The following is a 110,941-nucleotide window of genomic DNA, read 5'->3' as shown; positions in this document are numbered from 1 at the left end:
CGAACGTGTAGCCGTTGATGGCGGCGATGACGGGCGCGGGAAACGCTTCGAGCGAGTCGGCGACGTCGTGGCCCAACTCCGCGTACTCCTGTGCGTCGGTCACGGAGAGGTCCTGCATGTAGCTGATGTCGGCTCCGGCGATGAACGCCTTCTCGCCCGCCCCCGTGAGGACGAGCGCGCGGGCACCGTCCGCCTCCGCTTCGTCGATGGCCTCGCGGAGCGCGTGGAGCGTTTCGACGTTCAACGCGTTGAGTCGGTCGGGGCGGTCGACCGTGAGCGTCGCAACGTCGTCCGAAAACTCGTATCGTACCGTGTCCCATTCGGGCATGCGTGGGATGTCTCGGGGTATTCGGTTAATCGTTGCGGACGGGCGGGTGACGGCGACGGGCCCGCGCTCACCCCGTGATTCCTCGTGTCGCTTCGGAACTGGGAAATAACCCCCCGTCATAATCACGCGACAATGACGTTGTCCGAGGAGGCCCGCGACCGTCTCGCCGATTTGGTCGAACTCCAACCGACGAAAAACAGCGAACTGCAGGACCGCTGGGGGTTGGAGAGCGGGAGCGAAGTGCACCAGTATCTCGAAAGCGAACTGAAGGAGTACTACTACCGCGACGAGAACAGCTACATCCGCGCGACGACGGAAGCCAACGACCTCGTGGACGTAGAGCCCGGCATGGTCGCCGACGACGAAGACGATGCGCCGAGCGTCGTCCGCGTCCCGACCCTCCAGCGACAGGTGTTCGACGTCGTTCCCGACCCGGACGACCGGTCGGCGAGCGTCGTCTCCGTCCTGCACAGCGTCCGCGACGAGTTCGATATCGACCCCGACGTGGACGACGTGCGCGCCGCGCTCCAGAGTCTGAAACGAAAGGGCGTCGTCGAGGTCGTCTACCGGACCGTCCCGACCTTCAAACTCGCCGTCGCCCGCGACGACATCACGGTCGAAGAGTCCGGGTGAATCACTCGGCGTCCGACGCCGACTGCCCCGGACGATAGCGTTCCCGACGCGATTCGAGCAGTCGTTTGCTGGCGTTCCCCGGCCCGCCCTCGATGGGCCATCCTTTCTGCCGCCACGCCGGGGGTTCGGGTTCGAACGCCGAGCACCGCCCGGAACACTCCCGCGCGGTCTGGTGGCAGGATTTCGCGTCACAGTAGGGCAGTACCAACGCCTCCTCCCGCCGCAGTTCGAAGTGCCGACAGTCCGGACGCATCGTCCGAGTGTACGTGCGCCATCCCCGTTCGTACGCCCGTTCCGCGATTTCGAGCCGCTTTTTTGCTTTCTCCTCGGGCGGGACGTACTCGAACCGGGCGGCCGACTGGTCGTACTTCCCGCCGCTTGGTCGTTCGAGGATTCGCGTCCCCGGCGCGTCCACGTCGAGCGTTCGGGGGTACCACGCCACTGCGGCGTCGTGCCCGTCGAACGTCAGAATCCCCGCCTCGACCGGTACCGATTCGAGCAGTGCCGGTTCGACCGTCTCGCCCGTCGCGTTCGTCGCCACCCACACCTCGTCGGCCAACGAGAGCGCCACGTCCCGTTCCAACTGCGGTCGCAAGTTGCGGGCCGCGCTGGCGTCCAAGTCCGGTTTGTTCTCGATGGCGACGATGCGCCGAATCCAGTCCGGGTACTCGTACCGCCGTTTGATTTCGAGGCGGTTGCCTCGCTTTCGCACCTTCAAAATTTCCCGTTCGTCCGCCTCGTGAATCGTCTCGCGGACGTACCGCCACGGATAGTCGGGGTCGGGGAGGGCGTCCCGGTACCACTCCCACTCGGCGGGAGCGTGTCGAACGACGCCGAGCATGTCGCCGTCCAGGCGACGGCGGCCGAAGTCAGCGCGGTGGGCGAACGCGTCCGCATCGACCTCGATAACGACGGTATCCCATCGTCTGCGCTTCGTTCCGAGTTGTCGGGCGACGAGGACGGCCCGGTCGCCGCCGTCGGGCGGCCACCGTCGCTCGGCCCACCGGCAGGTTCGCAGTTCGAAGACGAACTCCGATTCGTCCATACGGTACCCTCTCACCCAGCGCTGGTAAGCGATTCGACTACGCAATATCAAAAAATATTTGTTGGAAGATGAGAAAGACGAATCCCTCTCGTCAACTGACGAGTAAACCGGTTTCCGTACCGGTACCCCGATATCTATGACCCTACGAAACGCCCTCACGACCCTGTTGGTCGTCTCGCTCCTCGCCGGACCCGCAGCGGCGGGTTCCGCCGGACACGCGGCGAGCACGACCAATCCCGCTGTACAGTCCCCCTCGCTCTTCCAGTCGAACGATGCGAACGGTACGGTCTCGTTCAATCGTTCCATCTACGAGGTCGAGCAGGGTGAGACGGTTACGATGAACGTCACGCTGGAGGACTTGGACGCCATGACCGTCCAACTCGGCGGCGGCGCGATGGACTACAAACTCAATGCGAGCGTCACCGACGGCAACGGCGACGGTACCGTCGTCCTCGTTTTCGACACCGCGAAAGCGGGGAGCGGCGACGGGTCAGCCCTGACGACGAAGGCCGACGCGGACGAACTCACCGTCAAAAACGAGACGACGGTCGATGGAACTCTTCCCGCGAACATGTACGGAATCACCGTCTACGCCGGAACCGGGGACAGCGCTCCCACCATCGAATACGGCGGTCTCAACGTCAAAGGGGATGCGACGAACGGGTCGCGGACGACCGCGGCGAACACCCCGACGACGTACGATGAATCCAACATGACGACTACCACGTCGAACGACTCCACGACGACCACCGACAGCAGCGGTCAACCCGGGTTCGGCGTCGGTATCTCCGTCGTCGCGCTCGCGGCGGTCGCGTTGCTCGCACGGCGGCAATAGACCTCGAAAAATCCGCGGTTCGTTTTCTTCGCTCAGGCCTCTTCGTACTCGTCGAGGAACTCGTCCGCATCCCGGAGGATGTCGCGGGGTCCGTCCTGCGTGATGGTGTTTATCGCCTGCTCGTAGTCGCGCCACTGCAGGTCCCGGTGTTCGGTCGAGAGTTCCGCGCTGGCCTCGTACGATTTCGCGATGAACAGGTGGACGGTCTTGTGAATCGTCGTCCCGTTCGCCTCGAAGACGTAACTGTAGTCGTCGCGGAAGCCGTCGAGGAGCCGAAAGTCTTCGATTCCGGCCTCCTCTTTCACCTCCCGTATCGCCGTTTGCTGTAGCTCTTCGTCACCCTCCACGCCGCCTTTCGGGAACTCCCAATCGCCCGGTCGGCTTTTGAGGAGGAGGTATTCTCGTCGACCGCGGGTATCCCTGAACAGGATCGCACCCGCGCTCGTAGCGTTAACTGCCATTGTGTTCAGTTACGAGGTTAGCCATTAAAGGAATGTCGAACCAATACGGGCGTTTTCGTGCCACCAGCCCGCTCCGTTTTGAATTCCTCGTGATAGTTCGTTGGTGAATGTCGAATCTCCTGCGGAGTAATCCCTCGGGCCGGAAGCAGACGTTTTACGTAGAAGGATTGTGTACTGCCTACAGAGCTAGCCATGACCTTCATCACGAAAATACTACTCCAGAGCGGGAACCGTCCCGTTCTCGACAGCGTGGTATCCGACATTCGCTCGCTGGCCGGACGAAAAGGGGCTGACCTTCGCGGACCGCATTCGGACCCGCCGGAGCGACACCGCGTACCGCAGTACAAGACGCTCTCCGGCGACGAAGGGCGACAGTTCCGAAGCTGGGATTACACCGTCTACACCCGACGACTGGAAATCGTCGGTCACAACGACGTCTCCCGCCGCGTCGCGCAGATGGACTTCCCGCCGGGAATCCGCGTCGAGGTCGAACTCGAACAGATTCAGGGCATGGGGAAAGCCTGACCGCCGCTCGTTTCTTCTCTCTTCCGGAATTCGAAAAACACGTGGTTCAGCGACCGCTCGGTTCACGACCGTCAGTTTTCATGGCCGACTGACGGTCGTGTCGAGAAGTCCGAGACGGCTGCTGAACACCGTCGCGTCCCGCGCGAACTCGTATCTCGTCCGTTCCCGTAGCGTCCCTTTGGTGAACACGTAGGAGGCACCGGCGACGCTTCCGGTTCCTCTGTCGTACCGAATCGCGTAGCCGTTGTAGTCGTCCGGTTGCGATATTTCGGCCGCCTCACCGCCGCCGGGGAGGGAGAGCATCCGCACGGTTATCGACGCCGGGAGCAGTGAGACGACGCGGAACCGCGCGTCCGCCACGTAGTCGTCGAAGTACACTAGTACTTCCCGCCCGTCCTGTGCTGCCGCTGTCCCCACCCCTGCAACGCCGAGTCCGACCGCACCCGCCGCGAGCAGTCCTTTCTTCATGAACTCCCGACGCGAATCGCTCGGGTTCGGGAGTTCTATAGCATCGTTCGATTCCATCGTTCCGTACCCCCCGTGGTACGCACTCGTAGGGAGGCGTCTCGCGGGGATAAAGCGGACGTAAGCGGCGGGTTACGGAGTAACCCGACGTAACTGACTCCGCGGCGCGGCCGACGTCCCGGTGCAACAGACATCCTGATGCGACCGACGTTCGTCGAATCGCGGACCGTGACTACTCCCCGTCGAGCGCTTCGACGAAGGACGCCCGTCCGACGTGCTCGTTCGCGTCGAACTCCTCGACGCGAAGTCGGACGCGCTCGTCGACGGCGTTCGTCGGCGCACCCTCGACGTGAAGGATGGTGTCGCCGACACGTGCGGTCGCGGTCCCGTTACGGTGGCCGGTGAGGTAGACGTCTATCTCCTCGCCCGCCTCGAACTCGGGCTTGTTCGTCCGGAACGACCACCCGGCGAGATACTTGTCGAGGAGGCTCATACCCGCGCCACCTCCTCGGCGCGGCGGTCGGAAACGTACTCCAGTCCGAACCCGGTCAGGGCCGATATCAGGAACACGCCGAACAGGAACCAGCCGTGGAAGACGAACGGCCAGACCTCTGCGGGGTTGACGACCATCGACCGGGTGAACCAGCCGAACTGGTCGCTTCCAACGAGTTGAATCATCGTGGCGTAGCCGACCAAGACGCCGCCGCCCCACGGGAAGATGTAGCCCATCGCGGAACTGTTGGCGTCGAGGATGTTCGCGCGGCGGTAGCCGTTGACGTTGAACCGCTTGCCGATGCGGGCGACGTAGGGTGCGATGGCGATTTCCGCGGCGGTGTTGATGGTTATCATCGCGTTGACGCCCGCCGTGCCGAGGACCATCGTGGTCTCCGCACGTCGGACGTTCGTCGCGACGACGTTCAATAGCCAGTTCTGGAGCGCCTCGAAGCCGCCGCCGCGGATCATTATCTGTGCACCCGCGACGATGAGCAGGGTCAAGACGATGAGCGGGAAGAACCCGGACGCGCCGCTGTAGAGGCTTCCGCCGACCGTCCCCGCGTTGTCGGCGTTCACGGCGACGGTCTGCACGAACGGCAGGAAGCCGAAGGTGCTCGCGAGCGGACCGTTGTTCGGTGCGTAGAACACCAACATCTTCTGAATCGGCGCGAGGCCGGTGACGACGTTGACGATGACCGCGAACACGAGTCCCCACGAAATCGCCTCGACGATGTGACGACCCGAGATGGCCGTCACGATGACGATACCCATCGAGACGAGGTGGATGAGGCCGATGGGGTTGCTGTCCAACGAGACGTCGGCGGCGATGTTCGCCCCGTCCATCATCATCCCGGCGACGACGTAGCCGACCAGCGCGAACACCGCCGCGGTGAGCGCGTACTTGAACCGGGAGGCGACGACGCCGCCGATGTCCGAATCCTGCGTCACAGCGCTCACGATGGTCGTGTCGCTGACCGGTGCGAGGTTGTCGCCGAACACCGCGCCCGACAGTATCGCGCCGAACATCAACACCGGGTTCGCGCCGACGACGAGACCGGCCGGGAAGAACAGGCCGGTAAACGCGATGGTCGTCCCGTACCCCGTGCCGATGCCCGTCGCCAACAGCGCCGCGAGGATGAACGTCGCCGCCGGGAACAGCGACGCGCCGACGTGCAACGCGTCCGCGGCCCAGACGAGTCCTTGGACGAACCCGCCGTCCTGTAACACTTGCGCGAACATGCCCGCCCAGAGCCACGCGACGATGGCCGTCGCCGCCACGCGCTGGGTCATCCCCTCGAAGATGGTGTTGGCGTAGGTTTTCCAGTCGCCCTTTGCGAAGAACATCCCGATGATAAGCGAGACGAGCATCCCCACGACGAGGCCCGAGGTGCTCCCGACGCCGAGGAAACCGCTCTGGAACACGGCCCAGACGATGAACAAGCCGATAGGTAGCGCGCTCATCGCCGTCCCGCCGTAGAACTCGATGCGAGACTCGTGTCGTGCGTGTTCTGCTTGCGCTAACTCCTCTTCGACTTCTTCGTCACGCTCGTCAGTTGGCGAACTCATTCATATTACCTCTGACACCCTGTGTCAAGCAACCGCGATGGTATAAAAGTAGTCCGCAAAAATTGACAGACAGCGGCGTTTCTGTGCAAAACAGTCACTAAATTTTCAATTCTGCGCGCGAGTCTAAGAACGAAATTCGACGGCTGGCCGCTTTTCGAGTATTTAAGGCCCCGCCCGCCGTCCACCTCGCCATGAGTCAACAGACCAGCCGCGATAGACTCGTCTCGCTTCGACGTGACCTCCACCGCCACCCGGAACCGGCGTGGCGCGAGTTCTACACCACCGCTCGAATCGTAGACGAACTCGAATCCATCGGCGTGGACGAACTGTACGTCGGTCCCGAGGTGCTCGCACAGGAAGAGCGCATGTCGGTCCCGGACGACGACGAACTCGAAACGTGGTACGAACAGGCGCTCGAAGCGGGTGCACGCGAGGACGTCCTCGAACGACTCGACGGCGGCAACACGGGCGCTATCGCGGTGCTCGACCGCGGCGAGGGTCCGACCGTCGCCCTCCGCGTGGACATCGACGGCCTGCTCCGCGAGGAATCGACCGATGAGGACCACGTTCCCGCCGCTGAAGGGTTCCGCTCCGAGCACGCGGGCGCGATGCACGCGTGCGGGCACGACTCGCACATCACGATGGGAATCGGCGTCTTGGAAGCCATCAAGGACAGCGACTTCGAGGGAACGTTCAAGGTCCTCTTCCAGCCCGGCGAGGAGATGGTTGCCGGTGGCAAGCCGATGGCCAAGAGCGGCCATCTGGACGACGTGGACTACCTCCTCGCGGTTCACATCGGCCTCGACCACCCGACCGGCGAGGTGGTCGCGGGCGTCGATGGGTTCCTCGCGGTGGACCACTTCCTCGCGGAGTTCACCGGCCAACCGGCCCACGCTGGCGGTCAGCCGAACGCGGGCGAGAACGCGATTCAGGCGATGGCGACGGCCATCCAGAACCTCTACGCCATCCCGCGCCACGAGGACGGTCCGACGCGCATCAACGCGGGGCAGGTCGGCGGCGGAACGGCCACGAACATCATCCCGGAGCAGGCGTTCATCGACGGCGAAGTCCGCGGCGAGACGACCGAACTCAAGGACTACATGAAAGAGCGCGCGGAGCGCGTCCTCGAAAACGCGGCGGCGATGCACGGTTGTTCCGTCGAACTGAGCGCGGAAGGGGAAGCGCCGAGCGCCGAGAGCGACGAGGGATTGGTCGAAATCGTCCACGACGTGTCCCTGAACACGAGCGGCGTCGAGAACCCGATTCGCCGCGACACGCTCGGCGGGAGCGAGGACGCCACGTATCTGATGCAGGAGGTCCAAGGGAACGGTGGTCTCGCGGCCTACGTCGGCGTCGGAACCGACCACCCCGGTGGCCACCACACCGCGACCTTCGACGTGGACGAGGACAGCCTCCAAATCGGCGTAGACCTCCTTTCGACATCTATCACCGAAATCGCACAGCAACGTCCGTAGTTGGTGCAACAACGACGATAGTGTGCGGATTTCCACGCTGCCGATACCTGTTCCTCAGGCTGTGATTACGTTCCACCAACCGTTTCAATTGAACACGGTAATTTTTATAAGCACCCGTCACAACCGTCTAAGTAGATTCGAACAGTATTGCAGTGTTCGAGAGGTACAACCTATGAACGGGAACATCAACGACAGCAACGACGGTGCAGTTATCACGAGTTCAGCGCAGACGAACCAGTACACTATCTACGCCGACGGGGAACAACTCAGTACCGCGGTCGTCATGGCACTTACGGATATTACCGGGGGAGACCCCAGCGACATCGGGGTACCGCTATACGACGTCATCGACCCCGACGCGCTCGACAATCTATTTAGCGACAAACACGACGGGTCGCCTCGAACGGGTGGAAAAGTCGTCTTCACCATCCTCGACTACGAAGTGACCGTCCAGAGCTACGGCGAGATTGTTATTCGAGAACAGGAATAACGACTCTCCTCTTTTTTCCGTTCGTTGCCGTTCCCTTCGACTTTTCATCCTCTCGGCCATGCTAAGACATAGCTTACCATACAACCGTCGCGGTGACGTATCCGTCTGCAGTCTTTCACACACCGAACAATATCACCCGGTCATGGAAGATGGACCGGATGGGTGACCGAGTTCAGTATTTCGGCGCCGCACCGGTGGTCGCGTACACCTCGTCCATCAGGTCGTCGCGCACGTCCTGCCACGCGGCGAGTCCGCGCGGGTCCGTCGGGTAGTGGTCGTAGTGGTCGAGAACCTCGTCGGCCAGCTTCTTCGTCTTATAGAGATCGTAGACGAGTCGCCAGTGGTCGCGCGCATCGAGCGCCGTCTGCAGTTTGAGACGGAGGCCGATGTTGGCGCTTCCCGAGTACAGCGCCTCGGAGAGCTTTTCGGCGGGAAGCGCGCCGAGCATCCCCATCAGGTCGTCCACGTCCACGGCGGTCGTGAAGATGTTGTAGATGTCCAGACCGGCGTATCGCGCTCCGAAGTGGTCCATGACGCGTCGGTTGTACTCCCACAGCGCGTGCTCGCTCGCGTCGCCGGTTTCGAGGGCCTCGATAGCCTGCTCGCCCGCGTACTTGCCCGCGTACGCCGCGCCCGCGATGCCACCACCGGTGGTCGGGTTGACGTGTCCGGCGGCGTCGCCGACGGCCATGAAGCCGGGCGCGACGGCCGAATCGTAGGGGCGACGGGTCGGAAGCGCCGCGCCGAGTTTGTCCTCGACGGTCGCTCCGTCGAACTCGGCCCGGTTGCGGAGGTCGTGTTTCAGGTCGTCCACGAGTTCCATCGGCTCTTCGTTCATCTGGAAGCCCAGCCCAGCGTTGATTTCGGTGCTGGTGCGCGGGAAGTACCAGAGGTAGCCCGCGGCGCGGTCGGTCGGCTTGAACACGAGGGCGTCGTCCCACTCGACCGGTTCGTCGACGTGGATGATTTCGCGGTAGGCCGAACAGAACTGCGAGTAGGTGACGTTGGTGTCGAACGTGGTGCCCGAGAAGTCGGTCTTGTCCTGCAACAGCGAGAGCGCCCCCGCGGCGTCGATGAGCAGGTCGGATTCGTACTCCACGACGTCGCCCTTGTGGATGGCTCGAACGCCCGTGACGCGTCCGTCGTCGTTCTGCGTCACGTCTTGGACGACCGTATCGTAGTGGAACTCCGCACCCGCGTCCTTCGCGCCCTGAATGATGCGCCGTCCGTACTCCCATCGGTCGATGACGGCGAGTTCGCCGGGGATGGGGATTTCGAGCACCGTGTCCTCCCGCGGAATCTCGAATCGCCCGTGGTCCACGCCCGTGTTGGTGAACGCCGGTTGTAGCTTCTCCTTGGGAATCGCCTCGGGGAAGGCGTCGGCCCCCTTCAGGGCGTCGCCACACGCGATGTGGCCCGCTTCTTCCTCCGTCTTCCGCTCGACAACCGCCACGTCGTACCCCTCGCGGGCCACGGTCGCCGCGGCGTAGCACCCCGACGTCCCCGCACCGACGACGACCATATCGTACTGTTCGCTCATGCGTTTCGCTACGAGAGGGAAGCGAGAAAACTCTTTATCCCCTATTGTGTCCTTCAGGGGAGGACGCTAAATGCACGACGGCGTGCATAAAGAGTTTTGCCGAGTTGTTTCGTACGCCGGGGTATGACCGAGTACACCGTCGAGTTCGTCGGGACCGGCGAATCCATCCAGGTTTCGGACAAACAGACCATCCTCAACGCCTGCATCGAGGAGGGCATCGCGCAGGAGTACTCCTGTCGCGTCGGCATGTGTCTCGCCTGCTCGGCGGAAATCGTCGAGGGCGACGTGACCCAACCCGCCGCTCGCGGTCTGACCGAAGAGGAATCCGAACACTACGCGCTCACCTGCATGGCTCGCCCGCAGAGCGACCTGAAACTCGACCGCGGGAAGTATCCGCCGAGCATCGAAGCCGACGCGGAAGCCATGGACGAATCCGCGGCGGCGGCGGACGACTGAGCTACCTGTTCTCTTCCATCCACTTCGCCCCGAACTCGACCAGTTCCCGCTGTGACAGCAGCGTCGCGTCCGCCTCGCCGACGCGCCCGCGGCGCACCTCGTGGTCCTCCTCGAACGCCGCCTCGACGTCCCGGAAGTCGTCCTCGCTTTCGGGTTCCTCGAACGTCACCCACCGACGCTCGCCGTCTTCCAGCACCGGACCGCCGTTCGTCTCGAACGATTTGTCGTAGTCGGCGCGGTACTCCGCCAGATGGAGCGACGTGTTCGCGTCCACGCCGAGGCGGAGCACCCGCGCGTCCAGTTCGTCGAGGCGCGCGAGCGGCGACCGTTCGCCGAGCGGCGAGTCGTAGGCGTGGTCCGCGACCACGACGTCGGCGTCCGCACCCCACGCCGCGAAGGACGTCGTTGGGTGGCGGCTTCGGACGACGCCGGGATAGTCCCGGAAGCAGTCCGCGATTGCGCCCATGCCGCGCGTCGGCGTGAGTTCCGGTCGGAACGGCGGCGAGGTTTCCCTGATGCGCTCCTCCCACTCGTCTGGAACCGGCGGGTTCTCCCAGTGCGTCGGGTCCGAAAGCTGGGTCGAGTGGGTCGGCATGGCGAGCGTTCCCGCCGCCGTGACGACGCCCATGAGCGCGTCCACGGCCGCCGGTGCGCCGCCGGAAACCCACGCGAGCGCCGAGAGCGACGAGTGAACGAGGACGGTATCGCCCGCCGACAGGCCGAGGTCGCGGAGGTCGGCTTCCAATCGCTCGGTCGTTATCGGCTCCGGGGTTCGCTCGACCGCATCCCCCTCGGTCATGGCGGGCGCTCCAGCGAGAATCGATCGTCCGTTCGTGCGTAGAGACTCCCGGCGAGACGGCCCACGGCGTCGATTTTGTTCACGTCGAGCTTTCCGTCCGTGGTCACGTCGTCGTCCACGTGGACCCATTCGACTTCGCCGAGCACCATCGTGGACGCGCCGATGTCCACCATGTCGTACAGCGAACACTCGAAGGCGACCGGCGAATCGGCGACGCGCGGCGCGTCCACCGCGGTCGATTCCGCACGGTCCAGTCCGGCGCGGTCGAACTCGCTCTCGCCGTGCGGGAGCGTCGCGCTGGTTTCGTTCATCGCCTCGGCGAGCGGTTCGGTGACGACGTTGACGACGAACTCCTCCGTCTCCCGCACGTTCGTCGGCGTGTCCTTCAGGCCGTCCTCGCCGTCCACCGGCGAGAACATCACGACCGGCGGGGCGACGCTGACCACGTTGAAAAAGCTGTACGGCGCGAGGTTGTCCACGCCGTCGGGACTCCGGGTGCTCACCCACGCGATGGGGCGCGGGACGACGGCACCAGCCAACGTCCGGTACAGCGAACCGACCGTCTCCGGATTTATCTCCATATCGTGGTACATAGCGCGCGTTGCCAAACGGATTTCGGGTTCGGTCGGTCCTGCCGGAAGTCGGTGACCGCTCCCCGATTCGTCATTCATACAGCCGAATCATCCATTACGTGAGAGCACGATTCTCTGATATGAGCGTCACCGAGTCGATACGGTCGGTCGTCGATATCGTCCGCGAGCGCAACGTCACGTTCCTCGCGGCGAGTTTCGCGTACTACGCGTTCGTCTCCCTGTTCCCGCTCGTCTTGCTCGCGTTGGCCGTCGGGACGTTCGTCGGCGGACAGGAGTTCTCGAACATGCTCATCGACGCCGCCAGTCGATTCCTCTCGGACGAGGGCGCGACCGTTCTCGACCGCACGTTACAGAACACCTCCGGAACCGCGGGCGCGTCGGTCGTGAGTATCGTCATCCTCCTCTGGAGTAGCCTCAAACTGTTTCGCGGCCTCGTCATCGCCTTCGAGGAGGTGTACCAGACGTTCCCGGACATGGGTATCGTCGAGCAGGTGAAAAAGGGCCTCGCGACGCTCGTCGCGGTGGTGCTCGGGGTCGCGCTGATGGTCGTCGTCGGGACCATCCTCGGGTCGTCGCTGGTGACGAGCATCCCGTTCGTGGGTGCCATCGCCAGTTCAGGCCTGCTGTTGGGCCTCGTCTTCGTCTTCCTCCCGCTGTACTACGTCCTCCCCCCGGTGAAGATGTCGCTTCGGGAAGCGCTGCCCGGAACGCTCTTCGCCGCCCTCGGCTGGCTGGTGCTCCAAGCGGGATTCCAGTACTTCCTCGGCGGGTCGGGAAAGTACGGACTCACCGGCATCCTCGGCGTGATAATCGTCTTCCTCACGTGGCTCTACTTCGCGGGCGTCATCTTGCTCGTCGGTGCCGTCGTCAACCTCGTCGTCGCCGACCGGAGCGCGGCGACCGTCTGACGCTCGCCACTTAACAGTACGGCTTCGGTGTCGTCCGCGCCGACGGACGGCTTTCAGTATCGTCGCCCGTCTTCTATCGCTCGGCGTAGTTCGTCGGCGCGTTCGGACCCGACGAGGAGCGGCCGCCCTCCGTCGCGTTCGAGTCGCACGCCCTCGCTTCCGTCGACGATGTACGCTTTCCCCTTCTCGTCCCACGCCAACCCGTTCCGGGTCAGCGAGACGCCCCACCGAATTCCCCACCCGCCGTAGTCACGCATGGCGCTGTACTCGGCCGCTTCGACCGCCTCAATTTCTCCGAACGGAATCCGACGGAACCGGAGGTGAAACGGGAAGAACTTGAGGTACACGCCGTCGTCTCGTACCTCCGTCACGAGCGCCGCTCGGTGTATCAGGACCAACGGCAGGACGAGCGCGAGCAGGGTCAGCCCCCCGACTCGTATCGCTTCGGGGGTCAATCCGCCGTACTCGTCGGCGAACACGACGCCCAGCAGGATGAGGATTGGAACGTTCGTGACGAGCAAAAACGCCCACAGCCACCCCTGTCGGAACCGCTGCGTTTCCCGAAAACGGGGGTCGCCGTTCATTCTCGCTTCATTTCGTTACCAGCGAAATATACTGTTCGATATGGCTACAGTTATGCGTCGTCCCCGGCAACTCGCGCCATGGTCAGTGGCTCTCGAGTGGTCAGCGTCACGTTCGCGCTGATTCTGGCGCTCACCACCCTCGTCGGTCCGTTGGCGGATGCCCTCGACGTGAGAGGTAACTCGGGGATTTTCGGCGTGTTTGGCGTCGCGCTTCTCCTCGCGTACGCCCTGCTCTCGTACAACCCCAACCTGTACGTCGATGGCGTCTGGCACTTCGCCTTCCTCGTCTTCCTGCTCTCCATCGGGATTCACTACCTGCTCGGAACGGGTCTCACGTCCGGGAACGCGACGCCCGCACAAATCGTGCTGGTGTGGCTGTTCGCGGCCGGTGCGGTCGCGGTGGCGTTCAGGAGGACGGTTATCGAGCAGTTGCGGGCGTAATCACGGTTCGTCCCGGAGATACGGCCGAAGCAGGTCGCCGTCGTGAAGGTTTTCGGGTAGTCGCTCGAACCACTCCGCCGCCGAAATCTCGCCCTCGTGCACGCCCAACCGCGACGCGTCGGGAATGTCTCCCTCCGAACGAGCGGCGTACACGACGTACCGGGCCGAAAACCGTTCCTCCCCGTTCGCCGCCGCGACGTAGGATTGGTCGAGGACGACCAGCGGCGCGCCGATGGTAGCATCCAATCCCGTCTCCTCGCGCACTTCGCGCTTCGCGGCTTCCGTCGGTGTTTCGCCGGGTTCGACCCCGCCACCGGGGAGAATCCATCCCTCGGACCACCCGTTCTTCACGAGGACGATTCGCCCCGCCGCGTCGCGGACCCGCGCCGCCGCTGTCAACCCGGTGCCGTCGACCGCCCACTCCCGAAGCGACGCCAGTTTCGACTCGGGGAGCGAAAGCGTCTGTTGCTCGCGCGGCGTGTCCGGTGGAACGTCGTGAGACACACCGTTCCATCCGCCCCCGTCTGTCAAAAATTCGATGGATGTGGTCGGGTCAGTCCTCGCGCTCGATTTTGGACCGGAGGTACGCACCGACGCCGCCGACGCCGCCGAGGGCGGTGAGGAGTCCGAATCCGGGCTGTCCGTCCGAGGTGGTCGTCGTCCCGGTCGTCGTGCTGGTGAGCTGTCCATTCCCTCCCGTTCCCGTCGTTTCGGTTGTACCCGGTGACCCCGATGTTGTCGTGGTCGTTGTCGTCGTTCCCGGCGTCGTCGTTGTCGTCGTGGTCTCCGAAGTCGTCGAACTTGCCGTGGTCGTTTCGCTGGCGGTCGTGGTCGTTTTCTCGCTCGTCGTGGTTTCGGCGGCAGTAGTCGTCTCCTTCGTGGTCGTCGTGGTTTCGGCGGAAGTGGTCGTTTCTTCCGTGGTGGTCGTCTCCTCCGTGGTGGTCGTAGTGGACGGTCCGTCGTCGCTCCCGAGGACGTGGAAATCGCCGTATTGCGTGTACATCCAATCCAGCGTCGAGCCCATCGGATAGGTCGCGGTGTACACCTTCCCGTCCGCGACGACGGGCGAGTTGGCCGCCGGGCCGTATTCGTCGAAATCCCATCCTCCGAACTCGTGTCGCCACTCCAGGTCCCCGCTCGTCGTGTTCAGCGCCAGCACGACCGCGTTTCCGGTCTCCGTCTCCGGGTCCGCTCGCCCACCGGCGTACAGCGTTTCCCCGCCGACCGACAGGGCACCCGCGAGCGCTGCGTCCGTCACGGTCGTCCACGCTTCTTCGCCGCTTTTCGCGTCGAACGCCAGTATCGTGTTCCCGACGCGGAAGAACACGCGCCCGTTGGCGACCGTGAGGCGGTCCCCGAGCCAGTAGTACTCGATGTTGACCGACGACGACCATTGGAGCGTCCCGTCGTCGGCCGACCTCGCTTTGATCGCGTGCTCGCTGCTTTCGTTCACGACGCCGTACACCACGCCATCCGCGACGGCCTGCAGTTCGTCGCCTTCCTCGGTGACGTCCCAGCGAACGGACCCGTCAGCCGCGTTCAGCGCAGTTCCGTCCGTGTAGAAGAGCGTTCCGTCCGCGTAACACGCGCTTCCCTGAACCCCGTCGGTCGTCCAAACGGTATCGCCGGTTTCGGCGTCGAGTCGTGAGACGCCACCCGCTACCCCGACGTACAAGTCCCCGTCCGCGACCAACGGATTCGACAACCCGTCCGAGGCGGGTTTGTGCCACTTCGTCTCGCCGGTGTCGGCGTCGAGCGCGAAGAATCCCGCCCCGTCGGCGTCCTCGGAACCGTACGTCCCGAAGTAGACGGTGCCGCCGCCGACCGTGGGCGTTCCCGGTCGGGAAACCCCCTCGTGCTTCCACACGGTTTCGTCAGCGTCCGGGTCGTAGGCGGCGACGTAGCCCGCACTGTTCGATGGCGTGTGTGCCGTCGTCACGGCCATGTACACCGTTCCGTCCGCGACGACCGGTTCGGACGTGTGCATGCCGCCGTCCATATCGAACGACCGCTCGGTGGTCACGTTCGCCCCCGGACCGACGTTATCGGTCGCACCGGTCCGCCCCGCGTTGCCGCGGTACGTCGCCCACGAACCTCCCGTGTCGCCGGACCCTTCCGCGCTCGTCGCGAACTCGGTGCCAACGGCGACGGTCGCGCCCAGAACTCCCGCCACCTTCAGAAACTCCCGCCGATTTGTCGCGTGCATGCTCCATTTGAAAGTATTGCCGTCGAATATACTTTGTGCAGACATTCTGTTTAAAAATACTTCTAATTTTGACAGTGTATGAATGTGTCCGAAAATCTCTGTGCGTTTCTAAATTTCTCCTCTCTGCCTGATTCACCCACGATTTTGACGAATCCAAACCTCTTCAAAATCGAGAAATATCTGATTGGATGGGTGTTCGTGGGTGTCGAACGTGATACCCCACGACTCGAAAAAATTGTTGGCTCGACGAAGTGACGCTTCGTCGAACAACGCAAAGCAGAGCTTTGCTGGCTTGACGAGGCGTGAGCCTCGTCAAACAGCGTGAATCAAAGATTCACTGGCCCCTGGCCCGACGAAGCTATGCTTCGTCGAACAACTCCTCGCCTTCGACCATGTGCTCTTCCACGGCGTCCATGTCGAGCGTCACGCCGAGCCCCGGTTTCTCGGGCACCGTGATGTAGCCGTTCTCGATGACGTCCTCTTCCACGAGGTCCTCCCACCAGCCGAGTTGGTAGGAGTGGTATTCGACCGCCAGCGAGTTCGGGATGGCGGACCCCACGTGCGCGCTCGCCATCGTCGCCACCGGCGACGAGACGTTGTGCATGGCGACCGGAACGTAGTACTGGTTGGCCACGTCGGCGATTTTTCGGGTTTCGCGCATGCCGCCGACCTTCGGCAGGTCGGGCGCGATGATGTCCACCGCGAGGTTCTCGATGAGGCGGCGCTCCTCGGTGACGCGGTAGCGGTTTTCGCCCACGGTGATGGGCGTGTTCGTGGACTTCGTGACTTCCTCCTGTACTTGCAGGTTCTCCGGCGGAACGGGGTCTTCGAGCCACCAGACGTCGTAGTCCTCGATGGCTTCCGCGAGGCGCTTCGCGCTTCCGGCCGAGAACGTCCAGTGGCAGTCGAACGCCACGTCCGCGCGGTCCTTCACGCGTTCCGTGACCTTCTCCACGATTTCGGCCTTGTGGCGGATTTCGCCAGGGCGGAGGTGACGGTTCGCACGGTCCTTTTCGAGTCCCGAGGGAACGTCCAAGTCGAACTTGAGCGCGTCGTAGCCCAGTTCCTCGACGACGCGTTCGGCCTCGTCAGCACAAGCGTCCGGGTCCGCCTCGTCGGCGGTGTGACAGTCGCAGTACACGCGAACTCGGTCGCGGTACTTCCCGCCGAGGAGCTGGTAGGCCGGGATGTCGAGGATTTTGCCCGCGAGGTCGTGCAGGGCGATTTCGATGCCCGAGATGGCGGTGACGGTCACGCCTTCGATGGAACCCTCGCCGGACATCTTCTGGATGAGGTGTTCGTACAGTCGGTCGATGTCGAGCGGATTCTCGCCGATGACGAACGGCTTCATCCGCTCGATGAGTTCGGGGACACCGGCACCCCAGTAGGCCTCGCCGGTGCCGACGATTCCGGCGTCGGTGTACACGCGGACGAGCGTCCACGGGAAGTTGCCGTCCACCATCGTCGTCTGTACGTCGGTGATTTCGATGTCGCGCTTGCTCCCGCGGGATGCCGTGGCACCCATCGTATCGGCGGAGAGGTTGCGCATCGTGTACTCTGCGTTGGGGTCGTGCAGTGTCGAGTAATCGCGTCCCATACCGGCGGGTACTCCGCCCGTAGTAAAAGTTCAAATGGTATCGTCCGTTATTACTGGAGCACGCCGACCGGCATTTCCGCGCTGATCCACGCGTGGACGGAATCCTCTGCGCGAAGCTCGTATCGCCCGCGTCGATAGTACCCGACGACCCGCGGCTCGGTCTGCTGTTCAGGCATCTCGTTTGCCGCTTCGACGCGTCGTGTCCTTACTATTGACTAGTTAACCGATTACACGCCGTGATAGGCCCACCGTTCCTCTCCGTTGGGTGATAGACGACCTACCGACTGAATCACCGCCACTCCCGTCTCTACCGTCGATTATACACCGACTAACCGAGACGGCCGTCCCGAAACGTTCATCGAAGTTACCGAACGCGGACCCCGCGATTCGTTCCGTTCTCCGTGGCTCCCCGCGGTCGGCGTGGCGGGAGCGACCCCATGGGACGGGTAGAAATATGTCAGCAGAACCACCACTACATTCAGGTGCCCGGCCGTTGTCGGCGATTCCATGACTCATCGGTGTACGAGACGGGGGTTCCTCGCCGCCGGTGTCACATCTGCGGTTTCTCTCGCCGGATGCGTCGCCGATGGTGGACCCCCCGTGGACGTTCGGGGAGCGATGTATCTGCCCGCCCGCGCGATGAACTCCTTCCAGATGTGGCACACCTACGAACGCGGCGTCACGGAGCGCGACATGGGGTTCGCCGACCGACTGAACCTCAACGCGATTCGGACGTGGCTGAGCTACGAGGCGTGGCACAAGGACCGAGCGTCGTTCGGCCGGGCACTCGACCACTTCCTCTCGAGCGCCGACTCGCACGGCATCCGCGTTCTGCTCGGCGTCTTCGAGGGCGTCGGTCGTCCGCCGATTCCGAAGAACCTCTACGACACAGACCCGTGGACGGGCACGTCGGTCTGGTCCCCGGCTAAGCACGTGATGCGCAATCGCGACGAATGGGACGGGCCGAAGCGGTTCGTCGAGTGGATCATGAACCGCTACCGGGACGACGAGCGAGTGCTGGCCATCGAGGTGATGAACGAACCGGGGTGGCGGCCGTGGAAGAAGCGTTTCGCCCGCGAAATGTTTCAGTACACCCGCGAGCGCCGCGGCGAGGTGCCGTTGACAATCGGCGCGACGAGCTTTGCGAACGCCACCGACTACTACGATTGGGGCATCGACGTGGTGCAGTTCCATTACAACTACCCGAACACGACGGACATCTACCGCGGCGTGCTCCAGCAGGCGAACGAACTCCGCAACAGCATCAGCAAACCCGTCTGGCTGACGGAGTGGCAACGCGTCGCCAACTTCGGATGGGGACAGAAAGACGTCTCCGCGGCCCAGCGCGGCCCCGATTACGCCTCGCTCGCGCCCGTCATTCGGAAATCCGGCGTCGGCAACTTCTTCTGGTCGCTCATGCTCAAACCGGCCTACATGTTGAGTCAGCGCAAACGCGGCATCCTGAACGGCGTCTTCCACGAGGACGGCGCTGTTTGGAGCACAGAAGACGCGAGCGCCCTCAAAGCCATGTCCGGCGACGACACGTTCAACGGCCGGGAGCGCAAGGAGTGGCCCGACTGGGCGAAGAAGGTCATCGAGAAGGCGTGAGTCCGGCGTAGGCCAGCACGTCGCCGTGGTCGAAGTTCCCGTCGCCGTCGAAGTCGAGGGCGGACCGTTGCTGTGCCGGGATGTCGGCGACCCCAACCGTCTCGGCCACGGCGACGATCGGCAGCGAAACTGCGTCCCAGACGCCGGTTTTCCCGTTGCCGGTCACGTCCTCGTAGCGACCGTCGCCGTCGAGGTCGAGCGGCGGTCCGACGGTGAGTTGGACGCCGAAGACGTTCACAAGCGCTATCGGCGCGTAGATGTCGATGACCTCGTTGTGGTGGATTCGATTGCGCCGTAGGTCGTCGTCCCACGCGTCGTCGAGGACGAGACCGCGGAGGCCGTCCCTGACGGTGTTGTTCACCAGTGTGGCGTCCGAGTCCGTCACGTCGATTCCGATTGCGTTGTTGTAGGTAACGACGTCGCGCACGGTCACGGCGGCCGCGTTCTGTACGTAGACTCCGCGATTCCAATCCTTCGTTTGGAGGTTTCGAACCGTCACGTTCGACGCCCCCGCTACGTGGACGCCGCTCGTGTCGCTGACGCCGAACCCGTCCAGCATGTGTCCCCGGCCGTCCAACACCACGTCGTCCGCGCGGATTTTGATACATCCGGTCGAGATGGCCGTCTTCCCGTTGTGAACGTCCCGTGCGAGGACGTAGCGCCCGGATTTCGTAATCGCCGTACAGGAATCGACGGCCGTGGCGGACTGTGCGGCGGGTGCCGTTGTTGTGGTCGATGCGGCGGACGCGCTGGCGACCGGCGGGCGGCCGACGTGGCCGACACCGCCGACAACACAGACGAAAACCAACCCGACGACGAGAACGCGCGAGGGGAGCATGGTCCCACGCACAACGGCCCCCGTGTTATACGCTATCCTCGTAAGGGCATCCTACTCGTCGGAACGGTCGCGTGAGGACGCGGAAATGGAGCGTACGCGTCGGCAATCAGAGCATGTCGAGCGCGCGAAGGTCCGATTCGAGCGCCGCGCGGTCCGATTCGTTCATCTTCCGGAGCGGACTCCGGAGCGGGCCGGGGGAGAAGTCCAAATCGAGCACGTCGAGCGTCGTCTTCACGCCCGCCATGTACGACCCGCCCTTCAGAGCGTCCCGAATCGCGTACACGTCGCTCTGCAGTTCGCGGGCGCGTTCCACGTCGCCCGCGTCGTATGCGTCGTAGAGCGAGACGACCAGTTCGGGGAAGGCGTTCGCAACCGCGCTGACCATGCCGGTACAGCCGAGTTGGAGGCCGGGGAGGAGCAGGGAGTCCGACCCCGCGAGGAACGTGAGTTCGGGGTGTGCGTCGATGGCCTGCCCGAGCCACGGCACGTCCTTGCTCGAATCCTTGAGTCCGGCGAGGTTCGGAATTTCGGCGAGGTCGTCGAGGGTGTCGAGCGACAGCGAGTTGCCGGTCTTGCTCGGGATGTGGTAAACGTACACCGGCAAATCGACGGCCTCACAGACCCGCCGATAGTGGTCGACCGCCGCGTCGTGGTCCAGCGGGTAGTAGTACGGCGTGACGACGACGAGGCCGTCCGCGCCGACCGATTCCGCGTGTTCGGCGTGCGCGACGGTCTCGTACGTGCTCGGCGCGCCGACGCCCGCGATGACGGGCACGTCGTCCACGGCTTCGACCACCGCTTCGACGACGCCGCGCTTTTCCTCGCCGGTCAGCAGGGGGAACTCGCCGTTCGTGCCGAGCGGGAAGACGCCGTGTGCGCCGCCGTCAACGACGTACTGCGCGTGGGCCGCCGTCGCTTCGTAGTTCACCGACTCGTCTTCGTGAAACGCCGTAATCGTGGGCGGAACGACGCCGTGCAGGGAGAGCGGGTCGTCCGTCCCCGGTTCTGGTGCGTGCGACATACTCGGACGCTCGTCCCCCGGCCCAATAAGCGGTTTCGTCTCGGCAGGAGTTTTTCGAGACTGAGTAAACTTTTTGTCCCGGGGGTGCAAAGATGTGTGTATGAACGTCACAGTCAAACTCACCGGCCCGATGGTCGCGCGCACCGGAACCCGCGACGCACGCGTGGCAGTCCCCGACGAGGCAACCGTCGAGGATGTCGTCGAACAACTCGGCGAGCGCTACGGCCCGCAAGTCCGCGCGGGAATCGTGGACGGATTCGGCCTTCGCTCGGACACCAGCCTCGTCCGCGAGTCCGACCACGAACCGCTCTCGGTTCACAGTCCCGTCGAAGCGGGCGACACCGTTCGCGTACAGGTCCACGCCTGATTCGACGCGACGCTTCCCACGACCTCGGAACCTCGGTTTCTCTCTCCGTTTTTCCTTCCGTTTCCCTCGCCGTCTCGGACAGAAAACTTATACTCGATTCTGATACCTCTCCGTCATGAGCTTCCGGCGAGGTGTGATTCCGTGAACCGCCGCCGAGCGGTCGGCGCGCTCTGTGTTCTCTTCGCGGTGGCGTTCGCGGCGAACACGCTCTGGTTGGTTCCCGACGGTAACGGCCTCCGATACGAGTACCGGACGGTCGAGTTGGATCACTCGCACACGACCCACTACGTTCGGCATTCCTCGTCGGTCCAAGACTGCTCCCCGAGGCTCGCCCGCACCTGCGGATTCGAATTCGCGGCGATACACGGCGGCGTTTCGGTCGGCGCTAACTTCTCGCGTTCGTGGCCCGACTACGACTACATCCAGACCAGAAACGGATTTTACGAACCGACCGTCGAGGTGGAAAACGGAACGACCGTACTCACGGCGCGGAACGTCTCGTTCGCCACCGTACTCGCGAACGTCACGTACGACCCGGACTCTGCAACCAGTCGAACGGCTCCCGAACTTCGGACGGCGATTCGAACGGGACATGTCCGCACGCGGTCGGAGATTCCTCGTCCCCTTCGCTTCCTCAACGAGAGTGGCACCTACTACTATCTTCGAACGTCCCGCGTCGGACCGGCCCATCCGTTCCTCGGTCCCAAACTGTTCGCCATCCGTATTCTCCTCTGGCTTGCGACGGTTCCGCTCTCCGTCGTCGGCGTCGCGTACTGGTACGACTGAGTTCTCACCCCAGTCGCGCCAACCGATTCAGCGCGTACACCGTCCGAAGCACGTCGCCCGCCTTTCCGCGGTCGAAGATGAGTTCGTCGGTGCGAACCACGTGGTCCAGCACGTCGCGGGAGGCGTGTTCCGGCGCGGCACCGATGCCGCAGTCGTTCTCGTCCACCCACTGCATCACGCGCAGGTCGCTCTTGCTGTCGCCCATGACGAGCGTGAACGGGTCGTCCACGCCGAGGACGTCCAACGCGGCCTCCACGCCGACGACCTTGTTCAACTCCCGGCTTCCGATTTCGGCGGCGTCACCCTCGTAGTAGGCCACGTCGATTCGGTCGAAGGTGTCCCGCACGTCCTCCGGAATCGCTTCCACGTCCGCGTCCGGCATTCCGCCTTGCGCTTCGAGCACGCCGCGGATTTCGGGGTCGCTGTGGGCGTAGTAGGTCCGCGCCCACTCGCTTCCGTCTTCGACGACAGTCTCGCCGAGCAGGTCGAGTTGGTAGACCAGCGCGTCGTCGATGACTTCCACCGCCTTCGCGCTCCCCGTCTCGAAGTTCGGCTTCATCGTGATGTTGAACTCGTTACCCTGCAGGTGGGTCCCCCGCCGGAGTTCCTCGGGCGCGGACGAGAGCACCTGCGAGCGCACGGTGTCGAAGACGTCCCGGATGTCGTCGTCCAGGTCCTCGAACAGCAGTCGTTTGGTCTCCGCGCCGTGGCCCGGCGTGAATACGCCGGTCCCCGCCTCGTAGACGATGCTCACCGTGCCGGAGTGGACGATTTCGTTGCCGAGTCCCTGAATCGTGAATCCCTTGACGTTCTCCAGCGTCTGCCCGGTACAGACGACGATGGGGACGCCCTTCTCGTGGAATTCGGTCAACAGGTTGAGGACCTCCCGCGGAATCTCGTTGTCCGTTCCGCCCGCCGACCGGAGCGTCTCGTCCACGTCCAGTACGAGCGCGTTCACCGACCGGCCGTACTTCGAGTAGAGGTCGAGCGCGGTGAACGCCTGGTCGCGCGTGGCGTGGGCCGCCACGTCAGCGTAGGTTTCGCCCGCGTCGAATCCGTCCCGAATCTCGTCCTTCCGTCGCTCCAGTTCGTCGCTCGCGGACTGCCAGTGTTCCAACGCGACCCGCGAATCGACCGGCGGAAACACGTCCACGAAGTCCTGATACGCTCTGAGGGTTTTCGCGTCGAACTCGTCGTAGAGCCGATAGAGGGCGTCGTAGCGTTCCATACTGGAAGTCGGTCGCTTTCCGGGATAAAGGTCGGGGGAGGAGGGAATATTGGCGGACTCGGAAAACGGCGACGGCGAACCACCGACGCTCCAACACTCCTCCCGCGACGAACATCACCACCGTGACCGCGACCACAACTCCCCACCCCGACGACCGCTTACGACCACGATTGAAGCAGTTCACACCGTTTTTCCGTCGATGGGTGCGTCCTGAACAGCCAGTTGCCGATGTCGTCGAGCCGATTTCGAACGCGAAGCACCGGCGGCGTCCGCCCGTCGGCCCAAATCGAAAAGCCGTCGTTCGACGTCCGCGGCGGTTCGACGATGGAGAACGCCGCGACGGTATCGGCCTTCCGGAGGTCCGTCGTCGGTGCATCGACCGCCTCCGCATCCACTTTTTGCAACGCAGTTGCCAAGGCCGCCGCGGACCCCGCGAGTTCGACGGCGGCGCGGTCGGCGGCGAGTTCGCGCTGTCGGGCGAACAGCGCGAGCAGCGACCGCCCGACGAGCCAAATCGCGCCGCCGAAGACCAGCGCACCGATACCCAACAGGTCGTCCGCGTTCGAGGTGACGGGCGTCTCCTCGTCGTCCACGCCGAGTCCGTTCAGTATCGACCGGCCGAACACCGTCGGGAGGGCGACCAGCGAGACCACGGCGGCGTCTCGATTGCTCACGTGTGCCATCTCGTGTGCCACGACCGCGCGCAGTTCCTCGTCGGAGAGGCGGTCCAGCAGACCGGTGGAGACCACGAGCGTGGTGTTTCGATGCGTGAATCCCGAAACGGAAGCGTGTGGAACCGGCATCTCGGCCACCGAAACGGTCGGTGCCGGAACGTCGAACTGCAACGCGACGCGCTGAACGAGGTCGGCGAGGTCCCGATTCGAATCCGTCGTTTCTGACGGCGGAACCGCGTCGAGAACCGCCGCGGTGGAAATCCCGCCACGACGGACCGTGGCGACGAGCAGTCTAACGCACGCCACCCCGCCGACAATCCCGCCGAGGTAGTGCCCCCAGACGCGCGGTGCGAACAGGAAGGGGGCGACGACCCCGCCCACCGTCCACGAGACGAACAGCAGTCCGGCGACGAGCGCGCCTGTCAACGCGACGAGCGCCGTCACCGAGAGGAGAATTCGACCGGTGAGACTGTCGTTCCGCATCGTCCCTTTCTTTCTCGCCAGCGATTGTAAAACGGCAACACTTCGTCCGCTCCCGAGCGGCGTCGGTGGGTCCCTTTCCTCCGACTCCCCCTTTTGATTTCTCTCCTCTCGACCTCACTCCCCCAACCTCACTCCTCGATGGTGGTGTCCTCCTCGCCCACCCGCTTGCTGATGTCCACTTGGTAGTGTTCGAGGATGTCGCGGCCGAGGAGGACGGGATTCTCCATGTGGCTTCGGTCCTCGATGTTCGCGGAGACGGTGTAGTGGTTCCCGGCGATGCCGACGACGATATCGACCACCGGACGCGTGCGACTCGACTTCGAACTCCCGGAGCGCACCCGCGAGGTTCGACGGATGGGTCCCGCGCCGACGTCCGCCGCGACGCCGGTGTCGATGCTCGTCCGACTCGCACCCGTATCAGATTTCGCGACGACCGTCGCCGACCCCGACGTCCCGCTGACGACGACCTCCGTCGTGTAGCCGATGGTCGGTTGCTCCGAGAGGTCTCGGCGACTCGTCGACGGTTTGCAGGCGGGAACGGTGTCGTCGAGCGTCGCGGTCAGTTCGACGACCCGGTCTTGGTCCACCGACCCGCCCGCCGTTTCGATGGCGGCGCGAGCGATGTGGGGTGCCGGACTGTGGCCGGTCGCCTCGAAGAACCCCTTGAATCCCGCGGTCGGGTTGACTTCGAGGACGTACCAGTCGCGCTCGTTTCGGATGAGGTCGACCCCGGCGTAGTCGAGGCCGATGGCGTTCGTCGCGTCGAGTGCGGTTCGTGAAACTTCGTCCGTGAGTACGTCGCCCGCCGCGCGCACGTCTCCCCCCAGCGCGACGTTCGTCCGCCACTCCTCGTCAGGGGCGGAGCGAATCATCCCGCCGATGACGGAATCGCCGACCACGTAGACGCGGAGGTCGCTGTGCGGGCCGTCGTCGTCCTGTTCGATGAGTTGCTGGACGAACGCCTGTCTTTTCCCGACGCGGGAACTGATGGGGTCGTTCAGGTCGACCTTCCACGTGCCGCCGCCGTGGGTCCCGATGGCGGTCTTGTACACGGCCTCGGTGCCGTAAGGTTCACAGAGTTCGTTGAGTCGTTCCGTCGAGAGCGCGAGGATGGCGTCCGGGACCCGAACCCCCTCCTCGGCCAACCGCACCGCGGCGGCGAACTTGTGCGTCGCCCGTAACACCGACATCGGTGGGTTGAGCGTCGGGACGACGCTCGCGTACAGGTTCACCAGTCCCAACAGTTCGTCGGGATACTCCGTCTTGGAGAGCAACAACCGATTGGCGATGACGTCTACGTCCGGTTCGAGGACGAGTTCGCCGTCCCGTATCTCGACCGACGTGTTCTCCCGACGAAGCCAGACGGGCTCGTGACCCAGCGCTTCGACGGCGTTCAAAATCGCTTTCGTCTCCTTGCTGTTGTGAAGGCTGAAGACTCCGACTCGTACCGACGTTTCTCCCGGCATCGGTATGTCATTCGCTAACTCGGCTCAAAACACTTATTGCTCTGTTGCTAATAGTTGGCTCGACGTTCTCGGCCGATTGTTCTTTCTCGACTAACGGATCCTGTCGAAGACCGTGCTCTGACAGCGACTGCACTGCCGTCGGTTACGCCAGTATTCCTTCCCGCACGAGTTACACTTCCAGTTCGGCGTGAGGAAATCCGGTTTGAGCGATTCCAAGTTCATGGAGGGGCGTAAGGTCCCCACGAATAAACGCCTCTCGCCGGAGTCGGGTTGCTCGGCGTCCCCTTCTACCTCGCGATTTCCTCCCCTAACTATTACTGACGCGGCGTGGTCCCAGTGGCTATGGTGGGGACCAACGCGGACGACGAGGACCGATTCGGCTACGTCACGCCCGAGAATCTGGGACTGTTCACCGACCTCTACGAGCTGACGATGTTGCAGGGCTATCACGCCGCGGACCACGACCCGCAAGCGACGTTCAGCCTCTTCTTCCGCCGACTTCCGACGGACAGGGGCTTCGTCGTCGCGGCCGGGTTGGAACAGGCGTTGACGTACATCGAGACCCTCTCGTTCGGCGAGCGAGCCATCGACTATCTTCGAAATCGCGGATTCGACGAGGACTTCCTCGCTCGACTCGCGGACTTCGAGTTCACGGGACGAGTGCGCGCGCTCCCCGAGGGGACGCCGGTCTTCCCCGACGAACCCCTGCTGGAGGTGACCGCACCCATCTTCGAGGCCCAGTTGTTTGAGACGCTGGTGTTGAATCAGGTCGGCTTTCAGACCCTCGTGGCGACGAAAGCCGCCCGGATGCGCGAGGCCGTCGAACGTTACGGCGACGACCAGTCGCTCGTCGATTTCGGTTCCCGACGCGCCCACGGCACCGACGCCGGGATGAAAGCCGCCCGCGCCGCCGTCATCGGCGGCTTCGACGGTACCTCGCTCGTGGCGGCCGGAGAGGCGTTCTCGCTCCCCGTTTACGGGACGATGGCCCACTCGTGGGTCCAGAGTTTCGAGAACGAACGGGAGGCGTTCGAGACGTTCCTCGAACAGTATCACGAGGACACGATTCTGCTCGTGGACACCTACGATACCGTCGAGGGCGCGAAACTGGCGATGGACGTGGCGGAAGACCACGATGCCGAAGTCGGCGTGCGCCTCGATTCGGGCGACCTCGCTCCGCTCTCGAATGAGGTCGCGGAAATCGTCGACGGCCGACCCATCTTCGTCTCCTCGGGCATGGACGAGTACAAAATCGCGGACTTCCTCCGGGACGGCGGCGTGGCGACCGGGTTCGGTCCCGGCACCGCGCTGACGACGAGCAGGGACGCCCCGTCGCTCGACCTCGTGTACAAACTCACGGAAATCGAGCGCGACGGCGAGATGCGCCCGAGCATGAAACTGTCGTCGGGCAAGGTCACGTACCCCGGCGCGAAGAGCGTTCGCCGCGTCGGAGACGGCGGCTACGAGAAGGACGTGCTCGCGTTGCGCGGCGAGGACGTCGCGGGCGAGGAACAACTCGTCACCATCTTCGAGGACGGGGACAGGGTGGCCGACTCGCCCGAACTCGGCGCGATTGCGGACCGGGCGGGGACGCGCCGTCGAAAACTACCCGACGACTGCCGCGAATTGCGCTCCCCCGGCACCTATCCGGTCGAAATCAGCGACGGCCTCCGTCAGTTGACGAACGACGTGGAAGCCGAACTGGAAGCGCGGTGAGTCACGCGCCGTCGCGGTCCGCACGTCGCTTCCGGTTCAAGACCTCTCCGGCGTGCCGGAGCACGTCGTTCTTCCACGCCTCGATGTCGTTCTCTTCGACCTCGGCTTGCAGCTGCGTCATGCGGTTCGACCGTTCCGGGTGGTCCATCGTCAGCGCTCGCTCGATGCCGTCCGCGAACGCTTCGGCGTCGTTCGGATGCACCGTCATCGCCGCCTCTCCGAGTTCCTCGTGTGCGCCGACGAGTTCGCTGAGGACCAACACGCCGGGGTCGTCCACTTGCGAGGCGACGAACTCCTTCGCCACGAGGTTCATCCCGTCACGGAGGGAACTCACGAGCCCCACGTCCGCTTCTCGGTACAGGGCGGCCAGTTCGGCCGTCGAGAGTCGGTCGTCGATGTACACGATGGGTCGCCACGCGTCCGTTCCAAATCGCTCGTTTATTCGCTCGATTTCCCCCGTCACGGTCGCTTGGACGCGCTGATAGTCGTCGATTCGGCTCCGGCTCTCGCTCGCCTTCTGGACGTACGTGACCCGTCCGCGCCACTCCGGTCGCTCCTCCCAGAGCCGTTCGAGGGCGGTCAGCCGCTGTTCGATTCCCTTCGTGTAATCGAGTCTATCGACGCCGAGCGCCAACCGCTCCGCCCCGAGCGGGTACGCGTCCCGGAGGGATTCCCACGCTTCGTCAGCCTCCGCCGACCCCGCGAGGCGTCGTCGCTCCACGGCGTCGATGCCGAGCGGGAAGGACTCGACGCGAACCGTTCGCCCGCCGTAGCGAATCACTCCCGTTTCGCGGTTCACGTCCGCGCCCAACGCTTTCGAGGCGCAGTCGAGGAAATTCCGGCAGTAGCGGTCGGTGTGGAAGCCGAGCAGGTCGTTCGCCAGCAACCCGTCGAGGAGTTCGTCGTGTTCCGGGCAACTTCGAAACACGTCCCACGACGGCCACGGAATGTGCCAGAACTGCATGCAGAACGCATCGGGTGCCGACTCGCGGATCAGCCGTGGCGCGAGCGCGAAGTGGTAATCCTGAAACCAGACGACCGCTTCCGACGGGTCCACCCGCTCCCGTATCGCGTCCGCGAAGCGCTCGTTCGCCTCGCGGTAGTGTCGCCAGAACTCCGGTTTCGGCGTCATCTTGGCGATGTCCGAGTGACAGAGGGGCCACAACACCTGATTGCTGTAGCCGTAGTAGTAGTTGGTCACCTGTTCCTCCGAGAGGGCGACGCGCTTCAGCTCGTAGGAGGGTGACTCCGGGGGGACGCGAACGCACCCGTTCTCGTCGCTCATCTCCTCGTCGCCGTCGCCGCTCCCCCACGCGACCCACGTCCCGCCCGTGCTCGCCATCATCGGGTCGAGCGCGGAGGTCAGGCCACCCGCTGGACGGGCGACGCTGATGCCGTCGTCGTCGCGTTCGTGCACGTATGGTTCCCTGTTGGATACGAGGACCAATTCTCGGTCTCCGAACGGCGGTGTCGCGGAAACGGCCTCCCGCTCCTCCGTATCGGAGACGGTACCGTCAACGGTTTTGTTCATTATGTCGCTCGTCCCGTATCTGGGCCACTGAAACGAATCACTGCGTGGGTTGCGCTCGCAAGTTACTTTATTATCGTGTGGAATCGCGCACGCTTTGCGGCCGACCCTCCCACTCGGCCACTGTCTCGACGCCCTACTCGAACAGCGCACCGTGGCGCTTCGCAAGCCCGGTGTACTCCCCGGAGGAGTACGACTCGAAGATTTCCTCCGCGTCGATGGTCGTCTCCGACAGCGGCGTCACCCGCGCGGGAATCCCCCGAACGAACGACTCCGGCGGAATATCGGCCGATTCGAGCGTCACGGTCCCGGCCGCGACGATGCTCCGCTCGCCGATTCGAACGTCGCTGTTTATCGTCGCGTTGAACCCGACGAGCGACCCGTCGCCGACCTCCGCGTCGTTCAACACCGCGCCGTGACCGACCATCACCCGGTCGCCGACCGTCGAGGCGTGCAGGACCGCGTTGTCTCCGACGTGCGACTCCCGGCCGACGCGCACCGGTGCCACGTCACCTCGGAGGACGGCACCGGGCCAGACGCTCGCGTCGGCCCCGATTTCGACGTCCCCCACCACGGTCGCCTCCCGGCAGACGTGGGCGTCCTCGTGCACCGACGGCTCACCCCCTTCGAACCCGTACGTTCGAACCATACCCCTGACACGACGTTCTCGACCAAAGCTTTGGCGGGGTCATTTTTTAGGTCGCGCCGGTCGTGTGTGTCCCCATGTTCAAGGCACAGATTTCCGACGGCGAGCAGATAGAGTGCGCCGAGTACGAAATCGAAGGTCCCGGCGTTCGACTGTTCGACGAGGACGGCGACTTCCTCGCGTTCGTCCCCTTCTCACACCTGCTCTGGGTCGGACAGGTGGACGAGAACGGGCGAACGCTCTGGTAGTCGTCTCGACCACTCGCACCACACGTCTCTCGAGACTCATCCCGTTCGTCCCCGCGACTCCAGCCACGAGTACGCGTTACGGTCGCTCCGGTGGAACGACGTGGGGGTGGTGGCCGAGTCGCGCGGTCGGTGTCGCCGCGGGGTTCAATCGACCCACGTGGTGATTTCGATTCCCGACCGCCGTATCTCGATGCCTAACCCTCGGTCGGGACCGTCCGCCGGGACCTCCCACGACGTCCGTGCCGACGGGCCAGCAGAAACCTCGACGGAGAGGTCGTAGCTTCCGGGTCCGAACTCGTCGGGAACGTCCCACGACCCCGACGCGGGAATCGATTCGCGCCCGGAGAAAACGCGCTTCTCGGGTCGCCGCACGTCGAGCGAAACGGTCGCCTTCCTGTCGAGGCGGTTATACACCGTTATCGTCTCTGTGTGCGGGTTCGTTCCCCACCCGTCGGAGAGACACCCCCCGGTACCGCCCAAAAGGGGGAGCGAGCAACCGTATCGGACGAATCCCCGTCGATTCATACGAGTCGATTTTCGGACGGTAGCGTAAGCGTTCCGTTCTCCGACACGAATCGCCGCACATCGCTCCCCCCGTTCACCCACGTTTCCCGGAATCGGCGGGTGGATTTTTAACCAACGACGGTGAACGTACGGGTTATGCCCGGCATAAAGTACGAGGACTTCCTCGACCTCGGATACACCCCCGCCGAATCGGAACTCGTCTGCACCTTCCACGTCGAACCGGCCGCCGACATGGACATGGAGGACGCGGCGAGCCGCGTCGCCAGCGAGAGTTCGAACGGGACGTGGGCCGAACTCCAAGTCGAAGGGAGCATCACCGACCTGAGCGCCACGACGTTCAGCATCGAGGGGAACGAAGTGAAAGTCGCCTACCCGGACGCGCTGTTCGAGGACGGGAGCATGCCACAGGTACTCTCCTGCATCGCGGGCAACATCATGGGCATGAAGGCCGTCGAGCGGATTCGCCTGCTCGATTGCGACTGGCCCGAACCGCTCACCACCTCCTTCCCCGGCCCGCAGTTCGGCAGCGGCGTTCGAAACGAGATTTTCGACGCGGGCGAGCGACCCATAACCGCCACGGTCCCAAAGCCCAAGGTCGGCCTCTCGACCGACCAGCACGCCCAAATCGGCTACGAGGCGTGGGTCGGCGGCCTCGACCTCCTGAAGGACGACGAGAACCTCACCGACCAAGAGTTCAACCCCTTCGCCGACCGCCTCACCCAGAGCCTCGCCATGCGGGACGACGCACAGGACGAGACGGGCGAGAAGAAGAGCTACCTCGTCAACATCACGGCGGACACGAACACCATGCTCGAACGCGCCGACATGGTGGCCGAACAGGGCTGTGAGTACGTGATGGTGGACGTCATCACGACCGGCTGGGGCGCCGTCCAGAGCGTCCGCGAGCGCTGTGAGGAACTCGGCCTCGCCATCCACGCCCACCGCGCGATGCACGCCGCGTTCGACCGTATTCCGAGCCACGGCGTCTCGATGCGCGTCCTCGCGCAAATCGCCCGCATCTGCGGCGTGGACCAACTCCACACCGGCACCGCCGACCTCGGCAAACTCGAAAACGAGGACACGGTGGGTATCAACGAGTGGCTCTACTCCGACCTCTACGGTATGAACGACGTGCTCCCCGTCGCTTCCGGCGGCCTGCACCCCGGCCTCGTCGCCGAACTCATCGACCGCGAGGGGACGAACATCTGCATCCAGGCGGGCGGCGGCGTCCACGGCCACCCCGACGGCACCCGCGCGGGCGCGGCCGCGCTCCGCCAATCCGTCGATGCCACGGTGGCGGGCATCCCGCTCGAAGAGTACGCCGAGGACCACCCCGAACTGAAAGTCGCCCTCGACAAGTGGGGCACCGAGACGCCGCGCTAGAGCCGGATTTCCCGGTTTCGCCCCGGTTCGGGAGTTGACGGTGTGACGACCACTGGTTTTTCGATATGGCGCGCGCTGGCACAGCCCAGAGGACAGCGGTCGTCCGACGGGCTGTGGTGATAGCGTGCGAGGTCTTCGTGAGTGACGAAGGAACGAACGAATGGCTCGTCAGAGCTTCGCTCTGACGGTGGATGAGCGGAACGGAGTTCTCGTGAGTGCAACGAACGAGAGCACGGAAGAGCGTGCTCTTCCGGAGTGGAGCGAATCGGTTGGGGAGGGAGTGGCGTGCGAGGGTTCGAAGAAACCTCGAATGCGAATAGCGCGGAACGACGTTCCGCGGACAGTCGAGCGGGAACGGCCCGCGAGACGACGGCAACGCCGCGAGCACGCGGTGTGGTTGCGGTGCGGTGGTGGTTTCATTGACGTCTGTACACGCGGTCACAGAAGAACTACCAATTCGGAGCGGGCGGTCACAGAAGAACTACCAATTCGGAGCGGGCGGGCAGGGGCGTTCGAAGTTTGCTACGAATCGTACTCACGACAACTCACATCCCGCGCGAGGTATGCCGAGAATATTCTCCGCTCGTCGCTGTCCACAAACTCCGCGAACACCGTCCCTCGTTGGGAATAAAAACGAGAAACGGAATCCCACTCCCGTCCTACATCATACCGCCCATTCCTCCCATACCGCCCATGCCACCCATCTCGGGGCCGCCCGCTTCGTCCTCGCTCCCTCCGAGGTCGCCCGCGGAAATCACGTCGTCGATGCGCAACAGGAGTTCGGCAACGTCGGTCGCGCTCTGGATGGCTTGGGTCTTGACGCGGAGGGGTTCGACCACGCCCGCGTCGAGCATGTCCACGACGTCGCCGGTTTCGGCGTTCATTCCGGCGCTCTCCTCCCCGGCGTCGTGCCGACTTCGGAGCTCCGTGATTCCATCGACGGGGCTGACGCCCGCGTTTTCGGCCAACGTGCGGGGAATCGCCTCCATCGCGTCGGCGAACGCCTCGACCGCGAGTTGTTCCCGACCTCCCACGCCGTCCGCATACTCCCGGAGGGCGAGCGCGAGCGCGGTTTCGGGTGCGCCGCCGCCCGGTAACACCCGCCCGTCCAGCAGGGCCACGCGGACGACGCCGAGGCTGTCGTGAACGGCCCGCTCGACCTCCTCGACGACGTGCTCGGTGCCGCCGCGGAGGAGCAGGGTGACGCTTCGCGGGTTGTCACACTCCTCGACGAAAATCCGGGTGTCCCCCGCCACGTCGCGTTCGGCCACGAGTCCGGCGTGCCCGAGGTCGTCGGGGTCGATGTCGTCGAGGCTGGAGACGACGCGGCCGTCCGTCGCCCGCGCGAGGTGGTTCACGTCGCTCTGTTTCGCACGGCGAACGGCGAGGATGCCCTCCTGTGCGAGGAAGTGCTGTGCGAGGTCGTCGATTCCTTTCTGGCAGACGACGACGTTCGCGCCGCTGTCGGCGATTCTATCGACCATCTCCCGGAGTTGTGCCTCCTCGCGGTCGAGGAACTCCTGAAGTTGGTCCGGGTCGGTGACGCTGACCGCCGTATCCGCCTCCGTCTCCTGTACCTCGATGGGCGTATCGACCAGCGCGATGGTGGCGTCCTCGACGTGCCACGGCATGTCGTCGTTCACGCGCTGCTTGTCCACCACGACGCCCTCCACGATGTCCGACCCCGAGATGGCTCCCCCGACGACCGTCTCCACGGTGACGTTCGAGAGGTCGATGTCGTCGCTCTCGTCGTCGCGGACCGCGCGAACCGCCTGCACGACGATTTCCGAGAGTGCCTGTTTGGCCGCTTCGGCCCCCTTCCCCGTCATCGCCGTCTGAGCGATTTCGACGAGCAGGCCGCTCTCTTCGACCGGATGCGACGCCGATTCGAGTACCCGTGACGCTTCCCTGCTCGCTTGTCGGTAGCCCCGCGCGACCGTGGTCGGATGGACGCCCTGTTCGAGCAGTTCCTCCGCCCGGCGAAGCAGGTCCCCGGCGAGGATGACCGCCGTTGTCGTCCCGTCCCCCGTCTCGTCCTCTTGGGTTTCGGCGGCTTCAACGACCATCGTCGCCGCCGGATGTTCGATGTCCATCTCCGTGAGGATTGTCACGCCGTCGTTGGTGACGACGACGTCGCCCATCGAATCGACGAGCATCTTGTCCATTCCTCGCGGGCCGAGCGTGGTGCGTACCGCCTCTGCGACCGCTCGCCCGGCGGTGACGTTCATCTCGCGGGCGTCGCGTCCGCTCGTTCGCTGTGCCTCCTCCCCCAGTATCAGGACCGGTCCGGTCTGCATTCTGTCTGCCATGATACCCCCACACCGGATACGACAGCATGCACAAAAGAACTAGTCCCGTGACGCGAGCGGAGCGGTCATCTCGTAGCGCGCCGAAATCATCGTGATGAATTCGACGACCGCGCCACGACGAAACAGACGACCACACCGCGACGAAACTGCAACCGCGCCACGACGAAACGCACATTGGCACGTCGTGTGAACGTCGGAGCATGATCGGTAAACTCGACCCTGAGGACCTCGCGCTCGTCGTCTCCCGAACCGGCGCGAGCGACGAGGCCGTCTCCGTGGGTCCCGGCTACGGCGAGGACGCCGCCGCAATCGAGGTGGGAGAACGAACGCTCGTCGTCAGTTCCGACCCGCTCTCGCTGGCGCGCGAACGACTCGGCACGCTCGCGGTCAACGTCGCCAGCAACGACGTGGCCTGCTCCGGAGCCGACCCGCGATGGCTGACGAACGTCGTCTTCCTCCCCGACGACGACCGGGAGACGCTGGACGTCGTGACCCGACAGATAGACGAGGCGGCGAGCGAACTCGACATCGCCATCGTCGGCGGCCACTCCGAGTACGCGCCCGACCTCTCGCGGCCGATGGTCACGATGACTTGCATGGGACTCGCCGACGAGTTCGTCCCGACCGGCGGGGCGGAACCGGGCGACCGACTGATTCTGACGAAGGGTGCCGGAATCGAGGGCACGGCCATCCTCGCCACCGACTTCCGCGCGGAAGTCGGCCCGGCGGCCGAACGCGGCGAATCGTTCTTCGAGGAAATCAGCGTCGCCGAGGACGCCCGCCACCTCCGCGAGTACGCCCACGCCATGCACGACCCGACGGAGGGGGGCGTGGTCACCGGACTGTTGGAGATGGCGGAAGCTTCCGGCGTGCGCCTCGAAGTCGCCCGCGACGACGTGCCGGTCCGGGACGCGACCCGCGACCTCTGTGACACCATGGGCGTGGACCCGCTCCGCATCTTCGGGTCCGGGGCGCTCCTCGCGGCGGTCCCCGAAGGGTCGGTCGAGGAGGCGCTCGACGCGGTTCGAGAGGCCGGAATCCCGGCCGCCGTCGTCGGGCGCGTCGTCGAAGGCGACGGCGCGCTCGCGCTGGACGACGAGGAAATCACCGACCCGCCGCGGGACGAGTTGTACGCCCTCTGGGAGTAGCGTCGCGTGGCTTCGGTTACGAAATCGAGTGTTCAACGACGCTCAGTTCCTCGTCCACGACGAGTTCGAGCGTGTCGCCGTCGAGGGAAACGCGAAGCGCGACTTCCCACGGGTCCGTGGAGCGGACGGTCACGTGGCGGTCGGTCGCGGCGAATTCGAGCTTCCAGATGGGCGTCGCCGTCACGTCGAGACCCCGCTCGTGGCAGAACGAGATGAGAGCGGGGTTTCCGAGGAGGGCTTCGCCGAGCCGCAAGTAGTTCCGGTGATTACAGCGGTCACACGAGCGGTTGATGCACACCGCGCGCTTGTCGGGGCGCGGATAGCCCGTCTCGGACGGCTCGACGAACGTCGTGTCCACCGCGTTCCCACAGAGGTGGCAGACCCCCCGCGCGAACGCGAGGCGAACCGACCGGTTGTACTCGCTGGCCTGTGCGACGATGCTCCCGTCGTCGCCGTGCAGGACGCCGGGGGGCGTGAAGTCGTACTCGTACAGGTACGAACAGCCCGGACACTGTATCTTGAACAGGGCGTGTTCGTACATCGCCTCGACGGGTTCCCCGCAGAAGTAACAGTCCGTATCGAGTTCCGTCGGGGAGAGGGACGCGCCGTCTCCGTCCGTCGTGGCGCGAATCGTTCGGGTGAGCATCGTCCCCTCCGGGCGGAGCGCGTAGCCGGTCCCCTCCTGCTCGACGACCGTTTCGACGAGTTGCGAGTGGCCGTCGTCCCGCCGCTCGACGAACTCACCGACGAGCCGTTGGAGGTGATAGTTGAACCGACTGCTGTCAACGTCCGCGCCCACGCGCGAGCGCAGCTCCGAGAACGAGAGCGCGGGCGGGTTTCCCTCCCCGCCCCGGGCGTCGCTGAGCGCGTGGAGGATTCCCGCCCGAACGTCGTTGCCGATGAGCGTGAGCGCCTCGGTCGATGCGACCGACGATTCGGTCGCCGATTCGAACTCGTCCTGCATCTCGTGACGGCGGTTTTCCACCGACCGGGTAATCTCTTCTGGTCGGTTCGGCGGACGTGACAGACTGACAACTGTATCCGTCTTCAGCGAGCGCTTTAGTGGCTGTCGGCGGTAGCCTCTTCCGACGAAAATGGAACCCGATACTCACGTCGTCGCGCTGTGCGGGAGTTTGCGCGACGAAAGCGGAACGCGGGCCGCCCTCGGGACGGCACTCGACGCGGCGGAAGCGGCCGGTGCGGTGACGACGCTCGTGGACTTGCGCACCTACGACCTGCCGCTGGTGGACGCGGACGAAGCGTCCCCGGCAGACGCCGAATCGCTTCGACGGACGCTCCGAGACGCCGACGCAATCTTGCTCGGCACGCCGATGTACCACGGGTCGTACTCCTCGCCGCTGAAGACGGCGCTCGACTACTGCGGCTTCGAGGAGTTCGAAGACAAGACGGTCGGGTTGCTCGCCGTGTCCGGCGGCCGGTTTCCGACGTCCGCCCTCGAACACCTTCGGTCCGTCTGCCGAGCGTTGAACGCGTGGACGCTTCCCCTCGAAGTCGGCGTCTCCGACGTGGATTCGTCGTTTGCGGACGGCGAATTGACCGACCCGGCCGCCGCGGAGCGCGTCCGTCGCCTCGGCGAACACCTCGTCCTGTTCGCCGGTGTCGAGCAGTATCCCGAGGTCGCCAGCGCGACCATCGAATCGGTCACCGGATTCTAAGCCAGCATGAATCACGAACGATACTGCGCTCGAATCGGCCTCGACCCGTCGAGCGTGCGGGACGCGGACCTCGAAACGCTCGCCCGACTGCAACGCGCGCACGTCACGACGGTCCCCTTCGAGAACGTCGCCATCACCGGCGACCCGTTCGGGAACCGCGAGGGAGCGGGCGTATCGCTCGCCGCCGATGACTGTTACGACAAAATCGTCGAGAATCGCCGCGGCGGATTCTGTTTCGAACTCAACGGTCTCTTCGGCGACCTCCTCGCCGAACTCGGGTTCGACGTGAGCCGACGCGCCGCGATGATGCTCTCGGACGGGGAGGCGCGTCCCCCCGCGAACCACCTCACGAACGTCGTCACGCTCGACCGGCCGTACGTCGTGGACGTGGGGATGGGAGTCCCGACGATGCGGCGTCCGCTCCCGCTCGACGGCGACACGACGCGGGACGGCATCGGCGTCGAATGGCGCACCGTCGAAAGCGACCGTCCCGATTCGGACTACGCGACCCAGTTCCGGGACTCGCCAGCGGAGAATCCCGAATGGAAAACGCGGTACGTCTTCCGCGACGTCCCGAGGGAGCGGTCGTACTTCGAGGCGACGTGCGAATACCTCGCATCCGCACCCGAGTCGCCGTTCACGGGCGACCCCGTGGTCACCATCGCGACCGATTCCGGACACGCGAAGCTCACCACCGACGCGTTGACCCGGCACGAAAACGGCGAGGAGCGCGAGCGGTCGCTCGCCGAGGCGGAGTGGTACGACGCGCTCGAAACCGAGTTCGGCGTGACCGACCGTCCCGAGGCGACGCGCCCCAAACGCTAACCGCCACAGGCTCGTTCCTGTGGAAGATGACGCTCGCAGACCATCTCGACGACTTCACCCGGCGCGATTGGGAGACCGCGACCGACTCGGACGAACGAGTTCGCTTCGCGCTCGTCGGCCTCGGCTGGTTCACGACGGAGATGGTCGTCCCGGCCCTTCGGGACAGCGACCGCTGTGAAATCGGGGCGCTCGTCAGCGGCTCGGCGGAAAAGGCCGCTCGACTCCGCGACGAAACGGGGGCCGCCCGCGCGTTGAGTTACGAGGAATTCCACGCGGGGGAAGGCGTGGACGCGTACGACGCGGTGTACATCGCCACGCCGAACGCGACACACCTCGAATTCGCGGAGACGGCGGCCGACCTCGGCAAGGCCGTTTTGTGCGAGAAACCGATGGAGGTCTCGGCCGCGCGAGCGGAGCGGTTGGTCGAGGTCTGTGACGAGGCCGGGGTGCAGTTGATGGTCGGCTACCGGATGCACGTGAATCCGGCCGTCCGGCGGATGCACGACCTCGTGCGGGAAGGATTCGTCGGCGACCCCGTACTGGTCGAGGGGTCGATGTGCCAGAACGTCTTCGAGCAGATAACGCCCGACCCGAACCAGTGGCGACTCGACGCCGACCTCGCCGGTGGCTCGGCGCTCATCGACCTCGGCATCTATCCGCTGAACACCGCCCGATTCGTCCTCGATTCCGACCCGGTGAGCGCGCAGGGGACGACGCGGAGTCCGCACGAACACTTCGCCGGGGTGGACCAACACGTCTCGTTCGAGGTCGCGTTCGACAACGGCGTCACCGCGGCCTGCGTCGCCAGCCAGTACGCCCAGAAGGGAAGCGAGTTCTCGGTGACGGGGACCGAGGGAAAACTGACGCTCTCCCCGGCGTTCTTCGGCGAGGCCCAATTGACGGTCGAACGCGGCGACGCGGCGGCCGCGTTCTCGGTCGCGCCCGTGAACGAGGAACGGGAGGAGTTCGACTACTTCGCCGACCGTTTGCTCGCCGACCGCGACCCCGGACCAGACGGCGCGCACGGACTGGTCGATATGCGAACCATCGAAGCCATCTACGAGTCGGCGGAAACCGGCGAGCGCGTGGCGGTCGAACGCTAACGAGCGTCCGCGAACGGCGGAAACCGGGCACTTCGGGAACCAGTTCGGTGGCGCAGATTTCGACGACGCAGAGTTCGGCGACGCGGTTGTGACTCGCGGAACAGCGCACGGGAAAACGCGAGCGGCCAGAACTGCATATTGGACAGACGTTCGGGTTCGTGTGAGCATACTACCATGGACGCTCGCGGCCGCTCGCCTGCATCCGAACGATTTACTCGGCAAAGAATAAATGTTTTGAATACCGGGCTGTAAGGGTGTGACATGCACGCAGTCGCACTCAAGCGCGGCGCGAGTGCTCCCGAAGTCATCGACAAACCCCGACCGGACCCCGATTCCGGCGAGGTGCTGGTGCGGACACTCCGAGTAGGCATCGACGGAACCGATTACGAAGTCATCGCCGGGCATCACGGCGGCTTTCCCGCGGACGACGACCATCTCGTCCTCGGCCACGAGGCGGTCGGCGTGGTGGTGGACCCGAACGACACCGCGTTCAAGGAGGGGGACGTGGTCGTGCCGACCGTTCGCCGTCCGCTTCCCGACGGCCCGACGGAGTACTTCGAGCGCGGCGAACCGGACATGGCTCCCCCGGAGGATGTCGTCGAGCGCGGCATCACCGGCGGCCACGGCTTCATGAGCGACTACTTCACGAGTCCCGCGGAGTTCCTACTTCCTATCCCGGACGACCTCGCCGAGTGGGGCTTTCTGGTCGAACCCATCAGCATCGCCGAGAAGGCCGTCGAACACGCCTACGCCTCGCGCTCGGCGTTCGACTGGCGACCGGAGAGCGCGCTCGTCCTCGGCAACGGGTCGCTCGGCCTGCTCACGCTGGCGATGCTCGGCCAATCCTTCGAGCGGACCTACTGCCTCGGCCGCCGCGACCGGCCGGACCCGACCATCGACATCATCGAGGAACTGGGCGCGACGTACGTCGATTCGCGCGAGACGCCCGTCTCGGAGATTCCCGACGCGTACGAATCGATGGACTTCATCTTCGAGGCGACCGGCTATCCGAAACACGCCTTCGAGAGCATCGAGGCGCTCGCGCCGAACGGCGTCGCCGCGCTGCTCGGCGTCCCGGATTCGTGGCCGTTCGAAATCGACGGCGGGAAACTCCACCGCGAACTCGTGATGCACAACAAGGCGCTCGTCGGGAGCGTCAACTCCGGCTACCGGCACTTCGAGGCCGCGACCGAGACGCTCTCGTCGCTCCCCGACTGGCTCTTGGACGACCTCGTGACCGGCATCTACGACACCTCGAACCTCGCGGACGCATTTGCGGACGACGAAACGACAATAAAGGCCGCGGTGAAATTCTACGACCATGAAGAACGTTGACGACCTCATCGAGAGCGCGGCCGAGCTAGCGGAGCGCGGCCTCTCGAAGGGCGAAATCGCGGACGAACTGAACGTCTCGCGCGAGACGGCGAGTTGGCTCGTCGAACGGAGCGGAAGCGCGCCGACCCCCGAACCGACCGGCGGCCCACAGGACATCCACGTCGATTGGAGCGCCATCGGCCGCGACAGCGCCCGCCTCTCGCACGTCGGCGCGGCGATGGCCGACATGCTGTCGAAACACGGCGAGGAGGTCGATTTGACCATCGGAATCGAGAAGGCGGGTGCGCCGCTGGCGACCACCGTCGCCCGCGAACTCGGCACCGACCTCGGAACCTACGCGCCGCGGAAACACCAGTGGGACGAGGGCGACATCGACGAGTACGGCGGCAGTTTCTCGCGCAATTTCGCACAGATTCGAGACCGCGAGTGCTACGTCGTGGACGACACCATCACCAGCGGAACGACGATGACCGAGACCATCGAGGCCATCAAGGACCGCGGCGGCGACCCGGTCGCCTGCATCGTCCTCGCCGACAAGCGCGGTATCGAGGAGCTAGACGGCGTTCCCGTCTACTCGCTGGTGCAGGTCATCGGCGTCGGCAGCGACGAATAACGTCACGAAGACCGACCCGGACCCGCGGCAGAAAGCATTTATTTTTCGATGATAACTCCCGGAGTATGACCTCCAGACGGGTTCTCGTCGGAACTCTTACCCTCGGATTAGTCGTCGGCCTCGTCGTCGGGTCCGCCGGGTCATCGCTGTTCGAGTCTCCCGCGGGCGCGAGGAACGGCGTCGAGATACCGTCCGAGTCTCTCGTCACCGCCACCGGGACAGGTTGTTCGGCGACGGTCGATACCGGCGGCTGGGTCGGCCAGCAACCGATTCACGACGTGATGGCCGTCTCGTTTAACGACACCATCGCGCACGAGGCGACCGTCATCGACGTGAACGCGACGCTGGAGTCCGGCGCGGACGGGGACTATTTCCTCCGCATCGAGACGAGTCCCGACCCCGCCACGTCGGCGAAGAAGGGGTCGCCGCCGGACGACTGTCAGCCGCAGACGACCATCGACGCGGCCGTTACGGTGCCGCGCGATTACGACACGATAACCGTCGTCATCGACGGCGAGACGGTGACGACCGTCGAAAACGACGGCAGTTCCTTCGCTCGCTACCGTCCCGTCAACGGCACGGCGTGACGCGGGCGCAACTTCTTTGCGGCGTGGGTGCCTACGCAACAGTATGACCTTCACACCCGGCGAACAGCTATCGGCCGAGGAAGTCGAGGAACGGGTCGATTCTACCATCGCGGACGAGGACGTCGTGCTTTTCATGAAGGGAACGCGCCTCATGCCGCAGTGCGGTTTCTCCATGCGCGCGGTCGAACTCCTCGACGCGCATCTCGGGGACGAGTTCGAGACGGTGAACGTACTCGATAACCTAGATGCCTACCGCGAGGCGCTGTCGAGTCACAGCGGCTGGGAAACGATACCGCAGACGTACGTTGACGGCGAATTCATCGGCGGAAGCGACATCCTCGCAGAGATGGACGAACGAAATGAACTCGAATCGACACTTCGAACGGACTGACGTCAGTCCGTCGGTTGCAGGCGCAACTGAAAGAGTAGACCCTATAAGTGCGCGGCGCGTACACAAATACGTACCGCCGACGGGAGACGGAACTCACGACTACAAATGAGCCAGGTATACCGACTACACTCGACGCTCGAATTGCCGCTTGAAACTGTTTACGACTACTTCGAAAGTGACCCAGAACTACCGGACGGAATCGACAGCGTCGATATCACCCGCCGGAACAACACTCTCATCATCAGCGCAGTTTCCTCGGACGAGAGCATCAGCAAGTACACGCCGACCGCGCAACTGAAAGCCAGCGTCTCCGAGACGCGCGTCTTTACCGAGGAGGAGGAGGCGCGACGCAACGCGCCCCGATGGGGGACTCCGGAAGAGGAAGAAGAGGAGGAACCGACCGGCGAACTCATCGAGATGGCCGCGTTCAAAGGCGACCGCGAGACGGTGCTCCAGAACAGCGCGGTGCAGTACCCGATGTTCGAGGTGCTCTGCACTATCGCGCGAAAGGCCGAGAAGGGCACGCTGACCGCCATCGCCGAAGTCGGTGGCGAACTGGAAGCCACCCGAATCGTCGATGGGGACGACCGTCCGGCGTCCATCGAAGTCGTCGAAGGACCGCGAAACGAAAACTCCTCGTCCAGTGGCGTGAACTGGCGCGACAACAAGTTCATCAGCTAATCGTCGTCCTGCTCCCCGTCCTCCCATCGATGCAAACTCCATCTCGCACGGATTCGCCCGCGAGAACTGACCGTTCGATTTTTGCCGCCGTCCCTCGTCGTGTGAGCCACGGCTCGAAAACGAGACGTATCAGGTCGATTATTTTAAATGGTTCCTCACGCCGAGCCGAAAAGCACTTTAGCGACCTAATTATATCTAATTACACGTCATGGCAAACGACTTCCCCGACTACCTCGACGTGGATTACACGGACGGCGAAGGCGAGAACCCCGAAGACTATCCCTCGCTCGAAGACAAAATCGAGAAGGCGATAGACGTCACGCGCAAGGGTCTCGAAGAGTACGAGAACCCCGCCGTCATGTGGACCGGCGGTAAGGACTCCACGCTCACGCTCTACTTCATCAAGGAAGTCGCGGAGCGCTACGACTTGGAAGTCCCCCCGGCGGTGTTCATCGACCACTACCAGCACTTCCAGGAGATTCACGACTTCGTGGACTACTGGGCCGACGAGTGGGACTTGGAGGTCATCTACGCCCGCAACGAGGACGTGGGCGGCTACGTGGACGAACACGACCTCGAACCCGGTGACGACATCGAAATCGACGCGCTCTCGGAGCACAACCAACACCACGTCCGGGAGCTCCTCGAATACGAGGAGGACACGTTCCCGTTCCTCCTCGACACCTACGTGGGCAACCACCTGCTGAAAACCGTCGCGCTCAACGACGCGCTCGAAGAGTACGACGTTGACGGCGTTATCTCCGGCGTCCGCTGGGACGAACAGGAAGCCCGCGCCGACGAGACGTTCTTCAGCCCGCGCCACGACCCCGAAATCTACCCGCCGCACGACCGCGTTCAACCCATCCTCCACTTCGACGAACCCGCGGTCTGGGACGCGTTCTGGTACTTCGTCGTCCCGGACACCGTGGAGGACTACCCCGACGACGGCTACGTCCCGCAAGGCTTCGACGACCTGCCGAACGACCTCACGCAGGACGACATCCCCGTCTCGCCCAAGTACTTCGAAGGGTTCCGCTCGCTCGGCAGCGAAATCAGCACCGAGAAGAGCGACCAGGAACCGGCTTGGCTGCAGGACATGGAGAACACCACCGAGCGTGCGGGCCGCGCCCAGGACAAAGAGGACCTGATGGAGCGCCTGCGCGACTTGGGTTACATGTAAGACCCACCTTTTACGACGGTCGCAAGTGGAAGCGCCGACGGTAACCGTCGGCGCTTCCACGGGCATCTTCACGGCGAAGCCGTGAAGGAACGAGGGAGCTTTGCTCCCTCGCATTCCCTGTAAAAGCTGGACCAAAAGCAACAGAAGACGTTCCTGCTCGCTTCGCTCCGCGGGCTGCGACTTCCTGGCCTTCGTTCGCTCCGCTCACGAAGACATTCCTCCTTCATTTCGCAGGAACCACTCGCACCGCGAGTGGTTCCTGCTCCATTCAGTCGTCGGCCAAGAAAATCTCCGATTTTCCGGTGTCTCACAATCGCGGGCGATTGTGATGGCTCGAAAGATCGCAGGTCTTTCCGTGGGTGAGCTAGCGACGGACAGTTGTGTCGCTTGCCGATTTTAGGCTCATTCCACTTGCGGGTTCAGTCGTCGTATCAGTCGTTCGTTTTTCGTGGTCGCGTCGCTGGTCGATTCCCGGCGGCAGTGTCACTGGCCTATCGCTCGGCTCACGTTCGTTCGCCGTTCGCTGGCCGGGATTCGTTTCGACGAAGAGACGCGTCAAACGATACCGATTCACAAAACCGCTTTTGTTTCTTCGTTCCAATCGACAGATAGAATGACGAACGACCCGCGAAACCGCATCGACCCGGCGAACTACTACGACCGCCTCGGCGAGGGCGAGTGGGAGCGCCTCGAAGAGTCGTTCAAGAATTCCCTCGAATTCGAGAACACGACCGACTATCTCGACCGCTTCTTGCCCGAATCGGGGCGCGTCCTCGACGCTGGCGGGGCCGCGGGACGGTACTCGATTTGGCTGGCCGAGAAGGGGTACGACGTCACCGTGCTCGACCTCTCGGCCGAACAGGTCGCCATCGCGAGACGGCGCGTCGCGGAGCGCGACCTCGAATCCCGCGTCAGCGTCCAACGCGGAGACATCCGGGACCTCCCGTTTTCCGACGACCGGTTCGACGCGACGCTCTGTCTCGGCGGGCCGCTCTCGCACGTCATCGACGCCGACGGACGGGACGCGGCGGTTCGGGAACTCCGTCGCGTCGCCAAATCAGACGCTCCCGTCTTCGTCTCGGTGATGGGGTTCGTCGCCGTCGTCCAAAACCTCATCAAGAGCGCGCCGCACTTCGAGGCGGGCGTCCGACAACTTCCCGATGTGGTCGAAACGCGGGACTACTCGCCGGAACTGATAGCGAAACACGGCATCGACGACCCGTCGTTCGTCGAGTGTCATTTCTTCCGGAGCGACGAACTCCGCCGTCTCCTCGAAGCCCGCGGCATCGCCGTCGAAGTCGTCGCCGGACTGGAAGGCCCGGCCTCGAACTTCGGAGCGAACCTCGAAGAAATAGACGAGGAGGCACAGGAGACCGTCGCGGAAGTCGTCGAAACGCTTCGGGAAGACCCGACGATTGCCGACCTGTCGAACCACATCCTCGCGGTCGGGCGGGTCGAGTGAGCGATTCGGGTCCGCTATCTCGTCGCGCGGTACTCCCCGTGTTTCACGCCGAGGAAGAGCGCTATCAGGCCGAAAACAAGCATCGAGGGTGTCACCATCATCAGCACTGTACTCGTCGCCATCGCTCCCATCCCGATGAGGCCCGCCGTACCGATGGCGACGATCGCCACCAGTGCTGCGGCGGTCACAGGTAAATTGAACTCCATACGGGACCGTTCGGCGACCGACAGAAAAGCGTTACTCCGATTTCGGGCGCATGAGATTCGCCAGCGTCACTAAGAACCCGAGGACCCAACCGACCGGCACCGCGATTCCGAACCACATACCGACGTAGGCGAGTCCTTCGAGGTCGAAGCGCGCCCGGAGTATCTCGTCGATGCCGCGGTAGGTGAGCACGTTGTTCAGCAACCACACCGCGAGGTTCGTGCTGTTGGGGAAGATGACGTTCGAGAGTGCAGGGGAGTACAACGCCGCGACGACCGGCGGCAGGAAGATAGCCGTCATCCCGGACGGGTAGGCGAACAGCACCGTCATTATTCGACCCCCGTATCGGCTGGTGAGATACGAGAACACGGCCGCGACCGTCGCCACGCCACCTGCGGCGGCGACCGCGTAGAACCCCTCCGTCGAGAAGCGATATCTCGCCAGCGCCGCCAAGCCCCCCCAGACGACCACCGAGAGCACGATGACGCCGAGCACCCCGAGGCTCGCCGCCGTTCGGTCGATGCGACTCGTGTAGTAGCGCGCGGCGAACCCGAACAGGACGAAGGGATAGAGCAGGGCGACGACGACTGTTCCGACCACGCTCCAGACGCTGTAGGCGACTTTTCCCGTCGTACTCTGTGGTTGCCACTTTCCGAGGACCGAGTGGGCCTGCTGTCGCTGTCGCGGGAAGAACAGCGCCATCCATCCGGTGTGTAACTGTGCGATGTCGTATCGTATTGCGTCGGTGAGTCCTCCCTGACTCGTCCCGCGTGCCATACTGTGGCTCCATTCGGCCAGCCGATATGAAGGTTATCCTTACGGGTCCGAAAACGGACAGTCTCGGTCGGGGAACATGTCTTTCTCACTCGGCACGTCGTCCGGCGTGACCCGGATAGTCCCGTTCGAACCGATCCTCGATTTCCCCGCGATTGAACTCGATGACCACCGGCCGCCCGTGCGGGCAGGCGTAGGGGTTTTCACACTCGTCCAGCGCGGCGAGCAGACTCACCACGTCTCCCTCTCGAAGCGACGTGTTGCCGGTAATCGACGGATAGCACGCCAAATCCGAGATGAGTTCGTCGGCGACCGCCTCCGCCGAATTGGCGTCACCCGATTCGACCGAGATGAACTCGGAGAGCACGTCTCGGAGCAGGTCCGGCGAGAGCGTCTTCTCGAAGACGGCGGGAACGGTCGTCACCTCGACGGTCCTGTCATCGACGAGCGCGGCGTGAAAGCCCAGTCGCGCCAGCGCCTCGCGGTAGTCGTCGAACAGCGCCGCCTCCGCCGCCGTCAGTTCGAGTTCGACCGACGATGCGAGGACTTGCGTGGTCGTATCGCCCGCGAACTGCCGACAGAGGCGCTCGTAGTTCACCCGCTCGTCGGCGGCGTGCTGGTCGATGAGCACCAAGCCGTCGTCGGTTTCGGCGACGACGTAGGTGTCGTGGAGCTGCCCGAGAATCCGCATGCTCGGCAGTCGCTCGAACGAGGCTTCGTCCGCTTCTTTCGCTCCCTCCCCGCCCGTTTCGGGGAGCGTCGTCGTCGCCGTCGGCGCGCTGAACTTCCGTTCCGGGTCGCGGGCGGCGTCGGTTGTCGAACCCTTTCCCGCCGAATTCCTTTCCGTGGAACGTCTCTCCGTCGCCGTATCTCCGTTCGTCGTCGCGGTCCCGTTCGTCGTAGAATCGCCGCTCGTCGGTGATTCCGTACGGGATTCAGTCGCGGTTCGTTCGGTGGTCGAACCGTGGCCGCTCGACGTCGTTCGGTCCTGTTCCGCCGCCTCCGCATCACTGGATTCGGCGCGGTGGGGATCGGACGCGGCGGTCCGAGACCCCGACTTCGATGCCGTCGCCGCGTTCGACCGACCCGAGCGGGCCGTTTCCTGCCCGCGGCCGCTCTCCCCGTCGCGGGTCGTCGCATGCGACTCCGCCGCGTTCGAATCCGCCGTCTCTCCGCTCGCGTTCTTTCGCCCCGTCGAATCCCCGTCGCCGAGTTCCGACTGCACGGGTTCGGGCGTCACGTCCGTCTCGTCGGGAGCGGACCGACCGCGTGGGGCGGATGCCCGAACCAGTCCGTTGTCGAGGAGGGCGTCTTGCACGGCGTCACGAACCGCCGTCTTCACCCGCGCTTCGTCGCCGAACCGGACCTCCATCTTGCGCGGATGGACGTTCACGTCAACCGAGTCGGCGGGCACGTCGAGGAAGAGGACGGCGAAGGGATAGCGGTCGGGCGCGAGTTGGTTGCCGTAGGCATCGAGGATGGCCTCCCGAACCACCGAGGAGCGGACGTACCGCCCGTTGACGTACGTTGCGACGTACTCGCGGGTGCTTCGCGTCGTCTCGGGATGGCTGACGTACCCCGAGACGTCCACCGCGTCCCCGCCATCGACGGCGATCATCGCGGTGGCGACTTCCCGACCGTACACCGACAGGATGGTGGACTGGAGGTTTCCGCGTCCGGTCGTCGAGAACACCTCGCGCCCGTCGTGTTCCAGCGAGAACGCCACGTCGGGGTTCGCCAGCGCGTACTGGGTGACGACGCGGTTGACGTGGGCGAACTCCGTGGAATCGGTCTTCAGGTACTTCCGGCGCGCCGGGGTGTTGAAAAAGAGGTCCTCGACTTCCACCGTCGTCCCCTCGGGACAGCCCGCCGGTCCCACCCCCTCCACGTCGCCGCCGACGAGACGGAGTTCGGTGCCCGACTCGCCGCCGCGCGGTTTCGTTCGAATCTTCGTCCGCGACACCGCGCCGATGGTGTACAGCGCCTCGCCGCGAAAGCCGAGGGTTGCGACCCCGGATTCGAGGTCGTCGATGTCCCGAATCTTGCTCGTCGTGTGCTCCTCGACCGCGATTTGGACGTCCTCCCTGCTCATCCCGATGCCGTCGTCAGTGACGCCGATTCGCTCCGTCCCGCCGCCATCGACCCGCACCGAAATCCGCGAAGCGTCCGCGTCGAGGCTGTTCTCGACCAGTTCCTTGACCACCGAGGCCGGTCGCTCGACGACCTCCCCCGCCGCGATTCGCTGTATCGTCGTCTCGGAAAGCGCCCGGATGTTGGTCTCCCCGTCGCTCATTTCTCGAATCCTTTCGGTCCGACGTAATCAAGGTTCGTGTGTCGGTTCGAACCCATGTCCTTAACGAATAATAGGTATAGAATCGCAACGTTTACTCACGTTCGTCGCGTGTACTCCTGCCATGGAATCGTTTACCGAAACGCTGGAAGTCGTGACCTTGGGGAACCACGTTCGCATCGAACTCAAGGACGGGCGGGCGTTCGAAGGCCCGGCCAGTCCCATCGACTACATGCCCGACGACCGCTTCCGACTGGAAATCGAGCCGCGACACGAGAAGATTCGGCGCTGTGAAATCAGCGCCGTCTGTGTCGATGGGTCGTGGACGACGCCGGAGGTCCGCCACTACAGCCTCGGCGACGAGGACTGGACGGTCGCCGGAGAAGCGCTCGACATGGAAATCACGCGATAACTGCTGACTCGCCGTCGTCGATGGCCGACTCGACCGGTCCCTATCAAACGGCGGTCAGCGTTCGACGGGTACGGTCACGCAGGAGCGAATCCACGCGTTCGAGTTCTCGGGGTCGTACATCATCACGACTCGACCCGAACCGTCGGCGTATTCGGTACAGTGTAGTTCTTCCGTTCGTTCGTCGCTGGTAGTCGTCATGGTTGGGGAGGAGGTGAGAGCGTCGCTGTCGAGCGAATCGCTGGGAACGCTGAATGGAGGTTCATTGGCGGCTCCACGCCGCTTGACACGTTTCGTCGCAGAACGAGTGGAGAACGACCGACCCGTCCTCTTTCGTTTCCGTGACGATAGGATACCACGCGGTGGTGTCGATGGGCCTATCGCAGTGGGAACAGACGGGCGTCACGGACCGAGTGATGGTGACGTCACGACGACCGTCCCGCTTCTCCATTCCGGGGGTATCGTTCATGCCTCTACTTGCGAGAGGAGCGTGGCGGAGACGGTTCGATTGTCGGAAACCACCACTTCACAGCCAGCCATGGTGAAGTTGATACTAGACTCGACCTCTCGCGTTACCGATGAGGTCGGTCGGAATAATCTGTCGAGCGCGTCCGGGTCGATGATATCGTACAGTGGTGTCATATCGGCGGGATCGACTTCGGCGGCGTCGGCGACGGCACGTATCACGGCCTCGCTAACACGTCCGTTTTTGACGGGTATCGTTGCGGTAGTTCCTCGTTCACTCATGCGTTCCACGACCGGAGGCAGGACAAGTATCGGTAAAGCGATTCCAGCTAGGTATGCAGTACCATACCGAGACTGGCGCTAGATGCCTAGCTACTCGACCTCGTAGAGCCGGTCGAATAGCTTCCGCTGGGCGGTTCGGAGGTGGTTGATGAACGTCGGTTGCGTGATGCCGAGGGACTTCGCGACTTCCTGCCCAGTGGTGCCGCGAGGAGAGTCGAAATAGCCGCTCAGGTAGGCCGTCTTCAACACCTGTTGCTGCCGGTCGGTGAGACCTTCTTCGAAGGCCGCACGGCAGGTTTGAACCGTCTGTACCGGCCGTTCCCGGTCGCGCCGTGCGGCGAGTTCGAGCCCCGAGTAGCGCGTCCGGAGCGTCTCGACGAGTTCTCGGACCTCCGTCGTGGGCGGGACGGTAACGACCGCCCGGATTCGCTCCTCGGTGGCGGTTATCGATTCGGGTACTGCACCCCGTTCCCCGAACACCGACGGAATGAGTGGCTCCGTCACCGTGATTTCGAACAGCGCCTCGTCGTCGCGTTCGGTAACGGGGCGACTGCGTTTCACCGCGATGGCCTCGTCCAGATACGCCTCGACTGCATCGACATCCGTCCCGTGGACCGTGATGAAGAGGTGGTCCGTCTCCTCGTCGTTGACGATGCCTTCGTAGGTGACACGGCAGTCGAGGCTCGTGGCGAGTCGTTGGAGCAAGTCGTCGGAACCGGTGACCCGAAAGTCGAGTTCGACACTCCGGTCGGTCAACAGGCCACGCTTCGTTTCGAGGGCGTCGATGGTGTACGCGATGGTCTCTCCGAGTTCGGTGAACACTGCCTGTGAGAGCGCGTCGAACGCGTTCGAGCGCGTCGCGTACACCATCAGAACGCCGTAGGAGTACTCCCGGTAGACGAGCGGGATTCCGATAACCGACTGATAGCCCCTCGTGAGCGCTTCGAACCGCCACGCCTCGCGTTGGACGCCCCCGGCCACGTTCATTACGGTCGTGAGGGAACCGTTTTTCACCGTACTCACCGCCGGTTCCACCGTCGTCGAGTCCGCCTCCAACTCCAACGAAACGCTGTCCAAATATCCGCGCTCCATGCCGGACCACGCTTCCGGGACGACCTTCGATGTCGCTTCGTCGAGCGTGCCGACCCACGCCATGGAGAATCGGTCGGTCGCGGCGAGGCGCTCACACACTTCGTCCACGACGTCCGAGCGAGAGTCCGCGAGGACGAGCAGATGTTCGATGTCGCGGAGCAGTTCCGTCGTCTCGTGCAATCGTTCGAGACGAGCGGCCTGTTCTTCGAGTTCGTGCTCCCGTTTGCGGAGCGCGGCCTCCCGGCTCACCCGGTCGAGCGCGGCCTGCGTCGTGGCGGCAAAGACGGTGGCCAGTTCGACGGCGTCAGTTTCGAACGTTCCCTGTTCGTCGTCGACGGACATGAACACCCCGTGGTTCCCGAGCGGGACGTACAGCCCGCTCCTGAGACGCGTCTCCGGATTGTATACGTGTTCGGACTCTCGAACGTCGTCGAACACCCGCGTCTCCCCCGTGGCGAACACCTGCCACGTGATGCTCTCGCCCGCTTCGAAGGAAACCGGCGGTCCGACGAGCGGTGGGACGTCGTCAGAATGGGCCACCGGTTCCAGCGTGTTCGTCTCCTCGTCGAAGAGGAAGACGACGACGCCGGGGAGGTCGAGCACCGACGCACCCGCGTCGGCGGCGATTCGTGCCACTTCCTCCGTCGAGGACGCTTCGAGCATTTCTTGTGTCGCAGTGTGCAACGCCGTGAGCGCCTGCTCGTGACGCATCCGCGCGGTGACGTCCATCGAGACGCCGATGACACCCGTCACCTCGCCGTCCTCGTCGTGCATCGGTTGGAACCACGTCTCGAGATGCAGGTTCTCCAGTTCGTGGACGGCGTTGACGGGTTCTCCCGAGAGCGCCCGCCGAACGTCGGCGATAGCCTCGGGATATTCGGAGAGGCTGTCGAAAACCGACTCGCCGATGACCTCTTCGGAGGACGTATCGAATGCGGCCAACCCACGACCCTCACAAAGGGTGTACCGCCCGTCGGCATCGAGCGCGAACAGGATGACCGGAACGTTCTCGACGACCGATTCGAGGCGCGTCTTGGTCTCTTCGAGTTCGCGCTTGCGCTCTTTCCGCTCGGTGATGTCGGTGTACACGGCGTAGGACTGCTCACCGGATTCGCCGGGGTGAACCGGAATCGACCGCAGGAAGAAGTCCCGGACGCCGTCGGCCGTCTCGCGCCTGACCTCGTCCTCGATGTACTCCCCTGCTTTTACCCGGCGATTGATAGCGTTCCCTTCCGCGGCGAGTTCCGTCGGCAGAACCACGTCGTCTATCGAGCGACCGACCATCTCGTCTTCGGGGTAGCCGAACGTCCGCTCGAACGCGGCGTTCACCGATCTAATCGTCGGAACGTCGCCCTCGTACTCGCAGTAGACGGTTGCGTCACCCGAATCCTCGAACAACGCCGCGACCCGGTCGCGTTCGAGTTGGAGACGCCGTTCGCGCTCGACCCGTTCCGATATGTCGCGCATGACTCCGACCGTTCCCTCGAACGTGCCGTCCTCGGATGGAAGCGACGTGAATCGCACTTCGACGGGAACCGTCTCGCCGTCGGCCCTCCGAATTTCGATTTCGTACGTGCCGACGTCCCTCTCGCCGTCGAGAAGGCGTTCACGCTGTCGAAACGCTTCCGAGACGGTTTCGTCGTCCGAAATGAGCGACCCGTGAGCGCCGACGAGTTCGTCCCGACCGTACCCCGTCAACTCCTCCATCGCTTCGTTGACGGCGAGAAGATAGAACTCGTCGTCCAGCGCGTAAATACCGTCGTTGACGGTATCGAACATCGTTTCGTACCGTTCGAGGTCGCGTTCGTGCGCCGTCCGTTCTGGCGGTTCCTCGGCCAACTCGGCGACGCCGAAGAGATGGTCACTTTCGGGGAGTCGAACCAGGTGGCAGTCACCGGACCGTTCCCGCCCGTCCGCCGTGACGAAGCCGACGGAGACGGTGGCGTTGCCGTCATCGAGTGCCGTGGTACACGCGGCGTCGAAGCGTTCGCGGTCGGATTCGGTCACGAGGGCTCCGGCCCGCTGTGAGGCGAGGTCGGTCTCGGAACGTCCGGTCAGGTCGGCCACGCGGTCGGACCACCACGAGAGGGGTTCCTCGTGCCGGAACGCGAACGCGAACACCGCGTCGTCGAACGCCGAGAACAGTTTCGTAAGCGACCGAGAATCATCACCGAAACTCGACACGAGGGCGTCGAACCCGTTGACGTTCTGCGACGTCCGGTTGTCGGGAAATGACGTCATTGAATCATCCCCCTCGATAACGAGGGTCGTTGAGGGATAGAATGGGTGGCACGGTCATGAATCCACTGCTCGTCGTGCCGCCCGATTACGACTTCTCATCGTGAATTCTCCGCGAATCGAAATAAATACCGATTTAAAAACACGTTCACCACTATCCGCGACCGGTTTCACAACCGAACCGCCATCGAACAGAACGGCCGTAGCGGGTCGTGGCTCGTCCGGCATTCGAGCCGTTTACGCGCTGCTCCTCGACTATCGCTCATTTGACGACTAGTTCGAACGCTCGGCCACGAACTCGCTCGCAAGCGCCGCGAGTTCCGAGCGGAACGCCCCCTCGTCGAAGTCCGCGGCGTCGTGAAACAGACGGTCGTGTTCCTCCCGAACGATGTCCTCGAACACGCGGTCGTAGAGGGTATCGACCGTAACCGCCCGGTTCCGGGCTTCGACCGCCGTCGCAACCGTCCGGAACCGGCGGTCGGTTGCGAGTTCCGTTGCGACTTCCTCGGCGGGTCCCTCGACGGGTTTCACGTCCGTCGTCGCCTCCACGTTCGGGTGTGTGAGTTCCGCCCGCTCGCCCGTCTTGTTTCTGATGACGACGCCCGCCGCAGGCCCGTCGTACCAGTTCGACTCCGGAATCTCGTAGGCGTCGGGGTCGAAATCGACCGCTCGAACCTCCTTTTGGACGGTATTCACGGGATTGAGCCCGAGTCGTTCGTACACCTTCTCGACGGCATCAGGCGGGAGAAACCGCTCCTCGTTCGTCTCCCAGATGTCGTAGCCCAGAAACGACGGCGTGCGACGCCACTCGTAGTCGATGGTTCGTTTGACCGTCGCTTCGCCGAAGAAGACGACGGATTCGACGTCGCCGACCGCGGCGCGCAACGCCTCGCGGTCGAGGTTCTCCCGGAGGTGTCGGATCAGATGCTGGTATCGAGCAGGGAGTTCTCCGGCTTCGTAGACCCGTTCCCGGTCGCCGACGCGAATCACGCCGGACTCCTGCAGTTGGAAGCGGACGCCCCACCCGTCTATCTTCTCCTGAATCCAGAGGTGGCCTCGTTCGAACAGGGCGGATGCGGCGTCGGCGCGCGGAATCGATGGATACCGTTTCATGGTGTTGGGTGGCGGTACAGGCGGCGGGACGGGCGGCGGTCGGTGCGGGCGGCGGACTGCTGTGAAACGGTAGCGGCGCGGGCTACTCGTAGTTTTTCATGCATCCTCCGCTCTTCGTGTTCGACTCGTTGCGACAGAACGGTCTTCTGGGATTCGTTCCTCCCTCCGAGGTAGTTCTTCCCCACGATGTGCGCGAACCAGTTCAGTCCGGCGCTGTCGCAGGTGCTCGTCTCGGAAGCGCGGTGTGACCTGTTCGCCGTGCTCGTCGAGCGTCGCGGTGAGTGGCTCACCGCCGCCGCCGAGTGGTGCGACCAAGCGGGCGTCTCGCGCTCGGACTTCCACCGCGACCACAAATCACCCTTCCTCGGCTTCGACCTCGTTGACCTCCGAGACGGTGGTTCGGACGCCAGCACCCATCCGACCTCCACTACGCGCTGGAGGCCGAACTCGAAAACACCGGTCCCCTCCTCTCCGCCGCCCTCGAGGGATTCGTCCGATAGCTCCGTCGGCCACCGCGCGGAATCGTATTCTGTCGGTATTTACACGACACGAATGTATCAGGTGGCGCTCACGAACCGGCCGTATTCCGTCGATTCGACCGGGAATAGCGCGTAAATTCAACATTTTGTCGTATTCTGTGGGGTTTATTTCTATATTACATAGGTGAGTAGCTTTAAGAAAAGTCTACATTCATGGGGGGAGTCGATTTGATTGCATGTCGGAGGACAACCTACAAGCGTATCTCGCACAGCACCCACGAATGATCGGCGTTTTGTTCACTATCTGTCTGCTCCTGTTGCAGGCGGGGAACACGTCGGCGGCCTCAGCACTCTGTACGAATGGCCCTTAGCTATCATAAGTCGGCGAGGGAAAGTTCGTCACTCCAGTAAAGTTTCCTATCAAATTTCACAGGAAGTAGTTCGAGACTTAGAGCGTCGTTAAACTCCTCGGCAGATAGTACGTACTCTGTAAACGGGTCTGCTGTAAGATATCGTGTTGCTTCGTCTTTAAGATTCGATGCACACATCGTCCCTAAACCATAATTAGCTGTGGGGAAAGTGCCGTGCTCAAGTAGAAACTCGTCACCATCTCGTCTAACTCGATACATCATCGGCGCACCGCTTTCACTCTGACACAGCGTCACGCCACCGTCTCCGACCGTGACGTATTCGACGCCGACGACCAACTCCTCTTTCGCAACGCTGAGGGCGGCACGAAGCGAGAATCCACAGTTCAACAGTCTGGCGAGCGAGCGGCCGATCTTCGTCGCCGAGGAGTTGACGACCTCGGCGAGGGTGACGACGCCGCCCTTGCTCCCCTTCTGGACGAGGGTTTCGCCCTGTCGATACGAGCGGCAGGCGTTCAGCAGGAAGGCATCGACGTTGACCTCCGAGAGGGTGTCCGCATCGAGCGACCCGTCCGAACAGTGGAAGCCGTCGTCGTCCACGTGGCCGATGTAGTGGATGAAGTCGGCGTCGGACCGGAACAGGGTCGCCAGTTCGTCCGTCGTCGTCTCCTCGTGAATCGACACGTCGAAGGCGACGAAATCGCGGAGTCCGTAGAATCGACTGACGACGTTCTCCTCGTCCATCGACACGTCGTTGCAGACGACGTGGACCGTCAGCGCCGACTCGTCCGGCGCGGTGTAATCGTCCTTCTGACGCAACGACTCTATGGACACCTTGTTGGCCCCGATGGGATAGCCGTTGCCGACCCACGCGTGTTCGATGGTGTCCGCCGACTCTATCTGGAACAGTTCGTCGTCGCCCCAGTCCCACGCGTCGTCCGCACTCCGCGTGAAGTCACCCGCCGCGACCGCCGTGCGCGTGAAGTCGTCGAACATCTTCGGCTTGGGCCGCGAGGTGTACGTGTCGGGGTGCTGTGGCGTTCGCAACAGCGACAACTCGCTTGCGAAGTGCGGGAGCGCGGGGAGCGTCTCCGCCGTCGGTACCACGTCCGTCGTGAGGTGCCAATCGAGGATGTGCGGTTCGAGCGTCTCGAACGGAACCGAGAGGTACTCTGGCAGTTGCTCCGCGAGCGGTCGGTCGTACAGGTCGGCGAAATCGAGGTCCACCAGCGGTTCGACCCGCTCGCGCTCGTGCAGTTCGACCTTGTAGTACCCCTCCGTCCGCGTGAGACAGTCGAGGAAGAACACCTGCCGGAGGATGCGGTTGACGGTGGCTTCGTACCCGCCGGGTCCCGAAAGCGAGCGTTCGAACTCCCCGACCCGCAATCGCGGCGCGTCGCCGACGACGAGTTCCGCGCCGAGGTAGTACGCCAGCGACGCCGCCGGGTACACGTAGCTCCGTTCGGGCGGGAGGACGAGTTCGACGCCCGTGTCCGGCCGCTCGATGCCGTCCGGTACGTCGAAGGACTCGCCTCGCTCGATGAGGGGTGGATGGCCGCGAAGCGTCGGAAACGACCGCTCACAGGTCGTCGTCTTCAGCGCCGACCCGAGCAGCGAGAGGGCGGCCATCGCGTCCTCCACGTCGTCGGTGACGGTGATGGTCCCCGCGGGGCGTTCGTGGAACGACCGCGCGCCGACGCGCGCCCGGCGACGCCCGTCGAACCGAATCATGGCGGACGTTTCGCCGTGGTCGAGCACCAGCGAACTCTCGACCGCGATGTAGAGCTTCATCGGCGTGCTCTGCACTTCGAGCAGGTAGTCGTCGAACGGGAGTTCCAACCCGTCGAACGTCGTCGCGTCGGTGACTATCGACCCGTCTTGGGTGCGGACCACGACCGAGAGGTGATTCGGAATCTCGACGCCCGCCGCCTCGAACCCGACCGCCGCGTCGATGGGGAAGTAAAACCCCGTCGTCCCGGCGGGTTCCATCGCGGGAGGGTCCTCGGTGTAGAGTTCAAATCGGACGTTCTCGACGGGGTCGAAGATGGTGAGCCCGGAACGCCGGTCGAGTGTATCGAACTCCATGTGTCTGATTCTCTGTTGTATGCTTCGGGAGGATTATAGCTCTACCCACACCGTCGTTTTGTCGAGTTCCGGGACGTGCCAGCGCTGTTCGGCCTTCATTCCGGGGTTCCGTCGAAGTTCGATTCGCGCGTCGAACAGCGGCGTCAGGTCGCTCACGACGTCCTCCTCGTCTGCCACTCGAAGGTGATAGTGTGCCATCCCGTGAACGCCTCGAACGGTCGCGCCGAGGGTACGGAGGGACTGTTTCGTCGCTCGCATATCCCGCTGAATGAGCGGGAAGAGCGAATCGACGCCGACCCGGAGTTCGGCGGGAGCGAGACCGTTCTCGGTCTCTTCGTAGTAACTGATGGCCGTCTGGATTTCGTCCCGGAGTTGGTGTACGTCGTCTTTCTCTGGCGGGTCGAGATAGGACGCCGCCGACGTCGCGGCGGCCGGAATCGACCGCTCCCCGTTTCGCTGGTCGATCATCCACGTCGTCGCGTCGGCGGCGGACGCGTGCTTCGGAAGCCGGGATTCGGGGCTGTCGATGGTTCGGTCGATGAGCGCGAGGATTCGATACCGTCGCTCCCCGTAGCCGAACAGCACGCGGGTCGCCTTCGCGGAAATCCAATCGGGCACGTTCCCGGTCACGAGGATGTTGCTTCCTCGCTGTTTCAACCGCTGTAACCACGTCTGAAAGTTCGAATCGGGTTCGTCCCCCCGAAACCGGAGCTCCGAAGTCATGCCGATTATATTGGAACTCTTCCAAATAAATATTCCGAGTTAAATAAGTCGGAAGGAATAGAACCCGTCCGCCGTCGGTGAGGTCTCCCGTTCGACGCTTCGCGGCCGCTCCCTCGGGTCTCGCTTCCCCGCCTTCGGCCGCTTTCGAACCGTTAGTTCGGACATGTGTCACCGATGGTTGTATGATTGGTCAGTTGTTAGGACAAGCACGGATGGGTCGATACCAACGGCGTGCCGGTATCTCTCGTCGTCCACGAAATCGAACTACGCTCCTCGATTCTCCGACGTGTATTTCATACTCTGTTTGTTGTAACTAACGAAAAAATGCTGCAAAGTTATGGGTCAGTACGTGGATTTCTGCCCGAGGTCATTCGTAAATATGACGAGAACGAGTATCACGCTCCTGTTGGTCCTCGCCGTGGTCTTCGCCGGTTGCGCGTCGCTCACCGGTAACGACGACCAGACGACCACGACGACGACCATCGAAAAGCCGACGAACACGACGGCATCGACGACGAGCACATCGACCGACGCGGGCGACGGAACGACGGACACGTCGTCCGACGTCACGACGACAACGACGGCACAGGCGACGACAACGCAAGCGACGACTACGACCGCCGAGTCGTCGTGGTCGGAACCGAAAGCCCCGAACACGCCGCTCCAGAACAAGATGGACTCGGAGGACGGCGGTAACTGGATACAGAGCGTTTCGGTCGTGAACACGAAGTCCGGAAACGGTGGCTACGCCGCCTTCGACCTGAAGGTCGAGGCCAACACCGACATGCATCACGTTGACCCCGCGGAGCACGGCACGGTGAACGGCGAACCGTTCTTCCTCGTGTACGCCGACGGGTCGCTCGACAACGGGTCGCGGTTCACCCGAACCGAGGGGACGCTCATCGAGCGGATGGACGTCTCCCGGGACGAGAACGGCGAGTTCACCATCACCATTCGACCCGGCGGACTGGAGAAAGCCGGTGTCGAAGACGGCGAGGTCAAGCTCATGGTCCTGCTGATGGACGAGGACAAAGACTGGGACGACATCTACGGCGTCGCCACGGTCACGGTCGATTACTCGTCCGGCGAATAGTCGGCGACCACACGTCCGCTCCGACCCGTTCGGGGCGCAACACAGTTTTTTACTCGATTTATCGCTCTTCGACCCGCTGTTGCCACTCCTGCACCTTCGACATCAAATCGATGGGCGAGATGTCGGCGACTTCGACACCCGCGAGTTCCGAGAGCACGGCCTCCGTTTCCGGGTCGAGCGAGGGACCGGCGGCGTCTGATTCCTCGCCATCGTTCGTCCCGTCCGCGTCGCTTCCGCTCCCGTTTCCGCCTGCTCCGTTCGTTTGGAACTGCCCCGACCCGAGGTCGAACACCGCCTGCACCGATTCGTTCGACCCCGACCCGCGCGCCTCGATGGCCTTCTCCTGTCTGAGTTTGTCGAGCACGTCCCGCGAGCGCTCGACCACGGGCATCGGCACGCCCGCCAAGTCGGCGACGTGAATCCCGTAGGAGCGGTTCGTCGGGCCGTCCCGAACGGTTCGGAGGAAGGTTACGTCCCCGTCCCGTTCGTCCGCCGCCACGTGGACGTTCTCGACGCGCTCCAAGTGGTCGGCCAGCGTCGTCAGTTCGTGGTAGTGGGTCGCAAAGAGCGTCTTCGCCCGGACCTCGTTGTGTAGGTACTCCGTCGCGGCCCACGCGATGGAGATGCCGTCGTAGGTCGCGGTTCCGCGACCCACCTCGTCCAGGATGACGAGCGAGTCCTCGCTCGCGGAGTGGAGGATGTTGCTCAACTCCTGCATCTCGACCATGAACGTCGAGCGACCCTGTGCCAACTCGTCCAGCGCCCCGACGCGGGTGAAGATGCCGTCCACTACTCCGATGCGGGCCGACCGCGCGGGGACGAAGCTCCCGACCTGCGCCAGCAGGGTGATGAGCGCGACCTGCCGCATGTACGTCGATTTTCCGCTCATGTTCGGGCCGGTGACGATGAGGAACTCGCGGTCGTCGTCCATCCGCACGTCGTTCGGCACGAACTCGGTCGTTCGCTCCACGACGGGGTGACGGCCCTGTTCGATGTCGAGTCCCGATTCGACGAGTTCGGGTCGCACCCAGCCGTTTTCGACGGCGTGGACGGCGAGGCTCGCCAGTACGTCTAACTCCGCCAGCGTCCGTCCGACGTCCTGCAGGAGTTCGGCGTGCTCGGCCACTCGCTCCCTGAGTTCTCCGAACAGTTCGTACTCCAGTTCCCCGCGCCGCTCTTCGAGGCGGAGGATTTCGCGTTCGCGCTCCCGGAGTTCGTCGGTGACGTACCGCTCGGAGTTCTTCAGCGTCTTGACGGCCTCGTACTCCTCGGGCACCTTGTCCGTGTCCGACTTTCCGACCTGCAGGTAGTAGCCGTCCGTCTTGTTGCGGTCCACCTGCAGGTGCGAGATGCCGGTCCGGGACTTCTCTCGGTCCGCCAGCGTGTCGAACCACTCCAGATTCTCCTCGTGGCTGTCGATGATGTCGTCCAACTCCTCGTCGTAGCCACGCCGCAAGAGACCGCCTTGCGTGACCGTGTTCGGCGGGTCCTCCGCGACGGCTTCGGCCAATTCTTCGCGTAATCGCTCCACCTCTTCCCGGTTCGGTCGGGAGACGAGTTCGGCCAGCGGCGACCCGGAAAGCGACGGCGCGTTGGCCACGGCGTCGGTGACGGTCGGGAGGACGGCGAGGCTGTCCCGAACCCGGAGGAGGTCGTGGGCGTCGGCGCTCCCGGAGACGGCCTTGCTCGCCAACCGTTCGAGGTCGTAGGCGTCCGCGAGCGTCTCCCGAATCTCCTCGCGGGCGAGCGCCGACTCCGCGAAGGCGGCGACACTCGACTGGCGTTCCCGAAGGGCGTCGGGCGACCGGCGAGGTCGCTGCAGCCACTCCTTCAGCAACCGCCGTCCGGCGCTCGTCTTCGTGTGGTCCACCGTCTCGAACAGCGACCCTTTCCGGTCACCGTGCATGGTCTCGGTGAGTTCGAGGTTGCGCTGTGTCGTCGCGTCGAGTTCCACGTGGTCGTCGGCGTGGTACGACTGCAACCGCGTCATGGACCCGAGGACGCCCGCGCCGGTCTCCTCGACGTAGGAGAGGACCGCACCCGCGGCCCGCACCTCCGCTCCGTCGCCCGAATCCAACCCGAGGCTGGACAGGGCCTCCGTCCCGAACTGCTCGCGGGTTCGGTGGGCGGCCTTGCCAGGCGCGAACGCGTTCGCGTCGTGAACCGACAGGGAGGCGTCGGTCCGCTCGCGGACCCGTTCGAGGAACGAATCGTCGTTCCGGAGTTCGGGACCCGGAAGGACCTCGGCGGGGTCGAACCGGTACAGTTCCGTCAGCGCCTTGGAATCGGCGTCGGGACCCGAAACGGCGCTGACGAGGAAGCGACCGGTCGTCACGTCCGCGAAGGCCAACCCGTAGCCGTCGTCCACGCGGACGATTCCCGCGAGGTACCGGGCGTCCGCCGAGGTCGTTTCGAGGAGCGTGCCGGGCGTCACGACCCGCGAAATCCGTCGGGCGTGGCCGCCGTCCGTCTCGTACTGGTCGGCCACCGCCACGCGGTAGCCCCGCTCGACCAGCCCTTTCACGTACGGCGTCAGTTCCGAGAGCGGGACGCCCGCCATCGGATAGCTACTGCCGTGGCTGGACTTCTTCGAGACGTTCAGGTCGAGCACGTCGCCGACCAACTCCGCGTCGTCCGCGAAGAACTCGTAGAAGTCGCCGACCTGCATCGTCAACACGTCCGCGTCCGTCTCCGCTTTGAGCGAGAGAAACTCCCCGACGATGCCGCCCTCACTCACGGCGGACACCCCCGGAGACGAGAACCGAAATCATGTACGACAGTGGGGTGGACGCCGACTAAAACGGTGCGGATTCGGCGCGAAACCCCCCGTCCAACGCGGCGGGTCCCGCCGGTACGGTTTTGCCGCCCGACGGCGTTGATTCCCCCTCGCGTGGTTTCCGCTCGTCCCCGTTCCCGTCGGCAACTGGGTGCGACGCTGATGGGACTCGCCGTCGTCGGCCTCGTCTGCACGCTCGTCGTCAGCGCCGCCCTCACGCCGCCGATTTCGAACGTTTCGTCGGGTCCGGTTTCCAACCGAACCGTCGTCGGCGTCCAGTCCACGACGACCGACGGGCGGGTCGTCGCGCTCGACGCTGACGGCCATCGCGTCTGGCAGTACGGTCACGCCAACGGCTATCACGACGTGTCGTGGCTCCCGAACGGGACGGTGCGCGCGGCGTTCATCGATAACGGCTATCGGAACTGTGGCCCGTACGAGTCGCCCTGTGCCCGGACGGGCGTGCGAATCATCGACCCGAAGCCCTCGCCGCACGTCGTCTACGAGTGGACGTTCCCCGTCCGCTCGGGCTTGAACAGCGAACTCCACGACGCCGAACTGCTCCCCTCGGGCGAACTGCTCGTCGCGGACATGGACAGAGAGCAGGTGTTCACGCTCGCGCCGAACGGGACGAGAACGTGGCAGTGGAACGCGAGCGAGCGGTACGACCCGCCGTCCGACCCCACGCGAACCGATTGGCTCCACATCAACGACGTGGACCGAATCGGTCCCGGTCGCTACCTCGTCAGCGTCCGGAACGCGAACCAACTCCTCGTCCTCCAGCGCGGTGAGGGTGTCGTCGATGTCGTGAACGCCGAGGGCGATTGGCGACTGCTGAACAAGCAACACAATCCCCAGTACCTCTCGGAGGACGCCGTTCTCGTCGCCGACAGCGAGAACGACCGCGTGGTCGAACTCCACCGGACGGACGGAGAGTGGAGCGTCGCGTGGCAGGCCCACGGCGCGGGCGGCATCGGTTTCGACTGGCCGCGGGACGCGGACCGACTACCGAACGGCCACACGCTCGTCACCGACAGCCGAAACAACCGGGTCGTCGAACTGAACGAGTCGGGGGCGATGGTCTGGAGCGCCCGCGTTCCCACGCTCCCCTACGAGGCGGACCGCTATCCGGGCGAGTATCCCGCCGGACCGCCCACGGACGAGACGGGCGACGTCGGAACCGGGACCACGAAACTTCCCGTCTTCGACTACCTGCTCGACAGCGCCCGGCACGTCGTCGCGCTTCCGTATTGGGTCGCCGGGTGGCATCTCGCGGTCGGATGCGTCGCGCTCCTCGTCTTCCTCGTGGGACTGTGGCTGTTCGTCCGGGCGTCGGAAAAGCCGATTGCGTGAGCAACCAGAATCGACACTCGTCGTTCTCCCGTCCGTCGTTCCGTGGCGCTCACTCAAATCGACCACTTGGACGCCGAGATGGACAACTGCATCAACGACTGCTTCGAGGCGACGCAAGCCTGTGAATGGTGTGCGGACCGGTGTGCCGACGAGGACGAGGAGATGGCCGAGTGCATCCGGCTCTGCCGCGACGTGGCCGACATCGCGTCGATGCACGCCCGATTCATGGCGCGAAACTCGAACTACAGCGACCAGCTCGCCGAAGCCTGCGCCGGTATGTGCGAGGAGTGCGCCGAGGAGTGTTCCCGACACGACCACGACCACTGTCAGGTCTGTGCCGACGTGGTGGAAGACTGTGCCGAAAGCTGTCGGCAGATGATGGCGTAGACTCACGAATCGACCGTTGTCACTCTTTTGCGCGAAGCGCATCCAACACCGCGAACGTCCGGCGCTGAAGCGTCTCCGCGTCGTCGGCCAGCAATTTCACGATGGCTTCCTTTCCAACCTCGCCCCGGTCGATTATCGCCACGGGCGTTCCGTCCGCCGACTGAAACGCCCGTTTCGCACCCCAGCCCATCGTGCTGCCCTCTTCCGCCTTGACGTCCTCGGGTTCCGCGTCGCGGTCGAACTCCGCGACTTCGCCGCGCAGGGTCGAGAGCGCGTCTTCCACGTCGGCGTCGAACCGGCAGTTGACGGCGAACCGCAAACTGGGGTCGAACTCCCGTGCCGAGAGCAGGAATCGGGCCACGTGACTCGACGCGCCGAAGCGCACGCCGCGGTTCGGATTCACGCCGGACAGCGTGCGGGTGATTCGCCCTTCGACGGCGGCGGTCTCTCCCACGCTCTCGGCGTAGGGCGTCGCCCCGACGACGTTCATGCCGACTTCGGGAACCAGCGCGCTCACGTCCCGTTCGACGAAGGAGCGGACGACCTCTTCGACCGCTTCGGCGGTGTCGGTTTGGGCCGCTCGGTTCCGAAGTTCGGCGAGGTGGTGGACCGCTCCCGGTCCTTCGCCGACGTCGAGGTTGTAGCGGACCGCCCGCTCCATGAAGTCGGTAGCACCCGCCACGGCGGTTTCGAGGTCGCCACCGAGCGCGAGTCGGGCCGCGACGGCGCTGGCGAGCGTGCACCCCGACCCGTGGGTCGCCTCGGTGTCGATGCGCGGGTGTTCGAAGACGGTCGCGCCGTCGCCCGTGACGAGCACGTCCCGGACCGTCTCGCCGGGGACGTGGCCGCCCTTCACGAGGGCGGCGTCCGCGCCGAGTTCGCGGAGGGCTTCGCCCGCCGCTTCGGCGCGTTCGTCGTCGGTCGGTTCGATGCCGGTCAGGACCGCGACCTCGTCCGTGTTCGGCGTGACGAGCGTCGCGTGCTCGAACAGGTCCTCGTAGGCTTCCTCGCCCGCCGAGTCGAGCAGTCGGTCGCCCGACGCCGCGACCATCACGGGGTCCACGACGACCGGGACGTCCACCTCGGCGACCTGCTCGGCGACGCTCCGCACGACGGGAGCCTCCGCGAGCATGCCGGTCTTGACCGCCCGCACGTCGAAGTCGGAGAGGACGGCCTCGCATTGAGCCTCAATTTCCGCGACGGGAAGCGTGGCGAACCCCTCGACGGCGCGGGTGTTCTGTGCCGTGACGCTCGTGATTGCGCTGGTGCCGAACACGCCGTGGGCCTCCATCGTCTTCAGGTCCGCCTGAATCCCCGCCCCGCCGCCGGAGTCGCTTCCGGCGATGGTCAGCGCGACGGGGAGCGAGACGGGTGCGGCGGTTCGCGTCATGTCGATTTCTCCATGAACTCCTCGAAGGCGGCCCAGAACGGGTCCGACTCGGGATGTTCGATTTCTTCTCCATCGACGGTAACGCCTTCTCCTTCGCGGACGTCGCCGATGATTCCCGCGGGGATGTCGGCGTCGTCGAGCGCGGACACGACGCGTTCCGCGTCCTCCGGCGCGACGGTCAACAGGAGCGTCCCTTCGCTGATGGACGACCATGGGTCGATGTCGAAGAACTCGCACGCCTCCAGTACGCCGGGAAGCACCGGCATATCGTCGCGGCTCACGTCGAGGTGGACGCCGCTGGCAGTCGCCGTCTCGACCAGCGCGCCGTGGACGCCGCCCTCCGTGGCGTCGTGCATGGCCGACACGTCGCCCGTCTCGGCGGCGATGCGGGCGTCCTCCACCGGACTCATGTCGTAAAAGCGGTCCTTGGCTTCCTCGGCGGTCGCCTCGGGGAGGTCCATGAGGTCCGCGAACTGGTTGCTCAACAGGCCGGTCGCTTCGACGGCGGGACCTTTCGTGAGCACCACTTTGTCGTCCGGTCGTGCGCCGTTCGGTCGGACGACCTTCTCGGGGTCGCCGACCGCCATCGCGGTGGCTCCGCCGACCATCGGGTAGTTACAGCCCGCGTATCTGGCGGTGTGGCCCGTGACGACGCTGACGCCCAATTTCTTCGCTTCCCGGTCGAACGTCTGCCAGACGGTGGCGAACTCCTCGTCGCTGATCTCCGGCGGCAGGTTGAAATCCACCGCCAGATGGGTCGGTTGCAGGCCGCTGACCGCCACGTCGCTCATCAGGATGTGGAACGCGAACCACGCCGCTCGCTCGAATCCGAGCGAGGGCATGATGAAGATGGGATCCGTCGCCGTCGCTATCGCTTTGCCGCCGACTTCCAGAACATCGTCAGACCCTGTCTGACTGGTCATCGAGTCAAGCTCGATGACCCCGAAATCCACGCCGTGCTGTGGCTGTAACGTCACGTCGTCGCGCTCCGCGCCGAGGTGCGGGAAGATGTACTCCTCGAAGAATTCGCCGTCTACTTTGCCTAACTCGCTCATCGGTTCGGAATATTACTTTGTGGTATTTATCGGTGGTGTTCACTCCCGTTCGGCCGACAACTCTGCGAACACCTGCAACGAGGGGTCTACGTCGGGATGTTCGATTCGGTCGCCATCGACGTACACTCCTTCGCCCTCGCGCACCGTCCCCATTTCGGCCGCCGGAATCCCGGCGTCGGAGAGCGCGGCGAGGACCGTCTCCGCCCCCTCCGATGCGACCGTCAGCACGAGCGTTCCCTCGGTCGTGGATTCCCACGGGTCGACGTCGAAGTACTCGCACGCCTCCAGCACGCCCGGAAGCACCGGCACGTCGTCGTGGCTCACGTCGAAGCGCACTCCGGCGGAGCGGGCCATCTCGACCAGCGCGCCGTGAATCCCGCACTCCGTGGCGTCGTGCATGGCCGTGACCGGTCCCGCGTCGGCCGCCACCAGCGCGTCCTCGACCGGACTCATGTCGTAGAATCGGTCCTTCGCGTTCTCGATGTCGTCCTCGGGGAGGTCGATCTGGTCCTCGAACAGCGTCACGAGAAAGCCCGCCGTCTCCACTCCCGGTCCCTTCGTCACGAGCACTTTGTCGCCCGATTGCGCCCCGTCAGGCCGGACGAGGTTCTCTTTCTCCCCCACCGCGAGCGTCGTCGCGCCGCCGACCCACGGATACTGACACCCGGAGTATCGCGCGGTGTGGCCCGTGACGACGCTGACGCCCAGTTTTCTCGCTTCGCGGTCGAACCTCTGCCAGACGGTGGCGAACTCCTCGTCGGTGATTTCCGGCGGGAGATTGAAGTCCACCGCCAGATGGGACGGACGCAGGCCGCTGACCGCCACGTCGCTCATCACGACGTGGAACGCGAACCACGCCGCCCGCTCGAAGCCCAGTTCGGGCAGGAGCGAGAGCGGGTCCGTGGCGAGCGCGACGACGTGAGTGTCCAATTCAATCACGCCGAAGTCCACGCCGTGTTTCGGCCCGAGGAGTTCGTCGTCGCGGTCCGCGCCGAGGTAGGGATAGATGTGTTCGTCGAAGAAATCGCGGTCTATCTTCCCGATGTCGCTCATACAGGTGGTATTTGGGCTGCGCACAAATCCGTGCTGATTCAATCGGTCGGATGCGCTCCCGCGGGTTCGCTTTTTTCTTGGCCTCGAAACCGCATCCGCCAACCTCTCAAACCAATAGAATTAACTCACGACGGATAGATACGTCGAACGAAGCAACAGGGTTTCGCCGAAAGGCAGGTGGTAGGACACCTACCCTGCTTGCTTCAGGACCCTTCCCAAAGCATGTCGAACAACGAACCTTCTTCGGAAAAACGTATCGCCACCGAACAACCCAGTCTCCATCTCAACGGCGTCGCCCCCGACGACCTGAACGCGGAGGTCCTCCTCGGCATCCACGACCTCTTCGACGAACACGACCTGCCGCTTCGAAGCATCTCTGTCGAACGACGGCGTAAACGCCTTCCGAACGTCGGGGTTCGGCGGTTCCGCTACTGACCTCCTACCGCCGTTTTTCCTCCGCCATCGATTTTTTTCGACTCGCGTCTTCGAACGCCCGCAACTCCTCGCTACGAACAAGATTCTCTCTGGTAGATGCCACCGGGAGCGGTGTAGAGCAGTTTTCGAACGCCTCCGTCCGGTCGCTACGAGATGTGTTCGCGTGACGAGTTGGTGGTTCTTCCGTGAGCGCATGGACAGACGTCAATGAAACCGCCACCGCACAGCACCGCGTGCTCGCGGCGTTGCCGTCGTCTCGCGGGCCGTTCCCGCTCGACTGTCCGCGGAACGTCGTTCCGCGCTATTCGCATTCGAGGTTTCGAAGAAACCTCGCACGCCACACCCTCCCCAACCGATTCCGTTCCTCACTCCGTTGCGGTACTCATCCCTCGCACGCTACCAGCACAGCCCTTCGGAGACGTATCCTCAGGGCTGTGCCAGCGCGCGCCACGTCGAAAATCGAGATGCGCGACGTGAAATCCGATTACTGCAGCGGAGCCAGTGCTTCTTTCTCCGCTTCCGTTTCGACGTTTGCGAAGACGGAGTGAGCGCCTTCGCGTTCCCGCGCGCTCGGGGCGACTTGGATGAATTCGGCGTTCTCGCGGGCGGCGGCGATGTCGTGGCCGCCGCAGTAACTCAGTCCCGAGCGGAGTCCGGCGAGGAAGGTCTCGGCTTCGTCGGCGAGCGGGCCTTTGTACTCGGTGAGGCCGTCGATTCCCTCGTCGGCGTCGGGGGTGAGGTCCTTGTCGGTGCGGTTCTCGTTCGCGGCGGTGGAGGCCATTCCCCGCGACCGTTTGAACGTCCGCCCGTCCACGGTCACGGTTTCGCCGGGGGCTTCCTCGGTTCCGGCGAAGAAGCTCCCCATCATCACGGTCGAGGCTCCGGCCATGAGCGCCTTCACGGCGTCGCCGGAGGTGCGGATGCCGCCGTCGGCGACGATGGGGATTCCCAACTCGTCCGCCCGGTCCGAGCAGTCGTCCACGGCGGTCAGTTGGGGAACGCCCGCCCCGGCGACCTTGCGGGTCGTGCAGTGCGAACCGGGGCCGACGCCGACCTTCACGCCGTCCGCGCCCGCCGAGTAGAGGTCCGAGACGGCTTCCGGCGTGACGACGTTTCCGGCGACGAGTTCCGCGCCGGGGAACTCGGCTTTGATTTCGGACACGGCGTCCAGACAGCGCTCCATGTGGCCGTGAGCGACGTCGACCATGATACAGTCCGCGCCCGCGTCGAGCGTGGCCTCCGTCCGGTCGATGAATTCCTCGTTGATACCGACGGCGGCGCCGACCAGTCCACCGGCCGCTTTCACCGAGCGAACCTGTTCGGCCTGCTCCTCGATGCCCATGAAGCGGTGAATCGTTCCGAGGCCGCCCAACTCCGAGAGGGCGATTGCGGCGTCCGTCTCGGTGACGGTATCCATCGGCGCGGAGAGAAGCGGCGCGTCGAGTTCGAGGGTCGGCGTCAGCTTCGTCGTCAGGGAGACGTCGCTCCGGCTATCGACCGGGGAGCGTTGCGGCACGAGCAGCACATCGCCGTACGAAAGACCTGTCCTGATGTCCATCGGTAACCTTCACTTCCGAGTTTCCGACTCCACTTAACTCCACTGAAAACGGACGGAAACGGTCGGCAACAGCGTATTTCGTGTCGCGTGGTGAACGATATTCGATGACGACCATCGACACAGAAACGGACGTGACGACCCTCATCAACGTCTTCACCGTGGTTCCGGAGCGACAAGACGAACTGGTGGACCTCCTCGCCGACGCCACCGAGGAGACCATGCGTCACCTCCCCGGTTTCGTCTCCGCGAACATCCATCGAAGCCGGGACGGAGAACGCGTCGTCAACTACGCCCAGTGGGAGAGCGAGGCCGACTACGAAGCCATCTTCGAGCGGCCCGACGTGCGCGAACACATGGATGGGGCGCTCGAACTCGCCACGGCGGACTACCACCTCTACGACGTGGCGTTCACGGACGAGCGGTAGCCACGCGCCCCGTCCGCTCCGCCGCGATTCCGGTGGCTTATTGCCGTGCGGGGACTGCGTTTCTCGCATGGACGCGGCGCTGGGGGCACCCGAGAAGATGGCCGAACACAGCGACGAACTGACGCCGATGATGCGTCAGTATTTCGAGCTGTGTCGGCAGTACGACGATTCGATGGTACTGTTTCAGGTCGGCGACTTCTACGAGACGTTCTGCGAGGCGGCCGAGCGCTGTTCGAGAATTCTCGAAATCACGCTCACGCAACGCGAGGACAACACGGGGACGTATCCGATGGCGGGTATCCCCATCGACAACGCCGAATCGTACATCGAGGCGCTGTTGGACGCGGGCTATCGCGTCGCGGTCGCCGACCAAGTGCAGGACCCGGCGGACGCCTCCGGCGTGGTCGAACGCGCCGTCACCCGCGTCGTCACACCCGGCACGCTGACCGAGGACGAACTGCTCCACGGCGACGACAACAACTTCGTCGCCAGCCTCGCCCACGACGAGGGATACGGCCTCGCCATCCTCGACGTTTCGACGGGGGACTTCTACGCGACGACGGTCGAAACCGCGAGCGAGGTCCGCAACGAAGTGGAGCGGTTCGCACCGACGGAAGCCATCGTCGCCCCCGCCCTCGACCCCGACTCGGCCGCGTCCGACGGTGCGACCGACACGCCGACTCCCGACGTCTTCGACGCGGACTGCATGGTGACGGAGTACGCCGGAGCCACCTTCGACATCGACGGCGCGAGCGAGTTGGTCGCCGACTACTTCGGCCCGCCGGACCGACTGCTCGCCACCGACGCCGAAATCCGGGCCTGTGGGGCGCTCCTCTCCTACGCCGAGTACGTCCGCGGCGGCGAAGGCGTGACTGAGGACGCCACTGACGACACCGACACCCGTCTCGACTACCTCAACCATCTGACGCGGTACGACCCGCGCTCGTACATGCTGTTGGACGCCGTGGCGCTCTCGAGCCTGGAACTGTTCTCGTCCCGCGCCGTTCACGGGCAGGACGACGCCACGCTCGTCGGCGTGCTGGACGAAACCGCGTGCGCCCTCGGCAGTCGCAAACTCACGGACTGGCTCCGCCGCCCCCTGCTGGAACGCGACCGCATCGAAGCCCGACTCGACGCCGTGGAGGAGTGGACGACGACGGTGCAAGCGCGCGAAGAGGTCCACGAGCTTCTCCGAAACGTCTACGACATCGAACGCCTCATCTCCCGCGTCTCCCGCGGCCGGGCAAACGCCCGCGATTTGCGCTCGCTGAAGGCCACGCTCGACGTGGTGCCGGACATCGCGGAGGCGATGGAGGGCGTCGAATCTCCCAAACTACGACGCCTCCACGAGAACCTGGACGAGATGGCCGACGTGCGCGACCGAATCGGCCGCGCGATTCCCGAGGAACCGCCCATCGAAATCACCGAAGGCGGCGTCATCAAATCGGGCTACGACGACAAACTGGACGACCTCCGCGAGACGGAGCGCTCGGGGAAGGCGTGGATAGACGACCTCGAAGCGAGCGAACGCGAGCGGACGGGTATCGGGTCGCTCAAGGTCGGCTACAATCAGGTCCACGGCTACTACATCGAGGTCACCGACCCGAACCTCGACAAGGTGCCCGAGGACTACACGCGACGGCAGACCCTGAAAAATTCGGAGCGATTCTACACGCCGGAACTCAAGGAGCGCGAGGACGAAATCGTCCGCGCCGAACAGCGCGCCGACGAGTTGGAGTACGACCTCTTTTGCGAGGTGCGCGAGGCCGTCGCCGAGGAGTCCGAGCGGGTGCAGTCGCTGGCCGAGACGCTGGCCGAACTCGACACCCTCGTCGCGCTGGCCGAGGTCGCCGCCAAGCACGGCTACTCGCGCCCCGAAATCGTCCCGGAGGGCGTCGAGATTCGAAACGGCCGCCATCCCGTCGTCGAGCGAACCCAATCTTCGTTCGTGCCGAACGACACCCGCCTCGACCACGACACGCTGGCGGTCATCACCGGCCCGAACATGGCCGGAAAATCGACGTACATGCGGCAGGTCGCGCTCATTACCATCCTCGCACAGGTCGGGAGCTTCGTCCCCGCCGACGAGGCGCGCCTCGAACTGGTGGACCGCGTGTTCACCCGCGTCGGCGCGAGCGACGACATCGCGGGCGGCCGCTCGACGTTCATGGTCGAGATGACCGAACTCGCCGACATCCTCGGAAACGCGACCGACCGCTCGCTGATTTTGCTGGACGAGGTGGGCCGCGGAACGAGCACGACGGACGGTTTCGCCATCGCCCGCTCGGTGACCGAGCACGTCCACGACGAAATCGGCGCGAAGACGCTCTTTGCGACCCACCACCACGACCTCACGGCCGTCGCCGACGACCTTCCGAACGCCATCAACCTCCACTTCGGCGCGACCGAGCGGGACGGCGAGGTCGTCTTCGACCACCACATCTCGGAGGGCGCGACGATGGCCTCCTACGGCGTTGAAGTCGCCCAACTCGCCGGTGTCCCGGAGTCGGTCATCCGCCGCTCGAAGGACCTGTTGGCCGAAGACGAGGGGGACTCGGTGGACGAAGGCACCTGTCTTCGGGACGCCGACCCGAGCGATTCCGCTCCCCAGTCACCTCCCGTGACATCCGCTTCGAACGACGTACTCGCCGAACTCCGCCGTACCAACGTCGCCGACACGACGCCGCTCGAAGCGTTGCAACTGCTCGATAGGCTGAAGAGAGAGTTAGACTGAGTTGTGTCCGTTCAGGGTTCCAACGAGACGAACTCCAACCCGCTTTCGGCGAGCATGTTGCGGGCGCGTTCCGTCACCGACGGCGCGACGAGAACGCCGCGAATCTCGGCTTCGGCGTGCAGGTCGCGGCGGAGGGCGTCCACGTAGCGCCGGAGTTGGCCGACCGCATCGGGGCCGACGCGCCGTCGTTTGAGCTCCACAACCATCGTGGTGCCCTCCGCGTCCGTGCCGTAGATGTCGATGGCACCCGCCGCCGTCTGGCGCTCCGTGGCGAGCGGCGTGAAACCCGCCTCCACGAGGTCCGGGTCGTCCAGAATCCGCTGTCGGAGGTCCTCTTCCGTCCCGTCCAGGGACAACTCCGTCGCGTCGGTCACGTCGAACGCGGACACCTGCGTGAGGCGCTCGAACTCGACTTCGAGCGATTCGCTCGGACTCGTCCGCTGGCTACCGACGCGGAGGCGGTCGCCCACGAGTTCGGCGTCGAGGGTTCCACCCGGCGGTTGCCAGTTCACCGGTTTCTGTCCCTCCTCGGTGTGGACGAGCGTGGTTCCGTCGGGTTTGAGCACGACGAGTCGGTCGCCGGGACCGAGATAGCTCTCCGCGCGGCCGTCGTAATCGACCGTACAGCGCCCGAACAGGGTCACGAGGTCTCCCCGTTCGATGGCCGTCTCGACGTGTGCCAGCGCCTCGCCGTGCGTCGGCGTCCGGAGCGTGGCGGGGTCCGTCCTGTCGTTCGTCTGCGTCACTGACCGATGGTAGATGGTAGTCGGATAAAAACCGATTGCCATCACCGCACGGAAATCACCTCCCGGCGGCTTCCCGCCCACTCGTCGACGCGAGATGCGAGGTAGTCGTGAGCGTCCTCGACATCGAGCACGTCACGGCGAACCATGTCCCGAACCACATCCCGCGTCGCGCGAAACCAGCGGCGGACGCGGGCGGCGTCGCGCTCCGACTTGACCGCGACGAGCGCGCCAGCGTGCACGTCGGCGTCGGCGGTCACGCCGAACCAGAGCGGGAGGTACGCGGCAACGAGCCACGTCAGGGAGACGACGTAGAACGCCTCGAACGCCCGATAGTCGAACGTCGCGGCATCGTCGAACGCCAGCGCGGTATCTCGGGGCGTCGGGTCGATTGCGGGCGTCCATCTCTCTCCGGTTCGGGTCGTGCGGTTACCCGCGAAGGGTGTTTCCGGCGTGATTTCGTGACTGAGTTCGAGGTCCGCCGCGCCCCAGTGTGCGTAGTGACGGTCGTACCGGCCGTCGGGTCGCTCGTAAACGACGAGTGCTCGGTGTCCCACGGTGGCCCGGAGTGCTTCCGTCATCACATAAAAACGTCCGCCTCGTCGGCGACGACGCGGACGGTGAACCGCCCAAAGGTTCAATTCGTTGCTCGGTCGAATTCTCGGTATGACGCGGTTTGCTGGGGGTCCGAAACGATGACGCGGTATTCTCCGCTCGAACGGTACGGACTCATCGGTAATCTGGAGACCTGTGCGCTGGTCAACGACGAGGGCGAAATCGAGTGGCTCCCCCTGCCACACGTCGAATCATCGAGCGTGTTTACGAGCGTCTTGGACGCCGAAAACGGGGGATGCTGGCGGATTCACCCCACCGACTCGTACGATTCGGAACAGTCGTATCTCGACGGAACGAACGTGTTGCGGACGACGTTCGAAACGGATTCCGGCCGCGTGCGGATAACCGATTTCATGCCCGTCCGCGACGATGGCATGGAGCGTGCGGTCTATCGCAAGGTACGTGCCGTCGAGGGGAGCGTCGAACTCGAACTGACGTTCGCCCCGCGATTCGATTACGCACGGGGGGAATCAATCGTGGAATCCACCGACGGCGGGGTTCGTGTCTCGGACGGGGAGTATCCGACTGACGACGCGGAGTTCGTCTTTCTCGCGGGCGGTGTCGGATTCGAGGTGGACGGGGCGACCGTTCGCGCCACATGGTCGCTGTCGGCGGACGAATCGACGTGGTTCGTGCTGTCACACGAGGAGACCGGTGAGTCAGACCCCGACGTTTGTGCCCAGCGCCTCGACCGAACGGTCGATTTCTGGCGCGACTGGATGCACTCCTGCCCGGACGGGTGCTCGTTCGACGGGGTGCACCACGACCTCGCGGTCCGGTCGGGATTGGTGCTCAAACTGCTCACCCACCGCGAAACGGGAGCCATCTGCGCCGCGCCGACCACCTCGCTCCCCGAGAACGTCGGCGGGGTTCGAAACTGGGATTATCGCTACAATTGGATTCGAGACGCCGCGTTCACGATTCAAGCGCTCGCCAACCTCGGCCACACCGCGGAAGCAGAATCGTACTTCGATTGGTTCCTCAACCTCAGCCACGCCGAGCACCCGACGCAACTGCAACCGCTCTACGGACTGCACGGCGCTCCCGACCTACAGGAACGAACGCTCGACCATCTCTCGGGCTACCGCGACTCGTCCCCGGTTCGCGTCGGCAACGCGGCGAAGGACCAGCGACAACTCGACATCTTCGGCGAACTCCTCTTGGCGATATTCGAAACGACCGACGGAGACGAGTTCAACCCCCACGACTGGGACGCGATTCGGGGTATCGTCGAGCACGTCTGCGACGTCTGGGACGAACCCGACGCGGGAATCTGGGAAGTTCGCGGCGGCCCGCGTCACTTCGTCCACTCGAAGGTCATGTGTTGGGTCGCGCTCGACCGCGGCTTGCGAATCGCCGACGAGTGGGGATTCGACGCCCCGACCGGGAAGTGGGAGCAGACGCGCGACATGATCCGCGGCGAAATCCTCGAACGGGGGTACGACGACGATATCGGGAGTTTCGTCCAATCCTACGGTTCGAAGTCGCTGGATGCGACGGCGTTGCTGATACCCATCGTCGGTTTCCTCCCGTTCGAGGACGACCGGGTGCAAAACACCATCGACGCCATCCGCGACCGACTCGAAGCGGACGACGACGGTCTCGTCCGGCGCTACGACGGCGCGGACGGTCTACCGGGCGAGGAGGGGGCCTTCGTCATCTGCTCGTTCTGGCTCGTCTCCGCGCTGGCGCTCTCCGGTCGCGTCGAGGAAGCACGCGACGTGTTCGAGTCGGTCTGTGACCACGCGAGTCCGCTCGGCCTGCTCGCCGAGGAAATCGACCCGGAGACGGGGGAACTGCTGGGAAACTACCCGCAGGCGTTCAGTCACGTCGGGTTGGTCAACGCCGCGCTGTATCTCGGCATGGCCGAGCGCGGGGAGGAGTCGGTCCCGGAAGCGATCGGAAAATAGCGGCTCCGAACCTCATTCGAGGACTTCGGTCGCGTTGTCGCGCGGCCGGTAGCCGAGCGCACGCTCCGCCCAGAGCAGGGAGAGGAACCGGTCGTCGTTGCGCGACGTGGCGTGGGCGGTGACGGCCCGTTCCGGCAGGTCCGCCGTCACGGCGGCGCGAATCACGTCGCGGCAGTCCCGCGGGCTGAGCCACATGGCGCGGGCGAAACGGGCGTGTTCCTCCGGTTCGTCCTGCGTGTCTCGAAGGCCGTCTTCGGGAAGGAGCCACCCGATTCGGAGGTTGACGACCTCGATACCGTGCCGGTCGGCGTAGTAGGTCCCCAACGCCTCGCCGGTCACCTTGCTCACGCCGTAGTAGGAATCCGGGCGCGGCGGGTCGTCGTGGGAGATCGGTTCGGCCGTCTCGGTCGTCATCGTCTCCGTCTTCGTTCTGTCGGCGGCGTTGTACATTCCGACGGCGTGGTTCGAGGAGGCGAAGACGACCCGCCGAATCCCGTGTTCCCGCGCCGCCTCGAAGACGTTCCGCGTTCCCTCGATGTTCACGTCCACGGTGCTCCGCCAGTCCGCCTCGGGCGACGGGTTCGCCGCGAGGTGTACCACCACGTCGTGTCCCGACAGGGCGTCGGAAAGCGCGTCGGAGTCCGTCACGTCACAGCGCACGCTGTCGATGTCGTCGTGCTCGCTGTGCGTAATCGGCGTCACATCGTGGTCTTCGAGCGCGGTCAGCGACTCGCGGCCGACGTTGCCTCCGGCACCCGTCACTGCGATCCGTGTCATGTCGGCGTGATTCGTCCCGGATGACCCTATATCCTCCGTCGAACGGTGTCAGGAAACTATCGATTCGTGGATTTGGCGACGTGGCGTCGAACGATTCCACTCCGTTCGTTTTTTGCTACTGAATCCTATCGTCGAACACTGATTCGATGCCTGGTTAACTAATAACTACTATAAAGTACTGAATAGTACTAAAGCATACTGAAAAATACTATTCTCGGCGCTTCTCGCCGTCAGGAACGTCCGATTGCATCCGTCTTCGAATCACGCCCACGACGCGGTATCCGCGACGTCGAACGGGCGGGCGTCGGCGAGGTCGAACAGGTGTACGACATCCTCCCGGCCGTAGTGGTCGAGCAGTTCGTGCAACGACCGGAACGTCAGCGTCTCGGTCGCTCCGGCGGCCGCGAGCGCGATGTACCGCTCCCCGAATACGGGAACGTCCTTGTTGATGACCTTCCCGAAGCCCCGAAACTTCTCGGGGCGGAGCGCGTCGAGGTCGATACCGTGGTCGTACGTGTCCCAGCGGGTGTCCTCTGGTCGGATTCCGACCTCTCGGCACGCGGTTTCGAGCCGCGTGTAGTCGCCGAACGCGTCCCACGCCGGACGCCGTAAATCGACGTGCGCGAGGTCCGCTTCGAGTCGGGTCCGAAGCCGTTCGGCGAGGCCCTCCCGCGTCGAATCGGCCGCCGCCCTCGCTCGGCCGACGAGTTGCGGCACGTCGAACGTCTCGCCGCCGTAGGTGATGTACTCGTCCCCGTCCCGCTCGGCGAGCCAATCGAGCGTTCGCGCGACCAAATCGAGTTCGTCGTCGGGCGTGTCGTCCCGTCGGAACAGCATCTCCGTCTCCCTGTCGCCGCCGGGCGATTCGTAGCCGACCGCGACCGCGAGCAGTTCGAAGTACGCCGGGTCGCGGAAATCCGGCGGCGTCTCGTAGTGGTCGAGCGTCGGGCTCACCGTTTCGATGTCGAGTGCGAACCGTCCTGCCATCTATCGTTCACGGCGTCGGGCGGCGATGGTAAAACTATGGTAATCTGTTTCGGCGACCTCGCGTTACCGGTCGCCGTCCACGAGCCGTTCGAGTTGCTTCGGCGGGACCGCACCGCGCGCGGCGTGGCCGTCGTACGCGAACGTCGGGACGCCCGTCACACCGCGCCGTTGCGCTTCCGCGAACCTGTCTTGAAGCTCTTCGCGGAGGTCGTCGTCCGCGATTGCGTTCCGAATCTCGTCCGTATCGAGTCCCGCGCCTTCCGCGAGGTCGGCGAGGACGTCCGCGTCTCCGATGTCCCGTCCATCCTGCCACAGCGCCTCGAAAATCGCCTCGTCGAAGTCGAGCCAGTCGTCGGGGTGCTCGGATTTGACGTAGTAGGAGGCGACTTGCGCGGGGAGCGAGTCCACGTCGGTCGCTATCTCCTGAGCCATCTCGACGTCGTACTTCTCCTGTAGCCGCCGGACGTTCTCCCGCGCTTGTCGGTAGTACTGTTCGCCCTTCCCGTCCTCCGCGCTCCGGTCGATGGAGCCATCGGCCTTGCGATTCCCGCTCCGCAGGTCGAACGGATGCCAGTCGAGTACGAGGGGGTCCTCGCGCGTCTCCCGATACCGCTCCAGCGACTGGCGTCCCAGATAGCAGAACGGGCAGACGTAATCGGAGTACACGACGAGTCGGTCGGCCGCTTCGGGGTGGCTCATGGATGGCCGTTGTGCGGTGGGGTGCAAAAAGCGGATGGCCTCGGAAGCGGTTGCCCCTTCGTCGGATTTCCCGTCGTCAGCTCCGCGAGCACTTCCTCGTGACTCCGTTCCGCCATCGTCTCCCTTCGATCGTCTCGCTCAACCACATCCCGGAACCGAACGCCTCAGGTACGTCGAGCACGAAATTCGTGACAGATGGCACCCGCACTGTACCCGCTCCACGCCGTCGCCTCTTCCGGTGGACTCGCACTCCACGTCGTGTTGGCGGTGGCGGCAATCGGGTCCGCGGCCGTCTTCCTGCTGGCGCTGGCGGCGTTTCGACAGCGGCGGACGCTCCCGTATCTGCTGGTGGCACTCGCGTTCGCGGCGCTCGCGGGCCGCGAACTCGTCGGCGGGATGACGGCGGCGAACTACCTCTCCGCGAACGCCCACCACCTGTACGAACACGCGCTCGACATCGTCGTCATCGCCCTCCTCATCGGTGCGGTCTACTACGCCAGAAGCGTCGAAACGCGGCGACTGACCCACGACGACGAAACGGTGCCGACGGAAGACGATGACGACTGACCCACAACGACGAAACGACAACCACTGAAAACGATGACCGAGACACGAACACGGATAGCCCAATGCGTCGATTCCCGTCCGGGAATTCACTTCAACGACCTCGTGCGGGAGTCGGAAATCGCGCCCGGACAGGTACAGTATCACATCCGAGCGTTGCTGACCGAGGGTCGCCTCGTGAGCGAACAGCTCTACGGCAAAACCCACTACTACACCCCCGAGTACGACGAGTGGGAGCGGGCGGCGCTCGCCCTGCTCCGCCGCGAAACCGCCCGCGACGTGCTCGTCACGCTCTTGGAGCGCGGAACCGCCCGCCCCGGGACGCTAGCCGACGACCTCGGAATCGCCCGGAGCACGCTCGAATGGCACGTCTCGCACCTCGAAGAGCAGGACCTCGTGGAGAAACGCCACGACGTTCGAAATCGGGTGACGCTCGCGCCGACGCGACCCGAGGAGACGGCCCACCTGTTGGCGGCCGTCACGCCGTCGTTCCCCGAGCGGATGGTGGACCGCTTCACCCGCCTGGTGGACGGATTGCTGGCTGAGTAGCTTTTTTCGTACGCCGAATCGTATCGGAGACGATATGCGACGTCGGAGATCCATCGCGGTCGTCGGCGGTGCGGTCGGCGGCCTCGCGGCCGCCACCGAATTCCGGCGACTCGGCGACGACGTGACCCTCTACGAGCGTCAGCGGTACGACGAAAAACGGGTCAACTGCGGCGAGGCGATGACGGCCGCCTCGGGAATCCCGCTCGAAAAGACCGCCGAAAACGGGTTTTTGAACCCCGTCCCGTCGTTTCGAGTGGCGGTTCGGGGAGACGAGACGGTCATCGGCAGCGGCACGTTTCCCGCACGGGACGCCTACATCACCGACCGAAATCTGGTCGAGCGACGGTGGGCGGCGTGGCTGGCCGACCGGGGCGTCGATGTCCGGGCAAACCACGGCGTGAGCAAGGCGGAATTTCGCCGTCTCGGGGGCGAGTACGACCTGTTGGTGGACGCTACGGGTCAGCCGTCGCTCACGAGCAAGGTTCGCGCGGCGACCGACGAGTACGCCGGTCGGATGGTCGCGCTCAACGCCGACGTGACGGGCGACTTTTCCGCCCTCTTCCCCCACTCGCGCATCGTTTTCGAGGGGTATCTGGGCTACGAGTGGCTGTTCCCGAAGACCGAAACGCGGGCCAACGTCGGCGTCGGATGGCACGAGGGCGACGTTCCGGACGACTACTTCGCCGCGTTCCGCGCCGCGTGCGAGCGCAACGACTGGCCGAAACCGGACCGGACCCGAACGAACGTCGCCGTCATCCCGCGCGGGCCGAGTTTGGACCCGGCGCGAATCTATCGCCCGGAGAACAACGTCGTTCGCGTCGGCGACGCCGCCGGAATCGCAAATCGCTTCACGGGAAAAGGCATCTCACAGGCGATTCACTCCGCGTCCCTGCTCGCGGAGTGCGTTGCGGCGGGGGAACTGGACGAGTACCCCGACCGCCTCCATCGGAGCATGCGGGCCGAATACCTCCTCTCGTCGCTCACCACGACCGTTCTGGACGAGGGGCGAACCGACCTGCTGGCGGACCTGCTCTCCGTGGCGTCCGGCATCGACATCGAAGCTATCGACAGGAAGCCCCACCGGGCGTTGATTCGTCTCCTCTCCCATCCGTCGCTTACGGGCCGTCTGCTGTCGATTCCCGCCGTCCGAACGTCGGTGTGGCGGGCGCTCCGCGACGACTGGGAGTACGACCGGACGAACTGACCCCGAAGTGTTCGTTTCCCACTTCCTCACCCGGCGATGGTCACGCCGATGAGCCGACCCACGCCGAACGTCAGGGCCGCCGCCGCGAGTCCGATGAGAACCTGCCGTCCGCCGGAGTACAGGACGCTCCGTCCCGTGAGTAGCGTGATTCCGGCACCGATGACGAACAGCGCGAGCGCGCTGGCGAGGAGGCTCACGCCGACCGCGGTGAGGCCGGCGAAGAGGGCGAACGGCGCGACCGGAACGACCGCACCGAGCGCGAACAGGACGAACGACGACCCCGCGGCCTCCCACGCCGACCCGCCGAGTCCCTCCGGGTCGATGCCGAGTTCCTCCCGCGCGAGCGTATCGAGCGCCGTCTCGCGGTCCGCGATGATTTGGGCGGCGAGTTCGTCGGCCTGCTCCTCGGACAGCCCTTTCGCCCGATAGATGAGGGCGAGTTCGGTCTCCTCTTCCTCGGGCACTTCCGCGAGTTCGTCGGCTTCGACGGCGATCTGCCGCTGGTACAGTTCCCGCGAACTCTGGACGGAGAGCCACTCGCCCATCGCCATCGAACCGGCTCCCGCCAGCAATCCCGCGAGTCCGGTGATGAGTATCGAGTTCGGGGACAGCGCCGCCCCCGCGACGCCCATCACCAGACTCAGGTTCGAGACGAGTCCGTCGTTCGCGCCGAGGACGGCGGCCCGAAGCGCGTTTCCGCTGGTCGCCCGATGCCTGCCTTCGAGTCGCGCCAGCGTCCCGCCCTCGACGCCGCTCGGCGTGTCCAGTTGGGAGAGGAGTCGAGCGTGCGACCGCTCGTCGTCCGCGAGCGTCGTCCCCGCGTCGGCTTGTGCCGCGTACGCCGCGCTCCCGCCGATTTCGCTCCCGCGAACCGCCGGGAGGACGAACGCCGCGCCGAACCGCCGCGCCAGCCACGCGAGGGTTCGCGCGCGACGGCTCGGCGTCGGCTCGCCGACCGGCTCGTCGGCGTCGTCCAGCTTCGTCGCCCAGAAATCCGCGTGTTCGGCTTCCGTCGCCGCCAAGTTCTCGTACAGTTCGGCAAGCTCCGGATTCGACTCCGATTCGGCCATCGCCCGATAGAGCGCCGCGCCGTCCACCTCGTCCTGCCAGTTGGCCCGCCACCGTTTCGCGTCATCCGGGTCCACGTTGCTCGGGTCCGCGTCGTCCGAGTCCTCGTCCCCTGATTCCATAGTTGTTGTATCATCGCCATTCGGGAAAACAGTGCCGTGAGAATCGGGAAGGCGGGGACCGACAGGTGCGGAAAATCAGCCTTCGAGGACTTCCCGTTCCGAGAGCGTCGAAAGGGAGTTTCGGATATCGAGCAGGACGCTCAGAATACGAAGCAAGACGGCGGCTACGATTCCGAGGAGGAGGTTGCCGCTCACGACAACTGCCGCGAGAATTCCCACGAAGAGGACCACTTCGTGCGGAGATATGCTGTGTTCCATACGCCAGCCTTGTGTCGCCTAGGTTGTATTTGTTCCGTGTGCGGAATCTGAGTCCGAGAAAAAAGCGTGCTTAGCCGAGGATGTATCGCAGGGCAGGGTACTTCTCGACCAGCGCTTCGCCGCCGACCTCGTACCGCTCGATGAGCGCGTCCAATCCGAGGATGTGGCCCGCGCCGAACGCCGCGACGGCGAGGAAGACGAGCATGTACGCGAAGTCGCCGTTGATGATGCCGTGTTCGACCGTCCAGTTGCCGAAGTAGAACATCGCCATCATGAACGCGCCGAAGAACGCCGCGAGGCGGACGAACGCGCCGACGATGAGGGCGAGGCCGATGAAGAACTCACCGAACGGGACGGCCACGTTCACGAAGTCCACGAACCACGGCGTGGTGCCCATCCAGTGGAACACGCCGAGCATCGGGCTGGTTTTCGGCACCGCGTGCAGGAGGTATCCCGCCGCATCGAACGGTTCCGCCGCGGCGATCTTCGCCCACCCGGCGTGGAGGAACGCGTAGCCCATCATGAGCCGAAGCGCCAATACGAACCACGCGCTCAGGCTGTGTGCCTGTCCGCGAACGGTCAGTCCCCCGATTTTGCTTTCGAACGTGTTTACACCGGTGTTGATTTCGTTAGTTGCCATTGTCTTCACCTACAAATGAAGAGACGACCGCTTGGAGCATATAGCCGATTCCTATTTCCCACGGCCTGAGAACTCTTTTTTCACACTTCTGCTTTAGGATGAATAACCAGTGCTGTCACGTGACACTTGGGGGAGGGAAACCGGGCAACGGATTGGGAACGGAATCGGAACGGGTGTCAGTCGGCCCGCACCGCACACGACGATTCGGTGTACTCCACGTCTTCGATGGAGTCGATGGGGTCCTCGCCACAGACGGGGCAGTCGGGATTGCGCCGATATTCGACCTCTTCGAAGCTCATGTCCATCGCGTCGTAAAACAGCATCCGGCCCTCAAGCACCTCTCCGACTCCGATGATGGATTTGACCGTCTCGGTGGCCTGAATACAGCCGACGGTTCCGGGGAGGACGCCGAGCACGCCCGTCGTCGCACAGTCGGCGACCATTCCCTCCGGCGGTGCTTCCGGGAAGAGACAGCGATAGCACGGCCCGTCGGTCGTGAACGTCGTCACCTGTCCCTCGAACTTGTAAATCGCACCGTGGGAAAACGGCGTGCCGGAGAGGGTACACACGTCGTTGACGAGGTACCGAGTTCGGAAGTTGTCGCTCGCGTCAACGACGAAATCGTACTCCGCGACGAGCGACGCCGCGTTGTCGGGTTCGACGCGGACCGCGTGCGTTTCGACGTCGATGTCGGGATTCAGTTCCCGAACGAAGTCGGCGGCGCTCTCGACTTTCGGACGCCCCACGTCGTCGTCGCCGTGAATCACCTGCCGCTGGAGGTTGCTTCGTTCGACGGCATCGTCGTCGGCGATACCGATGGTGCCGACGCCCGCCGCCGCGAGGTATTCGATGACCGGTGCACCGAGACCGCCAGCGCCGATGACGAGAACGCGGGCGTCGAGGAGCGCCTGTTGGCCCTCAGCCCCCACCTCGTCCATGATGATGTGCCGGGAGTAGCGGTCGAGCTGTGTCGCGTCGAGCGAAAGGCCGCTCATGGTTTTCAGTAGGCGCATCGAGCTATAAATCCGTGGTTCGACCCGCCGGACGACTCGAACCCTTTTTCGCCTTCGGGCGCGCGCCGAGTCGTATGCACACCCCCGGGTCGACGACGGAGCGAACGCGACGGCGTTCGTTCCTCGAAGGGGCCCTCGTGACGTTCCTCCTCGGGCTTCCCGGAATCGTGGCGGTCGGCGCGTCGTTGCTGGACGAACTCCGAGCCCTCCCACAGTTCGCCGACACACCGACTCCCTCCCTCTTTTTCGTCGGTATCGCACAACCTCTCGTCCTGCTCGCGCTCGCCTGTCTCGTCGGGACGGCGCTCGCACCGCGCGTGAAGCTACATTCGCACGTCCTCTACCGACTCGTCGGGCGGACGCAGCCGCCGGTCCTGTTCGCCGAGGAACTCCCCGGGGCGGTCGGCGTCGGTGTCGCCCTCGCCGTCACCGTGCTCGCCCTCGACGGTGCGCTCGCGGTGGTCGCGCCCGACCTCCCGTCGCTCGGCGTTGCAGGAGGGGTCCACTCGACCGTCTTCTCGGTCATCGCAACCGTCCCCACCAGGTTCCTCTACGGGGGAATCACCGAGGAGTTGCTCGTGCGATACGGCTTCATGACGCTCGTCGTGTGGCTGGTCTGGAAACTCGTCGGCGGCGACCGACCGTCCTCGGGCGTCATGTGGACGGCCGTCGTCGTCTCCGCGCTCGCCTTCGGGGCCGGACACCTTCCCGTGCTCTCGACGTCCCCGGCGTTCACGCCCGCGTTGGGCGCGCTTGCCGTCTCCCTCAACGCGCTCGTCGGCGTCGGCTTGGGGTGGCTCTACTGGCGGGGGAGCCTCGAATCGGCGATGGTCGGTCACGTCACCTTCCACGTCGTGGTCGTCCTCGTGTCACTCGGTACCGTCCTGTAAGCGGCAAAGGCGGCTTCCGCCACAGCCCCCTTATCCGTGCGCGTAGTATTTGTTCAGCATGGCGACGAATCGAAAATTCCTGCTGTCGAAGCGCCCGAGCGGAACGCCCGACCGAGACACCTTCGAGTTAGTCGAAGAAGACGTCCCGGAACCGGGGCCGGGCGAGGCGCTCGTCCGAACGCTGTACCTCTCCGTGGACCCGTACATGCGCGGTCGGATGGACGCCGGAGAGTCCTACGCCGAACCGTGGGAGGTCGGCGAGCCGCTGGAGGGCGGCGTCGTCGGCGAAGTCGTCGAATCCAACGGCGCTGGCTTCGAGGCTGGCGACATCGTGACCGGAAACCTCGAATGGGCCGACTACGTTACCGCCCTCGGTCCGGAACTCCAGCAGGTCAACCCCGACCTCGCACCCATCTCGACCTCGCTCGGCGTCCTCGGCATGCCGGGGCTGACCGGCTACTTCGGCACCCGCGAAGTCCTCCAACCGCGCGCTGGTGATACCGTCGTCGTCACCGGTGCGGCGGGGGCTGTCGGCTCCGTCGTCGGCCAGATTTCGAAACTCACCGGCGCCAAAGTCGTCGGCTTCGCCGGGTCCGACGAGAAGGTCTCCTTCCTCGAAGACGACCTCGGCTTCGACGTCGGAATCAACTACAAGGACGTGGACGACTACGGCGCGGCGCTCGACGACGCCGCACCCGAGGGCGTTGACCGCTACTTCGACAACGTCGGCGGCGAAATCACGGATGCGGTCTTCTCGAAACTCAACGTCGATGCACGCGTCGCCGTGTGCGGCCAAATCGCGCTGTACAACGCCACCTCCATGCCCACCGGACCGCGCAAACTCGGTAAACTCATCGAGACGCGCGCGACGGTCGAAGGCCTCCTCGTCGGCGACTTCTCGCCCCGCTTCGAGCAGGGCGCGAAACAGCTCGGCCAGTGGATCTCCGAGGGTAAAATCGAATATCGGGAGACGGTCACCGAGGGTCTGGAGAACGCCCCCGACGCCTTCCTCGGCCTGTTCGAGGGCGAGAACATCGGCAAGCAGTTGGTGAAGGTCGGCGAACCCGAAGAGTAATCGAGTAGTCCGGTTTTCGACGGTTATCTTTTCTCTCGCGCTGCCTCGACCCGTGAGCGTAGCGCGAAGTCTTACGGTTCGCTATCGGACGACCGTCGCCGACCGAACGGTCAGCGTCCGCCGCCGACGCGAACCATTTCATATCGCAAAATACGATTCATTCGAGTGGTTTTCCAATGGGTCGAACCAGTTTCACATCTCTCGTACCCTCAGATTTCACCGTGTCTCCCCCGAGCGGTTTCACCCCCCGAGCAACCGCTCCCGTGCGGAATCGGCGAATAAGAGGAGCAACCACGAGTACATCGCCAGTTGCGCGCTCACGAAGGACACCAGAATCGACCCGGCGAAGACGACGGCGGGCGTGAGAATACTGGCGGTGACGTCGCGCACTTTCTCGCCGTCGACCGTGCCGTCGAGCAGGTCGTACGTCCACGCGTATCGCCAGAGAACGGCGAGGACGATGCTCGTCAGCGTGAGCGTTCCGGCGTAGACGATGACGGGAAAGCGTCCCGGAACGTCGCCGAGCAACGAGGTGGAAAAGGGAATGAACGCGATGAACATGAGATAGACGACGTTCAACCAGAGGAACCGTCGGTCGTAGCTATCGACGTCCTCGAAGATGCTGTGGTGAACGATCCAGTAGTTGCCGATGACGAGAAAGCTGATGACGTAGCTCAACACGTCCGGCCACTCGCGTATCACCTGTGCGACCGCGACCGCCGCCGAAGCAGTCGATTCGGGCACCTCGATGTTCAGTATCAACAACGTGATGGCGATGGCGAAGACGCCGTCGCTGAACCCCGCCAATCGGGCCATCCCCTCCGTCTCCGTCCCCGTTGCCTGACCCTCCGCTTCGGACTCCCCCATCGCGTACGACGAACGGTCGCCGAGGTGATAATCGTTGAGATGGGTCTGGGCGATTCGACCCTCGTTTTCCCATCCGTCGTCTCCGCTCCGACTCGTCAATCGCTAGCAATCGCTGGCGGGTCGTCGCACCGATACAATAAATTCGAGTTCCGAACCGCGAACGGCGGTGTTACTTGCCGCGGCCCTTGCCGCTGGTGTTGCTCGGACGGGTGTGTTCGGTACCCTTTCCGCGCTGTTGGAGACCGCGGTTTCGCTGTCCTGCACTCGTGAGGCCACGTTGTGCGCGGCCGCGGTGCGAGTCGTCACAAATCCAGTTGAGGTCCGAGTCGTTCTGGATGGCGGGATGTTCGGGGTCCACCAGAATCACTTCGTGCCACTTCTGGCTGCCGTCCTCGCCGACCCAGTAGGAGTTGAGGACGCGAAGGTTCGGGTACTTCTTGCTGACGCGCTCTTCCGCGATGCGCTGGATGTTCTTCCGCCGTCCGAGACGGTTGACACCCTGGCGCTTGGAACGGCGTCCGGCCTTGTGTCGCTGTTTGCGTGCGCCACCTTTGCGGACACTTGCGCGTGCGACGACGACGCCCTGCTTGGCCTTGTAGCCGAGCGAGCGGGCGCGGTCGAGGCGGGTCGGGCGGTCGATTCGCTCGATGGCACCTTGCTTGCGCCAGTCCTGCTTTCGTTGCCACTGGAGTTCGGCGAGTTTGCCGTCGTCCGGGTCCTTCCATGCGTCCCGAATGTGGGAGTAGAAACTTTTTGCCATGGTCTATCACCACGGGCGTTGAGTGGTTCAGCGTGGAATCGATTCACAATCGACCACGCCACATTCCGTCCTGCAGTTGCAGGTGCCCACTGGTGCCCGTTTCCCAGCGAGTTATCGAACGTTCCCGGTTGGCGGGTTTAAGAGCTTCGTCTTCGCTCGTCACAACCAGAGATGTTTTATCAAATTACGAGGAATACAACGTAAGATGAACGACTGTCGGCCGTTATTCCGGGACGAGGAGGACGTGTACGTGTTCCGGGACCACCTCGAAAGCCTCCGACAGCACGGAAGTAACCTCCTCGTCACCGGCGAAGTGTCACAACGTGTTACGAACCGCGCGTCGCGCACCCTCTTCGGAGATGACATGCACGACCGAAAACGCGTCCTCGCGCTCACGGACGCGGGAATCAACACCGCGAACGAGCATTTCCCGGCGGGCGTTTCGTACGACGATGCCTCCGTCTGGCTCATCGACCGCGGAAACCGTCGCCGCGCCATGCCACAGGCCGCCGCGGGGGTCAGCGAAACCCTCCCGCCGTTGGACGGCCACAACGGTCTCCACGAACTCCGCGAGGAGATAGTGACCGCCGTCGGCTACTACGACGACGCCGCGGAGGGCGTCGCCCCGGCCGAGCTTCGGCTCTGTGTCGATTCGCTGAACTACCTCGTGGACGAACACGACCTGCTCGCGCTCAAGCGATTCCTGCGCTCCATCGGCGCGGTTACCAAGGGCGTTCGCGGAATGGCCCACTACCACCTTCCCGTGCCGGACGACGCCGACATGGTTGCTGAACTGTCGCCTCTATTCGACGCCCGAATCGAACTCCGGCAGCGGGACGGTGACCGTCCCGACCACCGGTGGCACATCCCGTCCCTCGATATGACGACCGCGTGGGTAGACCTATAAGTATCTGGGATCTGAAACACACGAAATCGTGGAGCCACAGTTCGATTCGCTGGACGGACGGTCCGGCGTCGAGATTCGGGACCCCATCGAGAAGGTGCGATTCGAGTTGCACACCCCGAGCGCCGTCGAACCGACGCCAGCAACCGCCGAATCGTTTTACTATCCCGTCGATTCGGCCGTGACCGTCGAGACGGACGAGATAGTCTTCCCGATATTGGGGAGCATTTACGTATACTCGGCCGATGGCGAGTTTCTACAGGATTTCACGCCGAACAGTGACACCGAACTGACGATTGAACCGGGAGAGAAATACTATCAACTCAACGGGACGCCGATAGTCATCTATCTCTCGTTCTCGTCCGCGGTCACGATTCGAAAGTCGGAGACGGAGATACGGCTCTCGTTCGACGGATCGACGGCCGTTCGAATCGGCGCGCGTTCGTATCACGAATCCCCCGAGGGAACCATCACCGTCACCGGGTCGGTTCGGGATACGATGCGCGCGCTCTCGACGTTCGGGTCCGCGCTCAAGATGACGACTCCCGACCGCGCGCATCCGACGCTCCGGGGGCATCCGCCGCTCGTGGAACTGGGCGACGAATTCCACGTTCCGGAGTCCATCGACCCGCCGGACACCGGCGTCCGACTCGAACTGCCCCTGGTGCACGAGAAGGTCTACCCGGCGGCGTCGTTGGCCTACTACCTCGGCGCGGACGTGGTTCCGACGAGCGGCGTTCCAAAACTGGTCGCTGGTGACTTCGAGTACTCCCTCGAAAGCGACGGCACCTACGAGGAAACCCTGCATCGACTCCTGCGTCAGACCGCCTTTCTCGACTGTCTTGTTCGGACGGAAGGAATCGTCAAGGACGAACTCTACGAACGAAACCGGCTCGAATCGCGCCTCGACTGGGACTTCGCGGAAGTGTACGACAGTTCGCTCCCCGAACAGTTGGAGACGTACCTTTCGGTTCCGTTCGAGACGATTTCGGAGTACGTCCCGACGTGGACGCTCACGACGGACGTGACGCCGCTCGAAAAACACGCCGCGGTGTTGCCGTTTCTCGCGTACGACCTCTCCCAGATTCGCTCCGCGCCGCTCCGCTCCTCGAAGCAGTCGATTTCACAGCCACAGATGTTCGACGACTTCTATCGGACTGGCTTCACGCGGGACGAAAAGCGGGAGTTCGAAAGCGCGGACCTCCTCCGGGGGGCGAGCGAGCGAACCGACGCGGGGAAAATCGTTCGACCCGACCCCGTGGAAACGACCGAACACGCGTGGGTCGGGAATGGATTTCCGTTGGGTGCGAACAAACTAACGGTTGAAACCCTCAAACGTGGATTCGACTACTCCGCGCCGAACAAATCTGGAATCAGCATTCACGTCGTCTGTAACGACGCGGAGATGAGCGACGAAATCGTGGATGAACTGTACGGGTTTCGTGAACTGGTTGATTATGACATCACCATCGATTACAACCGAACTGTAGCCGAGTTGCGTGAGATACTAGAGACTCCTGTAGATTTGTTCCATTACATCGGTCATGTAGATGATGACGGGTTCCTCTGTGTCGATGGTAGTTTGAACGCTCAAGCGCTTGGTAATGTCGCTATTAAGTCCTTCTTTTTGAATGCCTGTTCCTCATACGAGCAGGGAATGGCGCTAATTCAGGGAGGGAGTATAGGTGGTGTTGTTACGCTTTCGGATGTTGCAAATACGACTGCCACGCGAGTCGGTCGTGCCTTTGCTAGCCTATTGAATCGTGGATTTTCTCTACGAACTGCTCTAACGATTGCTCGCCGAGAAACCGTATCGGGCTATCGGTATATTACCTTGGGAAATGGGGAGCAAACATTGGTCCAAAACGAAGGCGGTATTCCTATACACATTTCAATCGCAAGTACGCCAAATAATACCTATAGTGTTGAAGTAGAGACGTATTCCTCTACCCAGTGTGGGATCGGATCTTCTTACACAATTAATATTCTTGGCGGTTCTGCTCGTCGATTGGTTTGCAATGACTTTCAATCGAGTGATGTTCCATTGAAAAATTTGAACAAATTCTTGGATATTGAAACGAGACCAGTCATTATCGATGGCGAATTAAAATTTGATATCGATTTATCAGATTGAAGGAATGGTTATGGACCGTGAAAGCCTTCACCCATATTCGCCAACACAGGCGCAGCCTGCATCAAGAGCAAACTAGCCATGAACAAAGCGCCGATCATTCGTGGGTGCCGTTCGAGATACGTGGCGACATCCTGTCGTGCCATACATCCATTATATTCCCTAACACAGATTAATTTATTTAATCAGTTTAAACAAGATAATTATAATACGAATCCTTGTATTCCATGATAAAATCTCCTCACGGCCACAAATAACATACTGTACTTGCTAATTCAGCCCACGACACGAAGTGACCAGGGGGTCTATGACTGTGCATGTATCTCGCATACAGATACGGCGTCGGCGGGGTGAGTCGCTAATGGCGATTCTCGAACTCGCGATCGCGTTCGCCGTCCTCGCCATCGTTGCTGGAGTTCTCGGCGCGGGTGGCATCGCTGGCATGTCGATGGACATCGCCAAGTGGTTGATAATAGTGTTCCTCGTGTTGGCGGTGGTGTCCTACGTCATTTAAGGCCCGTCGCTCACGTGGTTGCGAACCGAGTCGAACTCTATTTCGGTGATGGCGTCCGCGACCGCGGGGACGTCCACGTCGCCCACGAGTTGCGGGTATTTGCGCTGGAAGTAGCCGACGATGTTGCGAACGTCACGTTCGAGGAACTCCGCCGCGTTCTGGTGGTCGGTCGGAATCGCTTGCGGCCAATCGAAGATGGTGATTCCCTCGCTGTTGACGAACACGTTGTACTCGCTCATGTCCGCGTGGACGTACCCGCCTTCGTAGGCGTCTCCCACCTCGCGGAGCACGAGGTCGAGGACGGGGACGACCTGCTCGTCTTCGAACTTCGAGCGCGCGAGTTCCACGCCGTCTATCTTCTCCATCACGATGGCGTGGCGGTTGTGGTCGATGGGGCGCGGAACGCTCACGTCGGGGTACAGCGCTTCGAGAACGTCGTACTCCCGCTCGGCGGCTTTGCGAGCGGTGTAGAGCCACGAGACGTGCTCCCGGTCGGACGTGTAATCGCGCTCTTTCATCACTTCGCGGAAGTTGGTGTAGCCCTCGCGGTGGTACTTCAACGCGAGCGGCCGGAACGACTGCACTTCGTACACGTCGCTTTCCTTGCCGACGCCGAGCGGCGACCCGACGCCTTGGATCGTGTCGCGCTCGGAAAACGCCCGAAGCGCGAGCGCGTCGTACCCCTCGAACGTGAGGGTGTAGCCCTCGTACTGGATGGTCTTGCGTTCGAGCAGTTCGCGGTCGAGACACCGGTCGATTCGATATTCGACTTCCTCCGCGGTCAACCGCGAGAAGCGTGGAATCTTCTCCTTCTGTACCCACTCGCTGAAGCGCATCCCCTGCTCGACGCCCGAGAGGAGATAGAAGTCCTCCGGCTCCAACTCGGCCATCTCGGGTGCGACGTTCCGAACCATCGCGTTCGCCTACTCGTCCGGCGCGTAAGGGGCTTGCGACTACGCTGATAGGGGTCTCCGATACGACTTTCGTGGCGATTGCGATGGAAACGGCGTGCGATTCATACTCCGATTGACTACTCCGTATGATTATGTATTCGCAATATAGGCCTATTACAACGCCTTAAGGTCGGTTGTCCAAATCGACGGGTAATGACGAACGAATCCACTCGTCGAAAGTTCCTGGCCACGAGCGCCGCAACCGGTGCGTTGGCGCTCGCCGGTTGCAGCGGTCAGTTGAGCGGCGGAAAAACCTCAATCAAGTTCTGGCATGCGATGGGCGGCGACACCGCGAAGCTGTTGGACCAGATGGGTTCCGACTTCGAATCCAAACACGAGGACGTCTCCGTCGAGGTGACGTCGAAGGGGAGCTACCGCGAGACGTTGAATTCGACCCTTTCGGCGGTCAAGGCGGACAAACCCCCGGCGGTCGCCCAGATTTTCGACATCGGGACCGGACTGGCACGAACCAGCGACGCGTTCGTCTCCGTCCAAGACATCATTCCGTCGGACGCAATCGACTACGACAACTTCCTGAATCCGGTCCTCAACTACTACCGCATCGGTGATACGCTCAACTCGATGCCGTTCAACTCCTCGAATCCCGTCCTGTACTACAACAAGGACGCCTTCGAGAAGGCCGGTCTCGACCCCGAGAGTCCGCCGAAAACCTTCCAAGGTATCGCGGACGCCTCAGCAAAGCTGATCGACTCGGAAACCACGAAGAAGGGAATCACGTGGCCGAACCACGGCTGGTTCGTCGAGCAGTGGATGGCCGAGCAAAATCAGCTCCTCGTCAACGAGGAGAACGGTCGCGCGGGCGACCCGACCGAGATTTATCTCGAAAGCGACGCGGCAAAGCGCATCTTCAACTGGTGGACGGAGCTGTACGAGCAGGGCGCGTACCTCAATCCCGGCATCGAGGATTGGAGCGCCGCGAAACAGGCGTTCATCGCCGGGAAAGTCGGGATGCTCATCACCTCCACCTCGGGCATCGCCTCGACCACCGCGGGCGCGAAGGAGAACGGCTTCGAGATGGGTACCGGCTACCTGCCCACCCCGGAGGGGAAACGCAAGGGCGTCGTCATCGGCGGCGGGTCGCTCTGGGTTCCGAAGGGACTCTCGGACGCCAAACAGAAGGCGGCGGCGGACTTTCTCGTGTGGCTCACCCAGCCCGAACAGCAGGTTCGATGGCACAAGAACACGGGATACTTCCCCGTCCGCAAGGAGGCCGTCGGCCAACTCCAAGACAACGGCTGGTTCGACGAGAATCCCAACTTCAAGACGGCGTTCGACCAACTGCAGGCCACGAAGGATACGACGGCGACTCGCGGCGCACAGATGGCACCGTTCGCAAAGACGCGAACCATCGTCGAGAAGAGCTACGTGAGCATGATTCAGGGCACCAGCGTCGATAGCGCGCTCGCCAGCGCGAAGAAGGACGTCGAGTCCGAACTGGCCCGCGCGAACCAGAAGTAACTCACCTCAGCTTTTCATGTCCACTAAAGAATCAACGTATTCGAGCACCTGGCAGGCGGCCTTGTTGTTGCTGCCAACGATAGTCGTCCTCGTCGCGTTCCTGTACTATCCGTCGGTCGAGACGATCCGTCTGAGCCTCTACAACACGGGCGTGCTGGGTCTCCACAAGACGTTCGTCGGACTGGACAACTTCGCAACCCTCCTCACCTCCCCCGAGTATCGTCACAGCATCGCGGTGACGGCCCTCTTCGCCGTCGCCGTCGTGGTCGGCACGCTGACCGTCTCGCTGTTCGTGGCGACGCTCCTCTACGAGGTGACGACCGGGCAAGCGGCGTACCTCGTGGCCGCCATCTGGCCGTACGCGCTCCCGCCAGCGGTCGCAGGGACGATTCTGCTCTTCCTGTTTCATCCCACGCTTGGCGTCATCACGTACTTCCTTCACGACCTGTTCGGCATCACGCTCGACTGGTTCACGAACGGCACGCTCGCGTTGGTCATCGTTGCGATAGCGGCCATCTGGAAGCAACTCGGCTACAACATCATCTTCATCCTCGCCGCGTTGAACAACGTCCCCGAGACGCTCAACGAGGCGGCAAAACTCGACGGCGTTAGTCGGTTTCAACTCGTCACCCGCGTCTACATCCCGCTCATCTCGCCGACGCTCCTGTTCCTCGTGGTCATGGACACCATCTACGCGTTCTTCAGCACCTTCTCGTTGGTGGACCTGATGACCCACGGCGGCCCGAACGGGGCGACCAACTTCCTCATCTTCAAGCTCTACCGGGACGCCTTCGAGTTCTCGAACCCCGGACTCGCATCCGCCGAGTCCGTCATCCTGTTCGGCATCGTCGGCGTGCTGACGTACGCCCAGTTGCGCCTCTCCGACCGGTACGTCCAGTACGGAGGGAACTCATGAGCACGGAGTCGTTCCCCGCCGCCGACCGAGTGCGTCGGGGGTCGTGGCGGGACGTGCTCCCTGACAACCTCTTCGTGCACGTCGCACTCGTCGGCTCGACGTTCGTCATGGCGTTGCCCCTGTTGCTCGCGCTCCTGATGAGCACGCAGACGACGACCCAGATATACCAGACGACGAACCTCGCCCCCGGAGGGCAGGCGGCGCACAACTACGTCGCCGCCATGACCGAGTACGGGATGGGTCGGTATCTGCTCAACTCGCTCGCGATGTCACTCGTCATCGTCGTGGGCAAGGTGACGATTTCGCTGTTCGCGGCGCTGGCCATCGTCTACTACCGGTTCCGGTTCAAGCGATTGGTGTTCATGTTCATCCTGTTCACGCTGATGCTCCCCGTCCCGGTGCGCATCCTCTCTCTGTTCCAGTTCGTGGCGAGCATCGGCTGGTCGGATTCGTTGCTCGCGCTGACCGCGCCCTACCTCGCCAGCGCGACGACCGTTTTCCTGCTTCGACAGCACTTCCGGTCGATTCCGGACTCGCTCGTCGAAACAGCCCGACTGGACGGTATCGGACCGCTCACGTTCCTGTTTCGCGTCCTCGTGCCGATGTCGAAGGGCATGATAGCGGGCGTCGCGGTCATCGAGTTCATCTACGCGTGGAACCAGTACCTCTGGCCGCTCACCATCATGAGCACGCAACGAAAGCAGGTCGCGCAGGTCGGCGTCAAACTCTTGCAGTCGGCCAGCGCCGCGGGGCAAACCCAGTGGGGACTCATCATGGCGGGTGCCGTCATCGCGCTCGTCCCCCCGCTCTTGGTTCTCCTCGTGTTGCACCGCCCGCTCCTCCAGACGTTCGGACTTCAACAAAAGTGACCAGTTATGGCAACCATCTCACTGAAAAACGTCGTCAAGCGGTACGACGACGTGACGGCAGTCAACGGCATCGACCTCGAAGTGAACGACGGCGAGTTCCTCGTCGTCGTCGGACCAAGCGGGTGCGGGAAATCCACCACGCTTCGCATGCTCGCCGGACTCGAAACGATATCCGACGGAACGATTCGGTTCGGCGGCGACGTCGTCAACGGCGTTCCGCCCAAGGACCGCAACGTGGCGATGGTGTTCCAGAACTACGCGCTCTACCCGCACATGACCGCGGAGCGGAACATGACCTTCGGCATGAACTCGTCGGGGTCGTACACGAGCGACGAAATCGAGCGAGCGGTCGCCGACGCGGCCGACACGCTCGACATCGTGGACCTCCTCGACCGGAAACCGGGTGAACTCTCGGGCGGCGAACGACAGCGGGTCGCCATCGGCCGGACGCTCGTTCGGGACCCCGAAATTCTCCTCATGGACGAGCCGCTGTCGAACCTCGACGCCAAACTGCGCGTCGAAATGCGCGCGGAACTCGCGGAACTCCACGCCGAACTCGAACGAACCACCATCTACGTCACGCACGACCAGACGGAGGCGATGACGCTCGGCGACCGCGTTGCGGTCATGAACGACGGGAAAATCCAGCAAGTGGATGACCCGCAGACGCTCTATGACTATCCCGTCAACCGATTCGTGGCGGAGTTCGTCGGCAGTCCGTCGATGAACGTCCTTCCCGCTCGCGTCTCCGAGGGCGACGGACGCCGGGTCGCCGAGGGGAACGGATTTCGCATCCCGCTTCCACGGGCGGAGACGCGCGTCGATACCGATATCGACCGCGCGCAGGTCGGAATTCGTCCCGAAGACCTCGCGGTCAGCGAGGGCGAGGGCGATATCGAACTCTCGGTGAGCGTCACGGAACCGCTCGGCGAGTCGCTGTTGCTCCGCGGCACCGTCGGCGAGACCGAACTCTCGGTCAAAGCCGACCCGCGAAGGTCGGTCGGAGTGGGTGAAACGGTCGGCCTCGTCGCCGACCCGGAACGGCTCCACCTGTTCCGTTCCGATACCGGGGCGGCGATATATCACTCGTCGCCGGGCGCATCCGAGCGAACGCCGGTGAAGCGTCCCTCGGCGTAGCCGGACCGGACCCGACCCTCGTTTCACGCCTCGAACGAGCAGCCATACAATGCGATTCTAACTGACTGGTCAGTACCTCTCTCACTTCGAAATTGCTCCGTGTTGATAGTTGTTCGACGTTTATCTCTACGTTTTCTTTCTACTATCAACCATCTCCTGACCAAAAAGCATACAATCTAATTGAACGATTATTCAGTCGATGGAATCCCCCAATCAAGCGTCATCGGTCCTCCGACCGCCCGAAGAACTGTACGACAGACAGCGGCAACTCGACCCGTTCGACTGGTACGCACGAATGCGTCGGGAGTCTCCCGTTCGCTACGACGAGAGTCGAAAGATGTGGGACGTGTTTCGGTACGAGGACGTGGACCGCGTGCTCTCCGACTACGACGCGTTCTCCTCGGACATGCGGGACGCCGAGGCGGTGTCGTTCGACGACGACCAAGCGATGCGCCGGACCATGATAAACGCGGAACCCCCGGAACACGACCGACTTCGGCGGTTCGTGGACGAACGATTCCGGCCGGGAACGATACGCGAACTGCAACCCCGTCTCGAATCGTTCGCCGCCGAATTTCTGGATGCGGTCGAGGACGCGGACCGAATCGACCTCGTCGGCGACTTCGCGTATCCGTTCCCCGTGACCGTCATCGCGGAACTGCTCGGAATCCCCGCCGAACGCCGCGACCAATTCAAGTCGTGGTCGGACGCGCTGGTCGCCAGTCCGACGGAGGAGACGAAAACGGCGATGGAGAAAAACGAACGACAGCGCCAACGCGCTCGTCGAGAGATGGCCGAGTACTTCGGCGACCTACTCGACGAGCGGGCCGACGGGGACGGTGACGACCTCATCACGCTCGCGGCGACGAGCGACGACCTCGAACGCGATGAGAAGGTCGGGTTCTGCATCCTCCTTCTCATCGCGGGCAACATCACGACGACGAATCTCATCACGAACGCCGTGTGGTGTTTCGACGAACACGACGTGACCGACGCCGTTCGAACGGGCGAAATCGACCGAAAACAGGCGATAGAGGAGGTACTTCGGTACCGCTCTCCCGCCCAGTCTATCCGTCGCGTCGCCACCCGGGACGTCGAACTCGGCGGCGAAACCATCGAAGCCGGTGAGTTGGTGACCGCGTGGATCGGGTCCGCGAACCGCGACCCCGACGTGTTCGACGCGCCGGAGGGGTTCCGGCCGGAGCGAAGTCCCAACCGACACATCGCGTTCGGCAAGGGCATCCACTACTGCCTCGGCGCGCCGCTCGCCCGCGTCGAGGCGGACATCGCGCTCGACGCGCTCTTGGATCGGTTCGACACCATCGAGCCGACCGACGAACCCAAGAGTCCGCTTTCGACCCAACTGCTCCACGGACTCGAAGCCCTGCCGTGTCGTGTCGAACGCGCCGAGTGACAAAAAATTGGACCGCCGCTACAACCGCTCCAGCGAGTCGATTTCCGATTGGCTCCAGTCGTAGAACGTCGTATCGATACGTCTGAGCGTCTCGACGCACTCGTTGTAGCGCTCGCGGGCCTCGGACGCGTGTTTGTCGTTAGGATTCTCCCGTATCCACTCCCGGAGTTCCGTCATCGAGCGCGGGGAGTAGGTGTCGATTTCGCCCTGTTCGTTCAGCAGTTCGAGCTTTTCGTCCTCGTCTCGGAGCGAGCGAACGAGCGCCCACACGGCCGTGCCCCAGAGGACGGCGATGGACCCGAGCATGACGACCCACGCGCTCGTCGAGAGTGCCATCTCAATCACCTCCTCCCGCGGCGGTTTCAGGTGAGTCACTCGCCCCGCCACGTCCGCGGAGCGCACCCATGATGAGGACCGCACCGACGAGCAACACGGCCATCAACACGACGCCGCCGACCGTCCGGACGAACGACGTACCGACACTCATCACGACGTAGTAGGCCATGATGCCCACCATCAGCGCCGGAATGAGGAATTTGATGATGCCGACCCACCACCCACCGACGTGGATGTCGGAGTTGCGGTTGAGCGCGATGACGCGCATGGGTTCGGCTTCGAGCTGCCAGCCGACGGTCAGGATGATGAGCAACGCCGCGAGCGGCAGCCCCCAGTTTCCGAACATGAAGTCCATCAGCCCGAGGAAGTCGGCGGAGTACGCGCTCGGAAGACCGACCAACCAGATGAGGCCGACGACTCCGAGAACGGCACCGCGGCGGTCCAACCTCGTCTCCTCGGTGACCGTCGTCACCGCGACTTCGGTGATGGCGAGGCCGGACGAAAACGTGGCGAACAGGAAGCCGACGAAGAACAGGATGGCCCAAATCGCTCCGCCCGTCATCTGCGGGAAGACGCTCGGTAGGGAGATAAACGCCAGATTGGACCCGGCGCTCGGCTCCAGCCCGAACGCGAACACCGCCGGGAAGACGGCGAAGATGGCGAGCAGCCCGACGCTCGTGTTTCCGACGGCGGTGAAGACGCCCGCACCAAGCGGCACGTCGTCGTTCTTGCTCAGGTAACTCCCGAAGGTGAGCGCGATACCCCAACCGAGGCCGGTTGAGAAGAGCGCCTGTCCGAGCGCGGCGGTCCACGTCTCCGCACGCACGAGGTAGTTCCAGTCGGGGGTGAACACGAACTCCAGTCCACCCATCGCGCCGGGGAGCGTGAGTCCCTTGATTCCCACCGCGATGAGCGCGAGGACGAGGAACGGAATCATCCACTTGACGACGCGCTCGATGCCGTCCTTGATGCCGAACAGGAGGACGCCTCCCGTCGCCGCCATGGCGACGGTGTGCATCCCGACGGTGAGCGCCGGAGATCCCGAAAAGGCCGACCAGAACGACTGCGGGTCGAAGCCCGGTTGCGAGAAGGTTAGGAGAACCGAGTTCGCCGCGTAGTACATCGTCCACCCGATGATGGGCGCGTAGTAGGACATCAAGGCGATGTTCACGATGACGACGACCAACCCGAGCCCTTCCGCGCGGCCCTCACCGAACGCGGATTTGAACGACCCGATGACGCCGCGATTCGTGTACGACCCGAACACCGTCTCGGCCATCAGCCCCGGAATGGCGATGAGGAACAGGAGGATGACGTACGCCACGAGGAACGCGCCACCTCCGTTCTCGCCCGTCGTGAACGGCATCCGCCATATGTTTCCGGCGCCGACCATCGCGCCGAGCATTGCCATGAGGAAGCCGAAGCGACTTCCCCACTGTTCCCGTACGGTCCGTGCGTTAGCATCTGACATGGATACGGCGGTTCGGACGGTCGGCAGAAACTTATATTGATACGGTTAGGTGGTGATATTCTACTCCCACCGACATGAATACACTTTCTCTACTGATCGCTGTACTCAACCGCTCTGATTCTGTAGAGAACCTCGACTGTCTCGCTCTGACAGAATTGGGATGGTTTGGCGCAATAAACCACATTCCACGATATGAAATAGCTGGTGTGAGGGTACTTCGGCGACATCGTAATGTCGCTCCTCATCGAATCGGTTGCCACTCATGCCCTCCGCGGCCCCGCTCTACATCACCGATTTCGCCGACGAACGCTGTCGCTTCGACAGCTACTGGCCTCGGCTTCGGGAACTCGACGTTCCGGTTCCGAAGACGGCGCTCGTCCCGCTCGAAACGGACGAGGAGGAAATCCGCTGGGACACGGACGCGATTCTGTCGTTCATGGACCGAAACGGGTTCGACCGGGCGTTCGTTCGGACGCAGGTCAAGGCCGCCACGGTCCGACTCCGCGAGGGGTCGTTCATCTACCGCCCCGAGGCGGACGTGATAGACCGGGTGGTCGAATCGCTGCTCACGCAGAACGGCGAACAGGGCTGGCCGCACGGCGGCGGACTCGTGGTGCGCGAGTGGCTCGACTTCGATTTCTGTCGGCACCCGAACCACACCTGCCATCCGTCGGTTCGATTCTTCGTGGACGACGGCGACGTTCTCGGCCACACGCCGCCGACCGCGGAGCGAGCGAGGAACGTCTGCGATGACACCTACGACTATCTCGATCCCGTGATTCGGAGCGTGGACCTCTCCACGCCGCGTCGGTACGCCGAACGGATTGCGAGCGAGTTCTCCGAGACGTGGGACGTCGATTTCATCATGGACACGACGGGAACGTGGTACTGCCCGGAACTCAACTTCAACGGCGTCTACTGGAATCGAATGGAAGAGCGGTGGTGGAACATGTGCGGCCAAGGCGACTTCGAACCGTGGAGTCCGGTCGAGATTCACTCGGCCGCGCTGTACGGAACGAGACCGGACGATTCTGACGACGGAGCGAGATGGTGGTGACGGTTACTTGCCGGTGATGATGCTGGCGAGCTTCTTTCGGTCGCACAGCCGTCTTCCTTCGGAATCTTCGGGATGCCCTCGAACTCGATGTTTCCCACCAGTTTCATCGACACCGAGTGCGGGCCGTCCTATCGATAAGTCTCATCCGGCATCTCGTCGAGTATCGAATCTCCGTCGTTGAGCGATTTCCTCATCACCAACACCGGAATCGACACTTCGCGTCCGTCGTGTTCCTTCTCGACTGCTTCCTCGGCTATCGGGCGGTAGTCCATTCGTTCGTAAAACTCGACGGCGTTGCGCGATGCCCACAGTTCGAGTCGGGTCAGTCCAACACCGCGGGCGTACTCCTCCAGATGGCCGAGGATGGCTGAGCCGATACCGTTCCGTGCGGCGTCGGGATGTACGTACACTGCCCGCACTTCGTCGTTCTCCGGCACGAGATGTCCGTACCCAACCACGCCGTCGTTCACGGCGACGACGAGGTAGTGACCCGGCGTGTCGATGGGATAGCCCCTGGTTCCGTCGTCCTTTTCCGCCCACGCCTCGACCTGTGTTTCGTCGTACGCGTCCGGGCCGAACGCGCGAATCGACGCGATGTGAAGGCGCAAAATCTCGGACGCATCGTCCCGTGTCGCTTCCCGAATCTCGGCCATCTCGTGCGGACCGTCTCTCCGTGAACGGAATAACCGCCCGGTCGCGCAGGTCGGACTGCAGTTCTCCCGTGTTTCGCCAGCCCGTTGTCAGGTGCGACCAAACTACTTGTGCCCCCGCCCAGAAAGGGGTGCTATGGAGTCGAAACGGGAACTACTGGAACTGCTCCTGTCGAACGCCCGCGAGAGCACCGCCGACCTCGCGCGACAGACCGGACTGTCGGAGTCGGAAGTGGAATCGCTGATTACGGAACTCGAATCCGAGGGTGCAGTCCGCGGCTATCAGGCGGTCGTCGATTGGCACAACATCGACGACCAACACGTGCAAGCGGAGGTCGAACTCAACGTCGAACTCGACCGGGAAACCGGCTACGAGGAGATCGCGCGTCGAATAGCGAAATTCCCCAAAGTCGTCTCGCTGCGGTTGATAAGCGGCGATTACGATTTCGCCGTGGACATCGAGGGCGAGTCGATGCACGACGTGTCGAACTTCGTCTCCGAGCAGATAGCGCCCATCCCGGAGGTGACGCAGACGGTGACACACTTCGTCATGGAGACGTACAAGGAACGCGGTATCGAGTTCGAGGACCGCGACGACGACGACCGTCTCTCGGTTTCGCCATGAAGCCCGCCGACCGCGTTCAACAGGTTCCCCCATCGGGGATTCGGCGCTTCTTCGAACTCGCGGAGGAGCGCGACGACGTTATCTCGCTCGGGGTGGGCGAACCGGATTTCTCCGCGCCGTGGGCAGCCAGAACGGCCGCCATCGACGCGCTGGAGCGAGGGAAAACCTCCTACACCGCGAACCGCGGCCGCCGCGACCTTCGGATGGCCATCGCGGACCACGTGGAGCGCTACGACCTCGACTACGACCCGGACGCGGAGATTCTTGTGACGGCGGGCGCGAGCGAGGCCATCGACGTGGCGATGCGGGCGCTCGTGAACCCCGGCGACACCGTGGCGGTTCACCAGCCCTCGTACATCTCCTACGTCCCCGGCGTCGTCTTCGCGGGCGGCGAACCGCTGGCGGTTCCGACGCGGGCGGAGAACGGTTTCGCACTCACCTACGATGCGCTGGAAGCCGCGGGTGCGGCCGACGCGGACGCGCTGATGCTGTGTTATCCCAACAACCCGACCGGCGCGACGATGAGCGCGGACCAACTCGCGGACGTCGCGGAGTTCGTTCGGGAACACGACCTGTTCGTCCTCTCCGATGAGATTTACGCCGCGCTGACCTACGGCGGCGACCACACGTCGATTTCGACGTTCCCCGGCATGCGCGAGCGAACCGTCGTCTTCAACGGCTTCTCGAAGGCCTACGCGATGACCGGCCTTCGACTGGGCTACGCGCTCGGTCCGGCGGACGCCATCGCCGCGATGAATCGAATCCATCAGTATTCGATGCTCTCCGCTCCGGTGACCGCCCAGTACGCCGCGCTGGAGGCGCTCCGGAGTTGCGAAGATAGCGTCAGAGAGATGCACGACGAGTACAACCGCCGTCGGCGGTTCGTCCTCTCGCGCTTCGAGGAGATGGGCCTCGACTGCTTCGAGGCCAGCGGCGCGTTCTACGCGTTCCCCGCGTGCGGCGACGACGACGAGGCCTTCGCGGAGGAACTCCTCGAAGAACAGGGCGTCGCCGTCGTCCCCGGAAGCGCCTTCGGCGAGGGTGGCGCGGGCCACTTCCGCGCCTCCTACGCGACCGGCATGGCCGAGTTGCGCGAGGCGATGAACCGAATCGAGACGTTCGTTCGCGGACGATAGGGACCGTCTTTTCCCCGCTCGTTTTCCGACCACTTTCACTCAACGTACGGCACAGCGTTATTCCGGTATCGCACTTTTTTCTACTCGCTCATGATGACCGAAATCGGTCGCACGACGCTGTTGGTGGACGACTACGACGACGCCATCGAGTTTTACGCCGAAACGCTCGGCTTCGAGGTGCTCTACGACGACGAACTGGAGGAGGGGTATCGGGCCGTGCACGTCGGTCGTCCCGAACGGTCGCCGATCGGACTCTGGCTGATGGAACCCAGCGGCGAGGAGGAACGTGCGTTGGTCGGCGAGCAGACCGGCGACCAACCGGCGTTCGTCTTCTACACCGACGACTGTCGGGAAACCTACGAGACGCTCTCCGACCGAGGTGTCACGTTCCTCGGCGAACCGAAGTCGGACGAAGGCGGTGTTAACGTCCACTTCGAGGACCCGTACAGCACCAAAATCGTCCTCGTCGAACTGGCCGCGTGAATCACTTCAGCGCGACGAGTTCGACCTTTATCCGTTCGGGGTCCTCGAAGTAGACCGCGTAGTGGTCCTCGCCGCCAGCGAACGGGTGGTCATCCTCGTACAGAATCGGGACGCCCTTCGAGCGCAACGTCTCCGTCAGTTCGTCCACGTGGTCGCGCGACGCGGCGTGAAACGCGAGGTGATTCAGCCCCGGACGACGGCGATGATACGGTTCGTCCCGAAACTCCTCGTCGGCTTGGACGAGGACGATGTACGTCTCACCTCGTTTCCACGACCGGCCGCCGTCCCACTCCTGATAGACTGAGTAGCCGAGTTCGTCGAGCAACCAGCCCCAGAAGGACGCCGACGCCTCGAAGTCGCTGGCGTAGAGTTCGACGTGGTGGAGCAGGCCGGTTGGACTGTCGTTCGTCACGGTTGGAATGGCGGTTGCATCATGAAATCACTGTCGACCGTCGAATCTCCGGTTGGAACCGCCGACCCACACTATGACGACTCTTGCGACTGGACGAACACGACTTCGACGGTCGTCTTCTGACCCGTTCGTCGCGTGATGTCGCGGTCGATTCGCTGTGCGATGCCGTCCGGCGGCTGACCCGGCGGGTCGGTGACGATTCGAACCTGTGCGGGTTTCCCCTGGTAGAACTCGATCGGTCGGTACGTCACCGAGGAATTCACGAGTTGATACTCCGCATACGGTGCGTTCTCGCCGTTGAACAGCGAGTGTATCTCGTCGTTCGACTGCTCCTGATAGACCGTCGTCCGGTTCGTTCCGTAGGTGACGAGTCCGAGACCGAGCGAGAGGACCGCGATGGCGACGAGGATGACCGCGATTCGCGCCAGGGTTCTGGAACGGGCTTCCCCGACGGACCGTATCCGTTCGGGGCGATAGCCGGACACCCATAGCAACGCCAGCGCGGTGAGGTTTATCGACAGGAGGTTCACGAGGACGTTCACGGTGCCGCCCAACGCGACGCCGAAATCGAGCCACGCGATTCCGAGGCCGACGGTCGCGGCCGGGGGGACCAACGCGACGGCGATCATCACGCCGACGATGACCGACCCGGAACCGCGCATGAGGCTGATGACGCCCGCCGCGCCCGCGCCGAGCGCCAGCAGCAATGACAGGAAGTTCGGCGTGAACCGTTCCGTCACCGCCGGAATCGTTCGGATATCGATTCCGGGCGGGATGAGCACGGTTCCCTGAACGAGGAACCCGAAGAGGGCCGCGCTCGCGATGGCGACCAGTAGACCGGTGATCTGGTACCAGACGCCCCTGGACACCAAATCGGGTTCGTCAACGACCGTCCCGACGCTCGCGGCCATTGCCGGACCCATCAGCGGTGCGATGACCATCGCGCCGATGATGACGGCCGACGAGTTGAGCAACAGCCCGGTCGCCGCGATGATGGTGCTGATGACCGTCATCGAGAAGAAGGTCGAGCGGTCGGGAGCCATCTCGGACGCCCTGTCGCGGAGTTCCTCGCGGGCGATGTTCACCCCGGCGTACCGCCGTTTGAGTTCCCCGATCCGCCTCGAAACGACCGTTTCCGGCTGTAGCACGATGGTGAAGGCGTCCTCCTCGATGCCCACGTCGCGGAGTTTTTCGAGGATGGGTTCGACGGCGCTCGGCGGCACCGGGAACGTGACCAGCGCGGTGAACTCCGTCCGCCCGGTTTCGTCGAACACGGCGTAGTCTACCCCCTCCTCGTCCAGTGCATCGAGAACGTCCGTCCGTTTGCCACGGGGGACGAGAATTTGCACGAGACGCATACACCTGTTACGTCGGCAGAATATTTAGTTGGTTGTGTAGTTCAGCGCTCCCGGTCACACCTTGACGACGACGGGTTTCGCCACGACGCCGCCGATTCGTTGTCGGCGGTCCGTCATACTCCCGATTCGACTGGTCAGGCGAAACGTTACTGGCCGTCATTCCTAATCCGTTCGCGGTTGCACCGCTCGTATGGCGACCGAAACCCGCTCGTGGTTCGACCGCACAGACGGACTGGCGTCGCTCGATTACGTAGGTATCGTCCTCGCCGCGATTACCGGTTTCATTCACCTCTACGAGGGCGTGGAGGACCTCGGCGAGGGAATCTTCGGAATCCTGTTCATCCTCGCCGGACTCGGCTTCTTCGGTGCCATCGTCCTCCTCTGGTTGGGATTCAATCGGCGGATTCTGTACCCCGTCGGTATCGCGTTCACCGGCATCCAGTTCGCCGCGTACTTCGGCCTGCGCTGGCCGAACGTCTACGAACCGCTCGGTCTCGTGGACAAACTCGTCCAGCTCCTGCTCATCGTCGTCCTCTTCCTGCTGTGGCAGACGGTGGAGTGACGGGCCGCCATCCCTATTGAACCGCGGACCGGATACGAAACGTATGGGCGACCTCTCCATTCGAACGTCTTCGTTCACGCACGGCGAAGAGATACCCGAGAAGTTCACCAAGGAGGGTGCGGACGTCTCCCCGGAACTGACAATCGGTGGCGCGCCGGACGACGCGGCGTCGCTCGCCGTCATCGTCGACGACCCGGACGCGCCGAACGCGACGTTCACCCACTGGACGATGTGGAACCTGCCGTCGGATACCGTCGAAATCCCGGAGGGCGTGCCGACGACGGAGACGGTAACGGCCCTCGGCGACGCGTCGCAAGGCCAGAACGATTTCGGCGACGTGGGCTACGGCGGTCCACGCCCGCCGAAGGGCCACGGCCCTCACGAGTATCGATTTCGACTGCTCGCCGTCGATACGACGTTGGACCTGCCGCCGGGTGCTCCGCGACGGGAGTTGGACACGTCGCTCGCGGGGCACGTGCTGGCTGAGGACCGATTCACGGGCGTTTTCGAGCGATCGTAGACGCTTCGGTCCAGAATTTCCGGTGCGACCGCGTACCCTCTTGCGGACGTTTCGCCGGTCCGTCGTCCGTAACCGATTTCGTCCCACCATGCGAATGAGGTAGCATGACGCTGGCGGACAGGGACTGGCGGCTCGTGCGAGAAGAATCGTGGGACGGCCCGCTGAACATGGCGCTCGACGAAATCGCCGCGGAAACGGCCGCGAACGGCGGGCCGCGAACTCTCCGCGTGTATCGCTGGGACCCGAGCACGCTGTCGCTCGGCTACCGACAGGACCCGGAGACGGTCGATTGGGAGTTCTGCGAGGACGAAGGAATCACCGTCACGCGGCGGCCGACCGGCGGCGGCGGCATTTATCACGACAACTACGGCGACATCTCCTACTCCATCATCGCCCCCGCCGACGAACTGCCGGGCGACTTGATGGAGACGTACGAACTGCTCTGTGAGCCGATTTTTGACGCGTTCGAGCGAATGGGCGTCGACGCGGGGTTCACCGAGGAGAAACTCCCCGTCATCCACGAACCGGCGTGTTACCTCCGGGAACTCCACCCCGCACACGACGTGGTGGCGAACGGGCGCAAAATCAGCGGCAACGCGCAGTATCGCCGGAAGGATGCCGTCATCCAACACGGTTCGCTGAAGTTCGCACTCGACGCGAAACGTCACCTCTCGACGTTTGCGAACCCCGAGACGACGGCGGCGCAGTTCCACGAACGCGTGACCACCATCAACGAGGAAGCCAGCATCGACCGCGACGACGCCGTGACCGCCGTCGAGGACGCGCTCCGCGACTGGGGAGACGCGACAGAAGGGTCGTGGACGGACGACGAACTGTCCCGAGCACGCGAGCACGCGGACGCGAAGTTCGGAAGCGAGGCGTGGACGAAGCACCGCGACGACCCGACCGCGTGAATCGAATTCTCTTCCTATTCCGTAAACCGTCCCGTCTCCGCCCCGCAGACGGCGCATTCGGCGACGATGGCGAGACGGCGTATCGGTGTCACTCCACCCCGAACGTCTCGGGTTCGGTGCCGAACGCCTCCAGAACAGCGTCGTGAACCTCCGCGAGCGGGGGTCGTCTCATCGTCGGGTCGATGGGGTGGTCGCTGACCCAGACGTACCGGACGACGCCCGACCGGTCGATGAGAAAACACGACCGTCTGGCACGGCGGACCATCTCGAAGACGCTGACGCCGACGCTTCGAAGTACATTTGACCACCGAACGGAAGGCTGTGAGTATGCGAGTCGGCGCACACGTTTCCATGTCCAGTTCGAAGGTCACGAGCGACGAGACGAAACCACCCCACGGCAACATCGCGAACGCGGTCTGCCGACAGGTCGCCTTCGGCGGCAACTGCGGGCAGATATTCACCACGTCCCCGCAGGTCTGGCAGGACCCGGACCTCAGCGACGAGGAGGTCGAACTGTTCGTGAACGAAACCGACGAGAAACTCGACGGCCCGTGGGTCATCCACTCGTCGTACCTCGTCAACCTCTGCACGCCGAAGGACGACCTCCGCGCGAAATCCATCGCCAGCATGCAGACCGAAGTGGACGCCGCGGACGAACTCGGCATCGAATACGTCAACGTCCACCTCGGCGCTCACACTGGCGCGGGCGTCGAAGGCGGCCTGGACAACGCCGCCAGCGCGCTGGACGAACTGGATATCCCGGACGGCGTCACCGTCCTCATCGAGAGCGACGCCGGGAGCGGGACCAAACTCGGCGGCGACTTCGAACACCTCGCCACCGTCCTCGACGAGTCCGAGCAGGACCTCGACGTGTGCATCGACACCGCCCACGCCTTCGCCGCGGGCTACGACCTCTCCACCGAGGAGGGCGTCGAGGAGACCATCGAGGAATTCGACGAGGTGGTCGGTCTGGAGCACCTCAAGTGCATCCACCTCAACGACTCGAAACACGAGTGTGGCACGAACAAGGACGAACACGCCCTCATCGGCGAGGGCTACATCGGTGAGGAGGGCATGTCCGCCATCATCAACCACCCCGAACTCGAAGACGTGCCGCTCGTCCTCGAAACGCCGACCGAGGACGGCAAGGGCTTCGCGTGGAACATCGCCCGCGTGAAGGAACTGCGCGAGAACGGCGAATAACGTCGGAACGAGCATCTCTTTTCGAGAGCGTCGAGGACCATGCGGCGATTCCGAGCGCTCCGAATTTTCTCCGTGGCGAACGCTCGGTCGGTCAACCGAACGGTTGTGCCAGCGCGTTTCGCGCGAGGCGGGAGACGCGAACGGCGAGCGCATTCCCGCGCTGGCGGGGAGGTGTGGGGACACCGGCGGTGCGGGTACGGATGCGGATGCAGATGCAGATGCAGATGCGGATGTGGATGCAGATGCGGATGCAGATGCGGATGCAGATGCGGTATGGACGTCGCCAGTATCAGCTCGAAACACGGGTGAGGGACTGGACGGGAATGGACAGGACGAGAACGAGGAAGCGAACGCTCCGAAACCACGTTCGTGATTTTCACCGCGGATAACTCAGGTTTTTTGTCGAATCGGCGAGTAGGTGTATGCCATGCGTTCCCAATCCCCCGCCCTCCGACTCGTCGGAATCCTCGCCTGTATCGTCGGTGTCGTCGGCTACGTCGCCTTCGACTGGCGGTTCGAGTCCACAGGTAGTCCGGTCGTGACCGTGCTCGCACTGGCGTGCGTGGTCGTCGCGGTCGCGGCGACGATTTGGCGGAGCGTCGGCAGTTCGTGAACCGCCGTCAACGGTTTTTCCGGGACTACAGCAGGTAACTCAACAGCCACAGCGCGCCCATCCCGGCGACGATGGTCGCCAAGATGTTCTCGGTTTTCCACGCGACGACGACGGCGAACGCGCCCGCGAATAACCGAAGGTTGTCCGGCGAGAGCGCGAGGCTCCCGTCGGCGTAGACGAACTGGGGGACGACAAGCGCGGAGAGGACGGCGGCCGGGACGAAGCGGAGCGCGCGCTCGACGCCCTCGGGTATCTCGTCTAATCGGCCGAACAGGGCGATGAACGAGACGCGAATCGCGTAGGTGCCGACGCCCGCGGCGAGGATGACGAGCCAGAGGGTGTTCGAGCCGAAGTCGGTGGTCGGTGCGGGGGACATTCAGAACACCTCCTCCGCGGCGAGTCCGGCTCCGATACCGACGATTGCCGCCGCGACGAGGCCGAGGTCGAACGGGAGGCCGTTGGCCGCGACCGCCGCCGCACCGCCAACGATGGCGGCGGCCAGCGTCGCGCGGTCCGTGACGGTCGGGACCAACACGGCGAGGAAGACCAGCGGGACGGCGAATTCGAGGTGCCAGCCTTCGGGAACGCCCCCGCCGAGGAGGATGCCGACGACGGTAGCCGTCTGCCACGCGACCCAGAGCGGCACCGCGACGCCGAGGTAGTACCATCGCCTGCTGGTGGTCTCATCGTTTCTGAACTTCAGCAGGGAGACGGCGTAGGCCTGATCGGTCAACAGGTACGGGAGTGCCGCCTTCCACCGCGCCGACTCGCGCTCGAAGTACGGTGCGATGGAGGCGCTGTACATCATCATCCGGAGGTTGACGACGAGCATGGTCAGGATGACGACGGCGATGGGTGCGTTTCGACCGATGAGTTCGATAGCGGCGAGTTGCGACGCCCCGGCGAAGACGATGACCGACATCGCGAAGGCGTGTATCGCCGGAATGCCGACGTCGACCGCGGCGACACCGGTGACCATCCCGAACGGAACGACGCCGAGCGTAATCGGCAACGCGACGCGGACGCCCGCGAGAAAATCGGCACGTGATGACACTGCCTACTCGTAGACGCTCTGGCTGGTATCAACGTTGGTATCCCGGTCAGTTACGTTCGCCGACCGACCTGTCGCGCGACGAACCACCCCGCTTTTGACGCCGCCCATCAAAAACCGACTGACCATACCCATGCGCGAGTTCTCCGCCGATTACCTCCGGCGAACACGGGACGGAATGTGGGATTCCCGCGACGCGCTCGCCGACCTCGACCTCGATTCCCGGCGACGCGTGCTCGATGTCGGCTGTGGCACCGGCGAGCTGGCCCGCGTCCTCGCGGACGAAACACCGGGCGAGGTCGTCGGGACGGACGCCGACCCGCGACTCCTCTCGGTCGCCGCGGAGTTCGTCCCCTGTGTCGCTGGCGACGCCCACCGCCTGCCGTTTCCCGACGACACCTTCGACCTCGTTGTCTGTCAGGCGCTGCTCATCAACCTCCCGGATCCGATTCGGGCGGTGCGGGAGTTCGCCCGCGTCTCCTCGGACCTCGTGGCCGCGGTCGAACCCGACAACTCCGCCGTGTCGGTCGAATCGACGGTTCCGGAGGAGCGAACCCTCTCCCGGAAGGCGCGCGATGCCTACGTCGAGGGGACGACCACCGACATTACGCTCGGCGGGGACGGCACGCGCGAGGTCTTTCGCACTGCCGGACTCGACGAAATCACCACCCGAGCGCACCACCACGCGAAGACGGTCGAACCGCCGTATTCGACCCGCGACGTCGAGGCCGCGAAACGGAAGGCGACGGCAGGCGCGCTGGCCGACAAACGCGACACGCTGGTCGGACCGCTGTCGCCCGACGAGTACGAGGACCTTCGAGCGGGATGGCGGAAGATGGGCCACGCCGTCGTCGACCAGATGCAGACCGACGACTACCGACGTGCGGAAGTCGTTCCGTTCTACGTCACTTCCGGTCGGGTCTAAACTGAAACCATTTTCACGCCAACGCCTCTCTTTTCCGACATGGACCCACGAGTTCGAGATCACGCGGAAGTCATCGCTGACCACTCCGTGAGCATCGAAAAAGGCGACAGAGTGGAGATTTTGGCACCCACCGTCGCCGAGGACCTCGCCGTCGCGCTTCACGAGAAGATCGGGGAGCGCGGCGCGAAACCGTCGCTCTCGATGCGAAGCCCGCGGGCGAAACGGGCGTTCCTTCGAAGCTGTGACGCGGATGATATCGACCTCCCCGACCACTCCCTGGCGGCGCTGGAGGAAACCGACGTCGTGATCATCATCAAAGGCTCCGAGAACACGGCGGAGACGAGCGACGTTCCGACCGAGAAGGTCGCCGCCCAAGCGCGTGCACACGCCCCGATTCAGCAGGAACGGATGGGGAAACGGTGGGTCGGTACACAGTTCCCCGCGCCGGGCGACGCCCAGTTGGCCGAGATGAGCACGGAAGCCTACGAGGAGTTCGTCTACGGCGCGGTGAACAAAG

118 protein-coding genes (1 of these 118 cut by a window edge) are annotated in these 110,941 nt (G+C 63.8%); 59 read left to right on the top strand and 59 right to left on the bottom strand.

The features are described from left to right. Positions 1–328, bottom strand: partial view of an enoyl-CoA hydratase-related protein gene (locus OPC11_RS09750; RefSeq protein ID WP_264781753.1) — the 5' portion only. The gene continues 449 nt to the left of window position 1, outside the view; 328 of the gene's 777 nt are visible here — the first part of the coding sequence; its start codon is at positions 326–328; the stop codon falls past the left edge of the window. Between the two features lie 132 nt (positions 329–460). Here OPC11_RS09750 and OPC11_RS09745 point away from each other — a divergent pair, with 132 nt between their 5' ends. After that, the gene (locus OPC11_RS09745; protein WP_007979372.1) at positions 461–961 is read left to right on the top strand and encodes a DUF5797 family protein; all 501 of its coding nucleotides are present in this window, start codon (positions 461–463) and stop codon (positions 959–961) included. A 1-nt stretch (position 962) separates the two neighbouring features. On the opposite strand, the gene OPC11_RS09740 is transcribed toward OPC11_RS09745, so the two are convergent. Further along, positions 963–2,006 (bottom strand): DUF5787 family protein, encoded by a 1,044-nt coding sequence (locus OPC11_RS09740; protein ID WP_264781752.1) that lies wholly within the window; start codon positions 2,004–2,006, stop codon positions 963–965. Between the two features lie 136 nt (positions 2,007–2,142). Here OPC11_RS09740 and OPC11_RS09735 point away from each other — a divergent pair, with 136 nt between their 5' ends. Next, entirely contained in the window at positions 2,143–2,841 is a 699-nt protein-coding gene (locus OPC11_RS09735; protein ID WP_264781751.1) for a PGF-CTERM sorting domain-containing protein, read from the top strand. Positions 2,842–2,873: 32 nt separating this feature from the next. Here OPC11_RS09735 and OPC11_RS09730 read toward each other — a convergent pair whose 3' ends face one another. After that, complete coding sequence (locus OPC11_RS09730) at positions 2,874–3,302, bottom strand: bis(5'-nucleosyl)-tetraphosphatase (protein ID WP_007979368.1); 429 nt, start codon at positions 3,300–3,302, stop codon at positions 2,874–2,876. Between the two features lie 192 nt (positions 3,303–3,494). On the opposite strand from OPC11_RS09730, the gene OPC11_RS09725 reads away from it, so the two are divergent. Beyond that, entirely contained in the window at positions 3,495–3,827 is a 333-nt protein-coding gene (locus OPC11_RS09725; RefSeq protein WP_007979367.1) for an uS10/mL48 family ribosomal protein, read from the top strand. Between the two features lie 78 nt (positions 3,828–3,905). Here OPC11_RS09725 and OPC11_RS09720 read toward each other — a convergent pair whose 3' ends face one another. The 3 genes from OPC11_RS09720 to OPC11_RS09710 form a co-directional block, all read right to left on the bottom strand. Further along, complete coding sequence (locus OPC11_RS09720; protein ID WP_007979366.1) at positions 3,906–4,352, bottom strand: hypothetical protein; 447 nt, start codon at positions 4,350–4,352, stop codon at positions 3,906–3,908. Between the two features lie 172 nt (positions 4,353–4,524). After that, on the bottom strand, positions 4,525–4,785 hold the full coding sequence (locus tag OPC11_RS09715; protein ID WP_069453012.1) for a hypothetical protein: 261 nt from the start codon (positions 4,783–4,785) through the stop codon (positions 4,525–4,527). Beyond that, a complete protein-coding gene (locus OPC11_RS09710; RefSeq protein ID WP_007979364.1) occupies positions 4,782–6,353 on the bottom strand; it encodes a Na+/H+ antiporter NhaC family protein in 1,572 nt (523 codons plus the stop codon). Before OPC11_RS09710 ends, OPC11_RS09715 begins: the two co-directional genes overlap by 4 nt. A 191-nt stretch (positions 6,354–6,544) precedes the next feature. Between OPC11_RS09710 and OPC11_RS09705 the strand changes: the two genes are divergently transcribed. Both OPC11_RS09705 and OPC11_RS09700 read left to right on the top strand, forming a co-directional pair. Further along, complete coding sequence (locus OPC11_RS09705) at positions 6,545–7,828, top strand: amidohydrolase (protein WP_264781750.1); 1,284 nt, start codon at positions 6,545–6,547, stop codon at positions 7,826–7,828. Between the two features lie 172 nt (positions 7,829–8,000). Then, positions 8,001–8,318 (top strand): HalOD1 output domain-containing protein, encoded by a 318-nt coding sequence (locus tag OPC11_RS09700; protein WP_007979361.1) that lies wholly within the window; start codon positions 8,001–8,003, stop codon positions 8,316–8,318. A gap of 172 nt (positions 8,319–8,490) precedes the next feature. Here OPC11_RS09700 and OPC11_RS09695 read toward each other — a convergent pair whose 3' ends face one another. Beyond that, the gene (locus OPC11_RS09695; protein ID WP_007979360.1) at positions 8,491–9,858 is read right to left on the bottom strand and encodes a geranylgeranyl reductase family protein; all 1,368 of its coding nucleotides are present in this window, start codon (positions 9,856–9,858) and stop codon (positions 8,491–8,493) included. Between the two features lie 123 nt (positions 9,859–9,981). Here OPC11_RS09695 and OPC11_RS09690 point away from each other — a divergent pair, with 123 nt between their 5' ends. After that, complete coding sequence (locus OPC11_RS09690; protein ID WP_007979359.1) at positions 9,982–10,314, top strand: 2Fe-2S iron-sulfur cluster-binding protein; 333 nt, start codon at positions 9,982–9,984, stop codon at positions 10,312–10,314. Between the two features lies 1 nt (position 10,315). Here OPC11_RS09690 and OPC11_RS09685 read toward each other — a convergent pair whose 3' ends face one another. Then, a complete protein-coding gene (locus tag OPC11_RS09685) occupies positions 10,316–11,113 on the bottom strand; it encodes an AAC(3) family N-acetyltransferase (protein ID WP_264781749.1) in 798 nt (265 codons plus the stop codon). After that, positions 11,110–11,694: a flavin reductase family protein gene (locus OPC11_RS09680; RefSeq protein ID WP_264781748.1), complete on the bottom strand. Its 585-nt coding sequence runs from the start codon at positions 11,692–11,694 to the stop codon at positions 11,110–11,112. The genes OPC11_RS09685 and OPC11_RS09680 overlap by 4 nt, the downstream gene beginning before the upstream one ends. A 131-nt stretch (positions 11,695–11,825) precedes the next feature. Here OPC11_RS09680 and OPC11_RS09675 point away from each other — a divergent pair, with 131 nt between their 5' ends. Further along, positions 11,826–12,614, top strand: coding sequence for a YihY/virulence factor BrkB family protein (locus OPC11_RS09675; RefSeq protein WP_264781747.1), 789 nt, complete (start codon positions 11,826–11,828; stop codon positions 12,612–12,614). A gap of 53 nt (positions 12,615–12,667) precedes the next feature. Here the strand turns inward: OPC11_RS09675 and OPC11_RS09670 are convergent, their stop codons facing one another. Next, positions 12,668–13,198 carry a hypothetical protein gene (locus tag OPC11_RS09670; protein WP_264781746.1) on the bottom strand — a complete coding sequence of 177 codons (531 nt, stop codon included), beginning with the start codon at positions 13,196–13,198 and terminating at the stop codon, positions 12,668–12,670. Between the two features lie 78 nt (positions 13,199–13,276). On the opposite strand from OPC11_RS09670, the gene OPC11_RS09665 reads away from it, so the two are divergent. Beyond that, the gene (locus tag OPC11_RS09665; protein WP_264781745.1) at positions 13,277–13,639 is read left to right on the top strand and encodes a hypothetical protein; all 363 of its coding nucleotides are present in this window, start codon (positions 13,277–13,279) and stop codon (positions 13,637–13,639) included. Here the strand turns inward: OPC11_RS09665 and OPC11_RS09660 are convergent, their stop codons facing one another. The 4 genes from OPC11_RS09660 to OPC11_RS09645 form a co-directional block, all read right to left on the bottom strand. Then, positions 13,640–14,143: an NUDIX hydrolase gene (locus tag OPC11_RS09660; protein WP_264781744.1), complete on the bottom strand. Its 504-nt coding sequence runs from the start codon at positions 14,141–14,143 to the stop codon at positions 13,640–13,642. 49 nt (positions 14,144–14,192) lie between these two features. Beyond that, positions 14,193–15,845 (bottom strand): PQQ-binding-like beta-propeller repeat protein, encoded by a 1,653-nt coding sequence (locus OPC11_RS09655; RefSeq protein WP_264781743.1) that lies wholly within the window; start codon positions 15,843–15,845, stop codon positions 14,193–14,195. 358 nt (positions 15,846–16,203) lie between these two features. Next, positions 16,204–17,442, bottom strand: a complete 1,239-nt coding sequence (locus OPC11_RS09650) for a mandelate racemase/muconate lactonizing enzyme family protein (protein ID WP_007979351.1) — start codon at positions 17,440–17,442, stop codon at positions 16,204–16,206. A 50-nt stretch (positions 17,443–17,492) separates the two neighbouring features. Further along, a complete protein-coding gene (locus OPC11_RS09645) occupies positions 17,493–17,618 on the bottom strand; it encodes a hypothetical protein (protein WP_264781742.1) in 126 nt (41 codons plus the stop codon). A gap of 424 nt (positions 17,619–18,042) precedes the next feature. Between OPC11_RS09645 and OPC11_RS09640 the strand changes: the two genes are divergently transcribed. Then, a complete protein-coding gene (locus OPC11_RS09640) occupies positions 18,043–19,050 on the top strand; it encodes a glycoside hydrolase (protein ID WP_264781741.1) in 1,008 nt (335 codons plus the stop codon). Here OPC11_RS09640 and OPC11_RS09635 read toward each other — a convergent pair. Both OPC11_RS09635 and OPC11_RS09630 read right to left on the bottom strand, forming a co-directional pair. Then, complete coding sequence (locus OPC11_RS09635; protein ID WP_264781740.1) at positions 19,034–19,888, bottom strand: NosD domain-containing protein; 855 nt, start codon at positions 19,886–19,888, stop codon at positions 19,034–19,036. The two genes, OPC11_RS09640 and OPC11_RS09635, sit on opposite strands and share 17 nt — an antisense overlap. 106 nt (positions 19,889–19,994) lie before the next feature. Next, positions 19,995–20,909 carry a dihydrodipicolinate synthase family protein gene (locus OPC11_RS09630; RefSeq protein WP_264781739.1) on the bottom strand — a complete coding sequence of 305 codons (915 nt, stop codon included), beginning with the start codon at positions 20,907–20,909 and terminating at the stop codon, positions 19,995–19,997. 100 nt (positions 20,910–21,009) lie between these two features. Here OPC11_RS09630 and OPC11_RS09625 point away from each other — a divergent pair, with 100 nt between their 5' ends. Next, complete coding sequence (locus OPC11_RS09625) at positions 21,010–21,276, top strand: MoaD/ThiS family protein (RefSeq protein WP_007979343.1); 267 nt, start codon at positions 21,010–21,012, stop codon at positions 21,274–21,276. Between the two features lie 141 nt (positions 21,277–21,417). Further along, positions 21,418–22,062, top strand: coding sequence for a hypothetical protein (locus OPC11_RS09620; protein WP_264781738.1), 645 nt, complete (start codon positions 21,418–21,420; stop codon positions 22,060–22,062). Positions 22,063–22,066: 4 nt separating this feature from the next. Here the strand turns inward: OPC11_RS09620 and OPC11_RS09615 are convergent, their stop codons facing one another. From OPC11_RS09615 to OPC11_RS09605, 3 genes are all read right to left on the bottom strand, one after another. Next, positions 22,067–23,290: an HAD hydrolase family protein gene (locus tag OPC11_RS09615; RefSeq protein WP_264781737.1), complete on the bottom strand. Its 1,224-nt coding sequence runs from the start codon at positions 23,288–23,290 to the stop codon at positions 22,067–22,069. Between the two features lie 158 nt (positions 23,291–23,448). Next, positions 23,449–24,447: a M48 family metalloprotease gene (locus OPC11_RS09610; protein WP_264781736.1), complete on the bottom strand. Its 999-nt coding sequence runs from the start codon at positions 24,445–24,447 to the stop codon at positions 23,449–23,451. A 128-nt stretch (positions 24,448–24,575) separates the two neighbouring features. Beyond that, complete coding sequence (locus OPC11_RS09605) at positions 24,576–25,913, bottom strand: RimK/LysX family protein (protein WP_264781735.1); 1,338 nt, start codon at positions 25,911–25,913, stop codon at positions 24,576–24,578. 342 nt (positions 25,914–26,255) lie between these two features. On the opposite strand from OPC11_RS09605, the gene OPC11_RS09600 reads away from it, so the two are divergent. Beyond that, entirely contained in the window at positions 26,256–27,629 is a 1,374-nt protein-coding gene (locus tag OPC11_RS09600) for a nicotinate phosphoribosyltransferase (RefSeq protein ID WP_264781734.1), read from the top strand. Position 27,630: 1 nt separating this feature from the next. On the opposite strand, the gene OPC11_RS09595 is transcribed toward OPC11_RS09600, so the two are convergent. Next, the gene (locus OPC11_RS09595) at positions 27,631–29,160 is read right to left on the bottom strand and encodes a trehalose-6-phosphate synthase (protein WP_264781733.1); all 1,530 of its coding nucleotides are present in this window, start codon (positions 29,158–29,160) and stop codon (positions 27,631–27,633) included. A gap of 133 nt (positions 29,161–29,293) precedes the next feature. Further along, positions 29,294–29,806, bottom strand: coding sequence for a gamma carbonic anhydrase family protein (locus tag OPC11_RS09590; protein ID WP_007979335.1), 513 nt, complete (start codon positions 29,804–29,806; stop codon positions 29,294–29,296). Between the two features lie 74 nt (positions 29,807–29,880). Between OPC11_RS09590 and OPC11_RS09585 the strand changes: the two genes are divergently transcribed. Beyond that, entirely contained in the window at positions 29,881–30,051 is a 171-nt protein-coding gene (locus tag OPC11_RS09585) for a hypothetical protein (protein WP_264781732.1), read from the top strand. A gap of 144 nt (positions 30,052–30,195) precedes the next feature. Here the strand turns inward: OPC11_RS09585 and OPC11_RS09580 are convergent, their stop codons facing one another. Further along, positions 30,196–30,576 (bottom strand): hypothetical protein, encoded by a 381-nt coding sequence (locus OPC11_RS09580; RefSeq protein WP_264781731.1) that lies wholly within the window; start codon positions 30,574–30,576, stop codon positions 30,196–30,198. 135 nt (positions 30,577–30,711) lie between these two features. Here OPC11_RS09580 and rbcL point away from each other — a divergent pair, with 135 nt between their 5' ends. After that, entirely contained in the window at positions 30,712–31,959 is a 1,248-nt protein-coding gene (gene rbcL / locus OPC11_RS09575; RefSeq protein WP_264781730.1) for a type III ribulose-bisphosphate carboxylase, read from the top strand. Between the two features lie 659 nt (positions 31,960–32,618). Here the strand turns inward: rbcL and thsA are convergent. Next, entirely contained in the window at positions 32,619–34,256 is a 1,638-nt protein-coding gene (gene thsA / locus OPC11_RS09570; RefSeq protein WP_264781999.1) for a thermosome subunit alpha, read from the bottom strand. Positions 34,257–34,468: 212 nt separating this feature from the next. Between thsA and OPC11_RS09565 the strand changes: the two genes are divergently transcribed. Then, positions 34,469–35,416 (top strand): AIR synthase family protein, encoded by a 948-nt coding sequence (locus OPC11_RS09565; RefSeq protein ID WP_264781729.1) that lies wholly within the window; start codon positions 34,469–34,471, stop codon positions 35,414–35,416. A 16-nt stretch (positions 35,417–35,432) separates the two neighbouring features. Here OPC11_RS09565 and OPC11_RS09560 read toward each other — a convergent pair whose 3' ends face one another. After that, entirely contained in the window at positions 35,433–36,380 is a 948-nt protein-coding gene (locus tag OPC11_RS09560) for a hypothetical protein (protein ID WP_264781728.1), read from the bottom strand. Positions 36,381–36,510: 130 nt separating this feature from the next. Here OPC11_RS09560 and OPC11_RS09555 point away from each other — a divergent pair, with 130 nt between their 5' ends. From OPC11_RS09555 to OPC11_RS09510, 10 genes are all read left to right on the top strand, one after another. Beyond that, entirely contained in the window at positions 36,511–37,092 is a 582-nt protein-coding gene (locus OPC11_RS09555) for an NADPH-dependent FMN reductase (protein ID WP_264781727.1), read from the top strand. A gap of 6 nt (positions 37,093–37,098) precedes the next feature. Next, entirely contained in the window at positions 37,099–37,917 is an 819-nt protein-coding gene (locus tag OPC11_RS09550) for an arylamine N-acetyltransferase (RefSeq protein ID WP_264781726.1), read from the top strand. A 26-nt stretch (positions 37,918–37,943) separates the two neighbouring features. After that, on the top strand, positions 37,944–39,020 hold the full coding sequence (gfo6, locus tag OPC11_RS09545) for a D-xylose 1-dehydrogenase Gfo6 (RefSeq protein WP_264781725.1): 1,077 nt from the start codon (positions 37,944–37,946) through the stop codon (positions 39,018–39,020). 261 nt (positions 39,021–39,281) lie between these two features. After that, a complete protein-coding gene (locus OPC11_RS09540) occupies positions 39,282–40,355 on the top strand; it encodes a glucose 1-dehydrogenase (protein ID WP_264781724.1) in 1,074 nt (357 codons plus the stop codon). Continuing rightward, entirely contained in the window at positions 40,342–40,968 is a 627-nt protein-coding gene (gfcR, locus tag OPC11_RS09535) for a transcriptional regulator GfcR (RefSeq protein WP_007982358.1), read from the top strand. Before OPC11_RS09540 ends, gfcR begins: the two co-directional genes overlap by 14 nt. A gap of 65 nt (positions 40,969–41,033) precedes the next feature. Beyond that, entirely contained in the window at positions 41,034–41,555 is a 522-nt protein-coding gene (locus OPC11_RS09530) for a hypothetical protein (protein ID WP_264781723.1), read from the top strand. Positions 41,556–41,598: 43 nt separating this feature from the next. Then, entirely contained in the window at positions 41,599–41,946 is a 348-nt protein-coding gene (locus tag OPC11_RS09525) for a glutaredoxin family protein (RefSeq protein ID WP_069450675.1), read from the top strand. A gap of 105 nt (positions 41,947–42,051) precedes the next feature. Next, entirely contained in the window at positions 42,052–42,627 is a 576-nt protein-coding gene (locus tag OPC11_RS09520) for a hypothetical protein (RefSeq protein ID WP_018128944.1), read from the top strand. Positions 42,628–42,835: 208 nt separating this feature from the next. Then, positions 42,836–43,807 carry a phosphoadenosine phosphosulfate reductase family protein gene (locus OPC11_RS09515; RefSeq protein WP_007982366.1) on the top strand — a complete coding sequence of 324 codons (972 nt, stop codon included), beginning with the start codon at positions 42,836–42,838 and terminating at the stop codon, positions 43,805–43,807. Positions 43,808–44,420: 613 nt separating this feature from the next. Then, positions 44,421–45,269, top strand: coding sequence for a class I SAM-dependent methyltransferase (locus OPC11_RS09510; RefSeq protein WP_264781722.1), 849 nt, complete (start codon positions 44,421–44,423; stop codon positions 45,267–45,269). 14 nt (positions 45,270–45,283) lie between these two features. Here the strand turns inward: OPC11_RS09510 and OPC11_RS09505 are convergent, their stop codons facing one another. The 3 genes from OPC11_RS09505 to mutL form a co-directional block, all read right to left on the bottom strand. Then, positions 45,284–45,475, bottom strand: a complete 192-nt coding sequence (locus tag OPC11_RS09505; protein ID WP_007982368.1) for a hypothetical protein — start codon at positions 45,473–45,475, stop codon at positions 45,284–45,286. A gap of 31 nt (positions 45,476–45,506) precedes the next feature. Next, the gene (locus OPC11_RS09500; protein WP_264781721.1) at positions 45,507–46,250 is read right to left on the bottom strand and encodes a hypothetical protein; all 744 of its coding nucleotides are present in this window, start codon (positions 46,248–46,250) and stop codon (positions 45,507–45,509) included. An 85-nt stretch (positions 46,251–46,335) separates the two neighbouring features. After that, a complete protein-coding gene (mutL, locus tag OPC11_RS09495; protein ID WP_264781720.1) occupies positions 46,336–48,540 on the bottom strand; it encodes a DNA mismatch repair endonuclease MutL in 2,205 nt (734 codons plus the stop codon). Between the two features lie 121 nt (positions 48,541–48,661). Here mutL and OPC11_RS09490 point away from each other — a divergent pair, with 121 nt between their 5' ends. Continuing rightward, positions 48,662–48,949 (top strand): hypothetical protein, encoded by a 288-nt coding sequence (locus OPC11_RS09490; protein WP_007982371.1) that lies wholly within the window; start codon positions 48,662–48,664, stop codon positions 48,947–48,949. A gap of 54 nt (positions 48,950–49,003) precedes the next feature. Here the strand turns inward: OPC11_RS09490 and OPC11_RS09485 are convergent, their stop codons facing one another. From OPC11_RS09485 to OPC11_RS09465, 5 genes are all read right to left on the bottom strand, one after another. Continuing rightward, positions 49,004–49,147, bottom strand: a complete 144-nt coding sequence (locus OPC11_RS09485; protein WP_007982373.1) for a hypothetical protein — start codon at positions 49,145–49,147, stop codon at positions 49,004–49,006. A gap of 61 nt (positions 49,148–49,208) precedes the next feature. Further along, positions 49,209–49,415 carry a hypothetical protein gene (locus tag OPC11_RS09480; protein WP_018128945.1) on the bottom strand — a complete coding sequence of 69 codons (207 nt, stop codon included), beginning with the start codon at positions 49,413–49,415 and terminating at the stop codon, positions 49,209–49,211. Beyond that, complete coding sequence (locus tag OPC11_RS09475) at positions 49,412–49,693, bottom strand: HalOD1 output domain-containing protein (protein WP_073096624.1); 282 nt, start codon at positions 49,691–49,693, stop codon at positions 49,412–49,414. Before OPC11_RS09475 ends, OPC11_RS09480 begins: the two co-directional genes overlap by 4 nt. A 90-nt stretch (positions 49,694–49,783) precedes the next feature. Beyond that, entirely contained in the window at positions 49,784–53,026 is a 3,243-nt protein-coding gene (locus OPC11_RS09470) for a PAS domain S-box protein (protein ID WP_264781719.1), read from the bottom strand. 270 nt (positions 53,027–53,296) lie between these two features. Then, positions 53,297–54,136, bottom strand: a complete 840-nt coding sequence (locus OPC11_RS09465; protein ID WP_007982380.1) for an RNA ligase family protein — start codon at positions 54,134–54,136, stop codon at positions 53,297–53,299. Positions 54,137–54,322: 186 nt separating this feature from the next. Between OPC11_RS09465 and OPC11_RS09460 the strand changes: the two genes are divergently transcribed. Then, positions 54,323–54,751 (top strand): hypothetical protein, encoded by a 429-nt coding sequence (locus OPC11_RS09460; protein WP_264781718.1) that lies wholly within the window; start codon positions 54,323–54,325, stop codon positions 54,749–54,751. A 238-nt stretch (positions 54,752–54,989) separates the two neighbouring features. On the opposite strand, the gene OPC11_RS09455 is transcribed toward OPC11_RS09460, so the two are convergent. Both OPC11_RS09455 and OPC11_RS09450 read right to left on the bottom strand, forming a co-directional pair. Next, complete coding sequence (locus OPC11_RS09455; protein ID WP_264781717.1) at positions 54,990–57,068, bottom strand: hypothetical protein; 2,079 nt, start codon at positions 57,066–57,068, stop codon at positions 54,990–54,992. A 33-nt stretch (positions 57,069–57,101) separates the two neighbouring features. Then, on the bottom strand, positions 57,102–57,791 hold the full coding sequence (locus tag OPC11_RS09450; RefSeq protein WP_264781716.1) for a hypothetical protein: 690 nt from the start codon (positions 57,789–57,791) through the stop codon (positions 57,102–57,104). Positions 57,792–58,170: 379 nt separating this feature from the next. On the opposite strand from OPC11_RS09450, the gene OPC11_RS09445 reads away from it, so the two are divergent. Further along, entirely contained in the window at positions 58,171–58,884 is a 714-nt protein-coding gene (locus OPC11_RS09445; RefSeq protein ID WP_007982388.1) for a hypothetical protein, read from the top strand. A gap of 58 nt (positions 58,885–58,942) precedes the next feature. Here the strand turns inward: OPC11_RS09445 and mutS (OPC11_RS09440) are convergent, their stop codons facing one another. Continuing rightward, positions 58,943–61,630, bottom strand: coding sequence for a DNA mismatch repair protein MutS (gene mutS / locus OPC11_RS09440; protein ID WP_264781715.1), 2,688 nt, complete (start codon positions 61,628–61,630; stop codon positions 58,943–58,945). Positions 61,631–61,774: 144 nt separating this feature from the next. Here mutS (OPC11_RS09440) and OPC11_RS09435 point away from each other — a divergent pair, with 144 nt between their 5' ends. Together OPC11_RS09435 and OPC11_RS09430 are read left to right on the top strand one after the other, a co-directional pair. After that, positions 61,775–63,013 (top strand): hypothetical protein, encoded by a 1,239-nt coding sequence (locus tag OPC11_RS09435; RefSeq protein ID WP_306421009.1) that lies wholly within the window; start codon positions 61,775–61,777, stop codon positions 63,011–63,013. Between the two features lie 42 nt (positions 63,014–63,055). Next, positions 63,056–63,400 (top strand): four-helix bundle copper-binding protein, encoded by a 345-nt coding sequence (locus OPC11_RS09430; protein WP_018128947.1) that lies wholly within the window; start codon positions 63,056–63,058, stop codon positions 63,398–63,400. Positions 63,401–63,419: 19 nt separating this feature from the next. Here the strand turns inward: OPC11_RS09430 and thiD are convergent, their stop codons facing one another. The 3 genes from thiD to OPC11_RS09415 are packed head-to-tail and all read right to left on the bottom strand — an operon-like array spanning position 63,420 to position 66,898. Then, entirely contained in the window at positions 63,420–64,790 is a 1,371-nt protein-coding gene (gene thiD, locus OPC11_RS09425; RefSeq protein WP_264781714.1) for a bifunctional hydroxymethylpyrimidine kinase/phosphomethylpyrimidine kinase, read from the bottom strand. Next, the gene (locus tag OPC11_RS09420) at positions 64,787–65,845 is read right to left on the bottom strand and encodes an AIR synthase family protein (RefSeq protein WP_264781713.1); all 1,059 of its coding nucleotides are present in this window, start codon (positions 65,843–65,845) and stop codon (positions 64,787–64,789) included. The genes thiD and OPC11_RS09420 overlap by 4 nt, the downstream gene beginning before the upstream one ends. A gap of 39 nt (positions 65,846–65,884) precedes the next feature. After that, positions 65,885–66,898: an AIR synthase family protein gene (locus OPC11_RS09415; protein WP_264781712.1), complete on the bottom strand. Its 1,014-nt coding sequence runs from the start codon at positions 66,896–66,898 to the stop codon at positions 65,885–65,887. Positions 66,899–67,120: 222 nt separating this feature from the next. On the opposite strand from OPC11_RS09415, the gene OPC11_RS09410 reads away from it, so the two are divergent. After that, complete coding sequence (locus OPC11_RS09410) at positions 67,121–67,333, top strand: hypothetical protein (protein ID WP_264781711.1); 213 nt, start codon at positions 67,121–67,123, stop codon at positions 67,331–67,333. A gap of 484 nt (positions 67,334–67,817) precedes the next feature. Here the strand turns inward: OPC11_RS09410 and OPC11_RS09405 are convergent, their stop codons facing one another. Next, complete coding sequence (locus OPC11_RS09405) at positions 67,818–68,891, bottom strand: guanosine monophosphate reductase (RefSeq protein ID WP_264781710.1); 1,074 nt, start codon at positions 68,889–68,891, stop codon at positions 67,818–67,820. Positions 68,892–68,995: 104 nt separating this feature from the next. Here OPC11_RS09405 and OPC11_RS09400 point away from each other — a divergent pair, with 104 nt between their 5' ends. Further along, on the top strand, positions 68,996–69,316 hold the full coding sequence (locus OPC11_RS09400) for an antibiotic biosynthesis monooxygenase family protein (RefSeq protein WP_264781709.1): 321 nt from the start codon (positions 68,996–68,998) through the stop codon (positions 69,314–69,316). A gap of 67 nt (positions 69,317–69,383) precedes the next feature. Continuing rightward, positions 69,384–72,050 (top strand): DNA mismatch repair protein MutS, encoded by a 2,667-nt coding sequence (gene mutS, locus OPC11_RS09395; protein ID WP_264781708.1) that lies wholly within the window; start codon positions 69,384–69,386, stop codon positions 72,048–72,050. Between the two features lie 11 nt (positions 72,051–72,061). Here mutS (OPC11_RS09395) and nucS read toward each other — a convergent pair whose 3' ends face one another. Together nucS and OPC11_RS09385 are read right to left on the bottom strand one after the other, a co-directional pair. Then, positions 72,062–72,796: an endonuclease NucS gene (gene nucS, locus OPC11_RS09390; protein ID WP_007982407.1), complete on the bottom strand. Its 735-nt coding sequence runs from the start codon at positions 72,794–72,796 to the stop codon at positions 72,062–72,064. 41 nt (positions 72,797–72,837) lie between these two features. Then, on the bottom strand, positions 72,838–73,374 hold the full coding sequence (locus tag OPC11_RS09385) for a DUF6735 family protein (protein ID WP_264781707.1): 537 nt from the start codon (positions 73,372–73,374) through the stop codon (positions 72,838–72,840). 114 nt (positions 73,375–73,488) lie between these two features. Between OPC11_RS09385 and OPC11_RS09380 the strand changes: the two genes are divergently transcribed. Further along, entirely contained in the window at positions 73,489–75,318 is a 1,830-nt protein-coding gene (locus tag OPC11_RS09380; protein WP_264781706.1) for a glycoside hydrolase family 15 protein, read from the top strand. 12 nt (positions 75,319–75,330) lie between these two features. Here OPC11_RS09380 and OPC11_RS09375 read toward each other — a convergent pair whose 3' ends face one another. From OPC11_RS09375 to OPC11_RS09365, 3 genes are all read right to left on the bottom strand, one after another. Next, the gene (locus OPC11_RS09375; RefSeq protein WP_264781705.1) at positions 75,331–76,095 is read right to left on the bottom strand and encodes an NAD(P)-dependent oxidoreductase; all 765 of its coding nucleotides are present in this window, start codon (positions 76,093–76,095) and stop codon (positions 75,331–75,333) included. A 261-nt stretch (positions 76,096–76,356) separates the two neighbouring features. After that, the gene (locus OPC11_RS09370) at positions 76,357–77,082 is read right to left on the bottom strand and encodes a ribonuclease H-like domain-containing protein (RefSeq protein WP_264781704.1); all 726 of its coding nucleotides are present in this window, start codon (positions 77,080–77,082) and stop codon (positions 76,357–76,359) included. A gap of 63 nt (positions 77,083–77,145) precedes the next feature. After that, positions 77,146–77,781 (bottom strand): DsbA family oxidoreductase, encoded by a 636-nt coding sequence (locus OPC11_RS09365; RefSeq protein WP_264781703.1) that lies wholly within the window; start codon positions 77,779–77,781, stop codon positions 77,146–77,148. Positions 77,782–77,976: 195 nt separating this feature from the next. Here OPC11_RS09365 and OPC11_RS09360 point away from each other — a divergent pair, with 195 nt between their 5' ends. Genes OPC11_RS09360 through OPC11_RS09350 form a run of 3 tightly spaced genes read left to right on the top strand, consistent with a single transcriptional unit; the run spans position 77,977 to position 80,098 of the window. Further along, the gene (locus OPC11_RS09360; RefSeq protein WP_264781702.1) at positions 77,977–78,348 is read left to right on the top strand and encodes a hypothetical protein; all 372 of its coding nucleotides are present in this window, start codon (positions 77,977–77,979) and stop codon (positions 78,346–78,348) included. Positions 78,349–78,381: 33 nt separating this feature from the next. Beyond that, complete coding sequence (locus tag OPC11_RS09355) at positions 78,382–78,894, top strand: MarR family transcriptional regulator (protein ID WP_007982422.1); 513 nt, start codon at positions 78,382–78,384, stop codon at positions 78,892–78,894. A 34-nt stretch (positions 78,895–78,928) separates the two neighbouring features. Next, positions 78,929–80,098, top strand: coding sequence for an NAD(P)/FAD-dependent oxidoreductase (locus tag OPC11_RS09350; protein ID WP_264781701.1), 1,170 nt, complete (start codon positions 78,929–78,931; stop codon positions 80,096–80,098). Positions 80,099–80,124: 26 nt separating this feature from the next. Here the strand turns inward: OPC11_RS09350 and OPC11_RS09345 are convergent, their stop codons facing one another. The 4 genes from OPC11_RS09345 to moeB all read right to left on the bottom strand — a co-directional run bounded on the left by OPC11_RS09345 (position 80,125) and on the right by moeB (position 83,181). Beyond that, positions 80,125–81,288, bottom strand: a complete 1,164-nt coding sequence (locus OPC11_RS09345; RefSeq protein WP_264781700.1) for a VIT1/CCC1 family protein — start codon at positions 81,286–81,288, stop codon at positions 80,125–80,127. Positions 81,289–81,363: 75 nt separating this feature from the next. Continuing rightward, complete coding sequence (locus tag OPC11_RS09340; RefSeq protein ID WP_264781699.1) at positions 81,364–81,546, bottom strand: hypothetical protein; 183 nt, start codon at positions 81,544–81,546, stop codon at positions 81,364–81,366. 70 nt (positions 81,547–81,616) lie between these two features. Continuing rightward, positions 81,617–82,186, bottom strand: coding sequence for a DoxX family protein (locus tag OPC11_RS09335; RefSeq protein WP_264781698.1), 570 nt, complete (start codon positions 82,184–82,186; stop codon positions 81,617–81,619). Positions 82,187–82,362: 176 nt separating this feature from the next. Beyond that, positions 82,363–83,181: a molybdopterin-synthase adenylyltransferase MoeB gene (moeB, locus tag OPC11_RS09330; RefSeq protein WP_007982427.1), complete on the bottom strand. Its 819-nt coding sequence runs from the start codon at positions 83,179–83,181 to the stop codon at positions 82,363–82,365. A 92-nt stretch (positions 83,182–83,273) separates the two neighbouring features. On the opposite strand from moeB, the gene OPC11_RS09325 reads away from it, so the two are divergent. Further along, positions 83,274–84,089, top strand: coding sequence for a CPBP family intramembrane glutamic endopeptidase (locus OPC11_RS09325; protein WP_264781697.1), 816 nt, complete (start codon positions 83,274–83,276; stop codon positions 84,087–84,089). A 58-nt stretch (positions 84,090–84,147) separates the two neighbouring features. Further along, positions 84,148–85,164 (top strand): NADP-dependent oxidoreductase, encoded by a 1,017-nt coding sequence (locus OPC11_RS09320; protein ID WP_264781696.1) that lies wholly within the window; start codon positions 84,148–84,150, stop codon positions 85,162–85,164. A 240-nt stretch (positions 85,165–85,404) separates the two neighbouring features. Here the strand turns inward: OPC11_RS09320 and OPC11_RS09315 are convergent, their stop codons facing one another. Both OPC11_RS09315 and OPC11_RS09310 read right to left on the bottom strand, forming a co-directional pair. After that, on the bottom strand, positions 85,405–86,031 hold the full coding sequence (locus OPC11_RS09315) for a TMEM175 family protein (RefSeq protein WP_264781695.1): 627 nt from the start codon (positions 86,029–86,031) through the stop codon (positions 85,405–85,407). A 169-nt stretch (positions 86,032–86,200) separates the two neighbouring features. Beyond that, positions 86,201–86,791 (bottom strand): 50S ribosomal protein L15e, encoded by a 591-nt coding sequence (locus OPC11_RS09310; protein WP_007982431.1) that lies wholly within the window; start codon positions 86,789–86,791, stop codon positions 86,201–86,203. A gap of 205 nt (positions 86,792–86,996) precedes the next feature. On the opposite strand from OPC11_RS09310, the gene OPC11_RS09305 reads away from it, so the two are divergent. From OPC11_RS09305 to OPC11_RS09295, 3 genes are all read left to right on the top strand, one after another. Beyond that, positions 86,997–87,698 carry a hypothetical protein gene (locus tag OPC11_RS09305; RefSeq protein WP_007982432.1) on the top strand — a complete coding sequence of 234 codons (702 nt, stop codon included), beginning with the start codon at positions 86,997–86,999 and terminating at the stop codon, positions 87,696–87,698. 583 nt (positions 87,699–88,281) lie between these two features. Continuing rightward, on the top strand, positions 88,282–89,829 hold the full coding sequence (locus OPC11_RS09300) for a hypothetical protein (RefSeq protein WP_264781694.1): 1,548 nt from the start codon (positions 88,282–88,284) through the stop codon (positions 89,827–89,829). A gap of 358 nt (positions 89,830–90,187) precedes the next feature. Continuing rightward, positions 90,188–90,340: a DUF1328 domain-containing protein gene (locus tag OPC11_RS09295; RefSeq protein ID WP_007982434.1), complete on the top strand. Its 153-nt coding sequence runs from the start codon at positions 90,188–90,190 to the stop codon at positions 90,338–90,340. Here OPC11_RS09295 and OPC11_RS09290 read toward each other — a convergent pair. Next, positions 90,337–91,254 (bottom strand): serine/threonine-protein kinase RIO2, encoded by a 918-nt coding sequence (locus OPC11_RS09290; protein ID WP_264781693.1) that lies wholly within the window; start codon positions 91,252–91,254, stop codon positions 90,337–90,339. The genes OPC11_RS09295 and OPC11_RS09290 overlap by 4 nt on opposite strands. A gap of 192 nt (positions 91,255–91,446) precedes the next feature. Between OPC11_RS09290 and OPC11_RS09285 the strand changes: the two genes are divergently transcribed. From OPC11_RS09285 to OPC11_RS09265, 5 genes are all read left to right on the top strand, one after another. Next, positions 91,447–92,772 (top strand): ABC transporter substrate-binding protein, encoded by a 1,326-nt coding sequence (locus OPC11_RS09285; protein WP_264781692.1) that lies wholly within the window; start codon positions 91,447–91,449, stop codon positions 92,770–92,772. A gap of 16 nt (positions 92,773–92,788) precedes the next feature. Next, positions 92,789–93,688: a sugar ABC transporter permease gene (locus tag OPC11_RS09280; RefSeq protein ID WP_306421008.1), complete on the top strand. Its 900-nt coding sequence runs from the start codon at positions 92,789–92,791 to the stop codon at positions 93,686–93,688. Next, positions 93,685–94,557: a carbohydrate ABC transporter permease gene (locus tag OPC11_RS09275; RefSeq protein ID WP_007982441.1), complete on the top strand. Its 873-nt coding sequence runs from the start codon at positions 93,685–93,687 to the stop codon at positions 94,555–94,557. Before OPC11_RS09280 ends, OPC11_RS09275 begins: the two co-directional genes overlap by 4 nt. Before the next feature lie 6 nt (positions 94,558–94,563). Then, positions 94,564–95,694 (top strand): ABC transporter ATP-binding protein, encoded by a 1,131-nt coding sequence (locus OPC11_RS09270; protein WP_264781689.1) that lies wholly within the window; start codon positions 94,564–94,566, stop codon positions 95,692–95,694. Between the two features lie 199 nt (positions 95,695–95,893). Next, complete coding sequence (locus OPC11_RS09265) at positions 95,894–97,108, top strand: cytochrome P450 (RefSeq protein ID WP_264781688.1); 1,215 nt, start codon at positions 95,894–95,896, stop codon at positions 97,106–97,108. Positions 97,109–97,126: 18 nt separating this feature from the next. Here OPC11_RS09265 and OPC11_RS09260 read toward each other — a convergent pair whose 3' ends face one another. Continuing rightward, positions 97,127–97,444: a hypothetical protein gene (locus OPC11_RS09260; protein ID WP_007982447.1), complete on the bottom strand. Its 318-nt coding sequence runs from the start codon at positions 97,442–97,444 to the stop codon at positions 97,127–97,129. Between the two features lies 1 nt (position 97,445). Further along, entirely contained in the window at positions 97,446–98,915 is a 1,470-nt protein-coding gene (locus tag OPC11_RS09255) for a sodium-dependent transporter (RefSeq protein ID WP_264781687.1), read from the bottom strand. Positions 98,916–99,177: 262 nt separating this feature from the next. Between OPC11_RS09255 and OPC11_RS09250 the strand changes: the two genes are divergently transcribed. Continuing rightward, positions 99,178–99,972, top strand: coding sequence for a hypothetical protein (locus OPC11_RS09250; protein ID WP_264781686.1), 795 nt, complete (start codon positions 99,178–99,180; stop codon positions 99,970–99,972). A 128-nt stretch (positions 99,973–100,100) separates the two neighbouring features. On the opposite strand, the gene OPC11_RS09245 is transcribed toward OPC11_RS09250, so the two are convergent. Further along, entirely contained in the window at positions 100,101–100,625 is a 525-nt protein-coding gene (locus OPC11_RS09245) for a GNAT family N-acetyltransferase (protein WP_007982454.1), read from the bottom strand. 133 nt (positions 100,626–100,758) lie between these two features. Here OPC11_RS09245 and OPC11_RS09240 point away from each other — a divergent pair, with 133 nt between their 5' ends. The 3 genes from OPC11_RS09240 to OPC11_RS09230 all read left to right on the top strand — a co-directional run bounded on the left by OPC11_RS09240 (position 100,759) and on the right by OPC11_RS09230 (position 102,866). Next, positions 100,759–101,247 (top strand): Lrp/AsnC family transcriptional regulator, encoded by a 489-nt coding sequence (locus OPC11_RS09240; protein ID WP_007982456.1) that lies wholly within the window; start codon positions 100,759–100,761, stop codon positions 101,245–101,247. Beyond that, positions 101,244–102,383 (top strand): aminotransferase class I/II-fold pyridoxal phosphate-dependent enzyme, encoded by a 1,140-nt coding sequence (locus OPC11_RS09235; RefSeq protein WP_264781685.1) that lies wholly within the window; start codon positions 101,244–101,246, stop codon positions 102,381–102,383. The genes OPC11_RS09240 and OPC11_RS09235 overlap by 4 nt, the downstream gene beginning before the upstream one ends. Positions 102,384–102,473: 90 nt before the next feature. Further along, positions 102,474–102,866 carry a VOC family protein gene (locus OPC11_RS09230; protein WP_264781684.1) on the top strand — a complete coding sequence of 131 codons (393 nt, stop codon included), beginning with the start codon at positions 102,474–102,476 and terminating at the stop codon, positions 102,864–102,866. A gap of 1 nt (position 102,867) precedes the next feature. Here OPC11_RS09230 and OPC11_RS09225 read toward each other — a convergent pair whose 3' ends face one another. Continuing rightward, positions 102,868–103,278: a VOC family protein gene (locus tag OPC11_RS09225; protein WP_264781683.1), complete on the bottom strand. Its 411-nt coding sequence runs from the start codon at positions 103,276–103,278 to the stop codon at positions 102,868–102,870. A 71-nt stretch (positions 103,279–103,349) separates the two neighbouring features. Continuing rightward, positions 103,350–104,636, bottom strand: a complete 1,287-nt coding sequence (locus OPC11_RS09220) for a TIGR00341 family protein (RefSeq protein ID WP_264781682.1) — start codon at positions 104,634–104,636, stop codon at positions 103,350–103,352. A gap of 190 nt (positions 104,637–104,826) precedes the next feature. Here OPC11_RS09220 and OPC11_RS09215 point away from each other — a divergent pair, with 190 nt between their 5' ends. From OPC11_RS09215 to OPC11_RS09205, 3 genes are all read left to right on the top strand, one after another. Continuing rightward, positions 104,827–105,198, top strand: a complete 372-nt coding sequence (locus OPC11_RS09215; protein WP_007982461.1) for a hypothetical protein — start codon at positions 104,827–104,829, stop codon at positions 105,196–105,198. Positions 105,199–105,241: 43 nt separating this feature from the next. After that, entirely contained in the window at positions 105,242–105,718 is a 477-nt protein-coding gene (locus tag OPC11_RS09210; RefSeq protein ID WP_264781681.1) for a YbhB/YbcL family Raf kinase inhibitor-like protein, read from the top strand. 104 nt (positions 105,719–105,822) lie between these two features. Further along, positions 105,823–106,632 carry a biotin/lipoate A/B protein ligase family protein gene (locus OPC11_RS09205; protein WP_264781680.1) on the top strand — a complete coding sequence of 270 codons (810 nt, stop codon included), beginning with the start codon at positions 105,823–105,825 and terminating at the stop codon, positions 106,630–106,632. An 88-nt stretch (positions 106,633–106,720) separates the two neighbouring features. Here the strand turns inward: OPC11_RS09205 and OPC11_RS09200 are convergent, their stop codons facing one another. Continuing rightward, positions 106,721–106,975, bottom strand: a complete 255-nt coding sequence (locus OPC11_RS09200) for a hypothetical protein (protein ID WP_143154360.1) — start codon at positions 106,973–106,975, stop codon at positions 106,721–106,723. On the opposite strand from OPC11_RS09200, the gene OPC11_RS09195 reads away from it, so the two are divergent. From OPC11_RS09195 to OPC11_RS09185, 3 genes are all read left to right on the top strand, one after another. Further along, positions 106,960–107,835, top strand: a complete 876-nt coding sequence (locus tag OPC11_RS09195) for a deoxyribonuclease IV (protein WP_007982468.1) — start codon at positions 106,960–106,962, stop codon at positions 107,833–107,835. The two genes, OPC11_RS09200 and OPC11_RS09195, sit on opposite strands and share 16 nt — an antisense overlap. Positions 107,836–107,938: 103 nt before the next feature. Further along, a complete protein-coding gene (locus OPC11_RS09190) occupies positions 107,939–108,208 on the top strand; it encodes a hypothetical protein (RefSeq protein WP_264781679.1) in 270 nt (89 codons plus the stop codon). 54 nt (positions 108,209–108,262) lie between these two features. Next, positions 108,263–108,448: a hypothetical protein gene (locus OPC11_RS09185; RefSeq protein ID WP_007982472.1), complete on the top strand. Its 186-nt coding sequence runs from the start codon at positions 108,263–108,265 to the stop codon at positions 108,446–108,448. Positions 108,449–108,473: 25 nt separating this feature from the next. Here OPC11_RS09185 and OPC11_RS09180 read toward each other — a convergent pair whose 3' ends face one another. Next, positions 108,474–108,824, bottom strand: coding sequence for an AzlD domain-containing protein (locus tag OPC11_RS09180; protein WP_007982474.1), 351 nt, complete (start codon positions 108,822–108,824; stop codon positions 108,474–108,476). Further along, positions 108,825–109,502: an AzlC family ABC transporter permease gene (locus OPC11_RS09175; RefSeq protein ID WP_007982476.1), complete on the bottom strand. Its 678-nt coding sequence runs from the start codon at positions 109,500–109,502 to the stop codon at positions 108,825–108,827. 130 nt (positions 109,503–109,632) lie between these two features. On the opposite strand from OPC11_RS09175, the gene OPC11_RS09170 reads away from it, so the two are divergent. Further along, a complete protein-coding gene (locus OPC11_RS09170; RefSeq protein ID WP_264781678.1) occupies positions 109,633–110,424 on the top strand; it encodes a class I SAM-dependent methyltransferase in 792 nt (263 codons plus the stop codon). 39 nt (positions 110,425–110,463) lie between these two features. Continuing rightward, positions 110,464–110,941 (top strand): aminopeptidase (locus OPC11_RS09165; protein ID WP_264781677.1); only part of this gene is annotated, 478 nt, incomplete at its 3' end.

It is taken from the genome of Haladaptatus sp. T7 (genome assembly GCF_026008575.1).
Taxonomy (GTDB): Archaea; Halobacteriota; Halobacteria; order Halobacteriales; family Haladaptataceae; genus Haladaptatus; species Haladaptatus paucihalophilus.
The sequence above is the reverse complement of the archived record's forward strand: the minus strand, read 5'-3'. Positions and strand labels throughout refer to the sequence as shown.

Bases quoted from the DNA above. Each gene is read 5' to 3' on its own strand.
- OPC11_RS09275 (WP_007982441.1), top strand. From the start codon at position 93,685: ATGAGCACGGAGTCGTTCCCCGCCGCCGACCGAGTGCGTCGGGGGTCG.
- OPC11_RS09655 (WP_264781743.1), bottom strand. From the start codon at position 15,845: ATGCACGCGACAAATCGGCGGGAGTTTCTGAAGGTGGCGGGAGTTCTG.
- OPC11_RS09345 (WP_264781700.1), bottom strand. From the start codon at position 81,288: ATGGAATCAGGGGACGAGGACTCGGACGACGCGGACCCGAGCAACGTG.
- OPC11_RS09380 (WP_264781706.1), top strand. From the start codon at position 73,489: ATGACGCGGTATTCTCCGCTCGAACGGTACGGACTCATCGGTAATCTG.
- OPC11_RS09250 (WP_264781686.1), top strand. From the start codon at position 99,178: ATGCCCTCCGCGGCCCCGCTCTACATCACCGATTTCGCCGACGAACGC.
- OPC11_RS09375 (WP_264781705.1), bottom strand. From the start codon at position 76,095: ATGACACGGATCGCAGTGACGGGTGCCGGAGGCAACGTCGGCCGCGAG.
- OPC11_RS09710 (WP_007979364.1), bottom strand. From the start codon at position 6,353: ATGAGTTCGCCAACTGACGAGCGTGACGAAGAAGTCGAAGAGGAGTTA.
- OPC11_RS09320 (WP_264781696.1), top strand. From the start codon at position 84,148: ATGGCGACGAATCGAAAATTCCTGCTGTCGAAGCGCCCGAGCGGAACG.
- OPC11_RS09505 (WP_007982368.1), bottom strand. From the start codon at position 45,475: ATGGAGTTCAATTTACCTGTGACCGCCGCAGCACTGGTGGCGATCGTC.
- OPC11_RS09270 (WP_264781689.1), top strand. From the start codon at position 94,564: ATGGCAACCATCTCACTGAAAAACGTCGTCAAGCGGTACGACGACGTG.
- OPC11_RS09635 (WP_264781740.1), bottom strand. From the start codon at position 19,888: ATGCTCCCCTCGCGCGTTCTCGTCGTCGGGTTGGTTTTCGTCTGTGTT.
- OPC11_RS09305 (WP_007982432.1), top strand. From the start codon at position 86,997: ATGAACGACTGTCGGCCGTTATTCCGGGACGAGGAGGACGTGTACGTG.
- OPC11_RS09725 (WP_007979367.1), top strand. From the start codon at position 3,495: ATGACCTTCATCACGAAAATACTACTCCAGAGCGGGAACCGTCCCGTT.
- OPC11_RS09735 (WP_264781751.1), top strand. From the start codon at position 2,143: ATGACCCTACGAAACGCCCTCACGACCCTGTTGGTCGTCTCGCTCCTC.
- OPC11_RS09565 (WP_264781729.1), top strand. From the start codon at position 34,469: ATGATCGGTAAACTCGACCCTGAGGACCTCGCGCTCGTCGTCTCCCGA.
- OPC11_RS09670 (WP_264781746.1), bottom strand. From the start codon at position 13,198: ATGAACGGCGACCCCCGTTTTCGGGAAACGCAGCGGTTCCGACAGGGG.
- OPC11_RS09615 (WP_264781737.1), bottom strand. From the start codon at position 23,290: ATGGAACGCTACGACGCCCTCTATCGGCTCTACGACGAGTTCGACGCG.
- OPC11_RS09410 (WP_264781711.1), top strand. From the start codon at position 67,121: ATGTCGAACAACGAACCTTCTTCGGAAAAACGTATCGCCACCGAACAA.
- OPC11_RS09280 (WP_306421008.1), top strand. From the start codon at position 92,789: ATGTCCACTAAAGAATCAACGTATTCGAGCACCTGGCAGGCGGCCTTG.
- OPC11_RS09350 (WP_264781701.1), top strand. From the start codon at position 78,929: ATGCGACGTCGGAGATCCATCGCGGTCGTCGGCGGTGCGGTCGGCGGC.
- OPC11_RS09235 (WP_264781685.1), top strand. From the start codon at position 101,244: ATGAAGCCCGCCGACCGCGTTCAACAGGTTCCCCCATCGGGGATTCGG.
- OPC11_RS09525 (WP_069450675.1), top strand. From the start codon at position 41,599: ATGACCTTCACACCCGGCGAACAGCTATCGGCCGAGGAAGTCGAGGAA.
- OPC11_RS09400 (WP_264781709.1), top strand. From the start codon at position 68,996: ATGACGACCATCGACACAGAAACGGACGTGACGACCCTCATCAACGTC.
- OPC11_RS09610 (WP_264781736.1), bottom strand. From the start codon at position 24,447: ATGCGGAACGACAGTCTCACCGGTCGAATTCTCCTCTCGGTGACGGCG.
- OPC11_RS09205 (WP_264781680.1), top strand. From the start codon at position 105,823: ATGACGCTGGCGGACAGGGACTGGCGGCTCGTGCGAGAAGAATCGTGG.
- gfcR (WP_007982358.1), top strand. From the start codon at position 40,342: ATGAAGAACGTTGACGACCTCATCGAGAGCGCGGCCGAGCTAGCGGAG.
- OPC11_RS09645 (WP_264781742.1), bottom strand. From the start codon at position 17,618: ATGCCTGAACAGCAGACCGAGCCGCGGGTCGTCGGGTACTATCGACGC.
- OPC11_RS09370 (WP_264781704.1), bottom strand. From the start codon at position 77,082: ATGGCAGGACGGTTCGCACTCGACATCGAAACGGTGAGCCCGACGCTC.
- OPC11_RS09445 (WP_007982388.1), top strand. From the start codon at position 58,171: ATGACGAGAACGAGTATCACGCTCCTGTTGGTCCTCGCCGTGGTCTTC.
- OPC11_RS09500 (WP_264781721.1), bottom strand. From the start codon at position 46,250: ATGGCACGCGGGACGAGTCAGGGAGGACTCACCGACGCAATACGATAC.
- OPC11_RS09675 (WP_264781747.1), top strand. From the start codon at position 11,826: ATGAGCGTCACCGAGTCGATACGGTCGGTCGTCGATATCGTCCGCGAG.
- OPC11_RS09230 (WP_264781684.1), top strand. From the start codon at position 102,474: ATGATGACCGAAATCGGTCGCACGACGCTGTTGGTGGACGACTACGAC.
- OPC11_RS09540 (WP_264781724.1), top strand. From the start codon at position 39,282: ATGCACGCAGTCGCACTCAAGCGCGGCGCGAGTGCTCCCGAAGTCATC.
- OPC11_RS09385 (WP_264781707.1), bottom strand. From the start codon at position 73,374: ATGACGGAAGCACTCCGGGCCACCGTGGGACACCGAGCACTCGTCGTT.
- OPC11_RS09220 (WP_264781682.1), bottom strand. From the start codon at position 104,636: ATGCGTCTCGTGCAAATTCTCGTCCCCCGTGGCAAACGGACGGACGTT.
- OPC11_RS09745 (WP_007979372.1), top strand. From the start codon at position 461: ATGACGTTGTCCGAGGAGGCCCGCGACCGTCTCGCCGATTTGGTCGAA.
- OPC11_RS09715 (WP_069453012.1), bottom strand. From the start codon at position 4,785: ATGAGCCTCCTCGACAAGTATCTCGCCGGGTGGTCGTTCCGGACGAAC.
- OPC11_RS09730 (WP_007979368.1), bottom strand. From the start codon at position 3,302: ATGGCAGTTAACGCTACGAGCGCGGGTGCGATCCTGTTCAGGGATACC.
- OPC11_RS09685 (WP_264781749.1), bottom strand. From the start codon at position 11,113: ATGACCGAGGGGGATGCGGTCGAGCGAACCCCGGAGCCGATAACGACC.
- OPC11_RS09255 (WP_264781687.1), bottom strand. From the start codon at position 98,915: ATGTCAGATGCTAACGCACGGACCGTACGGGAACAGTGGGGAAGTCGC.
- OPC11_RS09290 (WP_264781693.1), bottom strand. From the start codon at position 91,254: ATGGTTCGGAACGTCGCACCCGAGATGGCCGAGTTGGAGCCGGAGGAC.
- OPC11_RS09315 (WP_264781695.1), bottom strand. From the start codon at position 86,031: ATGGGGGAGTCCGAAGCGGAGGGTCAGGCAACGGGGACGGAGACGGAG.
- OPC11_RS09215 (WP_007982461.1), top strand. From the start codon at position 104,827: ATGGCGACCGAAACCCGCTCGTGGTTCGACCGCACAGACGGACTGGCG.
- OPC11_RS09630 (WP_264781739.1), bottom strand. From the start codon at position 20,909: ATGTCGCACGCACCAGAACCGGGGACGGACGACCCGCTCTCCCTGCAC.
- OPC11_RS09285 (WP_264781692.1), top strand. From the start codon at position 91,447: ATGACGAACGAATCCACTCGTCGAAAGTTCCTGGCCACGAGCGCCGCA.
- OPC11_RS09460 (WP_264781718.1), top strand. From the start codon at position 54,323: ATGTGCGCGAACCAGTTCAGTCCGGCGCTGTCGCAGGTGCTCGTCTCG.
- OPC11_RS09625 (WP_007979343.1), top strand. From the start codon at position 21,010: ATGAACGTCACAGTCAAACTCACCGGCCCGATGGTCGCGCGCACCGGA.
- OPC11_RS09365 (WP_264781703.1), bottom strand. From the start codon at position 77,781: ATGAGCCACCCCGAAGCGGCCGACCGACTCGTCGTGTACTCCGATTAC.
- OPC11_RS09705 (WP_264781750.1), top strand. From the start codon at position 6,545: ATGAGTCAACAGACCAGCCGCGATAGACTCGTCTCGCTTCGACGTGAC.
- OPC11_RS09530 (WP_264781723.1), top strand. From the start codon at position 41,034: ATGACCTCCAGACGGGTTCTCGTCGGAACTCTTACCCTCGGATTAGTC.
- OPC11_RS09680 (WP_264781748.1), bottom strand. From the start codon at position 11,694: ATGGAGATAAATCCGGAGACGGTCGGTTCGCTGTACCGGACGTTGGCT.
- OPC11_RS09605 (WP_264781735.1), bottom strand. From the start codon at position 25,913: ATGCCGGGAGAAACGTCGGTACGAGTCGGAGTCTTCAGCCTTCACAAC.
- OPC11_RS09550 (WP_264781726.1), top strand. From the start codon at position 37,099: ATGAATCACGAACGATACTGCGCTCGAATCGGCCTCGACCCGTCGAGC.
- OPC11_RS09295 (WP_007982434.1), top strand. From the start codon at position 90,188: ATGGCGATTCTCGAACTCGCGATCGCGTTCGCCGTCCTCGCCATCGTT.
- OPC11_RS09700 (WP_007979361.1), top strand. From the start codon at position 8,001: ATGAACGGGAACATCAACGACAGCAACGACGGTGCAGTTATCACGAGT.
- OPC11_RS09690 (WP_007979359.1), top strand. From the start codon at position 9,982: ATGACCGAGTACACCGTCGAGTTCGTCGGGACCGGCGAATCCATCCAG.
- thsA (WP_264781999.1), bottom strand. From the start codon at position 34,256: ATGCAGACCGGACCGGTCCTGATACTGGGGGAGGAGGCACAGCGAACG.
- OPC11_RS09265 (WP_264781688.1), top strand. From the start codon at position 95,894: ATGGAATCCCCCAATCAAGCGTCATCGGTCCTCCGACCGCCCGAAGAA.
- OPC11_RS09590 (WP_007979335.1), bottom strand. From the start codon at position 29,806: ATGGTTCGAACGTACGGGTTCGAAGGGGGTGAGCCGTCGGTGCACGAG.
- OPC11_RS09240 (WP_007982456.1), top strand. From the start codon at position 100,759: ATGGAGTCGAAACGGGAACTACTGGAACTGCTCCTGTCGAACGCCCGC.
- OPC11_RS09185 (WP_007982472.1), top strand. From the start codon at position 108,263: ATGCGTTCCCAATCCCCCGCCCTCCGACTCGTCGGAATCCTCGCCTGT.
- OPC11_RS09585 (WP_264781732.1), top strand. From the start codon at position 29,881: ATGTTCAAGGCACAGATTTCCGACGGCGAGCAGATAGAGTGCGCCGAG.
- OPC11_RS09170 (WP_264781678.1), top strand. From the start codon at position 109,633: ATGCGCGAGTTCTCCGCCGATTACCTCCGGCGAACACGGGACGGAATG.
- OPC11_RS09245 (WP_007982454.1), bottom strand. From the start codon at position 100,625: ATGGCCGAGATTCGGGAAGCGACACGGGACGATGCGTCCGAGATTTTG.
- mutS (WP_264781708.1), top strand. From the start codon at position 69,384: ATGGACGCGGCGCTGGGGGCACCCGAGAAGATGGCCGAACACAGCGAC.
- OPC11_RS09695 (WP_007979360.1), bottom strand. From the start codon at position 9,858: ATGAGCGAACAGTACGATATGGTCGTCGTCGGTGCGGGGACGTCGGGG.
- OPC11_RS09340 (WP_264781699.1), bottom strand. From the start codon at position 81,546: ATGGAACACAGCATATCTCCGCACGAAGTGGTCCTCTTCGTGGGAATT.
- OPC11_RS09325 (WP_264781697.1), top strand. From the start codon at position 83,274: ATGCACACCCCCGGGTCGACGACGGAGCGAACGCGACGGCGTTCGTTC.
- OPC11_RS09600 (WP_264781734.1), top strand. From the start codon at position 26,256: ATGGTGGGGACCAACGCGGACGACGAGGACCGATTCGGCTACGTCACG.
- gfo6 (WP_264781725.1), top strand. From the start codon at position 37,944: ATGACGCTCGCAGACCATCTCGACGACTTCACCCGGCGCGATTGGGAG.
- OPC11_RS09470 (WP_264781719.1), bottom strand. From the start codon at position 53,026: ATGACGTCATTTCCCGACAACCGGACGTCGCAGAACGTCAACGGGTTC.
- thiD (WP_264781714.1), bottom strand. From the start codon at position 64,790: ATGACGCGAACCGCCGCACCCGTCTCGCTCCCCGTCGCGCTGACCATC.
- OPC11_RS09465 (WP_007982380.1), bottom strand. From the start codon at position 54,136: ATGAAACGGTATCCATCGATTCCGCGCGCCGACGCCGCATCCGCCCTG.
- OPC11_RS09475 (WP_073096624.1), bottom strand. From the start codon at position 49,693: ATGAGTGAACGAGGAACTACCGCAACGATACCCGTCAAAAACGGACGT.
- rbcL (WP_264781730.1), top strand. From the start codon at position 30,712: ATGCCCGGCATAAAGTACGAGGACTTCCTCGACCTCGGATACACCCCC.
- OPC11_RS09180 (WP_007982474.1), bottom strand. From the start codon at position 108,824: ATGTCCCCCGCACCGACCACCGACTTCGGCTCGAACACCCTCTGGCTC.
- OPC11_RS09335 (WP_264781698.1), bottom strand. From the start codon at position 82,186: ATGGCAACTAACGAAATCAACACCGGTGTAAACACGTTCGAAAGCAAA.
- OPC11_RS09405 (WP_264781710.1), bottom strand. From the start codon at position 68,891: ATGGACATCAGGACAGGTCTTTCGTACGGCGATGTGCTGCTCGTGCCG.
- OPC11_RS09260 (WP_007982447.1), bottom strand. From the start codon at position 97,444: ATGGCACTCTCGACGAGCGCGTGGGTCGTCATGCTCGGGTCCATCGCC.
- mutL (WP_264781720.1), bottom strand. From the start codon at position 48,540: ATGAGCGACGGGGAGACCAACATCCGGGCGCTTTCCGAGACGACGATA.
- OPC11_RS09210 (WP_264781681.1), top strand. From the start codon at position 105,242: ATGGGCGACCTCTCCATTCGAACGTCTTCGTTCACGCACGGCGAAGAG.
- OPC11_RS09485 (WP_007982373.1), bottom strand. From the start codon at position 49,147: ATGACGACTACCAGCGACGAACGAACGGAAGAACTACACTGTACCGAA.
- OPC11_RS09310 (WP_007982431.1), bottom strand. From the start codon at position 86,791: ATGGCAAAAAGTTTCTACTCCCACATTCGGGACGCATGGAAGGACCCG.
- OPC11_RS09415 (WP_264781712.1), bottom strand. From the start codon at position 66,898: ATGAGCGACATCGGGAAGATAGACCGCGATTTCTTCGACGAACACATC.
- OPC11_RS09560 (WP_264781728.1), bottom strand. From the start codon at position 36,380: ATGCAGGACGAGTTCGAATCGGCGACCGAATCGTCGGTCGCATCGACC.
- OPC11_RS09360 (WP_264781702.1), top strand. From the start codon at position 77,977: ATGGCACCCGCACTGTACCCGCTCCACGCCGTCGCCTCTTCCGGTGGA.
- OPC11_RS09195 (WP_007982468.1), top strand. From the start codon at position 106,960: ATGCGAGTCGGCGCACACGTTTCCATGTCCAGTTCGAAGGTCACGAGC.
- OPC11_RS09490 (WP_007982371.1), top strand. From the start codon at position 48,662: ATGGAATCGTTTACCGAAACGCTGGAAGTCGTGACCTTGGGGAACCAC.
- OPC11_RS09355 (WP_007982422.1), top strand. From the start codon at position 78,382: ATGACCGAGACACGAACACGGATAGCCCAATGCGTCGATTCCCGTCCG.
- OPC11_RS09665 (WP_264781745.1), top strand. From the start codon at position 13,277: ATGGTCAGTGGCTCTCGAGTGGTCAGCGTCACGTTCGCGCTGATTCTG.
- OPC11_RS09480 (WP_018128945.1), bottom strand. From the start codon at position 49,415: ATGAACGATACCCCCGGAATGGAGAAGCGGGACGGTCGTCGTGACGTC.
- OPC11_RS09595 (WP_264781733.1), bottom strand. From the start codon at position 29,160: ATGAACAAAACCGTTGACGGTACCGTCTCCGATACGGAGGAGCGGGAG.
- OPC11_RS09450 (WP_264781716.1), bottom strand. From the start codon at position 57,791: ATGACTTCGGAGCTCCGGTTTCGGGGGGACGAACCCGATTCGAACTTT.
- OPC11_RS09515 (WP_007982366.1), top strand. From the start codon at position 42,836: ATGGCAAACGACTTCCCCGACTACCTCGACGTGGATTACACGGACGGC.
- OPC11_RS09650 (WP_007979351.1), bottom strand. From the start codon at position 17,442: ATGGGACGCGATTACTCGACACTGCACGACCCCAACGCAGAGTACACG.
- OPC11_RS09555 (WP_264781727.1), top strand. From the start codon at position 36,511: ATGGAACCCGATACTCACGTCGTCGCGCTGTGCGGGAGTTTGCGCGAC.
- OPC11_RS09420 (WP_264781713.1), bottom strand. From the start codon at position 65,845: ATGAGCGAGTTAGGCAAAGTAGACGGCGAATTCTTCGAGGAGTACATC.
- OPC11_RS09510 (WP_264781722.1), top strand. From the start codon at position 44,421: ATGACGAACGACCCGCGAAACCGCATCGACCCGGCGAACTACTACGAC.
- moeB (WP_007982427.1), bottom strand. From the start codon at position 83,181: ATGAGCGGCCTTTCGCTCGACGCGACACAGCTCGACCGCTACTCCCGG.
- OPC11_RS09580 (WP_264781731.1), bottom strand. From the start codon at position 30,576: ATGAATCGACGGGGATTCGTCCGATACGGTTGCTCGCTCCCCCTTTTG.
- OPC11_RS09455 (WP_264781717.1), bottom strand. From the start codon at position 57,068: ATGGAGTTCGATACACTCGACCGGCGTTCCGGGCTCACCATCTTCGAC.
- OPC11_RS09520 (WP_018128944.1), top strand. From the start codon at position 42,052: ATGAGCCAGGTATACCGACTACACTCGACGCTCGAATTGCCGCTTGAA.
- OPC11_RS09720 (WP_007979366.1), bottom strand. From the start codon at position 4,352: ATGGAATCGAACGATGCTATAGAACTCCCGAACCCGAGCGATTCGCGT.
- OPC11_RS09740 (WP_264781752.1), bottom strand. From the start codon at position 2,006: ATGGACGAATCGGAGTTCGTCTTCGAACTGCGAACCTGCCGGTGGGCC.